The organism is Burkholderia sp. Bp9140 (assembly GCF_003853425.1).
Lineage (GTDB): Bacteria > Pseudomonadota > Gammaproteobacteria > Burkholderiales > Burkholderiaceae > Burkholderia.
This window is the reverse complement of record NZ_QTPQ01000002.1, coordinates 1-115,343: the sequence shown is the minus strand read 5'-3', so window position 1 is coordinate 115,343 and position 115,343 is coordinate 1. Positions and strand designations below refer to the sequence as shown.

The 115,343-nt window shown below is 63.4% G+C and carries 94 protein-coding genes, 1 tRNA gene and 2 pseudogenes (1 of these 97 running past the window's edge); 62 read left to right on the top strand and 35 right to left on the bottom strand.

Features of this window, described 5'->3' with window-relative positions:
* Nucleotides 1–179: the 3' end of a dienelactone hydrolase family protein gene (locus tag DIE21_RS02120; protein ID WP_124495568.1), read on the top strand. 697 nt of this gene lie to the left of the window's left edge; 179 of the gene's 876 nt are visible here — the last part of the coding sequence; its start codon lies beyond the left edge, outside the window; its stop codon occupies nucleotides 177–179.
* A 52-nt stretch (nucleotides 180–231) separates the two neighbouring features.
* Here the strand turns inward: DIE21_RS02120 and DIE21_RS02115 are convergent, their stop codons facing one another.
* Nucleotides 232–1,101: a sulfurtransferase gene (locus DIE21_RS02115; RefSeq protein ID WP_124495566.1), complete on the bottom strand. Its 870-nt coding sequence runs from the start codon at nucleotides 1,099–1,101 to the stop codon at nucleotides 232–234.
* Between the two features lie 115 nt (nucleotides 1,102–1,216).
* Nucleotides 1,217–2,323, bottom strand: coding sequence for an aromatic ring-hydroxylating dioxygenase subunit alpha (locus DIE21_RS02110; RefSeq protein WP_124495564.1), 1,107 nt, complete (start codon nucleotides 2,321–2,323; stop codon nucleotides 1,217–1,219).
* Nucleotides 2,324–2,594: 271 nt separating this feature from the next.
* Between DIE21_RS02110 and DIE21_RS02105 the strand changes: the two genes are divergently transcribed.
* The 4 genes from DIE21_RS02105 to folE2 all read left to right on the top strand — a co-directional run bounded on the left by DIE21_RS02105 (nucleotide 2,595) and on the right by folE2 (nucleotide 6,718).
* Nucleotides 2,595–2,888: an exodeoxyribonuclease VII small subunit gene (locus tag DIE21_RS02105; RefSeq protein WP_040139363.1), complete on the top strand. Its 294-nt coding sequence runs from the start codon at nucleotides 2,595–2,597 to the stop codon at nucleotides 2,886–2,888.
* Complete coding sequence (locus DIE21_RS02100; protein ID WP_124495562.1) at nucleotides 2,885–3,769, top strand: polyprenyl synthetase family protein; 885 nt, start codon at nucleotides 2,885–2,887, stop codon at nucleotides 3,767–3,769. The genes DIE21_RS02105 and DIE21_RS02100 overlap by 4 nt, the downstream gene beginning before the upstream one ends.
* Before the next feature lie 80 nt (nucleotides 3,770–3,849).
* Nucleotides 3,850–5,754, top strand: a complete 1,905-nt coding sequence (gene dxs / locus DIE21_RS02095) for a 1-deoxy-D-xylulose-5-phosphate synthase (RefSeq protein ID WP_124495560.1) — start codon at nucleotides 3,850–3,852, stop codon at nucleotides 5,752–5,754.
* 154 nt (nucleotides 5,755–5,908) lie between these two features.
* Nucleotides 5,909–6,718 (top strand): GTP cyclohydrolase FolE2, encoded by an 810-nt coding sequence (gene folE2, locus DIE21_RS02090; RefSeq protein ID WP_124495558.1) that lies wholly within the window; start codon nucleotides 5,909–5,911, stop codon nucleotides 6,716–6,718.
* 109 nt (nucleotides 6,719–6,827) lie between these two features.
* On the opposite strand, the gene tsaD is transcribed toward folE2, so the two are convergent.
* Nucleotides 6,828–7,868, bottom strand: a complete 1,041-nt coding sequence (tsaD, locus tag DIE21_RS02085) for a tRNA (adenosine(37)-N6)-threonylcarbamoyltransferase complex transferase subunit TsaD (RefSeq protein WP_124495556.1) — start codon at nucleotides 7,866–7,868, stop codon at nucleotides 6,828–6,830.
* A gap of 122 nt (nucleotides 7,869–7,990) precedes the next feature.
* On the opposite strand from tsaD, the gene DIE21_RS02080 reads away from it, so the two are divergent.
* The 10 genes from DIE21_RS02080 (at nucleotide 7,991) to DIE21_RS02035 (ending at nucleotide 26,122) form a co-directional block, all read left to right on the top strand.
* A complete protein-coding gene (locus tag DIE21_RS02080; protein WP_260426591.1) occupies nucleotides 7,991–9,220 on the top strand; it encodes an NAD(P)/FAD-dependent oxidoreductase in 1,230 nt (409 codons plus the stop codon).
* A gap of 105 nt (nucleotides 9,221–9,325) precedes the next feature.
* Nucleotides 9,326–9,538, top strand: coding sequence for a 30S ribosomal protein S21 (gene rpsU, locus DIE21_RS02075; RefSeq protein WP_006479415.1), 213 nt, complete (start codon nucleotides 9,326–9,328; stop codon nucleotides 9,536–9,538).
* A gap of 185 nt (nucleotides 9,539–9,723) precedes the next feature.
* Nucleotides 9,724–10,170 (top strand): GatB/YqeY domain-containing protein, encoded by a 447-nt coding sequence (locus tag DIE21_RS02070; protein WP_124495552.1) that lies wholly within the window; start codon nucleotides 9,724–9,726, stop codon nucleotides 10,168–10,170.
* Between the two features lie 72 nt (nucleotides 10,171–10,242).
* Nucleotides 10,243–12,105 (top strand): DNA primase, encoded by a 1,863-nt coding sequence (gene dnaG / locus DIE21_RS02065; protein ID WP_124495550.1) that lies wholly within the window; start codon nucleotides 10,243–10,245, stop codon nucleotides 12,103–12,105.
* A gap of 88 nt (nucleotides 12,106–12,193) precedes the next feature.
* Complete coding sequence (gene rpoD / locus DIE21_RS02060) at nucleotides 12,194–14,611, top strand: RNA polymerase sigma factor RpoD (protein WP_124495548.1); 2,418 nt, start codon at nucleotides 12,194–12,196, stop codon at nucleotides 14,609–14,611.
* Nucleotides 14,612–14,749: 138 nt separating this feature from the next.
* A tRNA-Ile gene (locus DIE21_RS02055) sits at nucleotides 14,750–14,828 on the top strand.
* A gap of 319 nt (nucleotides 14,829–15,147) precedes the next feature.
* A complete protein-coding gene (locus tag DIE21_RS37055; RefSeq protein ID WP_185640518.1) occupies nucleotides 15,148–15,498 on the top strand; it encodes a hypothetical protein in 351 nt (116 codons plus the stop codon).
* Between the two features lie 397 nt (nucleotides 15,499–15,895).
* Nucleotides 15,896–22,495, top strand: coding sequence for a DUF3320 domain-containing protein (locus DIE21_RS02045; protein WP_124495547.1), 6,600 nt, complete (start codon nucleotides 15,896–15,898; stop codon nucleotides 22,493–22,495).
* A 306-nt stretch (nucleotides 22,496–22,801) separates the two neighbouring features.
* On the top strand, nucleotides 22,802–24,514 hold the full coding sequence (locus DIE21_RS02040) for a DUF4236 domain-containing protein (RefSeq protein ID WP_124495545.1): 1,713 nt from the start codon (nucleotides 22,802–22,804) through the stop codon (nucleotides 24,512–24,514).
* A gap of 57 nt (nucleotides 24,515–24,571) precedes the next feature.
* Nucleotides 24,572–26,122, top strand: a complete 1,551-nt coding sequence (locus tag DIE21_RS02035; protein ID WP_124495947.1) for a phospholipase D family protein — start codon at nucleotides 24,572–24,574, stop codon at nucleotides 26,120–26,122.
* A 148-nt stretch (nucleotides 26,123–26,270) separates the two neighbouring features.
* Here DIE21_RS02035 and DIE21_RS02030 read toward each other — a convergent pair whose 3' ends face one another.
* The 5 genes from DIE21_RS02030 to DIE21_RS02010 all read right to left on the bottom strand — a co-directional run bounded on the left by DIE21_RS02030 (nucleotide 26,271) and on the right by DIE21_RS02010 (nucleotide 33,048).
* Nucleotides 26,271–28,103 (bottom strand): protease pro-enzyme activation domain-containing protein, encoded by a 1,833-nt coding sequence (locus tag DIE21_RS02030; RefSeq protein WP_124495543.1) that lies wholly within the window; start codon nucleotides 28,101–28,103, stop codon nucleotides 26,271–26,273.
* A 267-nt stretch (nucleotides 28,104–28,370) separates the two neighbouring features.
* Nucleotides 28,371–28,781 (bottom strand): hypothetical protein, encoded by a 411-nt coding sequence (locus DIE21_RS02025; protein WP_124495541.1) that lies wholly within the window; start codon nucleotides 28,779–28,781, stop codon nucleotides 28,371–28,373.
* A gap of 68 nt (nucleotides 28,782–28,849) precedes the next feature.
* Nucleotides 28,850–30,337, bottom strand: a complete 1,488-nt coding sequence (locus DIE21_RS02020) for an efflux transporter outer membrane subunit (RefSeq protein ID WP_124495539.1) — start codon at nucleotides 30,335–30,337, stop codon at nucleotides 28,850–28,852.
* Between the two features lie 13 nt (nucleotides 30,338–30,350).
* A complete protein-coding gene (locus tag DIE21_RS02015; RefSeq protein WP_124495537.1) occupies nucleotides 30,351–31,937 on the bottom strand; it encodes a DHA2 family efflux MFS transporter permease subunit in 1,587 nt (528 codons plus the stop codon).
* Nucleotides 31,930–33,048 (bottom strand): HlyD family secretion protein, encoded by a 1,119-nt coding sequence (locus DIE21_RS02010; protein ID WP_124495535.1) that lies wholly within the window; start codon nucleotides 33,046–33,048, stop codon nucleotides 31,930–31,932. Before DIE21_RS02010 ends, DIE21_RS02015 begins: the two co-directional genes overlap by 8 nt.
* 92 nt (nucleotides 33,049–33,140) lie before the next feature.
* Here DIE21_RS02010 and DIE21_RS02005 point away from each other — a divergent pair, with 92 nt between their 5' ends.
* A complete protein-coding gene (locus DIE21_RS02005) occupies nucleotides 33,141–33,938 on the top strand; it encodes a CerR family C-terminal domain-containing protein (protein WP_124495533.1) in 798 nt (265 codons plus the stop codon).
* 78 nt (nucleotides 33,939–34,016) lie between these two features.
* On the opposite strand, the gene DIE21_RS02000 is transcribed toward DIE21_RS02005, so the two are convergent.
* The gene (locus DIE21_RS02000) at nucleotides 34,017–36,479 is read right to left on the bottom strand and encodes a mechanosensitive ion channel family protein (RefSeq protein ID WP_124495531.1); all 2,463 of its coding nucleotides are present in this window, start codon (nucleotides 36,477–36,479) and stop codon (nucleotides 34,017–34,019) included.
* 1,449 nt (nucleotides 36,480–37,928) lie between these two features.
* On the opposite strand from DIE21_RS02000, the gene DIE21_RS01990 reads away from it, so the two are divergent.
* The 4 genes from DIE21_RS01990 to DIE21_RS01975 all read left to right on the top strand — a co-directional run bounded on the left by DIE21_RS01990 (nucleotide 37,929) and on the right by DIE21_RS01975 (nucleotide 41,518).
* Nucleotides 37,929–38,825 carry an NAD-dependent protein deacetylase gene (locus DIE21_RS01990; protein WP_124495529.1) on the top strand — a complete coding sequence of 299 codons (897 nt, stop codon included), beginning with the start codon at nucleotides 37,929–37,931 and terminating at the stop codon, nucleotides 38,823–38,825.
* On the top strand, nucleotides 38,822–39,463 hold the full coding sequence (locus DIE21_RS01985; protein WP_124495527.1) for a DUF938 domain-containing protein: 642 nt from the start codon (nucleotides 38,822–38,824) through the stop codon (nucleotides 39,461–39,463). The genes DIE21_RS01990 and DIE21_RS01985 overlap by 4 nt, the downstream gene beginning before the upstream one ends.
* A gap of 97 nt (nucleotides 39,464–39,560) precedes the next feature.
* A complete protein-coding gene (gndA, locus tag DIE21_RS01980; RefSeq protein ID WP_124495525.1) occupies nucleotides 39,561–40,973 on the top strand; it encodes an NADP-dependent phosphogluconate dehydrogenase in 1,413 nt (470 codons plus the stop codon).
* A 200-nt stretch (nucleotides 40,974–41,173) separates the two neighbouring features.
* Nucleotides 41,174–41,518: a DUF4148 domain-containing protein gene (locus DIE21_RS01975; RefSeq protein ID WP_124495523.1), complete on the top strand. Its 345-nt coding sequence runs from the start codon at nucleotides 41,174–41,176 to the stop codon at nucleotides 41,516–41,518.
* A 114-nt stretch (nucleotides 41,519–41,632) separates the two neighbouring features.
* On the opposite strand, the gene DIE21_RS01970 is transcribed toward DIE21_RS01975, so the two are convergent.
* A complete protein-coding gene (locus DIE21_RS01970; protein ID WP_006760526.1) occupies nucleotides 41,633–41,953 on the bottom strand; it encodes a hypothetical protein in 321 nt (106 codons plus the stop codon).
* Between the two features lie 392 nt (nucleotides 41,954–42,345).
* Here DIE21_RS01970 and DIE21_RS01965 point away from each other — a divergent pair, with 392 nt between their 5' ends.
* Nucleotides 42,346–43,080 carry a peptidoglycan DD-metalloendopeptidase family protein gene (locus DIE21_RS01965; RefSeq protein ID WP_124495521.1) on the top strand — a complete coding sequence of 245 codons (735 nt, stop codon included), beginning with the start codon at nucleotides 42,346–42,348 and terminating at the stop codon, nucleotides 43,078–43,080.
* A gap of 48 nt (nucleotides 43,081–43,128) precedes the next feature.
* Here DIE21_RS01965 and DIE21_RS01960 read toward each other — a convergent pair whose 3' ends face one another.
* The gene (locus tag DIE21_RS01960) at nucleotides 43,129–43,767 is read right to left on the bottom strand and encodes a Pr6Pr family membrane protein (RefSeq protein WP_124495520.1); all 639 of its coding nucleotides are present in this window, start codon (nucleotides 43,765–43,767) and stop codon (nucleotides 43,129–43,131) included.
* A gap of 233 nt (nucleotides 43,768–44,000) precedes the next feature.
* Between DIE21_RS01960 and DIE21_RS01955 the strand changes: the two genes are divergently transcribed.
* From DIE21_RS01955 to DIE21_RS01930, 5 genes are all read left to right on the top strand, one after another.
* Nucleotides 44,001–44,537, top strand: coding sequence for a cytochrome b (locus DIE21_RS01955; RefSeq protein WP_124495518.1), 537 nt, complete (start codon nucleotides 44,001–44,003; stop codon nucleotides 44,535–44,537).
* Nucleotides 44,538–44,690: 153 nt separating this feature from the next.
* On the top strand, nucleotides 44,691–45,059 hold the full coding sequence (locus tag DIE21_RS01950; protein WP_124495516.1) for a DUF2946 domain-containing protein: 369 nt from the start codon (nucleotides 44,691–44,693) through the stop codon (nucleotides 45,057–45,059).
* An 83-nt stretch (nucleotides 45,060–45,142) separates the two neighbouring features.
* Nucleotides 45,143–47,275, top strand: coding sequence for a TonB-dependent copper receptor (locus tag DIE21_RS01940; protein WP_124495514.1), 2,133 nt, complete (start codon nucleotides 45,143–45,145; stop codon nucleotides 47,273–47,275).
* A gap of 221 nt (nucleotides 47,276–47,496) precedes the next feature.
* On the top strand, nucleotides 47,497–48,591 hold the full coding sequence (locus DIE21_RS01935; RefSeq protein WP_124495512.1) for a triacylglycerol lipase: 1,095 nt from the start codon (nucleotides 47,497–47,499) through the stop codon (nucleotides 48,589–48,591).
* A gap of 3 nt (nucleotides 48,592–48,594) precedes the next feature.
* Complete coding sequence (locus DIE21_RS01930; RefSeq protein WP_124495510.1) at nucleotides 48,595–49,629, top strand: lipase secretion chaperone; 1,035 nt, start codon at nucleotides 48,595–48,597, stop codon at nucleotides 49,627–49,629.
* Nucleotides 49,630–49,638: 9 nt separating this feature from the next.
* Here the strand turns inward: DIE21_RS01930 and DIE21_RS01925 are convergent, their stop codons facing one another.
* Nucleotides 49,639–51,156 carry a PLP-dependent aminotransferase family protein gene (locus DIE21_RS01925; RefSeq protein WP_124495508.1) on the bottom strand — a complete coding sequence of 506 codons (1,518 nt, stop codon included), beginning with the start codon at nucleotides 51,154–51,156 and terminating at the stop codon, nucleotides 49,639–49,641.
* Nucleotides 51,157–51,341: 185 nt separating this feature from the next.
* Between DIE21_RS01925 and DIE21_RS01920 the strand changes: the two genes are divergently transcribed.
* From DIE21_RS01920 to DIE21_RS01905, 4 genes are all read left to right on the top strand, one after another.
* On the top strand, nucleotides 51,342–52,433 hold the full coding sequence (locus DIE21_RS01920) for an ABC transporter ATP-binding protein (RefSeq protein WP_124495506.1): 1,092 nt from the start codon (nucleotides 51,342–51,344) through the stop codon (nucleotides 52,431–52,433).
* 77 nt (nucleotides 52,434–52,510) lie between these two features.
* A complete protein-coding gene (locus DIE21_RS01915; RefSeq protein WP_124495504.1) occupies nucleotides 52,511–53,557 on the top strand; it encodes an ABC transporter substrate-binding protein in 1,047 nt (348 codons plus the stop codon).
* A 102-nt stretch (nucleotides 53,558–53,659) separates the two neighbouring features.
* Entirely contained in the window at nucleotides 53,660–54,916 is a 1,257-nt protein-coding gene (locus DIE21_RS01910; RefSeq protein ID WP_185642723.1) for an ABC transporter permease, read from the top strand.
* 37 nt (nucleotides 54,917–54,953) lie between these two features.
* Nucleotides 54,954–55,790 carry an ABC transporter permease gene (locus tag DIE21_RS01905; RefSeq protein ID WP_040141016.1) on the top strand — a complete coding sequence of 279 codons (837 nt, stop codon included), beginning with the start codon at nucleotides 54,954–54,956 and terminating at the stop codon, nucleotides 55,788–55,790.
* Nucleotides 55,791–55,883: 93 nt separating this feature from the next.
* Here DIE21_RS01905 and DIE21_RS01900 read toward each other — a convergent pair whose 3' ends face one another.
* The gene (locus DIE21_RS01900; protein ID WP_124495500.1) at nucleotides 55,884–57,623 is read right to left on the bottom strand and encodes a protease pro-enzyme activation domain-containing protein; all 1,740 of its coding nucleotides are present in this window, start codon (nucleotides 57,621–57,623) and stop codon (nucleotides 55,884–55,886) included.
* Between the two features lie 700 nt (nucleotides 57,624–58,323).
* Between DIE21_RS01900 and DIE21_RS01885 the strand changes: the two genes are divergently transcribed.
* Genes DIE21_RS01885 through DIE21_RS01875 form a run of 3 tightly spaced genes read left to right on the top strand, consistent with a single transcriptional unit; the run spans nucleotide 58,324 to nucleotide 59,512 of the window.
* Entirely contained in the window at nucleotides 58,324–58,647 is a 324-nt protein-coding gene (locus DIE21_RS01885; protein ID WP_124495496.1) for a helix-turn-helix transcriptional regulator, read from the top strand.
* Complete coding sequence (locus DIE21_RS01880) at nucleotides 58,644–59,075, top strand: SRPBCC domain-containing protein (RefSeq protein WP_124495494.1); 432 nt, start codon at nucleotides 58,644–58,646, stop codon at nucleotides 59,073–59,075. Before DIE21_RS01885 ends, DIE21_RS01880 begins: the two co-directional genes overlap by 4 nt.
* On the top strand, nucleotides 59,072–59,512 hold the full coding sequence (locus tag DIE21_RS01875; RefSeq protein WP_124495492.1) for a DUF1801 domain-containing protein: 441 nt from the start codon (nucleotides 59,072–59,074) through the stop codon (nucleotides 59,510–59,512). Before DIE21_RS01880 ends, DIE21_RS01875 begins: the two co-directional genes overlap by 4 nt.
* Before the next feature lie 142 nt (nucleotides 59,513–59,654).
* Here the strand turns inward: DIE21_RS01875 and acnA are convergent, their stop codons facing one another.
* From acnA to DIE21_RS01850, 5 genes are all read right to left on the bottom strand, one after another.
* Nucleotides 59,655–62,372 (bottom strand): aconitate hydratase AcnA, encoded by a 2,718-nt coding sequence (gene acnA / locus DIE21_RS01870; protein WP_124495490.1) that lies wholly within the window; start codon nucleotides 62,370–62,372, stop codon nucleotides 59,655–59,657.
* 52 nt (nucleotides 62,373–62,424) lie between these two features.
* Complete coding sequence (locus DIE21_RS01865) at nucleotides 62,425–63,876, bottom strand: bifunctional 2-methylcitrate dehydratase/aconitate hydratase (RefSeq protein WP_124495488.1); 1,452 nt, start codon at nucleotides 63,874–63,876, stop codon at nucleotides 62,425–62,427.
* Nucleotides 63,877–63,898: 22 nt separating this feature from the next.
* Entirely contained in the window at nucleotides 63,899–64,405 is a 507-nt protein-coding gene (locus DIE21_RS01860) for a hypothetical protein (protein ID WP_124495486.1), read from the bottom strand.
* 223 nt (nucleotides 64,406–64,628) lie between these two features.
* Nucleotides 64,629–65,636: a CoA ester lyase gene (locus tag DIE21_RS01855; protein ID WP_124495484.1), complete on the bottom strand. Its 1,008-nt coding sequence runs from the start codon at nucleotides 65,634–65,636 to the stop codon at nucleotides 64,629–64,631.
* Between the two features lie 188 nt (nucleotides 65,637–65,824).
* Nucleotides 65,825–66,811, bottom strand: a complete 987-nt coding sequence (locus tag DIE21_RS01850; protein WP_124495482.1) for a malate dehydrogenase — start codon at nucleotides 66,809–66,811, stop codon at nucleotides 65,825–65,827.
* A 288-nt stretch (nucleotides 66,812–67,099) separates the two neighbouring features.
* Here DIE21_RS01850 and DIE21_RS01845 point away from each other — a divergent pair, with 288 nt between their 5' ends.
* From DIE21_RS01845 to gltA, 7 genes are all read left to right on the top strand, one after another.
* Nucleotides 67,100–67,924: a GntR family transcriptional regulator gene (locus DIE21_RS01845; RefSeq protein ID WP_124495945.1), complete on the top strand. Its 825-nt coding sequence runs from the start codon at nucleotides 67,100–67,102 to the stop codon at nucleotides 67,922–67,924.
* Between the two features lie 169 nt (nucleotides 67,925–68,093).
* Nucleotides 68,094–68,510, top strand: a complete 417-nt coding sequence (sdhC, locus tag DIE21_RS01840) for a succinate dehydrogenase, cytochrome b556 subunit (RefSeq protein WP_124495480.1) — start codon at nucleotides 68,094–68,096, stop codon at nucleotides 68,508–68,510.
* 4 nt (nucleotides 68,511–68,514) lie between these two features.
* Nucleotides 68,515–68,883 (top strand): succinate dehydrogenase, hydrophobic membrane anchor protein, encoded by a 369-nt coding sequence (sdhD, locus tag DIE21_RS01835; RefSeq protein ID WP_124495478.1) that lies wholly within the window; start codon nucleotides 68,515–68,517, stop codon nucleotides 68,881–68,883.
* A gap of 3 nt (nucleotides 68,884–68,886) precedes the next feature.
* A complete protein-coding gene (gene sdhA / locus DIE21_RS01830; protein ID WP_124495476.1) occupies nucleotides 68,887–70,662 on the top strand; it encodes a succinate dehydrogenase flavoprotein subunit in 1,776 nt (591 codons plus the stop codon).
* A 21-nt stretch (nucleotides 70,663–70,683) separates the two neighbouring features.
* Nucleotides 70,684–71,385 carry a succinate dehydrogenase iron-sulfur subunit gene (locus tag DIE21_RS01825; protein WP_011658352.1) on the top strand — a complete coding sequence of 234 codons (702 nt, stop codon included), beginning with the start codon at nucleotides 70,684–70,686 and terminating at the stop codon, nucleotides 71,383–71,385.
* A 7-nt stretch (nucleotides 71,386–71,392) separates the two neighbouring features.
* Nucleotides 71,393–71,665 (top strand): succinate dehydrogenase assembly factor 2, encoded by a 273-nt coding sequence (locus tag DIE21_RS01820; RefSeq protein ID WP_031400668.1) that lies wholly within the window; start codon nucleotides 71,393–71,395, stop codon nucleotides 71,663–71,665.
* A 53-nt stretch (nucleotides 71,666–71,718) separates the two neighbouring features.
* Complete coding sequence (gene gltA / locus DIE21_RS01815; RefSeq protein WP_006754978.1) at nucleotides 71,719–73,020, top strand: citrate synthase; 1,302 nt, start codon at nucleotides 71,719–71,721, stop codon at nucleotides 73,018–73,020.
* Nucleotides 73,021–73,110: 90 nt separating this feature from the next.
* Here gltA and DIE21_RS01810 read toward each other — a convergent pair whose 3' ends face one another.
* Nucleotides 73,111–74,037, bottom strand: a complete 927-nt coding sequence (locus DIE21_RS01810; protein ID WP_124495474.1) for an AraC family transcriptional regulator — start codon at nucleotides 74,035–74,037, stop codon at nucleotides 73,111–73,113.
* 73 nt (nucleotides 74,038–74,110) lie between these two features.
* Between DIE21_RS01810 and DIE21_RS01805 the strand changes: the two genes are divergently transcribed.
* The 6 genes and pseudogenes from DIE21_RS01805 to DIE21_RS38235 form a co-directional block, all read left to right on the top strand.
* The gene (locus DIE21_RS01805; protein ID WP_124495472.1) at nucleotides 74,111–74,500 is read left to right on the top strand and encodes a VOC family protein; all 390 of its coding nucleotides are present in this window, start codon (nucleotides 74,111–74,113) and stop codon (nucleotides 74,498–74,500) included.
* A 110-nt stretch (nucleotides 74,501–74,610) separates the two neighbouring features.
* On the top strand, nucleotides 74,611–75,864 hold the full coding sequence (locus tag DIE21_RS01800) for a DUF1479 domain-containing protein (RefSeq protein WP_124495470.1): 1,254 nt from the start codon (nucleotides 74,611–74,613) through the stop codon (nucleotides 75,862–75,864).
* A gap of 218 nt (nucleotides 75,865–76,082) precedes the next feature.
* On the top strand, nucleotides 76,083–76,841 hold the full coding sequence (locus tag DIE21_RS01795; protein WP_124495468.1) for a dimethylarginine dimethylaminohydrolase family protein: 759 nt from the start codon (nucleotides 76,083–76,085) through the stop codon (nucleotides 76,839–76,841).
* Between the two features lie 100 nt (nucleotides 76,842–76,941).
* A complete protein-coding gene (locus DIE21_RS01790) occupies nucleotides 76,942–77,406 on the top strand; it encodes an Lrp/AsnC family transcriptional regulator (protein WP_124495466.1) in 465 nt (154 codons plus the stop codon).
* 137 nt (nucleotides 77,407–77,543) lie between these two features.
* Entirely contained in the window at nucleotides 77,544–79,076 is a 1,533-nt protein-coding gene (locus tag DIE21_RS01785; protein ID WP_124495464.1) for an amino acid permease, read from the top strand.
* Between the two features lie 119 nt (nucleotides 79,077–79,195).
* Nucleotides 79,196–79,375 (top strand): annotated as a pseudogene (locus DIE21_RS38235) (hypothetical protein); the annotation flags it as partial.
* Here DIE21_RS38235 and DIE21_RS01775 read toward each other — a convergent pair.
* From DIE21_RS01775 to DIE21_RS37605, 8 genes are all read right to left on the bottom strand, one after another.
* Nucleotides 79,329–80,054 (bottom strand): glutathione S-transferase, encoded by a 726-nt coding sequence (locus tag DIE21_RS01775; protein WP_124495460.1) that lies wholly within the window; start codon nucleotides 80,052–80,054, stop codon nucleotides 79,329–79,331. The pseudogene DIE21_RS38235 and the gene DIE21_RS01775 overlap by 47 nt on opposite strands.
* A 125-nt stretch (nucleotides 80,055–80,179) precedes the next feature.
* Nucleotides 80,180–80,512 (bottom strand): cupin domain-containing protein, encoded by a 333-nt coding sequence (locus DIE21_RS01770; RefSeq protein ID WP_124495458.1) that lies wholly within the window; start codon nucleotides 80,510–80,512, stop codon nucleotides 80,180–80,182.
* 427 nt (nucleotides 80,513–80,939) lie between these two features.
* Complete coding sequence (locus DIE21_RS01765; protein ID WP_124495456.1) at nucleotides 80,940–83,267, bottom strand: hypothetical protein; 2,328 nt, start codon at nucleotides 83,265–83,267, stop codon at nucleotides 80,940–80,942.
* On the bottom strand, nucleotides 83,264–84,058 hold the full coding sequence (locus DIE21_RS01760; protein WP_124495454.1) for a hypothetical protein: 795 nt from the start codon (nucleotides 84,056–84,058) through the stop codon (nucleotides 83,264–83,266). The genes DIE21_RS01765 and DIE21_RS01760 overlap by 4 nt, the downstream gene beginning before the upstream one ends.
* A complete protein-coding gene (locus DIE21_RS01755) occupies nucleotides 84,055–85,629 on the bottom strand; it encodes a hypothetical protein (RefSeq protein ID WP_124495452.1) in 1,575 nt (524 codons plus the stop codon). Before DIE21_RS01755 ends, DIE21_RS01760 begins: the two co-directional genes overlap by 4 nt.
* A gap of 127 nt (nucleotides 85,630–85,756) precedes the next feature.
* Complete coding sequence (locus DIE21_RS01750) at nucleotides 85,757–87,052, bottom strand: hypothetical protein (protein WP_124495450.1); 1,296 nt, start codon at nucleotides 87,050–87,052, stop codon at nucleotides 85,757–85,759.
* 1,126 nt (nucleotides 87,053–88,178) lie between these two features.
* Nucleotides 88,179–88,631, bottom strand: coding sequence for a hypothetical protein (locus tag DIE21_RS01745; RefSeq protein ID WP_124495448.1), 453 nt, complete (start codon nucleotides 88,629–88,631; stop codon nucleotides 88,179–88,181).
* 686 nt (nucleotides 88,632–89,317) lie between these two features.
* A complete protein-coding gene (locus tag DIE21_RS37605) occupies nucleotides 89,318–90,625 on the bottom strand; it encodes a hypothetical protein (protein ID WP_260432259.1) in 1,308 nt (435 codons plus the stop codon).
* Between the two features lie 391 nt (nucleotides 90,626–91,016).
* Here DIE21_RS37605 and DIE21_RS38230 point away from each other — a divergent pair, with 391 nt between their 5' ends.
* From DIE21_RS38230 to DIE21_RS01730, 3 genes are all read left to right on the top strand, one after another.
* The gene (locus DIE21_RS38230) at nucleotides 91,017–91,520 is read left to right on the top strand and encodes a DUF6471 domain-containing protein (RefSeq protein ID WP_409364611.1); all 504 of its coding nucleotides are present in this window, start codon (nucleotides 91,017–91,019) and stop codon (nucleotides 91,518–91,520) included.
* 129 nt (nucleotides 91,521–91,649) lie between these two features.
* Entirely contained in the window at nucleotides 91,650–91,868 is a 219-nt protein-coding gene (locus tag DIE21_RS38225) for a BPSL0761 family protein (protein WP_124495446.1), read from the top strand.
* A 99-nt stretch (nucleotides 91,869–91,967) separates the two neighbouring features.
* Nucleotides 91,968–92,303 (top strand): hypothetical protein, encoded by a 336-nt coding sequence (locus DIE21_RS01730; RefSeq protein ID WP_185642720.1) that lies wholly within the window; start codon nucleotides 91,968–91,970, stop codon nucleotides 92,301–92,303.
* Between the two features lie 299 nt (nucleotides 92,304–92,602).
* Here the strand turns inward: DIE21_RS01730 and DIE21_RS01725 are convergent, their stop codons facing one another.
* Nucleotides 92,603–92,902: an H-NS family nucleoid-associated regulatory protein gene (locus DIE21_RS01725; RefSeq protein ID WP_124495444.1), complete on the bottom strand. Its 300-nt coding sequence runs from the start codon at nucleotides 92,900–92,902 to the stop codon at nucleotides 92,603–92,605.
* A gap of 404 nt (nucleotides 92,903–93,306) precedes the next feature.
* On the opposite strand from DIE21_RS01725, the gene DIE21_RS01720 reads away from it, so the two are divergent.
* On the top strand, nucleotides 93,307–95,226 hold the full coding sequence (locus DIE21_RS01720) for a reverse transcriptase domain-containing protein (protein ID WP_260432258.1): 1,920 nt from the start codon (nucleotides 93,307–93,309) through the stop codon (nucleotides 95,224–95,226).
* 160 nt (nucleotides 95,227–95,386) lie between these two features.
* On the opposite strand, the gene DIE21_RS01715 is transcribed toward DIE21_RS01720, so the two are convergent.
* Nucleotides 95,387–96,658, bottom strand: a complete 1,272-nt coding sequence (locus DIE21_RS01715; protein WP_124495439.1) for a three-Cys-motif partner protein TcmP — start codon at nucleotides 96,656–96,658, stop codon at nucleotides 95,387–95,389.
* A gap of 30 nt (nucleotides 96,659–96,688) precedes the next feature.
* Nucleotides 96,689–97,546, bottom strand: a complete 858-nt coding sequence (locus DIE21_RS01710; RefSeq protein WP_124495437.1) for a DUF5131 family protein — start codon at nucleotides 97,544–97,546, stop codon at nucleotides 96,689–96,691.
* Between the two features lie 250 nt (nucleotides 97,547–97,796).
* Between DIE21_RS01710 and DIE21_RS01705 the strand changes: the two genes are divergently transcribed.
* Entirely contained in the window at nucleotides 97,797–98,621 is an 825-nt protein-coding gene (locus DIE21_RS01705) for a three-Cys-motif partner protein TcmP (protein WP_185642719.1), read from the top strand.
* Nucleotides 98,622–98,757: 136 nt separating this feature from the next.
* Here DIE21_RS01705 and DIE21_RS01700 read toward each other — a convergent pair whose 3' ends face one another.
* Nucleotides 98,758–99,486, bottom strand: a complete 729-nt coding sequence (locus tag DIE21_RS01700; protein WP_124495435.1) for a hypothetical protein — start codon at nucleotides 99,484–99,486, stop codon at nucleotides 98,758–98,760.
* A gap of 112 nt (nucleotides 99,487–99,598) precedes the next feature.
* Here DIE21_RS01700 and istA point away from each other — a divergent pair, with 112 nt between their 5' ends.
* Nucleotides 99,599–101,155, top strand: coding sequence for an IS21 family transposase (gene istA / locus DIE21_RS01695; RefSeq protein WP_124495433.1), 1,557 nt, complete (start codon nucleotides 99,599–99,601; stop codon nucleotides 101,153–101,155).
* 15 nt (nucleotides 101,156–101,170) lie between these two features.
* Nucleotides 101,171–101,920, top strand: coding sequence for an IS21-like element helper ATPase IstB (istB, locus tag DIE21_RS01690; RefSeq protein ID WP_059913564.1), 750 nt, complete (start codon nucleotides 101,171–101,173; stop codon nucleotides 101,918–101,920).
* Nucleotides 101,921–101,998: 78 nt separating this feature from the next.
* On the opposite strand, the gene DIE21_RS01685 is transcribed toward istB, so the two are convergent.
* Nucleotides 101,999–102,913: a hypothetical protein gene (locus DIE21_RS01685; protein ID WP_124495431.1), complete on the bottom strand. Its 915-nt coding sequence runs from the start codon at nucleotides 102,911–102,913 to the stop codon at nucleotides 101,999–102,001.
* A 1,241-nt stretch (nucleotides 102,914–104,154) separates the two neighbouring features.
* On the opposite strand from DIE21_RS01685, the pseudogene DIE21_RS37600 reads away from it, so the two are divergent.
* Both DIE21_RS37600 and DIE21_RS01680 read left to right on the top strand, forming a co-directional pair.
* Nucleotides 104,155–104,575, top strand: a pseudogene (locus DIE21_RS37600) (hypothetical protein); the annotation flags it as partial.
* A gap of 1,591 nt (nucleotides 104,576–106,166) precedes the next feature.
* A complete protein-coding gene (locus DIE21_RS01680; RefSeq protein WP_124495429.1) occupies nucleotides 106,167–107,159 on the top strand; it encodes an IS5 family transposase in 993 nt (330 codons plus the stop codon).
* Between the two features lie 238 nt (nucleotides 107,160–107,397).
* Here the strand turns inward: DIE21_RS01680 and DIE21_RS01675 are convergent, their stop codons facing one another.
* From DIE21_RS01675 to DIE21_RS01665, 3 genes are all read right to left on the bottom strand, one after another.
* Complete coding sequence (locus tag DIE21_RS01675) at nucleotides 107,398–107,823, bottom strand: TerB family tellurite resistance protein (protein WP_124495427.1); 426 nt, start codon at nucleotides 107,821–107,823, stop codon at nucleotides 107,398–107,400.
* A gap of 502 nt (nucleotides 107,824–108,325) precedes the next feature.
* A complete protein-coding gene (locus DIE21_RS01670) occupies nucleotides 108,326–109,087 on the bottom strand; it encodes an isochorismatase family protein (RefSeq protein ID WP_124495425.1) in 762 nt (253 codons plus the stop codon).
* A gap of 268 nt (nucleotides 109,088–109,355) precedes the next feature.
* Nucleotides 109,356–109,955, bottom strand: a complete 600-nt coding sequence (locus DIE21_RS01665) for a TetR/AcrR family transcriptional regulator (protein ID WP_124495423.1) — start codon at nucleotides 109,953–109,955, stop codon at nucleotides 109,356–109,358.
* Between the two features lie 183 nt (nucleotides 109,956–110,138).
* Between DIE21_RS01665 and DIE21_RS01660 the strand changes: the two genes are divergently transcribed.
* The 7 genes from DIE21_RS01660 to hcaB are packed head-to-tail and all read left to right on the top strand — an operon-like array spanning nucleotide 110,139 to nucleotide 115,273.
* On the top strand, nucleotides 110,139–110,960 hold the full coding sequence (locus DIE21_RS01660; protein WP_124495421.1) for an alpha/beta fold hydrolase: 822 nt from the start codon (nucleotides 110,139–110,141) through the stop codon (nucleotides 110,958–110,960).
* Nucleotides 110,961–110,964: 4 nt separating this feature from the next.
* Nucleotides 110,965–111,261, top strand: coding sequence for an extradiol ring-cleavage dioxygenase (locus DIE21_RS01655; RefSeq protein ID WP_124495419.1), 297 nt, complete (start codon nucleotides 110,965–110,967; stop codon nucleotides 111,259–111,261).
* A gap of 14 nt (nucleotides 111,262–111,275) precedes the next feature.
* Entirely contained in the window at nucleotides 111,276–112,136 is an 861-nt protein-coding gene (locus DIE21_RS01650) for a protocatechuate 3,4-dioxygenase (RefSeq protein ID WP_124495417.1), read from the top strand.
* A complete protein-coding gene (locus DIE21_RS01645) occupies nucleotides 112,133–112,477 on the top strand; it encodes a non-heme iron oxygenase ferredoxin subunit (protein WP_124495415.1) in 345 nt (114 codons plus the stop codon). Before DIE21_RS01650 ends, DIE21_RS01645 begins: the two co-directional genes overlap by 4 nt.
* Nucleotides 112,478–112,488: 11 nt before the next feature.
* Nucleotides 112,489–113,901 carry an aromatic ring-hydroxylating dioxygenase subunit alpha gene (locus DIE21_RS01640; protein WP_124495413.1) on the top strand — a complete coding sequence of 471 codons (1,413 nt, stop codon included), beginning with the start codon at nucleotides 112,489–112,491 and terminating at the stop codon, nucleotides 113,899–113,901.
* Nucleotides 113,898–114,461: a 3-phenylpropionate/cinnamic acid dioxygenase subunit beta gene (locus DIE21_RS01635; protein ID WP_124495411.1), complete on the top strand. Its 564-nt coding sequence runs from the start codon at nucleotides 113,898–113,900 to the stop codon at nucleotides 114,459–114,461. The genes DIE21_RS01640 and DIE21_RS01635 overlap by 4 nt, the downstream gene beginning before the upstream one ends.
* Before the next feature lie 2 nt (nucleotides 114,462–114,463).
* Complete coding sequence (hcaB, locus tag DIE21_RS01630) at nucleotides 114,464–115,273, top strand: 3-(cis-5,6-dihydroxycyclohexa-1,3-dien-1-yl)propanoate dehydrogenase (protein ID WP_124495409.1); 810 nt, start codon at nucleotides 114,464–114,466, stop codon at nucleotides 115,271–115,273.
* Nucleotides 115,274–115,343: the final 70 nt, after the last annotated feature.

Below are 115,343 nucleotides of genomic sequence, written 5' to 3'. Positions count from 1 at the left end.
ACATGCGCAAGGCGATCCAGGCGAGCGATTCGACGCTCGCGCGCCAGTCGGAGATCGTCGTGTACCCGGATGCGGGTCACGCGTTCTTCGCCGATTACCGGCCGAGTTACGTGAAGGGCGATGCCGAGGACGGCTGGAAGCGCGCGATCGAGTGGTTCCACAAGTACGGCGTGATGTAAACGCCGAAGCGGCGGCAAATGCCGCCGCTTCGTCCTGGCGCCGTGCCGGTGCTTACGGCGTCGGGCCGGTCGCGATCGGCCGCGACGGATCGGCGCTCCATTCGCTCCATGAGCCCGGATACAGCGACGCGCCATGCAGCCCCGCGATCTCGAGTGCGAGCGCATTGTGGCATGCGGTCACGCCGGATCCGCATTGCAGGATCACGCTGTTCGGCTCGGTGCCGGCCAGCAGCGTGCTGAACGTTTCGCGCAGCTCGTGGCCCGTCTTGAAGCGGCCGTCGGCGGCCAGGTTGTCCTTGAAGAACCGGTTGCGTGCGCCGGGAATGTGGCCGCCGACACGATCGATCGTTTCGTTTTCGCCGCGGTAGCGATCCGGCGCGCGCGCGTCGATCACGACGCGCTTGGCCGACGTCACGTTCGCGAGCACGGCCGCCGCGTCGACCGTCGATTCGAGCGGGGCTGCCGCACGGAAGTCGCCGGCGGCAGGGTGCGGCACGTCGGTGGCCAGCGGCTGGCCGGCCGCTTCCCATGCCTGCAGGCCGCCGTCGAGTACCGCGACGGAATCGTGCCCGAGCCAGCGCAGCAGCCACCACAGGCGCGCCGCATAGGCGCCGCCATGTGCGTCATAGGCCACGACCTGCTGGCCCTGCTTGACGCCGCGGCTGGCGATCAGCGTCGCGAGCGCGTCGCGGGTCGGCAGCGGATGACGGCCGTTGGTGCCGGTCTTGCGGCCGGACAGGTCGCGATCGAGATGAAGGTACTGCGCGCCCGGGATGTGCCCGGCCGCATAGGCGGCCTGGCCTGCGGCCGGATCGACGAGATCGAAGCGGCAGTCGAATACGGCAACGCTGCCCGGCGCCGCGGCCAGGCGCTCGGCGAGATTGGCTGCGGAGATGAGCGTGGTGTAGTGGGTATGTGGCATGACGGCTCCCTGGAGTGCAAACGGCCTGATACTCCAAGTCTAAACAAAAAAAGACGGGCCGAAACCCGTCTTTTCATATGCCGAATGCCGTGCGGCGCCCGAGCGCCGCGCAGGGTCAGAGATCGCCGAGGTGGCGGCGCAGGAACTCGTGGAAGTGCTGCATGCCGTCTTCCATCGGGCTCTGGTACGGGCCGACCTGCGATTCGCCGCGCGCCATCAGTGCACGGCGGCCGGCGTCCATCCGCATCGCGATTTCGTCATCCTCGACGGCCGTCTCCATATAGGCGGCGCGCTCGGCCTCGACGAACTCGCGCTCGAACAGGGCGATTTCCTCGGGGTAATAGAACTCGACGATGTTGGTCGTTTTCTGCGGGCCGCGCGGAATCAGCCACGACACGACGAGCACGTGCGGATACCACTCGATCATCAGGCCCGGGTAGTAGACCATCCAGATCGCGCCGAACTCCGGCGGCACGCCGTTGCGGAACTTGAGCACCTGCTCGTGCCACTTCTGGTAGGTCGCGCTGCCCGGTTTCGCGAGGGCGTTGTGCACGCCGACCGTCTGCACGCTGTACCAGTCGCCGAACTCCCACTTGAGATCGTCGCACGACACGAAGCTGCCGAGGCCCGGGTGGAACGGGACGACGTGGTAATCCTCGAGGTAGACCTCGATGAACGTCTTCCAGTTGTAATCGCACTCGTGCACTTCGACGTGATCGAACTGGTACTCGGAGAAGTCGAAGTGATGCTTCGTGCCGAGGTTCGCGAGATCGCGCGCGACGTTGCGGCCTTCGGCCTCGAACAGCAGCCCCTGCCAGTGCTGCAGCGGGCTCTTGCCGAGGTTCAGGCACGGCTTGTCGGGGAAGTGCGGCGCGCCGAGCAGCTGGCCTTCCAGGTCGTACGTCCAGCGGTGCAGCGGGCACACGATGTTCTGCGCATGCCCGCGCCCGTTGAGCATGATCGCCTGCCGGTGGCGGCACACGTTCGACAGCAGTTCGATCTCGTTCGCCGGGTTGCGGACCAGCACGCGGCCTTCCTGCTCGGACGGCAGCGCGAAATAGTCTCCCGCCTCGGGCACCATCAACTCGTGCCCGATGTAGCGAGGTCCTTTCTTGAAGAGGGTTTCGATCTCGCGCTCGAGTAGCGCCTCATCGAAATATGCAGTGACTGGAAGCTGGCTGTGAGCCGACTTCAACTGAAGCGCATCGCTCAGATTGGACATTCCCACTCCCGGTGTTAGCGTGAAAGCAGTGAACAACCCAACCATCGAAAAATCGATTTAGGGAAACGCGGAATTATACCCGGTTCGCCCGGCAAGGCTAGGATTAAGTGCCTGATTTGTGTCAATTTTTTGTCGGGCGGCGATCGGGTGGCGCACAATGTGTGTCGAAGAAGGGGCCCGAGTGCGTGCCCGGGTGCCCAAGTCGGCAGATCGGAGAATTCTCTTTTGCCGTAGAATGTCCGACTTGTTTTGAAATTTGACACCCTCGTCCATGGCGAAAACCGCATCCCCAGGCGCCACCCCGCCCGGCAATGGCACCGAACCGTTGCCGGACAATTACGAAACGGCGCTCGCGGAACTCGAGACGCTGGTTGCCCGGATGGAAGGCGGCGCGTTGAGCCTCGAGGATTCGCTCGCTGCGTATCGCCGCGGGGCGACCCTCGTTGCGTTTTGCCAACAGCAGCTCGAGAAAGTGGAACAGCAGGTTCGCGTGCTCGACGGCGCGACGCTGAAGCCGCTTTCGTCCGGAACGGCCGCCACGGACGGCGAAGACGACGATCTATGACATTCGAACAATGGATGCGGTCCGTGCTCGACCGCGTCGAGGACGCACTCGGCCGCTATTTGCCGGCTGAAAACGTGGTGCCCACGCAACTCCACGAAGCGATGCGCTACGCGGTCCTCGGCGGCGGCAAACGCGTTCGCCCGCTGCTGTGCCATGCAGCAGGCGAACTGACCGGCGCGACCGAAGCGGCGCGCAACGCGGCGGCAGCGGCGCTGGAGATGATCCACGTCTACTCGCTCGTGCATGACGACATGCCGTGCATGGACGACGACGCGCTGCGACGCGGCAAGCCGACCGTGCACGTGCAGTACGACGAGCCGACGGCGCTGCTGGTCGGCGACGCGCTGCAGTCGCAGGCCTTCGTCGCGCTGACCGATGCCGCGGCGCTGTCGCCGGTGCAGCAGGCCGCGCTCGTGCGCGAGCTGGCGCTGGCGAGCGGCTCGATCGGCATGGCCGGCGGGCAGGCGATCGACCTGGCGAGCGTCGGCCTCAAGCTGACGCGCGAGCAGCTCGAGACGATGCACCGGATGAAGACGGGCGCGCTGTTGCGCGCGGCCGTGCGGATGGGCGCGCTGGCCGGCGACACGCCGTCGGCGGAAGCGTTGGCCGCGCTCGACGTCTACGCGGGGGCCGTGGGTCTGGCCTTCCAGGTCGTCGACGACATCCTCGACGTCACGACCGATTCGGCGACGCTCGGCAAGACGGCCGGCAAGGATGCGGCGAACGACAAGCCGACCTACGTATCGATCCTCGGCCTCGATGCATCGCGCGAGCTCGCGGCGCAGTTGCGCGCCGAAGCGCATGATGCGCTGAAACCGTTCGGCGCACGCGCACAGCGTCTCGCCGAACTTGCCGACCTGGTGGTGAACCGGGTCAGCTGACGCGAAGCCCGCCGCTGCGCACACGCTACGGTGCGTGCAATAGAATGCGGGCGCGTTTGATTTCCTACAATGGAACGACGATGTACGACTTGCTGAAAACCATCGACGACCCGGCGGATCTGCGCCGCCTCGATCGTCGCCAACTCCACCCGCTCGCGGATGAACTGCGCGCGTTCGTGCTCGACAGCGTGTCGAAGACGGGCGGCCATCTGTCGTCCAACCTCGGGACGGTCGAGCTGACGATCGCGTTGCACTACGTGTTCAACACGCCGAACGACCGGATCGTCTGGGACGTGGGTCACCAGACCTACCCGCACAAGATCCTGACGGGCCGCCGCGACCAGATGCATTCGCTGCGCCAGTACGACGGCATTTCGGGTTTCCCGCGCCGCAGCGAGTCCCAATACGACACGTTCGGCACCGCGCACTCGAGCACGTCGATCTCGGCGGCGCTCGGCATGGCGATCGGCAGCCAGCTGAACGGCGACGACCGCTTCTCGATCGCGGTGATCGGCGACGGCGCGATGACGGCCGGCATGGCGTTCGAGGCGATGAACAATGCAGGCGTGTCGGAGGATGCGAAGCTGCTCGTGATCCTCAACGACAACGACATGTCGATTTCGCCGCCGGTCGGCGCGCTGAACCGCCATCTCGCCCGCCTGATGTCGGGCCGCTTCTATGCGGCCGCGCGTGCGGGCGTCGAGCGTGTGCTGAGCGTGGCGCCGCCGGTGCTCGAACTCGCGCGCAAGCTCGAGGAGCACGCGAAGGGCATGGTCGTGCCGGCCACGCTGTTCGAGGAGTTCGGCTTCAACTACATCGGCCCGATCGACGGTCACGATCTCGATTCGCTGATCCCGACGCTGCAGAACATCCGCGAACTGCGCGGTCCGCAATTCCTGCACGTGGTGACGAAGAAAGGCCAGGGCTACAAGCTCGCCGAAGCCGATCCCGTGCTCTATCACGGCCCCGGCAAGTTCAACCCGGCAGAAGGCATCAAGCCGTCGGCCACGCCCGCGAAGAAGACGTACACGCAGGTGTTCGGCGAATGGCTGTGCGATGAAGCCGAGCGCGATACGCGCGTCGTCGGCATCACGCCCGCGATGCGCGAAGGCTCGGGCATGGTCGAGTTCGAGAAGCGCTTCAAGGATCGCTACTACGATGTCGGCATCGCCGAGCAGCACGCGGTGACGTTCGCGGGCGGCCTTGCGACCGAAGGGCTGAAGCCCGTCGTCGCGATCTATTCGACGTTCCTGCAGCGTGCATACGACCAGCTGATCCACGACGTCGCGCTGCAGAACCTGCCGGTCGTGTTCGCGATCGACCGCGCGGGCCTCGTCGGCGCCGACGGCGCGACGCACGCGGGCGCGTACGATCTCGCGTTCATGCGCTGCATCCCGAACATGACGATCATGGCCGCGTCCGACGAGAACGAGTGCCGCCAGATGCTGCACACGGCGCTTCAGCAGCCGAACCCGACCGCGGTGCGTTACCCGCGCGGCGCGGGCACGGGCGTGGCGACGGTGAAGGAATTCACCGAGATCCCGCTTGGCAAGGGCGAAGTGCGCCGCCGTACGTCGCAGCCGGAAGGCAAGCGCGTCGCGATCCTCGCGTTCGGCACGATGGTCGCGCCGTCGCTCGTGGCGGCGGAGGAACTCGACGCCACGGTCGCGAACATGCGCTTCGTGAAGCCGGTCGATGCGGCGCTCGTGCGTGAGCTCGCCGAGACGCACGACTACCTCGTCACGGTCGAGGAAGGCTGCATGATGGGCGGTGCGGGTTCGGCGTGCGTCGAAGCCCTGATGGAGAGTGGGGTTATCCGACCCGTAATACAATTGGGTCTCCCTGACCAGTTCATCGATCACGGTGATCCCGCGAAGCTGCTGTCGCAATGCGGCCTCGACGGCGCGGGCATCGCGAAATCGATTCGTGAACGCTTCCTGAGCGCGGCGGCCGATGTCGCCGGCCAGGCGAAGCGCGTCGCATAAGCTGGCGCCGCCTGCGCGCGGCGTCGGTGCGACTGGCGCAACCGGTCTACATTGATGCGGAAAACATGGGCCTGCGGGCCCATGTTGCTTTTCCGGCTGCCGCGTGACGCGGCGTGCGCGTCGTCGAACGCGCGGCTTACAAGGATTGAACAAGATGAACCAGATGAATCCCGCCTTCGTGATGCCCGACGTGCAGAGCACGGTGGATACCCGCCAGATTCCGATTCAGCGCGTGGGCGTGAAGGCGGTCCGGCATCCGTTGACGGTGCGTACCGAAAGCGGCGACGTGCAGCCGACCGTCGGCGTCTGGAACCTCGACGTGCGCCTGCCCGCCGATCAGAAGGGCACGCACATGTCGCGCTTCGTCGCGCTGCTCGAGGAGAATCGTGCGCCGCTGACGGTCGAGCGCTTCCGCGCGATGCTCGCGTCGATGCTCGAGAAGCTGGAAGCCGAGGCCGGCCGCATCGAGGTCACGTTCCCGTACTTCGTGAACAAGACGGCGCCGGTGTCGGGCGTGCAGAGCCTGCTCGACTATGAAGTGACGCTCGCCGGCGAAAGCCGCAACGGCGAGGCGCGCCTGTTCCTGAAGGTGCTCGTGCCGGTGACGAGCCTGTGCCCGTGCTCGAAGAAGATCTCGCAGTACGGCGCGCACAACCAGCGCTCGCACGTGACGATCGACGCCGAGCTCGCGGCCGACCTGCCGGTCGAGGCGCTGATCCGCATCGCGGAAGAAGAGGCATCGTGCGAGCTGTGGGGCTTGCTGAAGCGTCCGGACGAGAAGTTCGTCACGGAGCGCGCGTACGAAAACCCGAAGTTCGTCGAGGATCTGGTGCGCGACGTCGCGCAGCGTCTCGATGCGGACGAGCGCGTGGTGGCCTACGTGCTCGAAGCCGAGAACTTCGAGTCGATCCACAATCACAGCGCGTATGCACTGATCGAGCGCGACAAGCGACACGCTGCGTAACGCCGCGTCGCCGCGTCGTTTTGCCGCTGCAACGAAACAAGGCCGCTCGATCGAGCGGCCTTGTTGTTTTCCGGTGTCTGCCGATGCGCGTTCCGGCGCGGCGCGCGGCTCAGCGTGCGAGCGACGCGAGATCCCAGCGCGGTTTCACCGTGAACGCGTAATCCGCATTCGCCTGCTCGGGCCAGCGGCCGAGCCGCAATGCGCCGGCGAGCGCGATCATTGCGCCGTTGTCGGTGCAGAGCGCGAGATCGGGATAGTGCACGTCGAAGCCGCGCTGGGCCGCGGCAGCCGACAGCGCCGCGCGCAACTGGCGGTTCGCGCCGACGCCGCCCGCGACCACGAGGCGCTTGAGCTTCGTCTTCTTGAGCGCGGCGAGCGACTTCGCGACGAGCACGTCGACGGCCGCGTCGACGAAGCCGCGCGCGAGATCGGCCTTCGCGCGCTCGAGCGCTTCGCCTTCCAGCTTCGCCGCCTCGAATTTCTTCATCTGCGTGAGCACCGCAGTTTTCAGGCCGCTGAAGCTGAAGTCGAGATCGCCCGAATGCAGCATCGGGCGCGGCAGCACGACCGCGCCCGGCGTGCCCGTTTCCGCGAGCTTCGACACTTCCGGACCGCCTGGATAGCCGAGGCCGATCAGCTTCGCCGTCTTGTCGAACGCTTCGCCGGCCGCGTCGTCGAGCGTCTCGCCGAGCGTCTCGTATACGCCCACGTCGGTCACACGCATCAGTTGCGTATGGCCGCCCGACACCAGCAGCGCGATGAACGGGAACGGCGGCGGCGCGTCGACGAGCAGCGGCGACAGCAGGTGGCCTTCGAGGTGATGGATGCCGACGGTCGGCTTGTTCCACGCCAGCGCCAGCGCATTCGCGATGCTCGCGCCGACCAGCAGCGCGCCGGCGAGGCCGGGACCTTGCGTGAACGCGATCGCGTCGATGTCGTCGCGGTGCGTGCCGCTTTGCGCCATCACTTCCTCGAGCAGCGGCAGCGCGCGGCGGATGTGGTCGCGCGACGCGAGCTCGGGCACGACGCCGCCGTATTCGCGGTGCATCGCGATCTGCGAATGGAGCGCGTGCGCGAGCAGGCCGCGCTGCGTGTCGTAGAGCGCGAGGCCGGTTTCGTCGCAGGAGCTTTCGATGCCGAGAACGAGCATGGGTAAGGGGTGGGGCGCGCTGTATCGAGCGCGCCGCAGGAAGGTCAACGTAACCGGAAATTATAGCAGGCGGGGGCCGGTCGCCGCCGCGGGCGGCCCGGGCCCGAGGCCGGGCAGGTACAATCCGCGCCATGGAAACTTATGACATCGCCGTGATCGGCGCGGGCGCCGCCGGGATGATGAGCGCCGCGGTCGCCGGGCAACTCGGTCGCCGCGTGGTGCTGATCGACCACGCGCCGCGGCTCGCCGAGAAAATCCGCATCTCGGGCGGCGGCCGCTGCAACTTCACGAATCTCCACGCGGGCCCCGACAACTACCTGTCGTCGAACCCGCATTTCGCCCGCTCGGCGCTTGCGCGCTACACGCCGCGCGACTTCCTCGTCCTGCTCAAGCGTCATCACGTCACCTGGCACGAAAAGCACAAGGGGCAGCTCTTCTGCGATCACGGCAGCGACGCGATCATCGACGCGCTGAAGCACGAATGCGACGCGGGCGGCATCGCCTGGCGCCGGCCGGTGGCCGTCGACGCCGTGCGCCACGCGCCGGCCGACGGCTTCACGCTCGACACGCAGCAGGCGGGGCCGATCCGCGCGCGCGCCTTGATTGTCGCGACGGGCGGCCTGTCGATCCCGAAGATCGGCGCGACCGACTTCGGCTACCGGCTCGCGAAGCAGTTCGGTCACAAGCTCGTCGATACGCGGCCCGCGCTCGTGCCGCTCACGTTCGCGCAACAGGACTGGGCGCCGTTCGCGGCGCTGTCCGGCGTGTCGCTCGAAGTGCGCGTGTCGACCGGCGACAAGAAGCGCGGCGGCGAATTCGTCGAGGACCTGCTGCTGACCCATCGCGGCCTGTCCGGCCCCGGCATCCTGCAGATCTCCAGTTACTGGCAGTCCGGCGACCCGATCCGCATCGACCTGCTGCCTCAGCGCGATGCGGTGGCCGACCTGCTCGACGCGAAGCACACGTCGAAGCGCCAGATCGGCTCGCTGCTCGCGGACTGGGTGCCGTCGCGCCTCGCGCACGTCTGGCTCGACACGCATCGCGTCGCGGCCGACGCGCGGCTTGCGGACCTGCCCGACAGGACGCTGCGCCAGATCGGCGACGCGCTGTCCGGCTGGACGCTGACGCCGAACGGCACCGAGGGCTACAAGAAGGCCGAGGTGACGAAGGGCGGTGTCGATACGCGCGAACTGTCGTCGGCGACGATGATGAGTGCGCGGGTGCCGGGGTTGTTCTTCATCGGCGAGGCGGTGGACGTGACGGGCTGGCTCGGCGGCTACAACTTCCAGTGGGCGTGGGCGTCAGGCACGGCGGCCGGGCAGGCGGCGGCGGAGTTCGCGCGCGGCGCCTGACACGGCCATGCGGGCCCGCGTTGAAGGGACCCGGCCCTTAGGTCTTTGTACGACGCTCTGCTATACTCGTAAATCTTCCCTGCAAACCTTTATTCGTGTCGGATCATGACGATCATTCGCGTTAAAGAAAACGAGCCGTTCGAAGTCGCCATGCGTCGCTTCAAGCGCACGATCGAGAAGAACGGTCTGCTGACCGAGCTTCGTGCGCGGGAGTTTTACGAGAAGCCGACCGCCGAGCGCAAGCGCAAGAAGGCTGCTGCAGTGAAGCGTCATTACAAGCGGATTCGCAGCCAGACGCTGCCGAAGAAGCTGTACTGAACGATTGAGCGCCGCGCGGTTCACTGAGCGGCGCACCGGCGAACTCCGCACGATCGGCCTCGATCTGGGGCCGCGAGTCGCCGATGCCGGATTCGAGCAACCCGCTTGAGACATAGTCCCAAGCGGGTTTTTGTGTTGACGTCCGTGCGCGGGCGTCGAAGTCACGTTTCCATCCCGGGTGCAAGATGAGTTTGAAAGAGCAGATCAGCGAAGACATGAAGGCCGCGATGCGCGCGAAGGAAAGCGAGCGTCTGGCGACGATTCGCCTGCTGCTGGCCGCGATCAAGCAGCGCGAGATCGACGATCGGGTGACCCTCGACGACGCGGGCATCACCGCCGTGATCGACAAGATGATCAAGCAGCGCAAGGACTCGATCAGCCAGTTCCAGGCCGCCGGCCGCGACGATCTCGTCGCGAAGGAGCAGGCCGAGCTGACCGTGCTGGGCGCCTACATGCCCACGCAACTGTCGGACGCCGAAGTGGCCGCCGAAGTCCAGGCCGCGGTCGCGGCGACGGGCGCGGCCGGCCCGCAGGACATGGGCAAGGTGATGGGCGTGCTGAAGGGCAAGCTCGCGGGCCGTGCCGACATGACCGCCGTTTCCGCGCAGGTCAAGGCCGCGCTGTCGAAGTAAAACCCGCTTCCCGGCGCGTCGCATGCGCGTGCGCCGGGGCGTCGTATCGTCTTTTTTTCGCTCGATCCCACGGTGATTCCGCATTCGTTCCTGCAGGATTTGCTGAACCGCGTCGATATCGTCGACGTGGTGGGCCGGTACGTGCAGCTCAAGAAGGGCGGCGCCAACTTCATGGGGTTGTGCCCGTTCCATAACGAGAAGAGCCCGTCGTTTACCGTCAGCCCGACCAAGCAGTTCTATCACTGCTTCGGCTGCGGCGCGCACGGCACGGCGATCGGCTTCCTGATGGAGCACGCGGGGCTCACGTTCCCGGAAGCCGTGCAGGAACTGGCGCAGTCGGTCGGGCTGACCGTGCCGCACGAGCCGTCGATGCGCGGCGGGGGCGGCGGCGACTATCCGGCGCCCGTGTCGAAATCGGTCGCGACCGCGCTGTCCGACGTGATGTCGGCTGCGTGCGACTACTACCGCAAGCAATTGCGCGGTGCGACCGTCGCGATCCAGTACCTGAAGAACCGGGGCCTGACCGGCGAGATCGCCGCGCGCTTCGGCCTCGGCTATGCGCCGGATGGCTGGCAGAACCTCGAAGCCGCGTTCCCGGACTACCGCGACGACTCGCTCGTCGAATCGGGGCTCGTGATCGTCAGCGAGAAAACCGACGCGCAAGGCGTCGCGCGACGCTACGACCGGTTCCGCGAGCGGATCATGTTCCCGATCCGCAACGTGAAGGGGCAGGTGATCGGGTTCGGCGGCCGCGTGCTCGGCAGTGGCGAGCCGAAGTATCTGAATTCGCCCGAAACGCCGCTGTTCAACAAGGGCAGCGAACTGTACGGGCTGTTCGAGGCGCGCCTCGCGATTCGCGAGCGCAAGTACGTGCTGGTCGTCGAAGGCTACATGGACGTCGTCGCGCTCGCGCAGCTCGGCTTCCCGAACGCGGTCGCGACGCTCGGCACGGCATGCACGCCGATCCACGTGCAGAAGCTGCTGCGCCAGACCGACACGGTCATTTTCAGCTTCGACGGCGACTCGGCCGGCCGGCGTGCGGCGCGCCGCGCGCTCGAGGCGTGCCTGCCGCATGCGGCGGACAACCGGACGATCCGATTCCTTTTCCTGCCGTCCGAACATGATCCGGACAGCTACGTACGCGAATTCGGCGCGGACGCGTTCTCCGGGCAGGTCGAACGCGCGATGCCGCTGTCGCAATTTCTGTTGAACGAAGCAATTGCCGGCAAGGCGCTCGATCAGCCGGAAGGCCGCGCGAAGGCGTTGTTCGACGCGAAGCCGCTGCTGCAGGCGCTGCCGGCGAACGCGTTGCGCGCGCAGATCATGCACATGTTCGCCGACCGCCTCGATATCCCGTTCGAGGAAGTCGCGGGGCTGTCGGACGTCGACACGCGCATCGCCGCGCCGGCGCGCCAGGCGCCCGCGCGCAGCGAGCGGCGGCGCGTGACGGACAGCGAAAAGCGGGCGTTGCGTACGCTCGTGATGCATCCGCGGATCGCGTCGCAGCTCGATGACGAACAGCTTGCGACCCTGCGCGCGCTGCCGCGCATCGGCGAGCTGTTCGCCGAAGTCGTCGAGCATGCGCGCGCGCTGGGCGACAGCGCGGAGTTCCGGCTGCTGTCGGACGTCCTGCGGACGTCCTCGAACGGGGCGACTTACGAGGAAATCTTCCGCGAAATTCTGGACTATGATGAAAACGTCCGTGACTTGCTGTTACAGAATCCGGAAGACGAGACGGTGCCCGAGCGGCAGCGTGAACAGGAACGGATCGCCGGGGAAGAACTGCAGGCGGCGGTGCTCAAGATGCGCTATGACGCTTGCTGCGACCGGCTCGATCGGCTGGCGCGGCAATCCACCTTCACACCCGAGGAATTGGCTGAATTGACGGAATTGAACCAGCAGCGAACCGACATGAAGCGTCGGCTCGGGCTGTAGGCGGCCGGGGCGCCAGGAGAGGGCTTCCCAGCGTGCTATAATATAAGGTTTCCAGCGGTTTGTTTTCTAAGCGGAGGCGAGATTCGCGATGGCAAAGACGACAGGCGGAAAGAAAGCAACAGGCAAGGGCTCGACGGAGCCGACCACCAAGGTCACAGCGGCCAAGTCTGCTTCTTTCGCCAGGACAACGTCTTCAGTCACGTCAGCCCCTGCAGGAAAAAAAACCGCGGCCGGCACTGCTCAGGCTGCGCCGGCGTCGGCAGCCAGAACACGGGCTGCCGCCAGACCCGACTCCGGGCCGGCCAAGCCGGCGGCGAAGCGGGCAAGTGCGAAAAGCGCAAGGGACACGACTGCCGCCGCGGACGAAACGGCAGTACGTACTACTCATGCACCCACGGTTCAACCGGCTGTCGTCCAGCAGCCGCGAGTCGATATAGCCGGTACGGCGAACTCCATGACCAAAAAGCTGAACGAAGTATCCGTCGATGACGACGCAAATCAGAGCGACGGACAGCCCGCAGCCGCGGCTGCCCCGGGCAAATCCAAGGTGCGCGATCGTCGCGCCAAGGAAAAGGCGCTACTGAAGGAAGCGTTCGCGACGAGCACGCCCGGCACGGCCGAGGAGCTCGAGGAGCGCCGCGTGAAGCTGCGCGCGCTGATCAAGCTCGGCAAGGAGCGCGGCTTCCTCACGTATGCCGAAATCAACGACCACCTGCCGGACAACTTCACCGAGACCGAAGCCCTCGAAGGCATCATCGGCACGTTCAACGACATGGGCGTGGCGGTTTACGAGCAGGCGCCGGACGCGGAAACGCTGCTCCTGAACGACAACGCGCCGGCCGCGTCGTCGGACGATGAAGTCGAAGAGGAAGCTGAAGTCGCGCTGTCGACCGTCGATTCGGAATTCGGTCGCACGACCGATCCGGTCCGGATGTACATGCGCGAGATGGGCACGGTCGAGCTGCTCACGCGCGAAGGCGAAATCGAGATCGCGAAGCGGATCGAGGACGGCCTGCGCCACATGGTGATGGCAATTTCCGCGTGCCCGACGACGATCGCCGACATCCTCGCGATGGCCGAGCGCGTCGCGAACGAAGAGATCCGCGTCGACGAGCTCGTCGACGGCCTGCTCGATCCGAATGCTTCGGACTCCGCCGACACGGACGGTTTCTCCGCGAAGGAAGCGGAAGCGATCGAGAACGAGGACGAGGAAGCCGAAGAGGAAGAGGAAGAAGAGGAAGAGGAGGAAGATGACGGTGCCGCGCAGGCGTCGGCCAACGCCGCCCAGCTCGAAGCCCTCAAGCGTGCATCGCTCGACAAGTTCTCGCAGATCAGCGAGTGGTTCGACAAGATGCGCCGCGCGTTCGAGAAGGAAGGCTACAAGTCGAAGTCCTACCTGAAGGCGCAAGAAACGATCCAGACCGAGCTGATGACGATCCGCTTCACCGCGCGTACCGTCGAGCGTCTGTGCGATACGCTGCGTGCGCAAGTGGATGAAGTGCGTCAGGTCGAGCGTCAGATCCTGCACATCGTCGTCGACAAGTGCGGCATGCCGCGTTCGGAATTCATCGCGCGCTTCCCGGGCAGCGAGACGGATCTCGACTGGGCCGAGAAGATCACGGCCGAAGGCCATGCGTACAGCGCGGTCCTGTCGCGTAACGTTCCGGCGATCCGCGAACAGCAGCAGCGTCTGATCGACCTGCAGGCGCGCGTCGTGCTGCCGCTGAAGGACCTGAAGGAAACCAACCGCCAGATGGCGGCCGGCGAACTGAAGGCGCGTCAGGCGAAGCGTGAAATGACCGAGGCGAACCTGCGTCTCGTGATCTCGATCGCGAAGAAGTACACGAACCGCGGCCTGCAGTTCCTCGACCTGATCCAGGAAGGCAACATCGGCCTGATGAAGGCGGTGGACAAGTTCGAATACCGTCGCGGCTACAAGTTCTCGACCTATGCGACGTGGTGGATTCGTCAGGCCATCACGCGTTCGATCGCGGACCAGGCGCGCACGATCCGTATTCCGGTTCACATGATCGAAACGATCAACAAGATGAACCGCATCTCGCGGCAGATCCTGCAGGAAACCGGTCTCGAGCCGGATCCGGCAACGCTCGCCGAGAAGATGGAGATGCCGGAAGACAAGATCCGCAAGATCATGAAGATCGCGAAGGAGCCGATCTCGATGGAAACGCCGATCGGTGACGACGACGATTCCCATCTCGGCGACTTCATCGAGGACAACAACACGGTCGCGCCGGCGGATGCCGCGCTGCACGCAAGCATGCGCGACGTCGTGAAGGACGTGCTCGATTCGCTGACGCCGCGTGAGGCGAAGGTGCTGCGGATGCGCTTCGGCATCGAGATGAGCACCGATCACACGCTCGAGGAAGTCGGCAAGCAGTTCGACGTCACCCGCGAGCGGATCCGTCAGATCGAGGCCAAGGCGCTGCGCAAGTTGCGTCACCCGAGCCGTTCCGACAAGCTGAAGTCGTTCCTCGAAGGGAACTGATTTCCAGCGTCTCACTTGCGAACGCCGCCGGTATCCACGTGATGCCGGTGGCGTTTGTCCTCTTCGTCGTCTTTGTTGTTACAATGCCGGCCCGGCTTCGTTGCCGGAGCGGCGTGTAGCACGCTTTGCTTCTCGTCTGGGCCCCTAGCTCATGCTTGGTTAGAGCAGCGAACTCATAATTCGTTGGTGCCGGGTTCGACTCCCGGGGGGCCCACCAGATTCTCTTCCACGGTCATTCGAGGAAGTCTGTGCCGTTAAGCATAAAGTGTCCAGTTGGACACGTTATGCTTGATTCCCCGATGGGACGCATTGCGCTCTATCGGGAGCGGGTGGTAGCGTGGAAAGCTTTGTTCGCGGTGTACAGCCGCGAATGGGCGTGAAAAAGCCGGCGCGCAGGCCGGCTTTTTCGCTGTGAAGGGGCGCGCGTCGGCTAGCTCGCGCCGGGCGCTTCCTTGACCACCTAGCGCACGTCTATGACGCCGCGGATGCTGCCAAGACCTCCTCGGCTACGCGAGCATTAAGCCCCCCGCAGGTTGATGGAGTTGCCGTCGGCGATGATGTCCCGGCATGCCGCCATCGATGATGGTGCGAGCATCGACCATGCCCTGTTCTTTCCGGCGCTGAATATATTGCCTCCAGCGTTTGGCGAGGACGCGCGCTTCCTTATTCGCATTCTGGTACAGCGCCTAGTATCGACGTCGAGTCTGCGCGCCGCCTCCGCGACGTTGATGATTGATGGCAGTTTGCTGAACGAATGCAGTGAAATCAAGAAACCCTCGCCTCAAGTTGATGCTGCAACGTTTTGTAACCTAGATGGCGGTGTGTTTTTCAAGCTCGGGGATGAATTCCATTGCGCGCACAAGATTGGCGACCGTTGTACATTGTGATGGGTCAATAGTCACATATCCCTAGTAATAATTGCCTGCTTCGGAGAAACACGGACAAGGTCAGGGACTAGGTTAGCGATGAAGCAAGATAACGGCTGGACCAACACCGCTCCACGCAGTCATCGGATAAGCTCAGCGTCGATTTTATTGCTTTCAGCATTCTGGTGACATTTATTGTCCTTGAAATGCATCTTGCCGCTGGTATCCTAATTTCCCCACTGCTGTTCGCATCTGAAGCATGTTTGTTGTTCGACGCGCGGGTGGGTTCGCCAAGCGGAAGCTTCTGGACCGCTTGAACGGGGATTAGAAAGTACGGTTGGCACGGATGTTTCCGGGGGAAGCGAGCATTCGTGGCAGCACATCTAGACGAATGGCTAGTTGTCGTTGGAGACCATTGATGAATACCGGGGTTGTTGAGCCGACGGATGAATCGGCAATGCCTTATTGCGTTCAGATTCAGGCGGCCGTCGCTGGACGGGTCAATCTGGCGGACTTCCAGAACGCGGTGCCCGTGGTTCGGGAGCTTTCCATAGTTAACGAAACGGAAGACGCATTCCGGGACCTGAAGCTCACTGCGATTTCTGACCCACCATTCCTCAAGCCCAAGACGTGGCACCTAGACCATCTGGCGGCAGGGCAGACCCTGCGTATCACGGACCTTGATTTGTCTCTCGACGGTCCGCTGCTCGGCCGCCTGACTGAGTCGGAAAAGTCGGTGGTCACACTCACACTCACTGCGCCAAACCGCGAGTCAGCCGAGGTCGCAGTTTCCGAGCAGACAGTCGAGCTTCTTCCAAGGAATCAGTGGGGCGGTCTGTCGTCGTTGCCGGACATGATTGCGGCCTTCGTTCAGCCGAACGAGCAGGCAGTCGAACGTGTGCTCAAGCAGGCTGCGGAGGTGCTACGCAAAGCAGGGAAGCCCGGCAGCATCAATGGCTACCAGGAAGGTGCAAAGCGCGCATGGGAACTCGCTTCTGCTATCTGGAATGCAATTGGTGCGATGGGACTCGACTATGCCGTGCCTCCCGCGAGCTTCGAGCGGGAAGGCCAGAAGGTGCGCGGGCCCAGCCAGATTGCGGAATCTGGGCTCGCTACCTGTCTCGACCTGGCTTTGTTCGTCTGCGCCGCACTGGAGCAGGCGGGCCTGAATCCAGTTCTCGTCTTCCAGCAGGGGCATGCTTTTCCCGGCGTCTGGCTGAAGCCCGAAGAGTTCTCGACCACTGTCATCGACGACATCACCGCTCTGCGGAAGCGGGTGAAGCTCAAAGAGATGGTCCTGTTCGAGTCGACCCTCCTTGCACAGAGGCCTCTGCCGACTTTCAGTTTCACTACGGCCAAAGGTGAGGAACACATCTCTGAAGACGAAGAGCCGAAGTTCGAGCTGGCAATTGATATTCGACGCGCACGGATGCAGCGCATCAAACCGCTTGCTAGCGAACACGCTGTAGTTCGTGACACAGCTGGCACCGAGGTGACCGAGGACCTAACTCCGCGGTGGGAGGATGCCCCTGAGTTTTTGGAGGAGCTCGAAGACGCGCATTCAGACGACGGGCAGGAGCGGCCGGAGGACCGTCTCACACGCTGGCAGCGAAGGCTCCTCGACCTGTCACTCAGGAACAATCTGCTGAGCTTCAAGTCGGGAAAGAAGTCCCTGAAGCTCGACGCGCCTGAGCCAGGACTGCTTGAGGATGTTCTGGCGGAGGGACATGCGCTAAAGCTGCTGACCCGTCCGGACCTCATGGACGGTTCGGACCCACGCAGCCAGGCTATCCATGAGGCGCGCGAGCGCGAACACATTCGCCGCCAGCACGCTCTCGACGCGTTGACGCGCAAGGAAGTGTTTATCGGGTTACCGCAGGACGAGATGGATTCGCGCCTGACTGAACTGTTCCGGAATTCCCGGACCACCTTGCAGGAGGGAGGTTCGAATACACTGTACCTCGCGCTCGGCTTCCTATCGTGGACGCGCGACGACAAAGAAGACAAGAAATATCGCGCACCTCTCATCCTCGTACCTGTCACCCTCGAGCGTCGCAGTGCGCGCTCTGGTTTCAGTCTGAAGCTGTACGATGAGGAGGCCCGATTCAATCCGACGCTCATTGAAATGTTGCGTCAGGACTTCGAGCTCGAACTCGGTGTGAACGACGTCGAACTGCCCAAGGATGATTCAGGCCTCGATGTCGCCGGAATCTGGAAAACAGTGTCTCATGCCATCAAGGACATCAAGGGCTGGGAGGTCGTGGAAGAAGTCGTTCTGGCCTCTTTCTCGTTCGCCAAATACCTTATGTGGCGAGACCTCACCGAACGTACTGAGCAGCTCAAACAGAACGCGGTGGTCCGTCACCTCATTGATACTCCGCGCGATTCGTATCAGAGTACGGTGGGGTTCCCTGATGTCCGGCGACTGGATGTTGAGCTTCCTGTGAAGGACACGTTCTGCCCGTTGCCAGCAGACTCGTCGCAGCTTTCTGCAGTGGTTGCAGGCAGCAAGGGCAAGGATTTTGTTCTGATTGGCCCGCCGGGTACTGGGAAGAGCCAGACGATCGCAAATCTCGTTGCTCAGTGCCTCGCCGAGCGTAAGCGCGTTCTTTTCGTTTCCGAGAAGATGGCCGCTCTGGATGTCGTCTACCGGCGCCTCGCGGACGTTGGCCTTGGAAATTTCTGTCTCGAGCTCCACTCCAGCAAGGCGCGGAAGACTGATGTTCTCGAACAGTTGAAAACATCATGGGATGCGTCCGCTGCCCTCGCGCCTGAGCAGTGGCACGCCGAAGCGGCCCGACTTGAAGCGCTGAGGTCCCAGCTAAATGGATATGTTGAACGACTCCATCGTCGGTATTCGAATGGCCTGAGCGTCTATGAGGCAATCGGTCGAGTCGTCGGCGGTCATGACCTGCCAGCGTTCCGGCTGACATGGTCGTCTACCCAGGCGCATGACATGGAAGCGATGCGGGGCCTTCGCGAAACCGTCGAACTGCTCGATGTCAATGCCAAGGCATTCGGTGAAGAGAAGTTGACGTCAACCCCGCTGGCGCATGTGGCTCAGACCGAGTGGTCGCCTCTCTGGGCGGCCGCGCTGGACGACGCTGCCCGTGCGGTACCAGACGTTGCGGTGCGCTTCGAGAAAGCAGCGGCTGACCTGCGTCAGGCTATAGGGCTGCCGGACCTGCCGTTGGACCCCCGAGTACGCGATGGTCTGCGGATGCTCGCCGCGGTCCTGCCGTCCGCGTCTGGTTACGACTGGCGTTTCGCGCTACGTCCGGATGCAAAGGCTATTGCGGATGGATTGCGCCAGGCAACACCATTGTTGCAGCGGTACCGGGAACTGCTTGGCACGCTGTCGACGCCTTGCTCGAATCAGACACTCGAGGATCTGCGACTCGGTATTAGCCATTTGCAACGCGATTCGGAATTGCATGCAGCTCTTTCCGTGCCTTGGAGCGAAACACTGCGCGCTCGCCTCGCCAAAGGTATCGAACTGCTGCGCACCCGGCTTGACGTTCTCGGCCAGCTTTCGATTCCATACAAGGAAGGCATCCAGACAAGGACAATTGCCGAGTTGCAGTCTGACCTGCGTGAGCTCAAGGACTCGAACTGGCCGATGAGCATGATGCGCAAACGGTCCTTGACGAAGAAGCTCAGGGAGCTTGCAGGTGGAAACGGTGGCGAACCGAACATCGACGGTGATATCGAGTGTCTTGCGCGAATTGACGCCATCGATAACGAAATCAAGGAATACAGTGACCTGTTCTCGCTCACTTCGAGCGTATGGACGGGGCTCAAAACCGACCTTGATGTAGTTTGTGCACTCCTGTCATTCCAGACGGCCCTCGAGCGTGCTCGTGAACGCTCGAACTGGGACGACGTGGGCCTTGACCCAGTCAGCCGAGGGCAATGTGGCGATGCTGCTCAAGATGACCTGCAGCGGATGCGTGAGCTGCGGAAAATCGAGCAGGTTATTGCGAGTCTCGCTCATCTGGAAATCGAGACGGGCAATGTCTGGGCCGGTTACAAAACTGATGTTGTAGTCGCGAAGGCATACGTGCCTTTTCAAGGAGCGCTCTCTGCTGCACGAGCAGAAACCCACTGGGTGGATGACGGATATACGGTAATCGAGTCTGGACGCGCCGGCCCAACCGCGGCCACCGACATACGAAACATGCGCGAGTTGGTTTCGTTGCATGCCCGAATTCAGGAGTTCGCAGACCTGCCAGGCAAGACGTCCGGTCTGTGGAGCGGTCTGCAAACCAAGATTGATGGCATTGAGCCGGCCCTCAAGTTTTTCGAGTCTCTCTCGGCCGCACTGGCTAACCTCGCGAATACACCTGAACTGCTTGCAGCGGTCAAAGCCCCGGTCGCCCTTCTGCTTGGCGACGGCAATATTCTGCTTGAACCGTCAGGCATTGTTGCTGGTACGGGGTGCACCTATGCCGAAGCGCTGCAGTCGTTTAATGAAGTTGTCGCTCAATTTGCTACGGCCGGCGGGCTGGTATCTTCGGAACACGCGACTCTTCATTCGCTTCTCCCCGGACAAGTAGCGGAACGCGCTAGGCAGGTGGTGCAGAATGCTAACCGGCTGAAACTCTGGTGCGCCTGGCGGAAAGTCCGTCAGCATGCGCTTTCGGTGGGATTGGCCCCATTGGTTTCAGGTATCGAAGACGGCAATATTCAGCGTGGGCAGGTGAAGGCGGTCTTTGAGACTAACTACTGCCGCTGGTGGTTGAATGCGGTCGTGGATGGCGACGAGGTTCTGCGTAACTTTGTGTCCGCCGAGCACGAAAAACGCATCCAGGATTTCCGCGAGCTTGATGAGCAGTTCGTCGCTCTGACTCGGGCCTGGGTCAGAGCGCAACTTTCGTCCGGTCTTCCTTCGCCGGCGAGGGTCGCACTGGGCTCCGAGTGGGGGCTCCTGCGTTATGAGATGCAGAAGAAGACCCGACATCTTCCGTTGCGCGAACTTATGTCGAAGGCTTCTGGTGCAATTCTTAGATTGACCCCTTGTCTGCTCATGAGCCCGCTGTCGATTGCCCAGTATCTACCGGCCGAAACCTCTGACTTTGATGTCGTGGTCTTCGACGAAGCTTCTCAGATTCCGGTCTGGGATGCGATTGGTGCAATGGCGCGGGCGCGGCAAGTCATCATGGTCGGTGACCCGAAGCAGCTCCCGCCGACCAGCTTCTTCGACCGTGCGGAATCCGACGTCGACGATACGGATGTCGAGGCGGAACTCGAGAGCATTCTGGAGGAATGTATCGGAGCGAACCTGCCGACGATGAAACTGTCGTGGCACTACCGCAGCCGGCACGAGAGCCTTATTGCCTTCTCGAACTACCGGTACTACAGCGGCGACCTGGTTACATTCCCGAGTCCCGTCACCAACGACAGGGCTGTCAGCTTCAATCTCGTGACCGACGGCCAGTACGAGCGCGGTGGAGCCCGTACCAACAAACCAGAGGCGAAGGCGCTTGTGGCCGACTTGGTCGGCAGATTGAAGTCCCCGGGATTCATCGACAGTAGGATGACGGTCGGTGTCGTCACGTTCAACACCGAGCAGCAGCGCCTGATTGAAGACCTCCTTGACGAGGAGCGTCGCAAGGACCCGTCAATCGAGCCGCACTTTGCCGAGTCAGCGCTTGAGCCGGTGTTCGTCAAGAATTTGGAAAGCGTTCAAGGTGACGAGCGGGACATTATGTACTTCTCGATTACTTATGGCCCTGGCATTGATGGCACGATGCCGATGAACTTCGGTCCGATGAACCAGCAAGGTGGGGAGCGGCGCCTCAATGTTGCTATCACGCGTGCCCGCCAGGAACTGCGTGTGTTTGGCAGCTTCAAGCCGGAGAAGATGGACCTGTCCCGAACGCAGGCGCTGGGTGTTCGAGACTTGAAGCACTTCCTCGAGTTTGCCGAGCGAGGAGCTCGCGCTTTGGGTGAAGCCGTTGCCGGCAGCATTGGCGACTTCGATAGCCCGTTTGAGAAGGCAGTGTGCGTGGCACTGGCGGAGAGGGGCTGGACGGTTCATCCTCAGGTGGGCGTATCGGCGTTCCGTATCGACCTTGGCGTGGTGGACCCCGATGCTCCTGGCCGCTATCTGGCAGGCGTTGAATGTGATGGCGCGACCTACCATCGCTCAGCGACGGCTCGTGACCGCGATAAGCTGCGCGAGCAGGTTCTGAGAGGACTTGGTTGGGAAATCGTCCGAATCTGGTCAACAGACTGGTGGGTTGACATGCCGGGAACCCTCGAGAAGGTGGATAGTCAACTGCGAGCTTTGCTTGCCGTCAGACGAGAAGCGGAGGCAGCGGAGATGCAGAGCGCTGCAGCAATCGCGGAAGAGGTCCTCGCCGCCGCAAAATCGGGTTCAGGTAGCGGATTCAGCAACGCAGATGCAGTAGAAGATGTTGCGCCGAAGCTGGTATCGAAGGCTGCAGTCTCCGAAGATGAAGCGCTGGTCATGTACGCTCGCGCCGCGTCAACGCCGATATCCGTTGAGCGCGAGGAGGCGATATTCGTTGAAGTTGACTTGACGATTTCCGACCACGAGCGTGACCCGGAGCTGTTCTTCGCTCACTCTTACGACGAGCGTCTGCTCGCGATGATTACAGCAGTCGTCAACGTCGAGGGACCCGTGCGCGACGAGGTTCTGGCAAGACGTATTGCTCGCGCGCATGGATGGTCCCGAACCGGCTCTCGCATTCTGAATCGCGTGATCGACCTCGCGTCGAAGCACTTCGATGCAGAGACTGAAGATGTTGGCCTGTTTATCTGGCCTAAGACTGTCGGTAATAAGGCATCTTTAGCGTTCAGAAGTCCGCTGCCCGGAGCTACACGACCGGTAGATGAGGTTTCAATCTCAGAACTGAGAATGCTTGCGACGAAACTGCAAGCCGAGGGACATGACGAAGAGTCAGGGCTCAACGCCATGAGTCGAGAGCTGGGCCTTCTTCGGCTGCGCGGCGCGAGCAGGGAGCGTTTGGAGCAAGCATGGCGATGTGAATAACGTGGAGTTCAGACGGGCCGCCGATAGCACCGCACGCTCTGTTGACGAATCTCGCTAGGCGACCTCAAGGCGCTTGCTATAGAAATGCTGCTGGTCGGCCATGGTAACGAGTCGGGTGTTATCGCGACGGTACGCGATTGGTCTGAGCAAGGTCTCGGCAGTGAGTAAGGCTCGCCTGGCGAGAGTCTGGTCGAACGTCGTGGGAGGGACTTCACTGGAGGCCCACCAACGCGCTCGTCTTTACAAGCAGGGGCTTGATGGGTAGCACCAGCTGACGAAACGAATTGAGACAATACGGGGCTAAAAATGGGCTGGGGTTTCAGGAAGAGCATAAAGATTGCGCCTGGCGTTCGTCTGAACGTCAGCAAGAGCGGTGTCAGTACGTCGATTGGTGGCAAAGGATTCACGTACAATTCTCGCGGCCGTGTGACTGCTAGTATTCCTGGCACGGGTATTCGCTTTACCCAGAACACCCACGCAACACGTACATCGAATCCAGTGCGCTCCGTGGTTGCCGGGAGTGGTCGCATCGATTCTGCGAGCACTGAACGTCTCTCGAAACGGGAGCAGGCAGCTCGAGACTTCGTGGTCCAGGTGCAGGAGCGCACGGCGAATGCGCTGTTGCTGTACTTCATGTCGCACGGTGTCTACGTTCGACGAGAGGATTTGGCGGATGCAGTAACGCTCGCGGAGCATCAAGGATTCGTCGAGACGCTGGCCCTCGAGTTTGAAGCTACGACCAAGGCGATTAAGTTAGCCGTCGACATCGGCTCGATATCGCTCGCTGAGAAAGAGAAGGCGATGCTTGCGGTCTATGAAGTCGAGCGCAAGTGTTCAGAAAACCTCGGCGATAGAGGGCAACTGGCGAACGAAGCCGCCACCCTTGCAAGCGTGGTGCGCTCGTGGCCCGTGGCACCCACGTTAAAGGCCCCGTTGGTTGTGGGGCTCATAGCAGCGTTTCTCCTGTTCATGGGTGGCATTGTCGCTGGCCTTATTCTGCTCCTGGTCGCGTTTGCGTTTGGGGGCTTCAGCCTCGTATCGTTCAGCAAGAAAAAAACTGCTGTTGCAAACACGATTGCGGATGCCAACGAGCGGTTCGACGCGTTGTTGGCTGTTGAGGTGTCCGGGCGCCCGGCACTTGGTGCGGTTCGGGACAACACGCATGTCAAGGCAATCGGCTTCGGCATTCTGCTTGTAGCCGTTTCTGCGATTGCGTGGTCGTATCGAACACCGAATGCGTATCAGCCAGCGACGATGACGCAAGGTGCCGAGAAAGCTGTGTCAGCGGCGTCGAGCGTCGCCGCTGACACAGCACGAGGGGGCGGAAAGCAACTCGACTTCGGTTGGATGGTCGGAAAGCTACCGGCCGACGTGGTTACCGATAAGCGGTTTCGCGCGCCCTTCAACCACGCTTCCAAGGCAGACTGGAAGCGATTCGTTGACCGGCTCGCGGTTGCGAATTCCAGAGGCATCGAGTTGCGAGACGGCTTTTTAGTAGGGCAAGGATGCAAGGCAGGTGCTTGTGGGTCGGATGCAGCCGCGTTTGCAATTGATGCATCTACGGGCAAGGGTGATTTTGTGTTTCGGGAAACTGTCGACGCCTCATCCGGTAAGGCCATCACCAAAAGGGTGACATGGAAGGACCTGCCGCTGGATTCAACTCCGCTCGCCGAGTGGGTGCACTCGACGGAGACCACCGTGGCTTCAGACACAGCCGCACTCGCTCCGGCACAATCGACCCTTCGGACAAGCTTCGATTGCAGCAAGGCGCATTCGGTAGCTGAACACCTTATTTGCACCGATGCCCAGTTGGCTGCGGCTGACGTCGAGCTGGCTGCCGTATATGCCAAAGCAAAGGCGGCTGTCACGGACCAGGTAGCTTTCAAGACGCGAACCCTGGAGCAGTGGAACTACCGCGAGAAAACCTGCCATGACCGCGAATGTCTGGCAAGGTGGTATGCAGACCAAAGAATCGTGCTTCTGCATATCGCCGAGACAGGCAATGCGACGGCCGAATAGTTTCTGTGCTGGGACGCAGCCGTGGGGGGCACCGCTTGTGTGGCCTATAGAGTAGGCATGACCATGCTGCGTTCGTGGGGTGCGATTCTCTCGTTGCTGATGCTTGCCGCGTGCGCCAGCCTGCCGCCGCAGGTCGACCGCGCGCCGACGCATGCATACACCGATACCGGAAACACTCGCCTCGGTACGGCATTTCGTCAACAGGCTGCCGCCCATCCAGGGCAGGACGCGTTTCACCTGCTGCGCGATCCCGTCGATGCCCTCGATGCGCGCGTGCTGCTTGCCGATCGCGCGGACCGCTCCCTGGACCTCCAGTACTACATCTGGCACGACGACCTGACCGGACACGAACTCGCGGACGCGATCATCCGCGCGGCCGATCGCGGCGTACGCGTGCGCGCGCTGCTCGACGATCTCGGCACGAACGCGGACGACCGCAAGCTGCTCGAGATCAGTTCGCATCCGAACATCGAGATCCGGCTCTTCAATCCGGTCGCGACGCGCCACTTCAAGAAGATCGGCACGGTGCTCGAGTTCTCGCGCGTCAACCGGCGCATGCACAACAAGGCGATGATCGCGGACAACCAGGCGGCGATCGTCGGCGGCCGCAACATCGGCGACGAGTACTTCGGCGCGTCGTCGATGCTGGAGTTCGGCGACCTCGACGTGGTCGTGCACGGTCCCGTCGTGAACGACATCTCGACCGAGTTCGACACGTTCTGGAATTCACCCTATGCGTTTTCGATCAATGCGCTGGTCGGGCATGTCGCGGCGCCGGGCGGCCTCGATCGGGAGCGCGAACGGCTGCGCGATTACCTGCGCGCGATGGAGGACAATCCGTACGTGCTCGAGGCGCGCCACCGGCTCGACCAGATCGTGCATGGCCAGGGCACGGAGCTGTCTTGGGGGCATGCGACGGTCCTGTACGACGATCCGGCGAAGATCGCCCGGGCCCCGAAGGACAGCGAAGGGCACCTGATGCCGCAACTGCGTGCGCTCGCGTTGCGGCCCGAGCACGAACTGCTGATCGTGTCGCCGTATTTCGTGCCGGGCAAGGACATGGTCGAACGGCTGCGTGCGCTCACGGCGCGCGGCGTGAGCGTGACGATCCTGACCAATTCGCTCGCGTCGACCGACGTGGCGGCCGTGCATGCGGGCTACCGGCGCTATCGCCGCGATCTGGTGGAAGCCGGCGTGCGGCTTTACGAGCGGCGGCCATCCGGCGACAAGAGCATCTCGAAGCAGGTGATCATCGGCTCGTCGCGTGCGTCGCTGCACGCGAAGACGTATGTGTTCGATCGCAAGAACATCTTCATCGGGTCGATGAATCTCGATCCGCGCTCGCTGAATCTCAACACCGAGATCGGTGTTTATTGCGAAAGTCCGGCCATTGCGTCCGAAGTGGTGACGGACCTGGAGCCGCGGCTCGATCGAATCGCATGGCGAGTCGAATCGAGGACCGACCCGGCCGGGAAGGGGCGGCTCAAGTGGCTTCAGACCGACGCGGACGGGACGGTGACCGAGCTCGATCATGAGCCGGAAGTGTCGGCTGCGCGGCGCATGGAAGTGTGGTTTCTCGGCTTGTTTCCGATCGAATCGCAGCTGTGATCGTGATCCGCGTGCCCGCGACAACCGCGGGGCGGCATACGCGGGCGCGCATCATCGATCCGGCCGCGACACGCGGATCGCCGTACCCCCGGTTCCGGGCGGGTGTGCGAAACCACCCGCGCCCGGAACCGCGCCGCTCATCGCGCGATCAGCGCGCGAAATCCGACGTGCTCTGGATGAACGTGTTCAGCTTCGAGATGTTCACGCTGCCGAAGCCCGTCGTCGCGTCCCAGCCGGCCTTCGCCCTGTAGCCGTACGTGCCGCTGCCGTTGTTGCCGGACGTCACGTCGTGCAGCAGGGCCGCGTTGGTCGGGAAGTACTTGTAGATGCTCGACGCCGGGAAGCCGAGCGCGTTGTTGTTCGCCGATTGCAGCCGTGCCCAGATGCCGGTGAAGATCGGCGCGGCGAGACTCGTGCCGCCTTCGTTGTTCAGGTAGCCCGAACCCCACAGCGTGTCGGACGTCTGGCCGTTCACCACGAGGATCGCGCCGGTGCGCAGGTCGGCGTCGAAGCCGACGTCCGGCAGCGCGCGCTTGGTCGACCCGGTGAGGCTCGACGATTGCCACGACGGTGCGGTTTCGTACTTGCTGTAGCCGCCGCCCGTCGACCACACGGTGCCCGGCTGCCAGCTCGGATCGTTCCACACGATTTCGCTGTTGTACGCGTTGGTCGACGTATTGGTGAACAGCGTCGTGCCGCCCACCGCGATCACGTACGGCGACGTCGCGGGTTCGCTCACCGTGTAGGTCGAGCGCGACGGCTTGCCGCTCGCGCATTCGTACGCGCCGTGGTCGCCGGCCGACACGGAGAAGGTCTGCCCTTGCGCGACGGCCTGCTTGAAGATGGCGTCGTCGGTCGCCTGCGAGCCGGTGCTGTACGCGGACGATTCGCACACGCCGAGCGATACGTTGATGACTTTCGCGACGTTGTCGCTCACCGCCTTGTTGTACGCGGCGGTGATCGCCGTGAGCGTCATCGACGGTGCCGCGTAGAACACGACCTGTTTCACGCTGCCGCCGGCGGCGCCGACGATCGACTGGCTGTCGAGGTTCCATTCGACGGTGCCGGATGTATCGGTGTACGAACTGCCTGCCGGACCCGTCTGCACGACGCTGCTGCTGATCGTACCGAGGCCGTTGTTCGCGGCGAACGTATTGAGGTCGCTGACCGTCTGCGACAGGTCGCCTTCGGAGATGATCCCGACCGTGGTCTGCGAGGCCGTCGGCGTGCCGTCGCCGCCGTAGAGCGACGAGAATTCCGTCGGGTTGTGCGGCACCGCGGACGCGCCCGCCGGGATCGTCAGGTTGCTGGTGTTGCCTTGCGGCTTGGTGCCCGCACCGGTATGCATGAGTTCTACGTTCTGCAGGCCGAGCACGGCGCCGACGATGCCGCCGATCGCGTTCGGCACCTGCGCGGCATCGGTGTTCGCATAGACGCTGCGGCCGTCGCGCGTGAAGCGCTTGAGCGCCGTGCGGAAGGCAGACTTGATCGTTGCCGCCGTGCCGGAGGCGGACACGAGCAGGCGGTTCGGCGCGACCACGATGTTGACGAAGCCTGCCTTGCGCAGGTGCGCGACGACGGACGCGACCTGCTGGTCGGTCGGTGCATACTGCGCGGCGAACTGCGCCGGCGTGAGGAACTGCTTGTAGTGCGGCGAGCCGGGCGTATGCAGGTCGCGCAGGTACTGGTCGAGTTGGGCTTCGTTGCGCAGGTTCAGCCCGAGCACGATGTCGACCGATTCGCCGGGCGCCATCTCGGTTGCAGCCGCGGCAGCGGCGGCGGTGCTGGCCGCCGGCGCGCCGGCGGTACTGCTGCTTTCACCCTGCTGGACGAGCGGCAGGAATCCCTTGGTGCGCGTTTCCGTCCAGCCGGCGGCCGGTGCGGCATGGACGGCCGTCATGCCGAACGAAGCGGCTGCGGCGGCGAAGGCGAGCTTGACGATGCGGATGCGCTTTTGATTCTTGTCTGCAACGTGATTCATTTTGAATTACCCCTCCGGTTGAACATCGAACGGCACGAACAACAACGGTCGACAGCGGCGCGGATCGTGCGCCGCCGATATCCGCCGCGCTCGCGCGGATGGCGCGGACGCGACGGGGCCTTTCGCCCGATCCGGAAGGGTGGTGTTCCTCCGGGGGCGAAATGCTGGAATGCTCGGTAACGGAGGCGCTGCGCCGCGATGCGAGTCGGCCGCGCCAGCAGGCTTGAGGCGGGCGGGATGGCTAAAGCAACAGTTTCGGTGTCCTGCTCATTCGGTTCGGTCCTTCGGCCCGCTGCCGGACGGCAGCTGCCCAATGAAATGCATCGGGATGTTGCATGCGCCGACGGAAGAAGCGACGATCGGCGGCGAGAACTTCGGTGCAGCGGAAGCGAAATGCGTCGAGCGGAATCGATTGCGTGGTTTGCAATTCGTCAGATTGCTTGCATCGGACGGTATCAAGAACGAAAGTTCGATGTCAAACTTTTTCTGATTATATGAAACAAAATTAAATGGAATAAGCTGAAATGCTTTTGAAAAGATCGGCGGTGTTTTGTAATTTTCGAAGCCTGATCTGGTTGTAATGGCAGCTTCGTCGGCGGGATAATCCGCGGTTCGTTTCGTAATGGGCGAACCGTCGTCGAGGAGTCCTTCGAGTTGCCGGTGCCGGTCGTTCGTCACGCCATGTGCCGGGTGTCATGACGTCCGGCGCCATCGACGAACTTCGCCGGACGAGCATCCGATGCGCGTCAACCCGCGTTCGTCTGCCACCCGAGCCCGAGGCTCTTCTGCAGCGACACGTAGTCCTTGATGAGTTCGGCCTGCCCGGCGATCACGTTCTGCTCCGCAGCGAGCGCCTCGCGCTGCGTATCGAGCAGATCGATCATCGTTGCGACACCCGCGCGATGACGCTGGTCCATCAGCGTGGCCGAATGCGTGGCCGACGTCTGCACCTTGGAGAGCGCGACGACGTGTTCGCGCTGGTGTCCGTAGCGCTGCAGCGCCGTGTTCGCGTCCTGCAATGCGCCGAGCACCGCTTTCCGGTAATTCGCTTCCGCTTCGTCGCGCGACGCTTCGGCCGCCCGCACCGCACCGCGCGTGCGGCCGAAGTCGAGAATGTTCCATTGCAGGTACGGCGCGCCGAGCCATGTGAAGTTCTGCTTGCGGAACAGGTGGCCGGGGTCCGTCGCGCTGAAGCCGAGATCGCCGAGCAGCGTCACCTTCGGGAAATAGTCGGCCATGTGCTCGCCGATCTGCGCATTGCTCGACGCGAGCCGGCGTTCGGCCGCACGGACGTCGGGGCGCTGCTTCAGCAGCGCGGCCGGATCGCCGACCGGCACGCTGCCGGGCAGTGTCGGCAGCGGCGTGCCCGGTGCCGACAGCGCGGCGTCGAGTACACCGGGCGGGCGCCCGGTCAGGATCGCCAGCCGGTCGAGCGATTCCGTCACCTGCGCATCGAGCGGGATCAACGATGCGCGCGTGTTCTCGACCTGAGTCGTCAGGCGTTCGAGGTCCGCATCGGCCGCCACGCCGCGCGCGCGGCGCTGCCGCGTGAGTTCGAGCATCTGCTGTTGCAGTTCGGCCGTGCGCTGCGACAGCGCGAGCCGTTGCTGCCGGTCGCGCAGGTCGACGTACGCGGTCGCCACCTCGGCCGCGATCGACACCTGCGTGTCGGCGAGGTCGGCGTCGACGGCTTCCGCCTGCGCGGATGCCGCCTCGACCGCGCGGCGCGTGCCGCCGAACAGGTCGATTTCCCAGGTCGCATCGAAGCCGGCCGAATAGAGCTGCAGCGGACCGGAGCCACCCAGCGACGGCGATGACCCGCCCGACTGGTTCGAGTTGCCTGAAGGCAGCAGCGAGCCGAGCGCGCTGACGTCCGGCTCGCGCATGCGGATCGCGGCGACGGTGGCCGACGATTTCGGCAACTGCGCCGCGCGCTGTTGCGCCAGCTGCGCGCGCGATGCGCGCAACCGTGCCTGCGCGGCGTGCAGATCGGGGTTGTGCGCGAGCGCGGCGACGATCAGGTCGTCGAGCTGGCGATCGTTGAGCGCATGCCACCACGCACTCGGCGCGGGGGCGGCGGGGTCGACGCCGGCTGCGGGCGCGCGCACGAAGATCGGTGCGTCGGGCGTCGCGGGTGCGCCGCGGTAGTCGGGGCCGACCGTACAGCCGGCGAGCAGGCACGCGGTTGCGCACAGCGTGAGCGCAGGGCGGCGGGGCAGGGAGAAGGGCTTCATCGCGTAAGGCGGTTCAATGGCCGGACGACATCGGCTGCGGGCCACGTGGCGTCTTCAGCAGCAGCGCGAGCGGTACGCACGCGAGCAGCGCGAGTCCCAGCAGGTAGAAGGTTTCGGAATAGGTCATCACGACGGCCTGGACCTGGATCTGCTGCGCGAGCTGGCCGAGCGCGCGCAGATTCGAATACGCGAGGTCGCCCGTGTGCGCGAACCAGTTCGCCGCATAGGCCGACAGCCGTTCCTGTCCGATCAGCGAATTGGCGCTGACCGATTCGCGCAGCGCGGCGGCATGGAAGGTCGTGCGCCGGTCGATCACGGTGCCGATGATCGCGAGCCCGATCGAGCCGCCGAGGTTGCGCGCCATGTTGTAGAGTCCGGCCGCGTCACCCGAGTCCTCGCGAGCGACGGCGGCCATCGACGCCTGGTTCAGCGGCATCATCGCGAGCATCTGCGCGACGCCGCGAATCAGTTGCGACCACACGAAATCATGGCCGACGCTCTGCGCGGTCAGGCTGATGTCGAGCATGCAGCTCAGGCAGAACAGCAGCAGCCCCGAGATCACGAGAACGCGAAAGTCGACCTTGCCGAGCAGGCGCGGCAGGATCGGCATCACGAGAAACGCGGGCAGGCCCGACAGCAGCATGATCGCGCCCGCCTGCTCGGCGTTGTAGCCCGCGACGATCGCGAGGAACTGCGGCAGCAGGTACGACACGCCGTACAGCCCGGCGCCCACCGCGGACACGATCACGATCACGCTCGCATAGCGCGGATTGCGCATCAGGGACAGGCGCATGATCGGCCGCTTCGAGAAGCGCTGCGACAACGCGATCAGGATCATTCCGGCAAGCGACACGTAGCTCAGCGTGACGATCATCTGCGACTCGAACCAGCGCTCGCGCTGGCCTTCCTCGAGCACGACGGTCAGCGAGCTCAGCCCGATCGCGAGGCCCGCGATCCCGAGCCAGTCCGCGTTGAAGAACGTGTCCCATTGCGGCCGGTCGGACGGCAGCCCGAACACCAGCAGCGCCATCAGCAGCAGGCACACCGGCAGGTTCAGGAAGAAGCACCAGCCCCAGCTGACGTTCTCCGCAAGCCAGCCGCCGAGCACGGGACCGAACAGCGGCCCGAGCAGCACGATCAACCCGAACAGGGTCATTCCGACCGGCAACTGCGACAGCGGCAGCCGCGTGCGGATGATGGTTTGCGCGGTGGGGATCAGCGCGCCGCCCGTGAAGCCCTGGCCGATGCGCCCGGCGATCATCATCGCGAGCGAATGCGACCAGCCGCACATCATCGAGAACGCGATGAACAGCGCGGCATTCGTCAGCAGGAAGTTGCGCAGCCCGAACACGCGCGTGAGCCACGCGGCGAGCGGGATCATCACGATTTCCGACATCAGGTAGCCGGTCGAGATCCACGTGCCCTCGGTGCCGGTCGCGCCGATCTCACCCTGGATCTGCGGCAGCGCGGAGTTCGTGATCGAGATGTCGAGCGTCGCCATCAGCGCGCCGAGCGCGCCGGCAGCGACGGCGATCCAGTCGGTGACGCTCGCGCGGCCTTCGTGCGGCGGCGCGGGCGGGGTGGCGGCGGTATCAGCCATGGCGTTTCTCGTTGCCGTCCGAGCGCGTGTCGACGTCGACAGTCACGGACAGCCCGGGCAACAGCATGCGTTGCGCGCGTGCGTTTGCGGCGAGGCGGATGCGCACCGGCACGCGCTGCACGATCTTCGTGAAGTTGCCGGTCGCGTTTTCGGGCGGCAGCAGCGCGAATTGCGCGCCGGTGCCCGGTGCGAAGCTGTCGACGGTGCCGGTGAGCGTGTCGTCCGGCAGCGCGTCGACGTGCAGCTCGACGGGCTGGCCGATGCGCATCCGGCCGATCTGCGTTTCCTTGAAGTTCGCGACGAGGTAGATCGCGTCCACCGGCACGACGGTCAGCAGGCGCGTGCCGGGCTGCACGTACTGGCCGACGCGCACCGTGCGGTCGCCGACGCGGCCGTCGAGCGTGCTGCGCACGATCGTGTTGTCGAGGTCGAGCTGCGCCTGCGCGGCGCTCGCCTGGGCCGCTTCGAGCTGCGCGCGCGCCTGCTGCAACTGCGCGGTGAACGATGCGATCTGCGTGCGCGCGGCCGCGCTCGACGCATTGTTCGCGGCGAGCGTCGCGGCAGCCTGGTCGCGCGTGCTCTTCAGGTCGGCCACGCGCTCGTGCGTCTCGGCGCCGGTTGCTGCGAGCGGCGCGTAGCGCGCGTATTCGTCGCTCGCGTGCCGCGCATTGATCTGCGACACCTTCGCCTGTGCTTCGGCCTGGTCGAGGTTCGCGCGCTGCTGGTTGATGTCGGCTTCGGCACGCGCGATGTCGGCGCGGCGCGCGTCGGCGGTCGCGTTCGACTGTGCGAGCGCCACCTGGTACTGGCGGACGTCGAGCCGCACGAGCGGGTCGCCCGCCTTGACGACCTGGTTGTCGCGCACGTAGACGTCGGTCACGTAGCCGGCGACCTTCGGCGCGGCCGTCATGTTGTCGGCCTGCAGATACGCATCGCTGGTGCTTTCGATGAAGCGGCCGACCGTCCACCAGCGGCCGAGCCAGACCGCGCCGCCGATGGCCGCGAGCACGGCAACGGCGAGCAGGACGCGCCGCCTCGAGCGGCCGTTGCGCGGCGGTTTCGCGGGTTCCTGACGATCTGCTTTCGATGGCGGATCTTGCGGCGTCGACATGAGGGCATCCAATTTATTCCAGGCGGACGAATTATTCCAGTCGGAAAAATTCTGTCAAGTAGAATGTCGTTCGATCGACTGACGAGGGATGCATGAACGAAGCGAAGAAGCTGCGGCGCACGTCGACGAGCGGCTATGCACGCGGCGACGAGACGCGCCAGCGGATCGTCGACGCGGCGATCGAGCTGTTCGGCGAACACGGGTTCGCAGGCGCGTCGACACGCGACATCGCGGCGAAGGCCGGCGTGAATGCGCCGGCGCTCCAGTACTACTTCGAGAACAAGGAAGGCGTTTACCGCGCATGCGTCGAGGCGATGGCCGAGCTCGGCTGGAGCGTGCTGGGTCCGGCGGTCGAACACGCGCGTGCGGTGCTCGACGCGGACGCGGACGTCGATGCGCTGATAGACGCATTCATCGGCATCCTTCGTACGCTGGCCGACCGGATGTTCACGGTGCCGAAGACGATGGGGCAGCGGATGTTCTTTGCGCGCGAGCAGATCGGGCAGGAGCCGGCAAGCGCGACCGAAATTCTGATGAAGCGCGTGCGCAAGCCGCTCAACGACGTGAGTGCCGAACTGATCGGGCGGATCTCGGGGCGGCCGGCGGACGATCCCGTCACGCGGCTGCGCGCGATGAGCCTGTTCGGGCAGTTGACGGTGTTCCACCTCGTGCCGCGCTCCGTGCTGCAACTGCTCGACTGGGACAGTTTCGACGGTGAAGGCGGCGCGCTGCTGATGGCGACCATTGCCGACCAGACGCGCGTGCTGCTCGAACACTGGCATGTGCAGCGCGGCACATCGGGCGGCGAGCAGGCCGCCGGCGTGAAGTCGGCCGCGCCGGCGAGTGCGGCGAAGCGCGTTCAGCGCGTGAAGAAGTCCGCCGCGCGCTGAGCGCGGCCATCAGTCGTTTGGTGGCGCGGTCGCGGCGCGGCTCGACGCACGGTGGCCCGGCCACCGGCGCCAGCACGATCAGTCCGACTTGTGCTCCGACGCAGCGGGCGGCGGCGAGTCGGCGCCCGGCGTGCCGGCGGCATGCCCGTCGTTTTCTGGCGCGACGGGCCGCACACCTTGGTCATACGCGACGACGCTGCGCTGCGGATTCGCGATCCGGATCCCGCGTTCGCGGAACATCACCGCGATCCGCCGGTTGAATTCGCGCTGCACGCCCCAGCGTGCCGAGTCCTTGCACTGGATCTGTCCCGCCAGCGCGATCGTCGCGCCGTCGACCTGGTCGATGCCCCAGTAGCTGAAATCCGACAGGATGCCGTCCGTGTAATTCGGGTCGTCGCGCAACGCGGCGCCGATCTCCTTCAGCGTCGCGATCGCGCGATCGATGTCCTGGCCGTAGGCGATGCTGACCTTCACGGCCGCGTTGCCGAGCCCGCGATTCGTGTTGTTGACGGTCGTCACCGAGCTGAACGGGATCGTGTACAGCGACCCGTCGCCCGCGCGCAGCCGCACGGTGCGGATCGACAGGTATTCGACCGTGCCCGACACGCCGGCGAGCGTGACCCAGTCGCCCACCTGCATCGCGTTCTCCATCAGCAGGAAGATCCCGGTGATGAAATCCTGCACGAGCTTTTGCGAGCCGAAGCCGAGCGCGACGCCGAAGATGCTGGCACCGGCGAGCAGCGGACCGATGTTCACGCCGATTTCGCTGAGGCCCGTCAGCACGACGACGAGCGCGATCATGATGAAGAGCAGCGAACGCAGCATCGGCAGCAGCGTGCGCAACCGCGCCGCGCGCACGAGGTTGCCTTCGCGCGTCCACTGCTGCAGGCGGCGCTCGATCGCGATGTTCGCCGTTTCCCATACGATCAGCGCGACGACCGCCGCGATCGCGATCGTGATCAGCGCCGACGCGAGCCGATGGCCGATCGTGCCGGTCTCGAACGCATGGAAGATCGGCACGCCCCAGGTCTGCAGCAGCAGCACGACGGTCACGACGGCGATCACCGCCGACACGATCCGGCGCACCAGCGGGTAGTAGCGGTACGCGTGCAGGTGGACGAGCGTGCGATCGTCGGCGCGGCGCTGGAACAGCCGCGCGAGCGCGCCGAACACGACGATCGACACGATCCGCATGCCGATCATCACGGCGATCGAGCGGCCGCCGAGCGTGATCAGCACGCGGTAGCCGTTGTGGACGTCGAGCGCCCACACGAACCACAACGCCATCACGACGAACACTGACACGGGCGCCCACGCGTCCGCGAGCGCATTGCCGATCATCGCGAAGGCCGGCCGCTCTTCGCCGGCTGCGCGGATGCGCGCGGCGACCGGCTGGCGGCACCGCAGGATCAGCGCCGAGATCATCAGGTGGCCGACGAGCGCGACGGCCTTCAGCAGCGCGACGTGACCGGCGTCGCTGAGGCCGAAGCGCGCGGCGCTCTCGACCGCGGCCGTGCAGATGCCGACGACGATCACGATCCGCGCGATCGAGCGCTGCGCCAACGCGGCCCATGCGTCGCTGATGTGCAGCAGCCGCAGCTGCCGCGCATCGGGCTGGAAGAACAGCCGGCTGACGATCGTCACGAGGCGGCAGATCACGTAGATGTCGATCAGCGATTCGAGTGCGGTTTCGGTCGGCGTGCCGGCGGCGTCGAGCACCGACATCGTCAGGCTCGCGACGCCGACGAACACCAGCAGCGGCACCACCCGCAGCGCGAGGCTGACCAGCGCGCGCGGCATCCGGCGCAGCAGCGTGGTGTGGCGCCGCGCATGGCCGCGGCCCTGCGACGACGTATCGCATGTGTCGGTGCCGTCCGCCTTGGCGGCGGAGCCGGCCGGTGATGTTGCCGGCAGCGTGTCGTCGTCCGGCTCGGGCGGCTCGGACGCGGATGATCCGGCTTCGGCCCGGCGCGAGGATTCGGCGCGCCGCGCGCTCAGGGCGGCCAGCGCGCGCCGCAACAGCCGTTTCGCGAACCATTCGACGGCGAACGCGGGCACGAGCACGGCAAGGATGATCCAGATCGCGTGCGTGAGGGCCGCGCGTTCGTCGGCGCGTGCCAGCCGCTCGTGCCACCAACTGCCGACCGAGCCGAGATCGAGCAGCGAGCGCAGCGATTCGTTCAGCGCGCCGCCGACTTCGCCGGCCCAGCGCGATCCCTGCCGGACGAGCATCGACGCGAGGCCGTTCGTCGTCAACGCGGCGGGGGCGGCGGCGGCCGATGCGGCGCTGGCGGGCGCCGCGCCGCTCGCCGGGAGCGCGGGCGTGCTCAGCACGCCGACGGCCGCGATCGCGCGCAACGTCGTTTCGACCTGTTCGCGCGCGCGCGGGTTTTGCAGGACGGAGAGGGCCTGCTGCGCCTGTTGCGGCGTCAACGCGGGCGCGGCGCCGGAGGCGGCCGATGCGGCGGTCGGGGCGGGGGCGGCCGCGTGGGCGGCCGATACGATGGCGGCGAGCAGCCAGCCGAGCAGGATATGTCGCATGAGTAGGCGTGCGGGCGCGGATCGAAGCGTGGCCCGCCGGTCTGGACGAGGGACGGAAATTAACATGATCGCGATCGGAGCCGAATAGTTCCGTCGATGACTATTCGAATCGGGCATGCGGCAAGCGGGGCGGGCGTTTGCGTACTGTCGGGCGGCCTGTTTCGCGTGGCGCTGGCGTTCGGCCCGGGCTGTTCCCGAGCCGCTATTCGGGCAGGTCGTTCCGGTCGGATCGCCGGGCGATGACACGGCGGCCTGGCGACAGCCGAGCCGGGAACGAGACGTGCGCGCAGGCGAATCCATCCGGTGCAAGCCACGTCGTTGGCCGCATGCGTGGAATTTGGATTCCTGATGAATCGGCTTTGCTCGTCGTGAAGGATCGGCAGCCCGTGCTCGGCGATTGCCTCGATGACCTCGCGCACGGGCGGCAACGCATGGACGAGACCGACGTTCCAGTGTGCGACGGCCGCGCGCAGCGCGCGCGGGATCGACGAGCGCGTCCGGTCATGGGTGCTGGCGCGGCCAGGGTCGGGTAACCGTAAGCGAATCGTCGGCATCGCACAGGCGCGAACGCACGGCCGGCGCACGCGTTCCACTCCTGCAACACCGGCCGTCGGGGCTGGCCGCCGTCGATCGCGCAGGCCGTTTCCCGTCGTTTCACTTTCGAAACATTCACGCCAGTCTTCCGCCGCGTGATTCGGGTCAGGGCCGTTTCCCCGCCCGTGCGGCCTTGTCCTGCGACGCATGGTGCGCTCCTTGCATGTCTGTATGCGCCGTGAGCGCGATCGCCGGCGCAGCAGGGGCCCGGCGATCGCTTCAGTGGGTCGGACGCATAGAAGACGGGGACAAGAGAATGAGAACAGACCGAATCGCAACGTGGCGTGTTGCAAACGTGAATCGCCGACCTGCCCGTGAATTCGCTTCGCCGTTGATTTCGGTGACGTGAGCGCGCGGCTTTCCGTTCCATCCGGACAAATCGGGTTGGTTCCGAACGACGACGTGCATGCGTGACGCACGGGGCCGACCGGTGCCGGTCGGCCGTCGGGGATGAACTGCCGGTGCACGCAGACGGGTGACCATGACTTCCGGATCGTCATATCGACGCGCGACACGCAAGTGCGCCGCACGCGCCGCATGCGCATGCGTGCAGCACGCGGTGCAGCGCGGCGATTCGCGCAACCTCAGGAAATCGAAGGTGTAGTTCCGGGGAAAGGTCCGCCGGCCGCGCTGCGGCGGATCCGATGACATTGTGCTGTCAGTTGATCCACAACCCCGATGGATCAATTGTTGAAGCGCCCATCGCCATGTGGTCGATGGGCGTCTTTTTTTGCTGCGCGGGTGTCCTGCGCGGGCCGCCGGCCCGATCGCGCGGCGTTCTGTATCATGTGCTGGCGCGCTGGCCGCCCGTGCGGCCGCACGACCTGCCACCGCGCCCGATCACGCGCCGCCGACATGAACGACACCGCCTTGCACGACCTCTCATCCGCCAGCATCGATCCGGCCGCGCTCGATGCGCTGCACACGTTCGTCGAGCGCCATCCGCGGCTGCTCGTGCTGACCGGTGCGGGCATCAGCACGGATTCCGGCATTCCCGGCTATCGCGACCGCAACGGTCGATGGACGCGCTCGCCGCCGATCCAGCTGCACGAATTCCTCGGTTCCGACGCGGCACGCCGACGCTACTGGGCGCGCAGCATGATCGGCTGGCCCGTGGTCGGGCACGCGCAGCCGAACCGCTCGCACGTCGCGCTCGCGCGGCTCGGCGGCACGGGCCGGATCGAGCGCCTCGTCACGCAAAACGTCGACGGCCTGCATCAGCGCGCGGGCAGCGGCGATGTGATCGAACTGCATGGCGGCATCAACGGCGTCACGTGCCTCGATTGCGGCGCACATCATGCGCGCGCGACGATCCAGGTCGTGCTTGAAACGGATAACCCCGAGCTGCTGGGCGCGCAGGCGGAGCCCGCCGCCGACGGCGACGCACACCTCGAATGGGCCGCGCTCGACACGTTCCGCATTCCGGCCTGCCCGGCCTGCGGCGGGCTGCTCAAGCCGGCGGTGGTGTTCTTCGGCGAGAACGTGCCGCGCGAACGCGTCGCGCTGGCGTCGCAGGCACTCGATGCGGCCGATGCGCTGCTCGTCGTCGGCTCGTCGCTGATGGTGTATTCCGGTTACCGGTTCTGCGTGTGGGCCCAGGCGCAGAACAAGCCCGTCGCCGCGTTGAACCTTGGTCACACGCGCGCTGATCCGATGCTGACGCTGAAGGTCGAGGCGCGTTGCGCGCCTGCGCTCGACGCGCTGAACGCACGGCTGGGCGTTCCCGGCAGCGCGCCGGAGCATGCATCGTGACCGGGCCGACGTCGTCGCCCGATCCGTCCGCGCGGCTGTCGGCGCCGGCGGCCGAGCGCAATCGAGGGCCGATCCTCGACGTGCTGCGCCGCGTGCTGCCGGCCAGCGGCAGCGTGCTCGAGATCGCGAGCGGTACCGGGCAGCATGCGGTCCATTTCGCGCAGGCGCTGCCGGGGCTGCACTGGCAGCCGAGCGATCCCGACGCGCACGCGCGCCGCTCGATCGCCGCGTGGGTCGCGCATGCCGGCCTCGCGAACCTGGCCGAGCCGCTGGCGTTCGACGTGCGCGACGCGTCGTGGCCGGCCGCAGCGCTCGACGCGATCGTCTGCATCAACATGATTCACATCTCGCCGTGGGCCAGCACCGACGCGTTGTTCGCCGGGGCATCGCGCGTGCTGCGCCCGGGCGGCGTGCTGTTCCTGTACGGCCCGTATCGCCGCGAAGGCCGTCACACGGCGCCGTCCAACGAAGCGTTCGACCAGCAGTTGCGCAGCCGCGACCCGTCGTGGGGCGTGCGCGATCTCGAGGCGGTCGTCGCGCTCGGCCTCGACCGCGGGCTCGACTGCATCGAGGTCGTCGAGATGCCGGCGAACAACCTGAGCGTCGTGTTCCGGCGCCTCCCGCACGCGGAGCAATGACACGCAAGCGCGCATCGCGGCCGGGTTTCCACTATCCTTTCGCCTGTGCGCGCGGCCCGGATCGGGTCGCGCCCTGTTTTTTCCGGAGAATTGACTAATGGGCAAACAAGCAATCGGTGTGATCGGGCTCGCGGTGATGGGCCGCAATCTCGCACTCAATATCGAGAGCCGCGGTTACGCGGTGTCGGTGTACAACCGCAGCCGCGAGAAAACCGACGAACTGATCGCCGAATTCCCCGGCCGCAATCTGGTGCCGACCCATACGCTCGAGGCGTTCGTCGCGTCGCTCGAAACGCCGCGCCGGATCCTGATGATGGTGAAGGCCGGCGAAGCGACCGATGCGACGATCGCATCGCTCAAGCCGCTGCTCGAGAAGGGCGACGTGCTGATCGACGGCGGCAATACGCACTTCACCGACACGATTCGCCGCAACCAGGAACTCGCTCAATCGGGCCTGCACTTCATCGGCACCGGCGTGTCGGGCGGCGAAGAGGGCGCGCTGCGCGGCCCGTCGATCATGCCCGGCGGCCAGCGCGACGCGTACGACCTGGTCGAGCCGATCCTCAAGCAGATCGCCGCGAAGGCACCGTCGGACGGCGAACCGTGCGTCGCGTACATGGGCCCGGACGGTGCGGGCCACTACGTGAAGATGGTCCACAACGGGATCGAATACGGCGACATGCAGCTGATCGCCGAAAGCTATGCGGTGCTGAAGGACGTCGCGGGCCTGACCAACGACGAGCTCGGCGCGGTGTACACCGAGTGGAACCAGGGCGAACTCGACAGCTACCTGATCGAGATCACGTCGAAGATCTTCGGCAAGAAGGACGACGAAACCGGCAAGCACCTCGTCGACGTGATCCTCGATCGCGCCGCGCAGAAGGGCACCGGCAAGTGGACGAGCCAGAACGCGCTGGATCTGGGCGTGCCGCTGCCGCTCATCACCGAGTCGGTGTTCGCACGCGTGCTGTCGTCGCTGAAGACCGAGCGCGTCGCGGCCAGCGAGATCCTGTCGGGCCCGGCCGCCGCGCCGTTCGACGGCGACCGGGCGGCGTTCATCGAAGCGGTGCGCCGCGCGCTGTACCTGAGCAAGGTGATCTCGTACGCACAGGGCTTCGCGCAGTTGCGCACGGCGTCCGGAGAGTACGGCTGGAATCTCGACCTCGGGACGATCGCGAAGATCTTCCGCGCGGGCTGCATCATCCGCGCGCGCTTCCTGCAGAAGATCACGGACGCGTACGCGAAGGATCCGGCGCTCGCGAACCTGCTGCTCGATCCGTACTTCAAGGACATCGCCGCGAACTACCAGGCATCGCTGCGCGACGTCGTGGTGGCCGCGGTGAAGGCCGGCGTGCCGGTGCCGGCGTTCGCGTCGGCGGTCGCGTACTTCGACAGCTACCGTTCCGAGCGGCTGCCGGCGAACCTCGTGCAGGCGCAGCGCGACTTCTTCGGTGCGCACACGTTCGAGCGTACCGACAAGCCGGGCAGCTTCCACGCGAACTGGTCGTAACCGGCAGGCGAGGACGGTATTGTTGCGAAAATCTATTCTTTGAGTAGGGTTTTTCGTTCCCGGATTCCGGAATTGTTGGCTCCGAGGAAACAGTGTTTTCGTTCTTTCATGGTTTTCCCTAAGTGATCTCGGGACTAAACTTTGTTCAATCGCTGCAGACATGGTGTGTGCGGCGAAGCAAAAAAATCCCGGAGGTAATCATGAAATCGCTGATCGCAACGTTCGCTGCAGCTGCCGTCCTCGCCGTTCCCGCCGTGTCGTTTGCCCAACAGAACGCGCCCGTCACCCGTGCGCAGGTGAAGGCCGAACTGGCCGAGCTGCAACAGGCCGGCTACAAGCTGGGCAGCGACCGCACCGACTACCCGGCAAGCATCCAGGCAGCTGAAGCACGTCTGAACCCGCAACAGAACGTCGCCGCCGCCGACACGAGCGGTTACGGCGCGCAACCGGCCGCCCAGCAAGAGTCGGGCGCTCCGGCAGCCGCCAAGACCGGCTGGCAAGTGAAGCGCGTGTCGGATGGCGCACCGGTCTACAAGGGTCGTTGATCGTCTTCGATCGCGGGCCGCATGCGCGGCCTGATCCGACCCAGCGCAGTGCACGCAGCCCGTCGTTCCGCATCACGGAACGACGGGCTGTTTTCATTGGCGGCGCCCGCCGCGTCAATGCAGCGGCCGCGGGCCGCGGCCGATGTCCCGGAACAGTGCGTCGGCCGGTTCCAGCGCCTGCAGCCACGCTTCGTCGTAGCCGCTCAGCGTGTCGAGCGCATCGCGCAGCCGCTCGATCGCGAGCACCGGCAGCTCGACGCTGTGCCGGGTGGCGCCGCTCAGATGCGCGACGCTTGCCAGCTGGACGAGTGCGTCCGCGGCTTCGGCGACGTCCGTCGCGAACAGCAGGTGCCGGTTGAGCAATTCGACGAGGCCGCTGGAACCGGCGAAATCCTCGGCGTTGAGCTGCACTGACAGAAACGTCGCATTGTTCATGTTTATCTCCTCGTTATCGCTGGATCGTGCGGTGCATCTCCGAGTATAGGAGGCGGCCGGCTGCCGCGGTACGGCCGGCCGGAAGCGCGCCGGACACCTCGCGCGGCGCGGCTTGCGGCCCGCCGGCACCCGTTCGCGACGCCGCAAGACTGTGGCCGGATCGGGTGCCTGTCGCGGTCCTGACCGCGACAAATGGTATCTTTGACGATCGGGACGACGTGAAAAAGGTGCGAAAAAGGGGCCGGTGAGCCCATTCGCATCGACGTTCCGCGATGGAAACTGACGGCCGCGAGAGCGGTCGGATACTGGTTGGTCCGGCCGTTCGGCCGGACATCGTGCGTCGCGCGCCGGAGGGCGGTGGGCGGCGCAACGACGCAAATCCGGGAGGACTCTTGAGAAAAACGATTCCGATCCACGAGGCGCTTGCGCGCTGGTTGCCGCAGGCGGCGTTCGTCGTCGCGGCCGCCGCGCTGACGGGCTGTACGATGACGCCGTGGACCGACAGCTGGCAGCCGGTGCGGCCGTCGACGCCGACTTCGGCCGCCACGCCGGGCGTGATCGCCGGCTATTACCGCGTGAATCCCGGCGACACGCTCGCCGGCGTCGCCGCCGCATACGGGCAGCGCGTGCAGGACGTGGCCAGCTGGAACCACATGTCGCCCAATGACGCCGTGTCGCCCGGCCAGGTGCTGCGGGTCGCGCCGCCGCCTGCCGCGACGTCGCTCGGACAGCCGTCCGCCGCGGCCGCGCAACCGGGCTCGCTGGCATGGCCGGCGACGGGTATCGTCGCGACGTCGTTCTCGGCCGGCAGGACGCGCGGCATCGTGATCGCCGCGTCGGGGCCCGATCATTCGGTGCGGGCCGCGGCAAACGGGCGGGTGGTCTACGCAGGGTCCGGCGTCAAGGCGTACGGCCCGCTCGTGATCCTGAAGCACGACAACGGGCTCATCACGGCGTATGGACACAACGGCAAGCTGCTCGTCAACGAAGGCGACGCGGTCCGCGGGGGCCAGCCGGTCGCCGAGATGGGCACTGACGCGAGCGGCCGCGCGACGTTCGAGTTCGAAGTCCGGCAGAACGGCAAGGTCGTCGATCCGATGAACTTCCTGCCGCGCAACGGCGGCTGACGCGCCGCGTCACGACGTGTGCGCCAGGTGGCGCACACGTTCGCGCCTTCATCCTTCCTTGAGCTCCGCGGTGCCGGACTGCCTCGCATGATTGCCGAGCCAGCGAATGCCCAGCGCGAGTCCCGCCGCGCCGAGCGCGATCAGCGAACACTGGATCGCGACCGGCAGATAGCCGTTCGGCCGCGGATCGACGAACGGGTAGGGATACCAGTTCTCCAGCGCGCCGCGCACGAGCGTATAGCCGAGATAGACGACCGGAAAACCGAGCCACGCGAGCGCGCTGCGCCACGGGATCGGCGAGCGCGGCTCGACATACAGCCAGTCGCACAGCACCACGAACGGCACGATCCGGTGCAGGACCCAGTTGTTGAGGGCCGGCGTGATGTGACGCAGCGCATCGAGCCGTGCGAGCAGCAGTTCGTAGACGATCGCGGTGATCAGCACATAGAGCACGGCGGCGCCGCGCATCGATTCGTAGCGGGCCGAGCCGGGGCGCGTGACGCGCGACAGCCCCGCAACGAGCATCGCCGCTGCATAAAGGCTGCTCAGTTGCGTGAAGTAGCTGAGGTAGTTGCCGAGGTGAAAGGTCGGCATGCCCCAGTAGTCGGCGACGCTGTGCAGCGTGGTGGACACCGCGAGCAATGCGGCGATCAGCCGGTAGGCCGCAACGAAGAACACTTTGCTCATGATGCCCGCACAACGCCGCACCAAAACTTCATCGTGCCACAGCCGCGGGCGCGCGCGATGCGGATTTTCCATATGACGGCGCCGTGGCGCGGGGCCGTGCGGATTCCTCGGATATTTGATCCGGTCGCACAATGCCGGCTGCCCGCGAGGCTACAATCGGGGCAGCCGCCGGGCACCGGCCAGCCGCGGCATGTGCCTGCCCCGCATACCACACGAGAAACACGAGACAAAGCATGAAAAACATCCTCGCGAAACAGACGCGCTACAGCTCGCCCTCGATCTTCTTCCACTGGGTCATCTTCCTGCTGGTGGCGCTGGCCTATCTGGCCATCGAGATTCGCGGGCCGAAAGGCAGCGACAGTCGCGCGTTCTGGATGAACGTGCATCTGATGGCTGGCACGTTCGTGCTCGTGCTGTCCGTGCTGCGGGTGCTGTGGCGGGTGATCAGCCGCGTGCCGGAGCCCATCCCGCAGGCGACGCTGCTGAAGTGGCTGTCGAAGCTCGCGCATCTCGCGCTGTACGTATTCATCATCGCCCAGCCGCTGCTCGGCATCATGATGATCAACATGGGCGGCAAGCCCGTGTCGCTCGACTGGATCGGCGTGTCGTTCACGCTGTTCGGCCCCGACAAGGCACTGCGTCCGACGATCAAGGAGGCGCACGAACTGATCGGCAACGCGTTCTACTTCGTGATCGGCCTGCATGCGCTGGCCGCGCTTTACCACCACTTCGTCCGGCGCGACGGCGTGCTGCGACGCATGGCGCCGTGATCGCCGCGCGCTGAAGCCGCGCCCCAACGGGGGGCATGGTTGTGTTGACAACCATGCCCCCCGATCCGTTTACCGCGATCCGCGACTGGCCATCGAGGCGAACATTCTGTAACATCTCGGCTGTTTTTACATTCCGCTTACGCGTCACCGCGCATGCTGCACCGACATCGTCACCTGACCGCCTGGCTCGGCGTGTTCGCGATCTGGCTCGCGATCGCGGCGCCGCTGGTGTCGCAGTGGCGCATCGCGCAGGCGGCAACCCCCGACGCGATTGTCTGCAGTACCGAGCATGGTGCGCATCGCGCGCCCGATGCAGGCCACGCGCGCGATCATGCACTGCATCTCGATGCGTGCGGCTATTGCGGCTTCTTCGCGCACAGTCCCGCGATCGGCGGCGCGGCCGCCGCATCGTTCTCCTCCGTCCCCGCCCATGCCGTTTCCGTCGCCGCGCCGCATGCCGTCGCGGCGCGCGCCGACCGCTATCCGCGCGCGTATCCACGCGCCCCGCCCGAGCGCGCCTGACGCGCTGTCTTCCGTTCCATTCATCGCCGATATCCGTGCGGTCCGTCGAGGCCGTGTGGAGGGCGTCACTCGGGCTTTCGATCATGACCATCCTTTCCTTGCGCGCGCCGAGGGCGTCGCGCCATTCCGGTGCGCGGCGCGTGCCGCGCATGCTGAAACTCACCGTTCCCGCGCTGGCCGTCGGCGCGATGACCGCGGCGGCGGCCGCGACCGAATCCGCGCGTGCGGCCGGCGCGCCGACGGACGACGCAGCCGTGCTGCTGCCGCCCGTCGAAGTCGTCGCGTCGCCGCTGACGACGCCGCTCGTCGTCGTCACGGATCCGAAGACGCCGCGCCAGCCGCTGCCGGCGAGCGACGGCGCCGACTACCTGAAGACGATTCCCGGCTTCACGTCGATCCGCAGCGGCGGGACCAACGGCGACCCCGTGCTGCGCGGCATGTTCGGGTCGCGGCTGAACATTCTCGCGAACGGGATGCCGACGCTCGGCGCATGCCCGAACCGGATGGATGCGCCGACCTCGTATATCGCGCCGGAGAGCTATGACAAGGTCACGGTCGTGAAGGGCCCGCAGACCGTGCTGTACGGCCCCGGCGCATCGGCCGGCACCGTGCTGTTCGAACGCGCGACGCCGCGTTTCGAGCGCCCCGGCACGCGTTTCGACGGCAGCCTGGTCGGCGGGTCGTTCGGCCGCAACGACCAGAACGTCGACGTGACGGCCGGCACGCCGGACGTCTACGGCCGCGTGATCGCGAACCACGCGCACGCGCAGGACTACCAGGACGGCAACGGCAACACCGTGCCGTCGCAATGGGACAAGTGGAATGCGGACGCGGCGCTCGGCTGGACGCCCGACGAGCACACGCGCGTCGAACTGACGGCGGGCACCGGTGACGGTTATGCGCGCTACGCGGGGCGCGGGATGGACGGCGCGCATTTCCGCCGCGAGACGTTCGGCCTGTCGCTCGACAAGCGGCATCTCGGCGACGTGCTCGACCGGATCGAGGCGCGCGTGTACTACAACGAAGCCGATCACGTGATGGACAACACCACGCTGCGGCGGCCCGACCCGACCGGCAGCATGCCGATGCCGATGGCCTCCGAGGTACGGCGCCGCACGCTTGGCGCGCGGGCCGCGGCGACGTTCCGCTTCGGCGACGACTTCAAGCTCGTGACCGGCGTCGACGCGCAGTCGAACCGGCTCGACGCGCGCTCGGCGATGGGGCGGCAGAACTATGGCGACCAGCCGTGGAACGCGCAGGCGACGATGTGGAACGCGGGCGCGTTCGGCGAGCTGACGTGGTACGCGAGCGATGCGTCGCGCGTGATGGGCGGCGCGCGGGTCGACTACGCGAGCGCGCGCGACAAGCGTGCGACGACGCGCACGATGATGGCGAGCAAGCCGAATCCGACCTTCGACGACGATCGCGCGCGCGTGCTGCCGAGCGGCTTCGTGCGCTACGAGCGCGATCTCGCGTCGCTGCCGGTCACCTGGTACGCGGGGATCGGCCACGCGCAACGCTATCCCGACTACTGGGAGCTGTTCTCCGCGAAGCGCGGGCCGGCCGGTTCGGTCAATGCGTTCTCGGCGGTGCAGCCGGAGAAGACCACGCAGCTCGACATCGGCGCGCAGTACAAGAGCGACCGTTTCGATGCTTGGGTGTCGGCTTACGCGGGCTATGTGCAGGACTACATCCTGTTCCACTACGCAGCCGGGATGATGGGGCCGACCACGCAGGCGACCAACGTCAACGCGCAGATCATGGGCGGCGAAGCCGGCGTGTCGTGGCGGCCGGTCGGACCGCTGCGCGTCGAGACGTCGCTTGCGTATGCATGGGGGCGCAACGCGACGAGCGGCGATCCGTTGCCGCAGATGCCGCCGCTCGAGGCACGCTTCGGGCTCGAGTACACGCGCGGCGCATGGTCGGCCGGCGGTTTGTGGCGGATCGTTGCGCCGCAGCATCGCTATGCCCTGAACGAGGGCAACGTGGTCGGCAAGGACTTCGGTCCGAGCGCCGGATTCGGCGTGCTGTCGCTGCATGCGCAGTACAACGTCAGCAAGAAGGTGCAGATCTCGGTCGGCGTCGACAACGTGCTGGACAAGGCCTATGCGGAGCACCTGAACCTCGCCGGCAACGCGGGCTTCGGCTATCCGGCGAACGCGCCGGTGATGGAGCCGGGGCGCACGGCATGGCTGCGCGTGAGCGCGAAGCTGTAGCGCGCAACGGGCGTGTGCGATGCAGCATGCGCGCGCATGAATGCGGCCCCGCCCGAACGGGCGGGGCGCGTCAACCGATTAGAGAACCGTATCTAGTCAGGGCGCAAACGTTCGCGACTCGTGATTCACTCCCGCATTCGACGTCCACGGTGCCAGCGGCGCAGCGTGCGCGTCGATCCGATCTCATTCGCACCGGCAGCACAATAATCAGGAGAACATGCATGGCCAGATCGATGCGTTCCAGGGTGGTGGCAGGGGCAGTGGCATGCGCGATGAGCGTCGCGCCGTTCGCGGGGACGACCGCGCTGATGACGCTCGCGACGACGCACGCGGCGCTGGCGGCAACCGCGCCGGCGGACAACTACACGGCGACGCGTTATCCGATCATCCTCGTGCACGGGCTCACCGGCACCGACAAGTACGCGGGCGTGCTCGAGTACTGGTATGGCATCCAGGAGGACCTGCAGCAGCACGGCGCGACCGTCTACGTCGCGAACCTGTCGGGGTTCCAGAGCGACGACGGGCCGGACGGGCGCGGCGAACAGCTGCTCGCTTACGTGAAGACGGTGCTCGCCGCGAGCGGCGCGACCAAGGTGAACCTGGTCGGTCACAGCCAGGGCGGCCTCACGTCGCGCTATGTCGCGGCCGTCGCACCCGAACTCGTCGCGTCGGTGACGACGATCGGCACGCCGCATCGCGGCTCGGAGTTCGCCGATTTCGTGCAGAGCGTGCTCGCCTACGATCCGACCGGACTGTCGTCGTCGGTGATCGCTGCGTTCGTCAATGTATTCGGCATCCTGACGAGCAGCAGCAACAACACGAACCAGGACGCGCTCGCCGCGCTGAAGACGCTGACGACTTCCCAGGCCGCCACGTACAACCAGAACTATCCGAGCGCCGGCCTCGGCGCGCCGGGAAGTTGCCAGACGGGCGCGCCGACCGAAACCGTCGGCGGCAATACGCACCTGCTGTATTCGTGGGCCGGCACGGCGATCCAGCCAACCATTTCCGCATTCGGTGTCACGGGCGCGACGGACACCAGCACGATTCCGCTGATCGATCCGGCGAACGCGCTCGACCTGTCGACGCTTGCGTTGTTCGGCACTGGCACGGTGATGATCAATCGCGGCTCGGGCCAGAACGACGGGCTCGTGTCGAAGTGCAGCGCGCTGTACGGGCAGGTGCTGGGCACGAGCTACAAGTGGAACCATCTCGACGAAATCAATCAATTGCTCGGCGTGCGTGGTGCATATGCGGAAGATCCGGTCGCGGTGATCCGCACGCATGCGAACCGGCTGCAGCTCGCGGGCGTGTGATCGATGACGGCACGTGAAGGACGCGCGCCGCTCGCGCGGCGCGTTGCGGTCTACGGCACGGTGGGGCTGGCGGCGATCGCCGGCGTCGCGATCTGGAGCGGCGCGGCATCGCATCGCGGTGCCGACGCGGTGCGCACGTCGGCCGATGCCGCGCCGCTCGGCGGTGCAACCGCTGCGCCGCCGCAGGCCGCGGTGCCGGCGAGCGCGGGCCTGCCGCCGCCGCTCGCCGGTTCCAGTGCGCCGCGGCTGCCGCTCGATGCCGGTGGCCATCTCGCGAAGTCGCGCGCGGTGCGCGATTTCTTCGACTACTGCCTGACCGCGCGGAGCGACCTGAGCGCGACGGCGCTCGATGCGCTCGTCGTGCGCGAGATCGCCGCGCAGCTCGACGGCACGGTGGCACAGCCCGAAGCGCTGGACGTCTGGCATCGCTATCGCGCGTATCTCGACGCGCTCGCAAAGCTGTCCGAGGCGGGCGCGGTCGACAAGTCCGACCTCGGTGCGCTGCAGCGCGCGCTCGACCAGCGTGCGTCGATTGCACACCGGACGCTCGGCGACTGGAGCCAGCAGTTCTTCGGTGCCGAGCAGTGGCGGCAGCGCTACGATCTCGCACGGCTGAAGATTGCGCAGGACCGCACGCTGACGGACGCGCAGAAGGCGGAGCAGCTCGCGGCGCTCGCGCAGCAGATGCCGGCCGACGAACGCGCGGCACGGCAGAAGGCCGACCGGCAGCAGGCGGCGATCGACCAGATCGCGCAATTGCAGAAGAGCGGGGCGACACCCGACGCGATGCGTGCGCAACTCACGCAGACGCTCGGCCCCGAGGCCGCCGCGCGCGTCGCGCAGATGCAGCAGGACGACGCGTCGTGGCAGAGCCGCTACGCCGACTATGCGGCGCAGCGCGCGCAGATCGATGCGGCCGGGCTGTCGCCGCAGGATCGCGACACGCAGATCGCCGCGCTGCGGCGCCGCATGTTCACGAAGCCCGGCGAAGCGGTGCGCGCGGCGTCGCTCGACCGCGGCGCGGTTGCCGCGCAATGACGCACGCGGTCATGCCGCGCGCGTGAAGTGCCGCGGCAGATGCCGCTCGATGGTTGCCGCGAGCGTGTCGAACGCGGGGCCGATGCCTTCGTGCGCGACGCATGCATAGCCGAGCAGCAGCCCGCGCCGCGCGGTGTCCAGCCGGCTGTAGTAGCTGGTCAGCGGGCGCACGATCACGCCTGCGTCGAATGCGCTTTGCGTGACCGCGCGATCGTCGCACGTGTCGGGCAGGCCGAGCACCAGATGCAGGCCGGCCTCGTCGCCCATCACGGGCAGCACGTCGCCGAAACGCGCATGGATCGCATCGATCAGCAATTGCCGGCGTTCGCCGTACAGCGTGCGCATCCGTCTGACGTGCGAAGTCAGGTGCCCGTCCATGATGAATTCGGCGAGCACGGCCTGCTGCATCAGCTGGCCCTCGCGATACAGCTCCGACAGCCCGGTCCGGAACGTGTCGACCAGATGCTCGGGCACGACCATGTAGCCCATCCGCAGGCCCGGGAACAGCATCTTGCCGAGACTGCCGACGTAGATCACGCGGCCGCCGTCGTCGAGCCCCTGCAGCGACGCGAGCGGGCGGCTGCCGTAGCGGAATTCGCTGTCGTAGTCGTCCTCGATGATCCAGCAGCGGTGCTGGCGTGCGTATTCGAGCAGCATCCGGCGTCGCGCAAGGCTCATCACCATCCCGAGCGGATACTGGTGCGACGGCGTGACGAGCACGAGCCGCGGCGGATGCTGCATGTCGCCCGCGCTCGGATCGATGCCTTCCTGGTCGACCGGCACCGGCGTGAGCGTGAGGCCGGTGGCCTGCAGCACGCTGCGCACGCCCCAGTAGCATGGCTCCTCGACCCACGCGCGATCGCCGATGTCGGACAGCAGCCGCACCGCGAGGTCGATCGACTGGTGGATGCCGGTCGTGATGATCACCTGGTCCGGCGAGCATTTGACCGAGCGCGCGACGCGCAGGTAGTCGGCGAGCGCGCGGCGCAGCGGCCGGTAGCCGCCGCCCGGCGCATAGGTCAGCAACTCGGGATTCGCTTCCTTCCACAGTCGCGCCTGCAGGCGGCTCCAGGTGCGGCTCGGGAATTCCGACACATCCGGCACGCCCGGCATGAACGCGCCCCACTGGCGCCGTGACACGCCCGCATGCTCGATCAGCTGCCGTCCGCGCATTGACAGGCCGCCCTGCGCGTCCGGCAGCGGCGCCGCACCGGCAGGCGGTGGCGCGGCCCCCGGCACGCGGATCGCGGCAGTGTCCGGGCGCGTGTCGGCCACGTAGGTGCCGCTGCCCGTCGTCGTCAGCACATAGCCTTCGGCCGTCAGCTGGTCGTACACGTGCAGCACGGTATTGCGCGCGATCGACAGGTCGGCCGCCAGCGTGCGCGAACTCGGAAGTTTTGTACCTGGCCCTAATTCACCGGTCAGGATGGCCTGCTGCATCTGTTGCAGCAGTTGCCGGTACATCGGCTCGGACGAACTGCGGTCGAGACGGGCGGAGAGCCAGTCGGCGAGGATCACGGTATCCAAAGTGGTCCTACTAGGAATATTGAAATGGTTCCCTAGTATAGAACCGTGAGCACCGTATAGTGACTCGCATCTCAAGAAAACGCCGGGCCGCCCCAAGTTTTCTTGACCCCCTTGGGGGGCCTGTCGCGTAGCGACAGGTTTGGGGGCATTCACAACGTTTGTCGCGCAGGAAGGGGACAGCCACGATGAAGTCCGATGATGTGATCGTCAGCTTTCGCGGCGTGCGGAAGACCTATGACGGCGAGACGCTGGTCGTCAAATCGCTCGACCTCGATATCCACCGAGGGGAATTCCTGACGCTGCTCGGGCCGTCCGGCTCGGGCAAGACCACCTGCCTGATGATGCTGGCGGGCTTCGAGTTCCCGACGGGCGGCGAGATCCGCCTCGACGGCGAGCTGCTGAATACCGTGCCGCCGCACAAGCGCAATATCGGCATGGTGTTCCAGAACTACGCGCTGTTTCCGCACCTGACGGTCGAGCAGAACGTCGCGTATCCGCTGACGGTGCGCAAGCTGTCGGCAGCCGAGCGCGCGGAGCGCGTCGCGCATGCACTGAAGATGGTGCAGATGGAACGCTTCGCCAAGCGCTATCCGGCGCAATTGTCGGGTGGCCAGCAGCAGCGCATCGCGCTCGCGCGTGCACTCGTGTTCGAGCCGAAGCTCGTGCTGATGGACGAGCCGCTCGGCGCGCTCGACAAGCAGTTGCGCGAACACATGCAATACGAACTCAAGGCGCTGCACGAGAAGCTCGGCGTGACCTTCGTCTACGTGACGCACGACCAGGGCGAGGCGCTGACGATGTCCGATCGCGTCGCCGTGTTCGACAAGGGCATCGTGCAGCAGCTCGATACCGTCGACCGCCTGTACGAATCGCCGTGCAACGAATTCGTCGCGAACTTCATCGGCGACAGCAACCGGCTGCGCGGCACCATCGCGCGCGTCGACGGCGAATTCTGCGAATTCCGGCTCGACGACGGCACGCAGCTCGTCGGGCGCCGCATCGGCGACGCGTCCGAAGGCGCGCAGGCCGTCGCCTGCATCCGCCCCGAACGCATGAGCCTTGCGAACGGTCACGCGAACGGCACCGCCAACCGCGTGACCGGCGAGGCGCGCAGCCTGATCTATTTCGGCGATCACGTGCGCATGCGCTGCGCGCTGCCGGGCCAGGACGAATGCTTCGTGAAGGTGCCGCTCGGCACGGGTGCGCTCGACGCGTTCTCGCCCGGTGCGCCGGTATCGCTCGCATTCGCGCCCGAGCACCTGCGCGTGTTCGCGTGACGCAGGTTTTCCCGATTTTCCGCAGCACGTCGTCAACAACAACTGCCCACTTCCACCACGAGAGGAGAGGAACCACCATGAACGGAACAAGCTCTACCGCGCGTCGCACCGCGCTCGCACTGGCGCTCGCCGTCGTCGGCGCATCGGCCGCGGCGGCCGAACTCACGGTCGTCAACTTCGGCGGCGCGAACGGCGATGCGCAGAAGGCCGCGTTCAACCAGCCGTTCGAGAAGGCGACCGGCAACAAGGTCACGGCCGTCGAGTACAACGGCGAGCAGGCGAAAGTGAAGGCGATGGTCGAGGCGAAGCACGTCAACTGGGACGTGGTCGAAGTCGAATCGGGCGACCTGAACCGCGGCTGCGACGAAGGGCTGTACGAGAAGCTCGACTGGTCGAAGATCGCGAAGAAGTCCGACCTGATTCCGGAAGCGCCGCAAGTGTGCGGCGTCGGCTTCTTCGTGTGGTCGACCGCGCTGTCCTACAACGCGGACAAGCTGAAGAGCGCGCCGACCGGCTGGGCCGATTTCTGGAACGTGAAGAAATTCCCCGGCAAGCGCGGGATGCGCAAGGGCGCGCGCTACAACCTCGAGTTCGCGCTGATGGCCGACGGCGTCCCGACCAAGGACGTGTACAAGGTGCTCGGCACGAAGGCCGGCCAGGACCGCGCGTTCAAGAAGCTCGACGAGCTGAAGCCGTACATCCAGTGGTGGGAGGCGGGCGCGCAGCCGCCGCAGTTCCTGGTGGCCGGCGACGTCGTGATGTCGACCGCGTATAACGGCCGCATCGACGCCGCGCAGAAGGAAGGCAAGAACCTGAAGGTCGTGTGGAACGGCAGCATCTACGACCTCGACTACTGGGCGATTCCGAAGGGCTCGCCGAACAAGGCGCTGGCCGAGCAATACATTGCGTATTCGCTGACGCCGAAGCCGCAGCAGGCGTATGCACAGCACATCGCGTACGGCCCCGCGAACGTCGCGGCGATCAAGTCGCTCGACGCAAAGACGCTCGCGAACCTGCCGAACTCGCCGGCCAACGGCAAGAACGCGGTGCTGGAGGACATCGGCTTCTGGACCGACCACAGCGACGAACTCGAGCAGCGCTTCGCCGCGTGGGCGACGAAGTAACAGCCGTTCAGGTGTCCTGATGCAACCTGCCGCGCGGCGCGCCGAACGCGTCGCGCGGCATTCCGCCGGATCGAGCCCGGCCGGAGAGAACCGTTGAACACGATGACGATCGCTCCTTCCTCGCCGTCGACAGCCGCGCTCAAGCGCGAGCTGAAGGCCGCCGAGGCCCGCAAGCGGACGATGGCGTTGCTGCTGGTCGCGCCGCTCGCGATCTTCCTGCTGCTCATCTTCGTCGTGCCGATCGGCACGCTGCTCACGCGCGCGGTGCAGAACCCCGAGATCGCGACCGCGCTGCCGAATACGGTCGCCGCGCTGTCGGGCTGGGACCGCAAGGCACCGCCGGCCGACGCCGCGTATGTCGCGCTCGCGGCCGACATGGCGAAGGTCGCCGACAGCGAGGCGATGGGCGCGCTCGCGCGACGCCTGAACACCGAGATTCCCGGCTATCGCTCGCTCGTCGCGAAGACGGCGCGTGCGATGCCGCTGAAGGGCGACAACGATGCCGCGCCGACGCCTGCCCAGACGCGCACGAAACTGATCGACCTCGATTCGCGCTGGGGCGACATCGCGTACTGGCAGGCGATCGCGAAGAACGGCAGCCAGGTGTCGCCGTTCTACCTGCTCGCCGCGCTCGATCACAAGCAGGACGGCTTCGGCCAGATCATGCAGGCCGATCCCGACCAGTCGATCTATCTCGCGATCTTCGGCCGCACGTTCGTGATCGGCGTCGCGGTCACGCTGTTCGCGCTGTTGCTCGGCTATCCACTCGCGTACTGGATCTCGACGCTGTCGGAGCGCCGCGCGAACCTCGTGATGATCCTCGTGCTGATTCCGTTCTGGACCTCGGTGCTGGTGCGCGTCGCCGCATGGATCGTGCTGTTGCAGAGCGAAGGGCTCGTGAACAAGGCGCTGATCGGCAGCGGGCTGATCTCGCATCCGCTGACGCTGCTGTTCAACCGCGTCGGCGTGTACATCTCGATGACGCACATCCTGCTGCCGTTCATGATCCTGCCGCTCTACAGTGTGATGAAGTCGATCCCGTCGACCTACCAGCGCGCGGCCGTGTCGCTCGGCAGCCATCCGTTCGCCGCGTTCTGGCGCGTGTACGTGCCGCAGACCTATCCGGGCGTCGGCGCGGGTGCGCTGCTCGTGTTCATCCTCGCGATCGGTTACTACATCACGCCCGCGCTGCTCGGCGGGCCGAACGACCAGATGGTCAGCTACTACGTCGCGTACTTCACGAACGTGACGATCAACTGGGGCATGGCGTGCGCGCTCGGCGGGCTGCTGCTCGCGGCGACGCTCGTGCTCTATGCGGTGTACGGGCGCTTCACGCGCACCAACGTGAGCCTCGGCTGAGCGCCGGGCACAGGGAAACGGGAAGGGGATTCGGACCATGAAACTCGCCAGGCCGCTGTTCGCGCCGCACATGTCGTTCGTCGAGCGCGCGTGGTATGTCGCGCTGCGCGTGCTCGTCGTGCTGACGCTGCTGTACCTGATCCTGCCGGTGCTCGCGATCGTGCCGCTGTCGTTTTCGTCGAGCACGTTCCTCGTCTATCCGATCCCGGGCTTCTCGACGCGCTGGTACGAGAACCTGATCGCGTCGGACGAGTGGCGGATGGCCGCGAAGAACAGCTTCATCGTCGCGCCGTCGGCGACCGTCGTCGCGACCGTGCTCGGCACGCTCGCCGCGATCGGCCTGACGAAGGCGGACTTCCGCGGCAAGGGGCTGCTGATGGCCGTGCTGCTGTCGCCGATGATCGTGCCCGTCGTCGTGGTCGGCGTCGGCATGTACCTGTTCTTCGCGCCGCTCGGGCTCGCGAACACCTATACCGGGCTGATCGCCGCGCACGCGGCGCTCGGCGTGCCGTTCGTCGTGACGACGGTCGCCGCGACGCTGCAGGGCTTCAACCAGAACCTGGTGCGTGCGAGCCTGTCGCTCGGCGCGAATCCCGTCACGACGTTCTTCCGCGTGACGCTGCCGGTGATCGCGCCGGGCGTGATGTCGGGTGCGCTGTTCGCATTCGCGACGTCGTTCGACGAAGTCGTCGTCACGCTGTTCCTCGCGGGCGCGGACCAGACGACGCTGCCGCGCCAGATGTTCACCGGCATCCGCGAGAACATCAGCCCGACGATCGCCGCGCTCGCGACGATCCTGATCATTTTCTCGACGAGCCTGCTGCTTGCGCTCGAATGGCTGCGCGGACGCAACGCACGGCGCGCGGTGTCGTGACGCGGCACGGGGCGGGACCGTCGCGCGTGCGGTATACGATTCGCAAGCCGGCGCGCGAGGCCGTTGCCGCGCGCGCCGGCTTGCTTGTCACGCTCAGAAGCCGCCCGTCTGGATCAGCTTGTTGAGGTTCGCGATGTTCAGGCTGCCGAAGCCGGTCGTCAGATCCCAGCTGGTGCCAGCCTTGTAGCCGTACCCCTGATAGCCGTTGTTCCCCGATACGACGTCATAGCGCACGAGCGACGGGTTTGCCGGAATATCCGCATAGAAGTTGCCGGCCGGGAAACCGAGGCCCGTGCCGTTCGCCGCGAGCAGGCGCGCCCAGAAGCCGGTGAAGATCGGTGCGGCGAGGCTCGTGCCGCCGATCTGCTGCAACTGGCCGTAGTTATAGATGTACGCCCCCGTGCTTTGAGCGGCATCGAACGACACGTCGGGCAACTGGCGGTTGCCGCCCGACTGCCATGATGGCGCCGGCAGGATCGTGCTGACGCCGCCGCCCGTCGCCCACAGCTTGCCGTTGCCGTCGAGGCCCTCGTTCCATACGGTTTCGTTCGAGAACGCACCCGCCGACGTGGTGTACAGCGTCGTGCCGCCGATCGCGAGCACGTGCGGCGACGCGGCCGGCCACGACACCGTGTAGTTCGCGCCGTCCGGATAGCCGCGGTTATTGCACTCGTACACGCCTTCGTCGCCCGACGACACCGAGAAGGTCTGGCCTTGCGCGGCGGCGGTCGTGAAGATCTGCTCTTCGGCGTCGAGCGTGCCGTCCGCGTTCGCATCGGTCTCGCACCAGCCGAGCGACACGTTGATCACCTTCGCGGTGTTGTCCGACACCGCGCGGTTGAACGCCTGCGTGAGCCCCGTGTTGCCGGCGGCGTTCAGGTCCGCCATGTAGAACACGAGCTTGCCGACCTGGCCGCCGGCCGAGCCGACAATCGACTGGCTGTCCAGATCCCATTCGCCCTGGCCGTCCTGGTCGTCGCTGTAGCTGCCGGTCGTGCCGGTGCCGTTGGTCTTCACGGTCTGGGTCGCGACCGTGCCGTAACCATTGCTCGACGTGAACTGCTTCAGGTCCTGCAGCGTCTGCGACACGCCGCCGATCGTGATGATCCCGACCGTCACGCCGGCCGCGGTCGGCACGCCGGTCGCGTTGTAGAGGCCCGGGAATTCCTTCGGATAGTGGCCGGTGGCCGTGCCGGCCGCCAGCGCCTGCGGTTTCGCGACGTTGCCGATGCGCAGCATCGGCCGTGCGCGCGCGACGTTCTGCAGCCCGAGCACCGAGCCGACGACGTCGCCGAGCGCACGCGGCACTTGCGCGGTCGACGCGTTCGCGAAGCCCGCGCGGCCCGCGTACTGGAAATGCACGAGCGACGTGTTGAACGCGGTCTTCACCGTACCGGCCGTGCCGCGCGCGGACACCAGCAGCCGGTTCGGCGCGACCTCGATGTTCACGAAGCCGCTCTTGCGCAGATAGTCGACGACCGGCTTTACCTGCGCCTCGGTCGGCGCATAGCCGGCGAGGAACTGTTCGTGCGTGAGGTACTGGCGGTAATGCGCATTGCCGGGCCGGTTCACGTCGTGCGCGAACTGCTTGAGCTGCGCGGCGTTGCGCAGCTTCAGGCTGACGACGATGTCCGCCGTCTCGCCGGCCGCGAGTTCGAGCGACGGCGCCGCGCTGCGCGCCATCAACTGCGGGCCGGTCAGAAAGGCCTTCGTGTGGGTGTCGACCCAGTCCGTTGTCGCATGTGCCGCAGCGGCGGCGAACACGAGCGGTACCGCGCACGCAAGGCGGCGGAGCGACGGAAGGGGCAGGGCAAACCAGGCGTTCCTTTTCATCGGGAGTCCTTTTGAGGAGAGACGACGTTGCTGGAACTCCCGGCCCTTGTGGGGCCGCGAGCGGTGACGAGCGTAGGGCGTCGATGCCGTTCAGGTAGCTGCCAGTTTCCATAGCTGTCAGTTCTGACATCGGTGTGCTCGCGCGCATGCGCTGCGCCGTTCTTGCATGCAGCAGCGATCCCGGCAAAGGGAACCGGTTCGCGGCGCGCTCGCGCGACGGTCGACGACGTTTGCACGCACGACTCGTTCGTTGCGGTAGCGGAATGCGCGCGACGGCGGAGCGAAGCGCCGCGCGAGCGCATTGCCGGCGATCGGGTGTGGACGCGCCGCGCGTTGCACTATGTGGTCAAGCGTTGCCGCGGCGTCGACGAGACGGCGTCCGGATGCACGGATGCACAAAAACGGGGCCAGTCGACCGCGAGCGTTTCCCGAACTGTGGAACAGCGCGTTGCCGAGTCTTGCAGCGTGCTTTCGGTTCGCAGGCCGACCGAGCGAATTAGAGGAAAGGCTCGAATTCATGCGATGACGCCGACCCGGGCGCGCTCGAGGTCCGTCGCAAGCCGGTTCGCCGGCGTTCGGCCCGCGCCGCCGAGCGGGACATGCCGCGGGATCGAACGACGTCACCCGCGAAATTCCTCCTTGACGCGCGTCGATCCGGCGATATCCTTCAATTCATAACCATCGGGTTATGGATTCAAACATGCAAAACGTTCACGACATGCTGTTCAGGACGCTTGCCGATCCGACGCGCCGCGCGCTCTTCGAGCGGCTGTGCGAGGAGGGCGAGCTGACGGTTGCCGCGTTGACGGCCCATGCAGGCGTGTCGCAGCCGGCGGTATCGAAGCATCTGGGCGTACTGAAGCAGGCCGGGCTCGTGAGCGACCGTCACGAAGGCCGGCAGACGCACTACAGCGCGCAGCCGCAGGCGCTGACTCCGTTGCTCGACTGGACCAGCCAGATGGCCGGCTTCTGGCAGAACCGGTTCGACGCTCTCGAAGATCTGCTCAAGAGGATGGATCAATGAACCAGGCCACCACCGAAACGCGTACCGTCGTCGTCGAACGGGAACTGTCGCATCCGCCGGAGAAGATCTGGCGCGCGCTCACGCAACCGCACCTGATCGAGGCGTGGCTGATGAAGAGCGATTTCGAGCCCGTCGCGGGCCGCGCATTCAGTTTTCGCGCGGACTGGGGATCGGTCGACTGCACGGTGCTGACGATCGAGCCGCAGCGCGTGCTGTCCTATACGTGGGCCGCTTATGGCCTCGAAAGCGTCGTCACATGGACGCTCGCGCCGACGCCGCGCGGCACGCTGTTGCGCATGGAGCAGGCCGGATTCCGCACGGATCAGGAGCAGGCATATCGTGGTGCGCAGCACGGGTGGGCGCAATTCTTCGCATCGCTCGAACAGGTGCTGGCGCGTCCCGATGAAGACCAGGAGACCCGCACATGAGCGCATCCGACCCGGCGCTGGCGCCATCGGCCCGTATCGACGCACTGATCGCCGGAATCGCCGACTGGCGCGGCAAGACGTTCGCCGAACTGCGCGCGACGATCCTCGCCGCCGACGACGGCATCGTCGAGGAATGGAAATGGATGGGCAGCCCGGTGTGGGAATGCGACGGGATGATCGCGGTCGCGAACGCGCACAAGGGCAAGGTGAAGCTCACGTTCATGCATGGCGCGCACCTGCCCGATCCCGACGGGCTGTTCAATGCGGGTCTCGAAGGCAATGCGCGACGCGCAATCGATTTCCTCGAAGGCGACAAGGTCGACAAGCGGGCGCTGAAGCGCCTCGTTCGCGCGGCGCTCGACTACAACCGAGCGCACCTGAAGAAGAACGCGCGGGCTGGCGCGGGTACGACGACGCGCGGCGACAAGGCCGCATAACGTACGGGCGCGCCGGCGCGCCACCCGGCTGGCGGCCTGCCGCCACCGGCCAGCAGGCAAAAAAATGCCCGACACGAGGTCGGGCATCCAAATCGGCCGCAACCGCCGCGAGGCGGCTGCGGCACCTGCAAAAGCAGGGCGCTTACGCTGCGAGCAGCGAGCGCAGCACGAACGGCAGGATCCCGCCGTGCTTGTAGTAGTCGACTTCGATCGGCGTATCGATGCGCAGCAGCACCGGCACGCGGGTCGTTTCGCCGTTGTTGCGGTGGATCACGAGCGTGACGTCCTGCTGCGGCTTGAAGTCGTCGCCGAGGCCTTCGATGTCGTAGGTCTCTTCACCGGTGATGCCGAGCGACTGGATGCTGTCCGCGCCCTTGAACTGCAGCGGCAGCACGCCCATGCCGACCAGGTTCGAACGGTGGATCCGCTCGAAGCTGCGTGCGATCACGGCCTTCACGCCGAGCAGCTGCGTGCCCTTCGCGGCCCAGTCGCGCGACGAGCCCGTGCCGTACTCTTCGCCCGCGAACACGACGGTCGGCGTGTCGGCCGCGACGTACTGCATGGCCGCATCGTAGATCGACTGCTGTTCGCCGCTCGGCTGGTGGATCGTCAGGCCGCCTTCGACGCGCGTGCCGTCTGCCTTCGCCGGGATCATCAGGTTCTTGATCCGGACGTTCGCGAACGTGCCGCGCATCATCACGTCGTGGTTGCCGCGGCGCGAGCCGTAGCTGTTGAAGTCGGCCTTCTGCACGCCGTTCTCCTTCAGCCACTTGCCTGCCGGCGAGTCTTCCTTGATCGAGCCGGCCGGGCTGATGTGGTCGGTCGTGACCGAGTCACCGAAGATGCCCAGTGCGCGCGCGCCCTTGACCGTCGGGATCGAGGCGGCCGGCTCCATCGAGAAGTCGTTGCCGAAGAACGGCGGCTCGGCGATGTAGGTCGACTTCGGCCAGTCGTAGACCTGGCCCGTTTCGCCCTCGATCTTGCTCCAGAGGTCGCCCTTCTTGGTCAGCTTCGCGTAGTTGTCCTCGAACTTCTTCGGGTCCAGCGCGAACTTCAGCAGCGCGTGGATTTCCTCGCTCGTCGGCCAGATGTCGCCGAGGTAGATGTCGTAACCGTCCTTGCCCTTGCCGACCGGCTCGGTCATCAGGTCGCGCGTGATGTTGCCGGCGATCGCGTAGGCGACGACGAGCGGCGGCGACGCGAGGAAGTTCGCGCGGATGTTCGGGTGGATACGCGCTTCGAAGTTGCGGTTGCCCGACAGCACGGCTGCCGCGACGATGTCGTTCTTCGTGATCGCTTCGTTCAGTTCCGGCGTCAGGTCGCCCGCGTTGCCGATACAGGTCGTGCAACCGTAGGCGGCGACTTCGAAGCCGAGCTTCGCGAGGTAGGGCAAGAGGCCCGTCTTCGTCAGGTACTCGGTGACGATGCGCGATCCCGGCGCGAGCGACGTCTTGATGTGCGGCGCGACGGTGAGGCCGGCTTCGACGGCCTTCTTCGCGAGCAGGCCGGCGGCCAGCAGCACGCTCGGGTTCGACGTGTTCGTGCACGACGTGATCGCGGCGATCAGCACGTCGCCGTTCTTCACGTCGACGCCGTTGCTCGTCGTGTACTGCGTGTTCAGGTCGTCCGCCTTCTTCGCGAAGCCGTTTTCCGCGACCGGCTTCGAGAACAGGTCGGTGAACGTCGACTTGACGTTGCCGATCTCGATGCGGTCCTGCGGGCGCTTCGGGCCGGCCAGCGACGGGGCGACCGTTGCCAGGTCGAGCGTCACCGTCTTCGTGTAGTCGATGTCGCCGGCCTTCGGAATGCCGAACAGCTTCTGTGCCTTGAAGTAGTTCTCGAATGCGGCGATTTCCGCCTTCGTGCGGCCCGTGCCCTCGAAGTAGTCGATGGTCTTTTCGTCGACCGGGAAGAAGCCCATCGTCGCGCCGTATTCCGGCGCCATGTTGCCGATCGTCGCGCGGTCCGGCAGCGACAGCGACTTCGTGCCTTCGCCAAAGAACTCGACGAACTTGCCGACGACCTTCTCCTTGCGCAGCATTTCGGTGATCGTCAGCACCAGGTCGGTGGCCGTCACGCCTTCGCGCAGCTTGCCCTTCAGCTCGACGCCGACGACGTCCGGCGTCAGGAAGTACACCGGCTGGCCGAGCATGCCGGCTTCAGCCTCGATGCCGCCCACGCCCCAGCCGACCACGCCGATGCCGTTGATCATCGTCGTGTGGCTGTCCGTGCCGACGAGCGTGTCCGGGTAGTACACGGCGTCGCCGCCGTCCGCCTTCTGGTGGACGCCGCGCGCGAGATACTCGAGGTTCACCTGGTGGACGATGCCGACGCCCGGCGGCACGACCTTGAACGTGTCGAACGCCTGCATGCCCCACTTCATGAACTGGTAGCGCTCGTTGTTGCGCTGGAATTCCAGCTTCATGTTCAGGTCGAGCGCGTCCTTCTGGCGGAAGTAGTCGATCTGGACCGAGTGGTCGACGACGAGATCGACCGGGACCAGCGGCTCGATCTTCTTCGGATTCTTGCCCGAACGCTCCGCGACACCGCGCATGGCCGCGATGTCGGCGAGCAGCGGCACGCCCGTGAAGTCCTGCAGCACGACGCGCGACACCACGAACGGAATCTCGTCGACGCGCTTCGCGGTCGGCTTCCAGTTCGCCAGCTGCTCGATGTGCTCTTCGGTGATCTTCTTGCCGTCGTAGTTGCGCAGCACGGACTCGAGCACGATGCGGATCGACACCGGGAGGCGCTCGATCTTCGTCTTCAGTTCCTTGCCGAGCTGCGGCAGCGAGTAGAACTTGCCTTTGCCGGAACCGCTGTCGAATTCCTTGAGGGTCTTGTGGAGATTGTGGGCCATGGTGATTTTCCTGGGTTTAAGGCTAGGAAACAACGTGTCCTGTAGATGACGGCTATATCACATACAGATCGACGTACTGATCGACCGGCATCGCTTCGAGCTTTGCCTGGTCCAGCGACACGTCGAGAATCGCTTGTTGCTGCTTGGCCGGAAAGCGGCGGGCGAGGTTGGTCCGGAACTTGTCGACCAGGAGCGGGATGCCGTCCGCGCGGCGTCGCTGATGGCCGATCGGGTATTCGACCGCCACTTCGGCAAGCTTCGATCCGTCCGCGAACTCGATCGTCAGCGCATTCGCGATCGATCGCCTGGCCGGGTCATGGTAATCCTTCGTGAACTGCGGATCTTCGACGCACGCGGTTTTCGCGCGCAGCGCGTCGATGCGCGGATCGGCGGCGACCGCGTCTTCGTAATCGGCCGCGGTCAGCCGGCCGAACAGCAGCGGCACGGCGACCATGTACTGGATGCAATGGTCGCGGTCGGCCGGATTGGCGAGCGGGCCCTGCTTGTCGATGATGCGGATCGCGGCCGCGTGCGTGCGGATCGTGATCCGGCTGATCTCGTCGGTCGTGCGGCCCGCCGCGGCGAGCTGGGCGTGCAACTGCAGCGCGGCCTCGGCGGCCGTCTGCGCATGGAATTCGGCGGGGAACGCGATCTTGAACAGCACGTTCTCCATCACGTACGTGCCGTACGGGCGCTGGAAGCGGAACGGCTGGCCGTCGAACAGCACGTCGTAGAAGCCCCAGGTTTTCGCGGTGAGCGCCGACGGGTAGCCCATTTCACCCGTTTTCGCGATCAGCGCGAGGCGCACCGCGCGGGACGTCGCGTCGCCTGCCGCCCACGACTTGCGCGAACCGGTGTTCGGCGCGTGGCGGTAGGTGCGCAGCGCCTGGCCGTCGACGAACGCGTTGGACACCGCGTTGATCAGCTCGTCGCGCGTGAGCCCGAGCAGGCGGCCGACGACGGCCGTCGACGCGACCTTCACGAGCAGCACATGGTCGAGCCCGACCGCGTTGAATGAATTCTCGAGTGCGAGGCAGCCCTGGATCTCGTGGGCCTGGATCATCGCGACGAGCACGTCGCGCATGACAAGCGGCTTCCTGCCGGCCGCGACGGCCGTGCGGGACAGCCAGTCGGCCGTCGCCAGGATCCCGCCGAGGTTGTCGGACGGGTGACCCCATTCGGCGGCGAGCCAGGTGTCGTTGAAGTCCAGCCAGCGGATCATCGCGCCGATGTCGAAGGCGGCCTGGACGGGATCGAGCTGGAAGGAGGTGCCGGGCACCTTCGCGCCGTTCGGCACGATCGTGCCGGGCACGACGGGGCCGAGCAGCTTGGTGCAGGCAGGGTAGGACAGCGCCTCGAGTCCACATCCGAGCGTGTCGATCAGGCAATGACGCGCCGTCTCCAGCGCGAGCGCGCTGTCGATGCCGGGGTTCAGCACGTAGTCGACGATATCGACGAGTACCGAATCCGGAGCGGGGCGGACGTTGGAGACCGAGGCGGACATCGAGGGGCCTGGGAGAACGCGCTTAGTTCGTTGCCGGCTTCAGTTCGTTCGATTGCGTCGGCGCTGCGCCGCCTTGCGCCATTTCCGGCGTCACGCATTCGTCGGCGAGACGCTCGCCGCCGTTCGCATCGCTGAACAGCATCGCCTTGCTCGGGATCACGACCAGCTTGAAGCCGGCGGCCGGATCGTAGAACGTGTCGGCGCCCGTCGTCGTGGTCTGGCGCGGCAGCTTGTAGTTCTTCTTCGCCCAGTGAACCGTGACCAACTGGTCGCGCTTCATGTCGCCGGCGAGGTCGAACGACAGGCCGTCCTTGCACGCCCACTTGACCGCGCCGTCCGGCACCGGATCGACCTTGGCCGCGGCACGTGCCTGGGCCTTCTTGCTGCGCGGAACGATGCGCTTGGCCGGCGCCGGGCGCTTGGCCGTCTTCTTCGCAGTCGCCGTATCCTGGGCGAACGCGCTCGGAGCCGACACCAGCATCGTGGCGGACAACGCGCCGATGGCGGTAGCGATCAGGAGTTTCTTCATGGAGTCAGAACCTTTCGAAAATCAGTTGACAAGGGCCGGCAACTGACGCCGCCGGCCGGTTTGAAACTGCACGCGCCCCGGAAGCGCGCAGCGGCCGCTATTTTCACCTATTTGGCCGCGCATATTTCAGGTTTTCAGGCTCCGTTACGTTTTTTGTCGTTTCGCAAACCTGTCTCGGGTTCACGCTCCGGTGATTCGATGAAATGCGTGTGTCGGCGCGCGCTCACAGCGCGTCTCCGGCGGCGGCCGGGCCGAACAGCGGCGCGGCCTCGGCCGGCACCGGCTGGCCGGTTGCACGGGCGCGGCGCAGCACCGACCAGTAATAGCGGTAGCTCGCACGGTCATGCAGTGTATCGCCGTGGCGCGTCGGGCCCCAGTCGGCGGCCTGCGCGGCCAGCAGGATCTCGGCGGCCAGTGCGACTTCATCGGTGCGCGGCGCGAATGCGTCGACGATCGGGCGGATCTGCGCGGGATGGATGCTCCACATCCGCGTGAACGCGAACTCGTCGCGCGCGCGGCGTGCGTCGCCGGCGACGACCGCCATGTCGCGCACCTCGGTCGTCACGTTGTGCGACGGCGTCTTGCCGTGCGCGTGGCAGGCCGCGGCGATTTCCAGCTTCGCGCGGCGCACGAGCGGGTGGTCGAACTGGCCGGGCGAACGCATCGCCGCATCGGGAATCGCGCCGTGATGCGCGGACACGAAATCCATCAGCCCGAAGCTCAGCGTGCCGACCAGCGGCAGCGCGGCGAGGGCGGCCGCCTGCGCGAGCGCGCCGTGCGTCTCGACCAGCACGTCGACCGGGATCGGCTGCGCGAGGCCGAGCTCGCGGCGCGTGCCCTCGATGAATGCGACCATTTCGGCCGCGTCGGCGGCGCTCGCGATCTTCGGCAGCGTGACGTAGGCCGGTGCGCGCGCGGCGCGCAGCACGATGCGCACGTCGTCGCGCCAGTGGGGATGGGAAAAGTCGTGGATGCGGACGCCGACCCGCCCGAAGCGGTTCTCGGCGCTGCCGAGGCATTCGGCGACGAGTTGCGCGTGCGCGGCTTCCTGGCCGACGGCCGCGCCGTCCTCGCAGTCGAGCGTGATGTCGAACACGGGGCCGAGTTCGGCCTGGAGCGCGAGCGACTTGCGCATCAGCTTCTCGCTGCCCGCGTAGTGATCGCAGGAGGGCAGGATCGCGGGCGGGGACGCCCCGTCGTACAGCACTTGTGCAGGAGTGAGCGCGGACATCTCTTCTACGTCAAGGAGGCGGCAACGTGGAGAAAATCGGATTCGGGCACGTTCTGGGCCGGCGCGCAGGGCGCCTGGAGCGGCAAAACGTGCGCGGATCGGATCGGATCGGGCGGCGGGGCCGGCTGCCGGCCCGCCGCCCGTGCCGTGACCGGCCCGCCCGGAGGCGGTCCGGCCATGCGGCCTGCTTAGTTCTTCAGCAGGTGGGCGACGCCGTCGCGCTCTTCGAGCAGCTCGGCCAGCGTGCCGTCCATCTTCTCGCGCGAGAACGCGTCGATTTCCAGGCCTTCGATGCGCGTGTACTCGCCGTTTTCGCACACGACGGGCACGCCGTAGATGATGTCTTCGGGGATGCCGTACGAGCCGTCCGACGGGATGCCCATCGTGACCCACTTGCCGTTCGTGCCGAGAACCCAGTCACGCACGTGGTCGATCGCCGCGTTGGCTGCCGACGCCGCCGACGACAGGCCGCGCGCTTCGATGATCGCCGCGCCGCGCTTGCCGACGGTCGGGATGAACGTGTCGCGGTTCCACACGTCGTCGTTGATCAGCGTCAGCAGCGACTCGCCTTCGGCGGTCGCGAAGCGGAAGTCGGGGTACATCGTCGGCGAGTGGTTGCCCCACACGGCGAGCTTCTCGATCGATGCGACCGGCTTGCCCGACTTCGCTGCGAGCTGCGACAGCGCGCGGTTGTGGTCGAGGCGCAGCATCGCCGTGAAGTTCTTCTTCGGCAGGTCCGGTGCCGACTTCATCGCGATGTACGCGTTGGTGTTCGCCGGGTTGCCGACGACCAGCACCTTCACGTCGCGGCTCGCGACTTCGTTCAGCGCGGCGCCCTGGACCGTGAAGATCTCGGCGTTCGCCGACAGCAGGTCCTTGCGCTCCATGCCCTTCGAGCGCGGACGTGCACCGACCAGCAGCGCGACGTCTGCATCCTTGAATGCAACCTTCGGATCGTCGGTGATCACGACGCCCGCGAGCAGCGGGAACGCGCAATCGTCGAGTTCCATCACGACGCCTTTGACGGCGGCTTGGGCTTGCGGGAGGTCGAGCAGCTGCAGGATGACCGGCTGGTCCTTGCCGAGCAGGTCGCCGTTCGCGATGCGGAACAGCAGGGAGTAAGCGATTTGACCTGCGGCGCCGGTGACGGCAACGCGCTTTGCGGGCTTAGCCATTGAAAATCTCCAGGACGGGTGAAGCGGTGGACGCTAGGCAAAACGCCATTCTATGCGCGTTACGCGTAGCGTTGCATTGAAGCAGGGCGGAGGACTCGCGAAAGGCAGACGCGGTGAACCTGGAGACGGCCGTGGCACGTAGCCGGGGACGCGTTTTGCACCCGCGAACCCTTGCTCGCCCCGGAGTGTAGGAGCCGTTTGGCCCAAAGTCAAACGGTATCATATGTCTTATATAAGACAGATGTTTTGCGGAATTTGAGTGGACGGAAAAGCGCGGTTTGTGATGAAATGCGCGCCATGACATCGAACCAGGCGAACAACGCGAATCCGACCGGCGCAGGCGGCCCAGGGCAGCCGGGCGCGGGCGATGCCGCGCCGGCGCCTGCCGCGTCGCCGTCACCGACCTTCAGTCCGTTATACCAGCAGATCAAGTCATTGATCACGCAGAGTCTCGAATCCGGTGAATGGAAGCCGGGCGAGATCATTCCGAGCGAAGTGGAGCTCGCGGCCCGTTACAAGGTCAGCCAGGGCACCGTTCGCAAGGCGATCGACGAGCTGGCCGCCGAAAACCTCGTGGTCCGGCGGCAGGGCAAGGGTACGTTTGTTGCAACGCACAATGAAGATCGCGCGCAGTTCCGCTTCCTGCGTCTGCTGGCCGACGACGGTGCCGAGCACCCGCACGTGAGCCGCCTGCTCGAATGCCGGCGCCTGCGCGCGCCGGCCGAGATCGCGCGGCAGCTCGACCTGAAGCCGGCCGATCCGGTCGTGCAGGTGCGCCGGCTGCTGGAGTTCGAGAACGAAGCGACGGTGCTGGACGAGATCTGGCTGCCGGGCGCGATGTTCCGCGGGCTCACGTTCGAGCGGCTGAGCGAGTACAAGGGGCCGCTCTACGCGATGTTCGAGACGGAGTTCGGCACGCGGATGATCCGCGCGACGGAGAAGATCCGCGCGGTCGCGGCGGAGCCGGCGGTGGCCGACCTGCTGCATGTGCCGGCGGGTTTTCCATTGCTGTCGGTCGAGCGCGTGTCCTATACATACGGAGACCGGCCGGTGGAAGTGCGGCGCGGCTGGTATGTCACAACCGGGTATTACTATCAGAATGACTTGAGCTGACGACGTATCGGCACAAGCAGCGTGCATGCGCGTCACCACGTTCGCGTAGCACGTTTCGGGCCGCCTTTATTCCCGTTCGCGTAACGATCCAGCGCAGACTTTCGCTGCAGCGCGATATAAAAAGGCGCTAAAATCGCGGATTAGTGTGACAACATAGTAGGGGTCTAGCATGACTGATGCAGTAAGAAAACCGAGGCCGGAATACCGGAACATCGGACTCGCCGACATCACGATGAAGTATCGCATGCCGCTGGCGGCGACTTTGTCGATTCTCCATCGAGTCAGCGGCGCGCTGCTGTTCCTGTTCCTGCCGTTTCTGCTGTTCCTCTTCGACCAGAGCCTGACCTCCGAGCTCAGCTTCGAAGTCTTCAAGCAATTCCTCTCCAACATCTTCGTCAAGCTGATCGTCCTCGCGCTGTCCTGGGCGTTCCTCCACCATTTCTGCGCCGGCATTCGCCACCTGCTGATGGACGTCAACCACGACGCCGTCACGAAGGAAGGCGGCAAGCGCACGGCCGTCGTCGTCTTCGTCGTCTCGATCGCGCTGACGATCGTCATGGCACTCAAACTGTTCGGAGCATTCTAAGAAAATGGCAGCCAACAACCGAATCGGCTCGAAGCGCCTCGTCGTCGGCGCTCACTACGGCCTGCGCGACTGGCTCGCGCAGCGCGTCACCGCCACGATCATGGCGGTCTACACGGTCATTCTGCTCGTCCTGTTCTTCGGCGCGCATGACTTCTCGTACGAAGGCTGGGCATCGATCTTCGCCGCGCAATGGATGAAGCTCGCGACCTTCGTGACGCTGCTTTCCCTCTTCTACCACGCATGGGTCGGCGTGCGCGACATCTGGATGGACTACGTGAAGCCCGTCGGTGTGCGCCTGCTGCTGCAATCGCTGACCATCGTCTGGCTGCTCGCATGTGCGGGCTACGCCGCGCAGATTCTCTGGAGAGTGTAAAGAATGGCTGCAATCAAAACTTCCCTGCCGCGCCGCAAGTTCGACGTGGTGATCGTCGGCGCGGGCGGCTCGGGCTTGCGCGCAGCGCTGCAACTGTCGCGCGCGGGCCTGTCGGTCGGCGTGCTGTCGAAGGTGTTCCCGACCCGTTCGCACACGGTGGCCGCACAGGGCGGCATCGGCGCGTCGCTCGGCAACATGAGCGAAGACAACTGGCACTTCCACTTCTACGACACGATCAAGGGTTCCGACTGGCTCGGCGACCAGGACGCGATCGAGTTCATGTGCCGCGAAGCACCGAACGTCGTGTACGAACTCGAACACTTCGGCATGCCGTTCGACCGTAACGCGGACGGCACGATCTACCAGCGTCCGTTCGGCGGGCACACCGCGAACTACGGCGAGAAGCCGGTCCAGCGCGCTTGCGCGGCCGCCGACCGTACCGGTCACGCGCTGCTGCACACGCTGTACCAGCAGAACGTCGAGGCGAAGACGCAGTTCTTCGTCGAATGGATGGCGCTCGACCTGATCCGCGACGCGGACGGCGACGTGCTCGGCGTGACGGCCCTCGAGATGGAGACGGGCGACGTCTACATCATGGAAGGCAAGACGACGCTGTTCGCGACGGGCGGCGCAGGCCGGATCTTCGCGGCGTCGACCAACGCGTTCATCAACACCGGCGACGGCCTCGGCATGGCAGCGCGCTCGGGCATCGCGCTGCAGGACATGGAGTTCTGGCAGTTCCACCCGACCGGCGTGGCCGGCGCGGGCGTGCTGATCACCGAAGGCGTGCGCGGCGAAGGCGGTATCCTGCGCAACGCGAACGGCGAGCGCTTCATGGAACGCTACGCACCGACGCTGAAGGACCTGGCGCCGCGTGACTTCGTGTCGCGTTCGATGGACCAGGAAATCAAGGAAGGCCGCGGCGTCGGTCCGAACAAGGACCACGTGCTGCTCGACCTGTCGCACATCGGCGCCGAGACGATCATGAAGCGTCTGCCGTCGATCCGCGAAATCGCGCTGAAGTTCGCGAACGTCGATGCGATCAAGGAACCGATCCCGGTCGTCCCGACGATCCACTACCAGATGGGCGGCATCCCGACCAACATCCACGGTCAGGTCGTCGGCACGTCGCGCGGTCACAAGGATCCGGTCAACGGCTTCTACGCAGTGGGCGAATGCTCGTGCGTGTCCGTGCACGGCGCGAACCGCCTCGGCACGAACTCGCTGCTGGACCTCGTGGTGTTCGGCCGTGCGGCCGGCAACCACATCGTCGAGCACGTGAAGAACCAGAAGGAACACAAGCCGCTGCCGGCCGATGCAGGCGAATTCTCGCTGGCGCGCCTGGCGAAGCTCGACAAGTCGACCTCGGGCGAGTACACGCAGGACATCGCGAACGACATCCGCGCGACGATGCAGAAGCACGCAGGCGTGTTCCGCACGTCGGCACTGCTGAAGGAAGGCGTCGACCAGATGGCCGGCCTGGCGGCACGCGTGGAAAACATCCACCTGAAGGACAAGTCGAAGGTGTTCAACACCGCGCGCGTCGAAGCGCTCGAGCTGGAGAACCTGATCGAAGTGGCCCGCGCAACGATGGTGTCGGCGGAAGCGCGCAAGGAAAGCCGTGGCGCGCACGCGCACAGCGATTACGAGCACCGCGACGACGACAACTGGCTGCGCCACACGCTGTGGTACAGCGAAGGCGATCGCCTCGACTACAAGCCGGTTCAAATGAAGCCGCTGACGGTCGACTCCGTGCCGCCGAAGCCGCGCACGTTCTAAGCCGAGTCAAAGGAATCCGAAATGGCAAAACGCATTTTTGAAGTCTACCGCTACGATCCGGACAAGGACGCGGCGCCGCGCATGCAGACGTACGAGCTCGAGATCCAGCATGAGCGCATGCTGCTCGACGCACTGGTCAAGCTGAAGGCCGTGGACGAGACGCTGTCGTTCCGCCGTTCGTGCCGTGAAGGCGTGTGCGGTTCGGACGCGATGAACATCAACGGCAAGAACGGTCTCGCGTGCCTGACGAACCTGAACGACCTGCCGCAGAAGATCGTGTTGCGCCCGCTGCCGGGCCTGCCCGTCGTGCGCGACCTGATCGTCGACATGACGCACTTCTTCAACCAGTATCACTCGATCAAGCCGTACCTGATCAACGACGCGCCGCCGCCGGAGAAGGAACGCCTCCAGTCGCCGGAAGAGCGCGACGAGCTCGACGGCGTGTACGAGTGCATTCTGTGCGCGAGCTGCTCGACGTCGTGCCCGAGCTTCTGGTGGAACCCGGACAAGTTCGTCGGCCCGGCCGGCCTGCTGCAGGCTTACCGCTTCATCGCGGATAGCCGCGACACCGCCACCGGCGAGCGTCTCGACAACCTGGAAGACCCGTACCGTCTGTTCCGTTGCCACACGATCATGAACTGCGTCGACGTTTGCCCGAAGGGCCTGAACCCGACGAAGGCGATCGGCAAGATCAAGGAACTGATGGTCCGCCGCGCGGTTTAAGGTCGGCATGAGCGACGATTCGCACCAATCCGACCCGCACCGCCGCGCGCGCCTTCGCTGGCGCGCGCGGCGGGGTCTGCTGGAAAACGACATCATCTTCGAGCGTTTCTTCGGCAGATACGAGCATGACCTCACCGATGCTGACGTAGGCGCGTTGTCGCGCCTGCTCGATCTGAGCGACAACGACCTGATGGACTTGCTCCTCGCGCGCAAGGAACCAGAGGGCGACCTAGACAGCCCGGATATTCACCGGCTGTTGGAGATGCTGCGCAACGTGTAACGCGTTACGCCCGTTATCGAATCCCGTTTCTTTATTTCGATTGAGGATGTGCCATGACTCCGTCTGATGTTAAAGCCACGCTATCGTTCAGCGACAATTCGCCGAGCGTCGAAATGCCGATCTACAAGGGCACGATGGGCCCGGACGTGATCGACATCCGCAAGTTGTACGGCCAGACCGGCAAGTTCACTTACGACCCGGGCTTCATGTCGACGGCAGCTTGTAATTCGGCGATCACGTACATCGACGGCGACAAGGGCGAACTGCTGTACCGCGGCTACCCGATCGACAACCTCGCGCAGAACGCCGACTTCCTCGAGTCCTGCTACCTGCTGCTGAAGGGCGAGTTGCCGAACGCGGCGCAAAAGAAGGAATTCGTCGACACCGTCACGAAGCACACGATGGTGCACGAGCAGATGCACTTCTTCTTCCGCGGCTTCCGCCGCGACGCGCACCCGATGGCGGTGCTGGTGGCGGCCGTCGGCGCGCTGTCGGCGTTCTATCACGACTCGCTCGACATCAACGATCCGCGTCACCGCGAAGTGTCGGCGATCCGCATGATCGCGAAGCTGCCGACGCTCGTCGCGATGGCGTACAAGTTCAGCATCGGTCAGCCGTTCGTTTATCCGAAGAACGAACTGTCGTACAGCGCGAACTTCATGCACATGATGTTCTCGAACCCGTGCGAGGAGTACAAGGTCAACGACGTGCTCGTCCGCGCACTCGACCGCATCCTGATCCTGCACGCCGATCACGAGCAGAACGCATCGACGTCGACGGTCCGCCTGGCCGGCTCGTCGGGCGCGAACCCGTTCGCGTGTATCGCGGCCGGTATCGCGTGTCTGTGGGGCCCGGCGCACGGTGGTGCGAACGAAGCCGCGCTGAACATGCTCGAGCAGATCGGTTCGCCGGACAACATCCCCGAATTCATCAAGCAGGTGAAGGACAAGAATTCGGGCGTGAAGCTGATGGGCTTCGGTCACCGCGTGTACAAGAACTACGACCCGCGTGCGAAGCTGATGCGCGAAACCTGCTACGAAGTGCTGAACGAGCTGGGCCTGCACGACGATCCGCTGTTCAAGCTCGCGATGCAGCTCGAGAAGATCGCGCTGGAAGACGAATACTTCGTGTCGCGCAAGCTGTACCCGAACGTCGACTTCTACTCGGGTATCGTTCAGCGCGCGCTGGGCATCCCGACGTCGATGTTCACGTGTATCTTCGCGATGGCACGTACGGTCGGCTGGATCGCACAGTGGAACGAAATGATTGCGGATCCGGAGCAGAAGATCGGCCGTCCGCGTCAGCTGTTCATCGGCGACACGCCGCGCGAAGCGAAGCCGATCAACGCACGTTAAGCCGTGCGCGGCGCGAACGGCCGTCAGGCCGCTCGCGTCCGGCAATCGCAACGCCCCGACACCCCGGTGGGTCATCCCGCCGGGGTGTTTTCATTTGCGCGGCCGGGGTTGGCCCGATCCGGCGCGGCGTTCGAGCGACGGCGGCCGCGTATCGAGCGGCGGCGCGTCGGCATCGGGCGCGTGGCCGTGCCGTGCGAAGAACTGCCGGTATGCGCCGGGCGTCATCCCGCGCGCGGCGACCGTTGCGATCGGCCAGTCGGTGCCGACCAGGTGGCGGCACGCCTGCGCGAGACGCAGCCGCTGCACGTAGCGGCCGACGCTTTCGCCGAGGTGCCGCACGAACAGCCGCTGCAGTGTCCGTTCGGACATGTGCGCGACGGCGGCGAGCGCGTCGATGCGCAGCGGTTCATGGAAGTGCCGGTCGATCGCGTCGAGCACGCGATCGAGGCGCTCGGCTTCGGGCGCGGCCGTGTCGGCCGATGGCGTCGCTGCGTCGGGCCGATCGTAGGCCTGCGCGGTGGCGAGCGGCTCGCCGCCGGCTTCGGCAAGATCGGCGAGTGTGTCGAGTGCGGCCGCGAGGCGTACGCGCGGCGACGAGTCGAGCAACTGCGGCAACCGCGCACGCATCGCGCGGGCTGTGTCCGCATCGAAGTGCAGGCCCGGTGCCGCGCGCCTCAGGAGCGAGCGCAGCGGTGCGTACTCGGGGCAGCAGTCGGCCACGCGTCGCGCCCAGTCGCCGTCGAACCAGACGACGAGCGCGACCTCCGGCGCCTCGCGATCGATGCGCGCGTTCGACGACCACGTATGCGGCAGGTTGGGCGGCACGAGCACCAGATCGTCGTCCGCGTAGCGGGCGACATGATCGCCGATGAAGCGCTGGCCACGGCTGTTCAGCGTCAGCGTCAGTTCGTACTCGGGATGGCGATGCCATTCGAACGGGATGCGCGCAAGCCGGCGGTGGTACACGCGGATCGAACAACCGGGGGCGAACGACACGTGCTCGTATTGCGGTTTCATCACTTCCCTCCCGGTCGAGCGCGGCACCGCGCCGTGGCATGATCGTGATCAATCGTCACGACGGAGCGATGCCATGTTTTCACATGTTTGCGTGGGCGTCAGCGATACCGCACGCGCGTATGACTTCTACGCGCCGCTGTTCGCGGAACTCGGACTGCGTCTGAAGTTCAGCGAACCGGACGGCTGGTCGGGCTGGATGCCGGCCGATACCGACCGGCCGCTGTTCTTCTTCGGCCGGCCGCTCGACGGGCGCGCACCCGACCCCGGCAATGGCCACACGATCGCGTTCGACGCGCGCACGCGCGCGCAGGTCGAGCGCTGCCACGCACTCGCACTGCAGCACGGCGGCACCTGCGAAGGGCCGCCGGGCCTGCGGCCACACTATCACCCCGACTACTACGGCGCGTATTTCCGCGACCCGGACGGCAACAAGCTGTGCGTCGTCTGCCATCGTCCCGAGTAGCGCACTGTTGTCAGGATTGTATCGATTGTTGACCGGATAGTGTCGATGGCGACGGTGCGTCGGCCGTACGCTGAGTGTTCGTCACGACACGATTCGATGAGGAGATAGCGATGCACCTGACGATTGACGATCTGCCGGCCGCGATCCGCACGGCGAAAAGGGCGCTGCGCGCCGACCTGCCCGGTTACGCGGCCACGTTCCGCGAGCTGGAGGGCGATATCGCGCGGCAGGTCGACGCGATCCGCCGCGCCCATGCGCACGGCCATGACGTGGTTCCGGTGCTGCGGTTCGCGGATATTGCCAATGGCACCGTCGATCCGCAGGCGATTGCCGCGATCCGTACGCGCGGCGCGGCGGTGATCCGCGGCGTGTTCGACGCGCAACAGGCGCGCGACTGGAACGACGAGATCGGCACCTACCTCGATGCGAACCGCTTCGCCGAGCGGCTGCATGCGCGCGCCGAGGACCGCTACTTCGGCAACCTCGCGTCGGGCAAGCCGCAGATCTACGGCGTCTACTGGTCGAAGCCGCAGGTGGCCGCGCGCCAGTCGCCGGCACTCACGCACGCACGCGTGTTCCTGAACCGCCTGTGGCGCCATGCGGACGGCGCGCGCAGGCATTTCGATCCTGACCAGGTGCCGGCCTACGCGGACCGGATCCGCCGCCGGCCGCCGGGCTCGGCGTCGCTCGGGCTGTCGCCGCACGTCGACGGCGGCTCGGTCGAACGCTGGCTCGGCGCGAATTTCCGGCAGGTCTATCGTCACGTGCTGGCCGGTCGCTGGCGCGATTACGACCCGTTCGACGCCGCGTTTCGCCCCGACGTCGAGGAGATCCCGTCGCCGGCCGTGTGCTCGATGTTCCGCACGTTCCAGGGCTGGACGGCGCTGACGCCGCAAGGCCCCGGTGACGGCACGCTGCAACTGATTCCGGTCGCGAACGCGATGGCGTACGTCGTGCTGCGCGCGCTGCAGGACGACGTGGCCGACGACGACCTGTGCGGCGCGCGTCCGGGCCGCGCGCTGTCGATCCTGCCCGAATGGCATGCGCTGCTGCTCGACGCGCTGGTGCCGATCCCGCACATGGAGCCGGGCGACGCGGTGTTCTGGCACGGCGACGTCGTGCACGCGGTCGAGGATGCGCATCACGGCAGCGGCGACAGCAACGTGATGTACATCGCGGCCGCGCCCGGTTGCGCGAAGAACGACGCCTACCTTGAGCGCCAGCGGCCAGCGTTCCTGCGCGGCGACAGCCCGCCCGATTTCCCGGCCGATCATTTCGAGGTCGAATTCGACGGACGGGGAGGCGAGGGCGACCTCACGGCGCTTGGCCGTGCGCAAATGGGGTTCGAGCCTGTCGATGCATGACGGCCGCATCGGCCGTTCCGGCACCCGGGGACGGCCGGTTGCGCCGTTCCCGCCGGCCGTCTGCCGATTCCGCTGCGTGCCGCCTTCAATTCGACGCGATCGGCTGCGGGCGTGCCTGAAATCGACGCGAATTGCGCAAATTGGCTTCCGATAATGGTCCGGACACAACGCAGCTGCCCGGTGCGCCGCACGGGGGCAGCGTGACCATGGAGGAGTCGATGCAATTCACGCAAGCGATCGTTCGCCGTCCCGCGCCGTCCTGTGGCGCGGGGCTCACCACCGCCGCGCTCGGCGCGCCCGACTACGACAAGACGCTCACGCAGTTCCATGCATACTGCGACGCGTTGCGCGGGCTCGGCGTCGCGCTGACCGAGCTGCCGCCGCTGGACGCGTTCCCCGACTCGCATTTCGTCGAGGACGTCGCCGTCGTCACGCCCGAATTCGCGCTGATCACGCGCCCGGGCGCGCCCGCGCGGCGCGGCGAGACGGTGCATATCGAAGCGGCACTCGGCGCGCATCGCGACCTGCTGCCGATGCAGGAAGGCCGTCTCGACGGCGGCGACGTGATGCTGGTCGGCAAGCGTTTCACCATCGGCCTGACGGGCCGCACCGACGCCGAAGGCATCGCCGCGTTCGAGTCGCTGGTATCGCGCTACGGCTATTCGGTCGTTGCCGTGCCGGTCGCCGCGGGCCTGCACCTGAAGTCGGTCGTCAATGCGCTCGGCGACGACACGCTGCTCGTGACCGAGGCGCTGGCCGCGCATCCGGCGTTCGCCGACTATCGCCGGATCGCGATCCCGGCCGCCGACGAATACGCGGGCAACACGCTGCGCGTGAACGGTACGCTGATCACGCCGGCCGGCTATCCGCGCGTGCACGACGCGATCGGCTCGCTCGGGCTGCCGCTGCACGTGATCGACACGAGCGAGTTCCGCAAGATGGACGGCGGCCTGACCTGCCTGTCGCTGCGGTTCTAGACGATTGGCGCGCGGCCGCTTCGGCCGGATAATGTGGCCCCCGCGCGGAGGGGAGCAGACGCTCCGCGCACCAGCCACGACCCGACCGGAGCGAACGCGGATGACCGACAAGAAGATGCAGCTCGACAAGATCGATCTCCGGATCCTGGACATCCTGCGTACCGACGGACGGATTTCGTACCGGAAGCTGTCGGAACGCGTGAACCTCACGCCGCGCCCGTGCCAGGCGCGCGTGGAGCGGCTCGAGGCGCTTGGCGTGATCGAAGGCTACCGCGCGGTGATCAAGGCGCCGCGCGCGACCAAGCCGATCGTCGTGATCGCGCAGATCGTGCTGGCCGATCACGGGCGTTCGCAGGCACCGTTCGAGGACGAGATGCGGACCCATCCTGCCGTGCTCGACTGCTGGCTCGTCAGCGGCACGTTCGATTTTCTCGTGCGGCTCGCGTGCGAGGACCTCGACGAGTACCGGCGGATCGCGAACGTGTGGCTGGAAAGCCCGCGGTTCCGGATCGAGAAGATCGTGACGACGGCCGAGCTGCAGGCGATCAAGCGCAGCGTCGTCTGACGCGGCATTGCGTCCGGGCCGCCGGCACAGGATGCGCGGCCCGGCAGGCAGGGCCGGTTTCCGACGTGAATAACCGGGCTAATCGATTGGTATTCCGAATCAATTCGAGCGGCCCGAATCCAGTCAGGGTGAACACCATGGATGCTTTGCAAGCGGCAGCGGAGACGGCCGCGCCGTCCGGGACGGCGCTCAAGCGCCGGCTGCAGGGCCGTCACATCGCGATGATCGCGATCGGCGGCTCGATCGGCACGGGATTGTTCGTCGCGTCGGGCGCATCGGTCGCGCAGGCGGGGCCGGGTGGCGCGATCGCCGCGTATATCGCGATCGGGCTGATGGTCTACTTCGTCGTCACCGGGCTCGGCGAGATGGCCGCGCTGATGCCCGTATCGGGCTCGTTCGCGGTCTACGGCGAGAAGTATGTCGACGAGGGCTTCGGCGTCGCGCTTGGCTGGACCTACTGGTACAGCTGGGCCGTGACGATCGCGATCGAGCTGGTCGCCGGGCAGATCGTGATGCGCTACTGGTTTCCAGCGGTGCCGGGCGTGTGGTGGGGCGCGGGGTTCCTGGTGCTGATCTTCCTGCTGAACACGCTGTCGGTGCGCGGCTTCGGCGAATCCGAATACTGGTTCTCGCTGATCAAGGTCGTCACCGTGATCGCGTTCATCGCGGCCGGGCTGCTGATCGCGGCCGGCCTGCTCGGCAACGGGCAGCCGGTCGGCTGGCGCAACTTCAGGACCGGCGACGCGCCGTTCGTCGGCGGCGTGCACGCGATGATGAGCGTCGCGTTGATCGCGGGCTTCTCGTTTCTCGGCACCGAGCTGGTCGGGATCACGGCCGGCGAATCGGAAAACCCGCGCAAGACGATCCCGCGCGCGGTGAAGCAGATCTTCTGGCGGATCATGCTGTTCTACGTGCTCGCGATCTTCGTGATCGGCCTGCTGGTGCCGTACACCGATCCGAACCTGCTGAAGAGCGACGTGACGGATATCGGCGTGAGTCCGTTCACGCTCGTGTTCAGCCATGCGGGCTTTCCGCTCGCGGCCGATGCGATGAACCTGGTGATCCTGACGGCCGTGCTGTCGGCCGGCAACTCCGGCACGTATGCGGCCGCGCGTATGCTGCACAACCTCGCGGCGGAAGGCCGTGCGCCCGCGATGTTCGCGACGTTGTCGCCGGGCGGCGTGCCGCGTAATGCGCTGTACGCGACGATGGCGGTGGGCGGGCTGTGCTTTCTCACGTCGCTGACCAACAACCAGCGCATCTATCTGTGGCTGCTCAATACGGTCGGCATCACGGGCTTCATCGCGTGGCTCGGCATTGCGGTCTGCCATTACCGGTTCCGCAAGGGCTTTCTGAAGCAGGGCTACCGGCTCGATCAACTGCCGTACCGCGCGAAATGGTTCCCGTTCGGGCCGCTGTTCGCGATCGCGATCTGCATCGTGATCTCGCTCGGGCAGGATTACCAGGCATTCTTCGCGGCCCGCATCGACTGGATGGAAGTGCTGTCGATCTATGTGTGGATCCCGCTGTTCGTCGCGATCTGGTGGGCGTATCGCCGCGTGCGCAAGAGCCGGCTCGTGCGCTACGACGAGATGGATATCGGGCCGTGGCTCACGCGCTCGGTCGAGGCCGTCGACGCGGCGGTCACGCAGCACGGGCGGCCGCGCTGAGCGTCGGATGGCAAGCGGGAAGGGTGCGGCGACGGGGCGGCCCGCTTCAGCGCAGCCGGCCGCGCTGAAGCGGGCGCGAGCCGCGCGAGGCCACGCGGCCCGACGGCGTGGCGGTCACCTGTCGCGAGACCCGGACCAACGACGCAGGGCGGCGCACGGTGCGGCGCTCGACGGCCGTGTTCCGTCGCGAGGCGGATGGCTTGATCGTATGGCGTCACCTGCACGAGACGCCGGTCGGCGCCCGAGCCGACACTACTTGTCCAGCTCCGGATAGTGCCGGAAGATGCCCATGTCGTTGAACGGGATGCGGCGCGCCGACTCGAGATAGCGCGCGACGGGCGGATGCTGCGCGACGCGGTCGTGCAGGCCGACGAGCGCGTCGACCTTGCGTTCCGCGCGCTTCATCGCCTTCGGGAATGCGTAGCGCAGGCCTTCGATCAACTGGAACATCGACAGGTCCGCGCAGCTGAGCGCACTGCCGGCGATATAGCCGCTCTTGTGCGGATTCTGCGCGAGCACGCGATCGAAATAGCCGAGGAATTTCGGCAGCCGGTGCGCGAGGAAATCGGCCGCGCGCTCGGCGGCCTCGGCCTTCTGGTCCTCGTAGTACAGCCCGCTGCCGATCGGATGGTGCGTGTCGTGGATCTCGGTGACGAAATCGGCGACGGTCAGCTGGAGCTGATGCACCCATAGCCGCCCGGCTTCGTCGTCGGGCGCGAGCCCGAGCCGCGCGCCGAGAAACAGCAGGATGTTCGCGGTCTGCCCGACGACCACGTCGCCGGCCTTCAGGAACGGCGGCGCGAACGGCACGCACTCGGCCTGCGTGCTGTCCATCAACCGCATCATCGCCGGCACGCCCATGCCACGCCCCGATTCGCGCGCGACGTCGACATAGTCGGCCTCGGCCGCCTCGAGCGCGAGCCGCACGTATTCGCCGCGGCCCTGGATCTCGGGCCAGTAATAGAGTTCATATCGCATGCATTTCTCCTGTCCGGCGATGCGTCGGCGTTGCCCGCACCGCGATGGCGGGAGGCGGCCGTGCGCCGCCCGTTGCGAATAGACAGTCTAGGAGATCGGGCGGGAAGTGCCGCGCGCGTCGCGCGTCATCCGCCGCGCTCGTCGCGCTCGCCGCCTTCGGGACCGTAGAAGAACACCCAGGTCGAGAAGTCGTCGGAAAAGCCGGCGAAGCGGTGCGCCGCGAACGCGGGCACGAACAGCACGTCGCCGGCCGCGACGCCGCATTCGCGCCCGTCGAGGACGAACCGCGACGTGCCCGCGGCGATCACGTAGACCTCGTCGCGCGTATGCGGCGTCTGCAGGTCCTCGCCGCGCGGCCGGTACAGCTCGATGTCGAGCGTGCCGTGGCGAAACAGCGTCGTGAACAGCGTGCCTTCATCGTCGAGGCGGGCGAGCGATTCGTTGATGCCGAGCTTCATCGTCGTGGGCTCCGGGTCCGGATCGTGGGGACGTTCAGACGTGCGTGGTCCCATCGTATGCCGGAATCCGGCCCGGCGTGAACCTCGCGATCGCGGGGCGTCGGCGTGTCCGGTGCGCTCCCGTTGTCGCAGTGGAATAGTTTCGACGACTACGATTGATTAGATTTCGAGCCTGCTGCCAAACGCCCGTGGCTTAGGGCTCCGAGGCTAGGTTTGCCGATGCCGACATTGTCCATAATCGCGTTCTTTGGACAGCCTGCCAGATTTCAAGAACGGTCGATTATTTTCGAAGACGCGGTGCAAAAAGGGTGGGCCCGACGTGTCGTGAGCAGTGCACACTTGATATTTATTGGGGACTGATCGCTTTTCCTCCGGCGGCAGAACGCGCGGGGCCTTGGAAAGGATTCCCGGCTTCCGCGACAAACGGTTACGTCGATTTCCGGTGCCGTTCTTCGACCCGCCGGGCGGCTTCTGCCAACGGGTCGTCCTGACGAATCGGTTCGAGTTCCCATTTGGGAAGAGGCTGCGGCTTCGCGTCGGAGATGCCTGTATCGAGCCCGTACGAACGCCGCTCTGCGCGACCCTGATCGCTTTCCCTGAGTGCTGCGGCGTTTTGTTTGGCCTTCGACTTCGTCATGCCAACCGCGCCGGCATAGGGGTTTCCGCGCCCATGCTCGATCGCGTTGATCCCTTCTTGTTTTGTTGCCTTCAGGGTTCTCGATAACTTGACCCGGCGTCTCGCGAGAAAGGTCTCGCCGATAGCGTCGTCAAGCAACGCGAGCTCGAGGTTCTTCCAGGTGAGCATTCCAAACCGCCGTTTGTCCTCCTCGACCATTTCGATTTCGAACACCTTGCAGCCTTTGTTCCTGCACAGCAAGGTGGTGGAGAACCGGCCGACGCGCTTTACTTCGACTGTGAGCCGTGGGTTCTTGCCGGGAAGCATGGAGTATTCAGTCGCGATCTGAAGGAGATCCGGCGAAGTGTATTCTGCACGCTTGTACCGTATGCGACCGTTAACGACAGTGACCTGCTCCCAAGGAAGGAAAATGTCGTAGATTTCGGCGGGTGTTCGAATTTTCGCCGCCTCCCCGCGCCGGATTCCCTGGTTGTAGACGTGGATGTCGGCTGGCGAAATGCCGACCCCTGCGTTCCTCATGGCTTGTGTTCGCAGCCGGCTTTTGTTCGACGTCGTATTGAGGTAGCTGATTGCCTTGAGAAGCTGTCGCTCGAAATCGTCTAGCGAGATAGGTTTTAGGCGCTTCCGCTCTTCTCGTCGGGTTCTTTCGAGCAGGCTCTTTCCGCGCGTGTAACCTTGGCGTGTTTCCTCTGCAACGAGTTGGATTATCGCGTTGTTGACGCGTTCGACGACACCTTTGAGGTCGCCCCGTCCACTGGGAGCGTAGAACATTATGCCGCCGAGTCGGTTCACAACAGCCGCTTGTACAGCCTTCGATTTGCCGGCGCCGTTATCCACGAACATGCCATCGATATTGCCATGAACGAGGCCAGGCAGAGGTTCTAGCCCAAGCGACGCCACGCGTTCATCCTTCGGCAGAAGGGCGCAGACGAGAGCCCTCAAGTATCCGGATGGGCGCTCGCCCTCCAGACTTATCTCGTATCCTAGAATCGCTCCGGACGATCTTGATACGACCAGCACGACGACGATTTCCACTGGCTCCAGCTTCCCCTTGACGAGGGCGCCGATGGGGATTTTGGGTCTGAATCCGTCGGCATCGACCAGTTCCATCACACCTTGGGACAGGTCGCTGGAACTACCAGGCCTTGGCAACAGGTATTGCGCAGTGACCCGCTGTCCATAACGCTTCTCGAGCAATCCGTTGGCCTGAACGATGTCCTTGTAGTTGTATTGGACCTGGTTGTAGCTGGGGATGAGTTCCTCCGGTACGCCCTTATAGTATTCGTCGACCATCCGCCGATAGGTCGTCGCAAGTCCCAACTTTTCGCCAGCCCAATATTTCGTCAGCGCTTCGGTAATGTTGCGGATATCGTTAGCGTCGATGCGTCTGCCGCGCCTGAACGTCGTTTTGCCTTTCATGGTGGCTCGAGCCCGGTTCATCATCTCCCTGCGCGTGAGGGGGCCAGGCTTCATTGCCGGACTGAGTCGTTTCTTATTGGGGCCACCCTGCTGCGGTGTTAGTGCGAACATCGAACTTTCGCGGCCGCCGTACCACATAAATCGCGTAAAAAGTTTGCGGATGTACCCTTTAAAGTGAGCGGGCCTTCCAAGTGCTTGAGCGATTTGCTCGATACGCCTCGCTCGCATATGTATGTCGAAGAAGATGTCATCGTTGAGCATGTAATCCGACGGCTGTCGACGCCCTCTTGGGTCGAGCATTATCAGCGCATGGAGGAGCATTAAACGTCGCTGGTATCCCTTGAGCATGCTGGGGGGTACGTATGCAAGATCTGCCTCCATGTTTGCCGGAAGAGGCCGATCCGTCGGCACTCTTACTCTCGATACCCAGTCGCCGTCGTCCACCCAGATCGTTTTGCCCATTCGCGATGCCGGAGGATTGCCGGTGCGCGAGATTCTGAGCGCGTACAGCCGACGCGTATCGGGCTGCCAGGCTACCGCAACCCAGGCGACATCATGGGCGTCGCCATCGAGAGCGAATGTGGCAAAGCGCGACAGTCCTGCGGGCCATTGCGAGTGGGCGAACTCGCGTAACCTTGCGATCGATGCTTTGTCGCCTACGGGAGGAAACACCTGGGGGCAAGTTTTCTCGGTAGTCATGACGCAAACTCCAAATGTAATGGTTTGTCTACGCGAAGCTCTTCGTTTCGGTCGGGATACAGAAAGCCGAAGCACGTTCCTATTGCGAATAGCTCGTATGCCCTGTCGGACGGAATGCCGAGATGCCTAGCGTGTCTGTCCATGATCTGGTCAAGGTCGCCACGCCTCGAGCAATTGAGCAGTCTCGAAGCGAATGCCTGCGCTTCGTCATAGTGTCTGTTGATGTCGACGCCACAGATCCACGACCGCATAAGCCAGTTGTTTATCCACGCTCTCTTGCCAAACTGGTCACCGCGCAGAACCTCCCATGTCCACTGGCGTCGTGAGCATCTGCTGTTCTCGCGCTCGAGTTGCCGGGCGACCGTCCGGTCGAATTCCGCGTGGGCGTCCTTGATAGAAACGACGTGCTGATGAAGGCCGGACGTGTCGGGCAACACGATGGTTAGCACGATGTCGACCGCTGATAGGTCGGAGAAGGGCATCCGCGTTCCGCGAAGGCGAGCGCGGTTGTACGCCTCCTGATCGTAGACCGGATACTGGTCTCGGACGGAAATGACGTAGGGATTAAAGCCGAAGGCGAGCAACGCGCGCTTTTCGTTGAGGGCCAGAGCTTCGTGGACGCGCCAGAATTTGACGCCGGCAAAACTGGCGCGCGTTGCCATTTTGCTGTTGTCGGCCCCGTCTAGAATCGGTAGGTAGTCTTCTCCATAGGGCACGCCGAACTCGTCGCGTCGCGGAAGCGCCACGTCGCGGGGCGTGACGAATGGAAGAGGTAACTCGAGTATCTTCATGATCGCCCTCGCTTCTTTTCTGCCAACATATGTCGGTTCCAGAGGAGCTGTGCTTGTTTGAACTGTAGGTCCTTGAGGCGCCCGACATCCTTCGCTCGCCATCCGGGTATCTGGCCGGAGAGAACCAGTGGACGCAGCAACCGGATATAACGTTGCAGAGGCGTCTCGATGAGTTTTTCGAGGGCTGCGGCGGCGTTCGGATAGCGGTCGACGAAAACGTGACGTGGACAGGCTGATCCGCGATGCCCGCCCATCAGGAGGTGGGCTGTTAGACGACGTGTCGTATTCATTGCCTTGAAGGTGCGAGCACGCTCTTTGATTCTCTGAACGAGCAACGCATCGTTCTTCCTGTAAATGTCCGTTCCATGCCTTGCGGGAGGCACGTTCGCACCATGCTCGAGAAGTCGCGCTCTCGTCACGGCGAGTTGATTCGTGGGAGGCAAAAGATCGCGAATGTTGCTGTGGGAAAGGGAAGGATGTTTCTTGCGCAAGCTGTTGTACAGCGCGATCGTCTCCGGAAGCAGAGTCATTGAAATCTTGTGGAGACGCTTCCTGGCTGCCGTCCCAAGTTCGCGCGACTGCCCGTGTTTTACCCTTGTGTGAGTTGAAGGTGACGGTGGTGCAGGCGACAGTAATGCTAATTCAGCGTTGTCCCAGCCATCGAAAAGCGCGATGAGCATGAAAAGTGAATGGAATGGGTTGCGGGGTGGAGCCTCGCCCGCCAGTGCTCCCCTGACGCTCTCAGATTTGAAGGTGAAGCCGATGTTTTGGGCTACTTGCATGCATCCTGGCGAAAGAAAGAATTCGTAGAAGTCGTTCCAGCGCACGCGCATACCATCAACGATGCCAATTGACTGCGCCTGTCGGTTGATAACAGCGGCGATTTGCGGTCCTTGCATGTGCGGCGCGAATCCCGCGTCCAGCAACCGAGACCAGCCTCGTACAAAGTCGAGTTCCACATGCTCATAGCCTTGCATGTCCGGATGAACGCGCGGTTTGAGTTTGCCTCCGCACAGGCATCTCGACTTAGGCCAGGTCAGCCGTAGTAGCCAGCGGCCGGAGTTTGCGCATGTGTCGCAGATGTCGTGGATGCGGGTCCCGTGCCTGGCACAAAGGCGAAAGTCGAACAGTACGAAATCGCGACGCCAGAATGGATTGCCGTCCGGCGAGATGTCTTCGTCCAGGCAGGCAAGACAGATCCCCGGCTTCCAGTTGGACCCCGGAAAGCTGTTCCGGAATGCGGCAAAGGGATGCCTGTGTGGCGGTCTTGCTCCGACAAGGTGGTAGGCACGCAGTCTGGCTGCGTCGGCTGGAGCAAGGAAGCGGCTGAGGGCGGGCAACAAGGTATTGTCGGTGAGTACGTCATTCACCGAACCTACGGCGCTGCCAAGAAGCGGGACCTGCTTTTCGAGCATGTAAGGGAGGACCCAGGAGACTTTGTCGTCGAACTGCCTGCTGATCGGTACGAGTGAGTTCGTCTGATTCTTCGTGAGAAATCCGGCGAAATTTTCGCCTTTGCAGATCGATGGGAGAGATAAGAGGCCTTTCACGGCCGTGGCTGATAGTTCCATGATCGACTTGCGCTCCAACGGATGGTGATGGGAGGAGTGGCAGTTGGCACTTGTGCATCTGTATTGATGACGGGCATCTTGGTGGCTCAGTGGTCCTCGGCGTTGTTTGCATGGTCGTCTCCCGAAGCTACCGCAGCTCCGGCGTTGGATGCGTCGAAGCAAGTTCGTCGAACGAAAGCCAATCGGAATGCCGGGTCAGGCTCGATGTGGTAAAGCGACCACCTTGCCGGATCATCCGCACAGCATCGACATGCGGCCTATGCAGTGCAGTCTCCTGCTGGCCGTATTTCAAGAACACTTCGGCCGTTAGCTTGGTTACGTTGAACGCTAGGAAATGCAGGCTGACGCCGACCAGAGCAATCGAAAGCAGTCCCGGGTGCCCGAGCGCCAGATCGTGCGCTGCCTGAGGAAACCACGATGGCATCGATCTGACTCCGGCTACGCGCAGCGACGCATCGAACTGGGCGCGGCAGACGGCTACCCAGTAGGGATCTGCGGCATCGCGGCAGATCGTCATCTCAGTGACGCCACTGGATGCCAAGTCGTCCGACGCTCCATGCAATCTCGAGAGGCTCAGGGCGGCTGCCCCCGTCGTGGGCAAGCTCAGAACGGGGATGCCTGTCGTTCTGGTGAACTGCGCAAGCGCATTCCAGGTGGCTTCCGCATACTTGGAACTAGTGTCTTCCACATTGATCCGGTCGACGATGAGCAAGCCGAGGTTCGATGCGACGCCGAGCGCACACATCGACGGCAGCACGTCTCGCTCGACGAAGAGAGGGGTTTTCGCGAGCTTGTTGTAGTGCGTATCGAACGACGAGTCGATGGCGCCGATGAACGCTCGCCCAAGACCTTGGAGTTTTCCGCCGACCGGCCAGTTGATTCTGAGCGCGCGCAGCTGACGATATGTGTTAAATCCTGCATCAGCAGGCACGACGACTTCCCTTGATCCGGTTCCGACGACCGATTCGACGATGCTGGCAATCGAATGTCGCCCCGTACATGCAGGCACGGCTAGAACCAGTCCATGTGGCCTCGCCCTCGGAACAACGCCACACCCAGAGGGGATCTGCTCGCGTGAAAGAGGGTTCGGATGCAGGAAGGCGCGGGTACTGAACGCGAAATCGCGGTATTCGGGTAGGCGCAAATCCCTGATGCCGTACGAGCGCCGCACAAGCGTGAGAATGATGATGAGAACACGCGCGAGTATCGCGTTCGACACGAACGTCTCGGCCATCCTACATACGACGACTTCCTCGCGGGATGACGGTTTCGCGTGGGTCGGCAGCTGCGATTCGATAAGAGTCATCGCCTGCGATAAGGTTGGAATTGCTGGAACGTTTTCCAGTAGTGGGTTGTCGCTGGTCCAGGCTGATTGCGGGAGGACCACAAGAGCGCTACGTTCGTCGGTATCTTCCTGCTTCATGATCTCGCCTTCGACGTGTCGCGCAGGATCGATGGACGGCGCTGCCACATGCGTGCTGCTTTGAATACCTCGCATAGATGCGTGCAGAATTGGGTTGCGACCAACCGTAGCGAAGGCCGCGCGATATCCCCGGTTTTGAGGGAAGCAACCGTGGACGCGACACGCGTACGTGTGTATCTAGACGATGGTTGTGACAATGAGGCTGGGCCAGTCTGCCAAACGTCAATTGAGCTGACGCATTCCATGGTCGAGGCGACTACTGAGATTTTTAGTTTCATTACTAAGTTATCCTTTGTAAATAGATCTCGAATGTCGGTGCGCCGGAGTGTCATCGTATGGATGCGGGAATGGGCCATTCACGAGCGTAACGACGCCGGGCAGTGCTACAACCTTGACGAAAGCGTTTGTGTTGGTCGCGTCGATGATCCACACACCGATGGGGAGGTGTGCGATCCGCTTACGCTTGGAGCAAGTCCCGACGTTTCACCCATTCGCATCTATTCATGGGCTAGCTTCCTGCGTCGTCGCGGGACCGGCACGTCGAGTCGAAGTATCGAGAGCTGATAGCAGATATGCGGTATCTCGGACCTAGAATGCGCTTCAGCGCGTTCTTCCGGCAACTGGCGCGCCGAAGCTTCTTGCGCGCAGGGCCGCAGGAGCGAAAAGTGACACCGCCCCCCGCATGGGTTCAGGGCTGGCGGCCGCGGTGGGCCCGTGAATGCCGGGCCTGGCATTGGAGGTGGTTTCCCGGTCAGATCGCGGCTTCCGAGCGATCGATGCACGAGTTTTCCCGCATGCTCGGGCTGCGGCGATTTCTTTTTCGTCGTCATGGATGCGCCTTTCAAGTGCCTGTCACTGTCTGCGTACAGGCGTGGGTTGACACGGCGCACCCAACATGAGAATCTTTTCGCGTGTGACCGCGTGGGACCTCTTTTTTGGGGCGCCACCAAACCCGGCGCGTCAGGGATGCCCCCCTGACGCACCGACCTTCAATCGGCGATGGTGTTATTTCACTGATCGTCGTCTCGCTGGAATTCCTCCGTTTGTAGCTTCTAAAAATGTCTCAGTTAACGCTGCCAAATACTTGACAAAATCGGTGTTTCGTGGTTTTAGCAGTCCTACATTTTTATGGTACTCGACGCGCTTGCTTTGCCGCAAGTGTTACGCGGTCCCGTGTACGAGTTTTTCCGCTATTAACTGAATGGATGGAGCCGTCGATGTCTCGCTTCTTGTGAAACAAATGACACGTCGCGTCCAGGCTAGAGTTGTCTTTCTTTGGCTCACCGTCGCTTCGTTTCCGGAGCACTGGCACCTTGGGTAAATGGCCATCCACGGCCGTTTTGGGCAACATGACGGGCATGTCGCACTTCGGCCTTTGTGGTCGGCGTGAGTATTCGATCTGCGCGAGCGCAGTTAATAGCACGGCGATCGCTGTTGGATGATGTGCATATTCTGGCCGCTGCAAGTGGCGCACGACGCGGCGGATCAGTTCGATTTGAAACAGCCAGAAGTTGAGCCTGCTATCCTCGAAGCCGTCCGACAGCACGGCATTGATGTCGCATACCAACTCAGTCGACATAAGCGCGCCGTCATCAGTCAGGTATCGACGCTCGAGCAGGAGAGATTGGACTTCATCGAGCGCGCAGTGACTTTCCGTGCTGCCCAGTAGTCGCGTGCAGCTCTCACTTAGGTGTTGACTATTGTGCAAGCAACCGTCGCTGCGGGGAGCGCACATCCCAAATTCGCGCGCGCTGCACCGATCTGCAAGATACAGCGCGCATCCATGCACGGGGCAGCGGGCCAGGAATGGTAAGCAATGGAAGGTTAGGGAGCAGTATCGTCCCGTTTCTTCCCGTGAGAGCCGGTTGCATTCAGGGCAGGATAGCCCGTATCGGTTCCCGACGCGTAACGGCGTAGGAACGGCGGGGCATGGCACATGATTTCTTCCGGTGCCGCATATTTGTGCCGCGACCGTCACCGTCAGCGAAGTAGGCAGGCAACTCATGTAGAAGGGATACAGCGTTCGTTGCATGAGGACCTGTTCGGGCCTGCCGTATGCGCCTTCCGTGAGCGCACAAAACCGTGTTAGCCGGCAGGGCGCAGTTTGAAGTAATGGTGCATCAACGTAGTATGCGTGCTCGGCGGTAATTTGGATAACGTGGTCGCATGTTGTCGTGGCAAGCGCTTCCAGGAGGCTGAATGCAGTCTCGTGTGGGGCTGCTGCGTAGAGTGTTCTCAACATGGTGGTTGCCTCACTGCTATCCACTAGCGCAGTTCCGGCATCTGATGTGCTGTCTCGAGTTCGCCAAACGAGAGCCAGTCGGCGTGCCGGAGGAGGCTTGATGGACGATACGATCCCCCTTGCCGAAACATCCTGACGGCATCAAGGTGGGGCGCGTCCAGCTCGAGTGCCTTGTGACCGTATCGCATGAAGATGTCCGCGGTGAGCGCTGTGAGCTTGAGCGCCGAAAAATGAAGCGCGATGCTTGTTAGGGCTCTGGCAAGTGCCCCCGGATACCCGAGCGTTAGGTCGTATGCGGCGTCGGGCAGCCATGAAGGCATTGGATGAGCACAGACGACGCCCAGTGAGTTGCCATAGATGGCTTGGCAGATATCGATCCAGTGTAAGTCGTGTGAGCTGCGGCAATGGGCAATTTCGATCAATCCAGCTCCCGTTAGGTCGCTCACGACGCCGGGTAGTCCGGAAAGACCAATTGCCGCAGCTCCCGGTGTTGCTAGGCAAAGCACCGGGATGCCGGTTACCCGCGTGAACTCGCCAAGCGCATTCCAACTTGATTCGGCAGCTTTCGTATGTGCGTCGCAGTAATTGATTCGCTCGACGATAAGCAGACCAAGGTTTGATGCAACGCCGAGCGCACACATCCACGGGACCACGTCGCTTTCGCGAAACACTGGACTATGCGTGCGGACTGCATAGTCGGTGTCCAATTCCGCGTCGATTGCCCCAAAGTATGCTTGCCCAAGTGCTGGCAACTTGCCGCCGATTGGCCAGTGAATTCGCAACGATCTAAGCTGCAAATATTCGGTGAATCCAGTAGCGACCGGTACCTTGAAGGGTCTTGTACCGCGTCCAATCTGTGATTGGACAATGCCAGCGAACGAGCGCCGTCCCATGCGTACGGAGGCGGCAAGCATGATTCCTCGTGGTTGCGCGCGAGGGGCGACGCCAAAGCGCGACGGAACTTCGCGCCGTTGTCGTGCAGCTGTGTGATGCAGCAGCAAGTTCGCGCTGATGGCGTGGCCCCGGCATTCCGGCGTACGTAGATCGCGACTGCGATACGAACTGCGAACCTGGCAAATAACGGCCATAAGGGCGCGCGCGAACGTCGCATTAGTAACAAATGCGTGGGAAGCTTGATGTGCGATGATCTCTTCAATGGACCAGTCAGTGGTGTCGACGCTCTCGGAGAGCTCAGTCAGGCGCATAGCTTCAGGCAGCCGCGGCACGCACGGGACGCCAATGAGGAGCGGATTGCCATCATCCAGAGTCTCCTCGCGAACCGAAGCATTGACGACGGGCGCGCGGGTGCGTGTCATGGTCGTTCGACTCATGTCGGCTCCCCTTCAGGTACACCGAGAACAGTGGTCGAGCCCTCGGACCGACCCTATAATGGGGTGGATTCCAATGGGGCTGTCAAGCCACTCGCTTTTCGACCGTTTGACGTTTGCTTGGCGGCGTATCGCATCTGTGCCGATGAAGTGATCGACTTACGCCTAGTACATGGGGGCGCGCGGAGAGCCCCAACGAGACCTTAACCGCGGCGTTCCGCTTTTCTTATGATTTATTGACGGTTCACCCGCCGATTCGGCAGCATGGCCTGCTGGAGGCGGCGGATGGGTCGATTTCCGCGCTGCGCGAATCGGTGTGAAAGTGAGGCTTTGGTCACAGTTTAATTTAGCTCGAAATGATGAAATTTCAAGGAATCGTGTGAGCGAGGCGGATATGTCCTGGGCAAGTTTGGCTTCCCGAGTCATCCGGGTTGCACTCGCTCGTGAGGACTACAGCTACGCAGAACTAACAGAAGCGTTGGCCAGGGAAGGCGTACGAGAGGACGAGCGTCCGCTCATTGCTCGTGTGGCGCGTGGCTCTGTCAAGTTCACTTTGCTCCTTCAGATCATTCATGTAACACGGGCACATCCGCCAACCTTGTGGGCTGAGGCGCTTGCGTCGCAAGGCACCTGGGAGGCCCGTGCGCAGGCCGTTATGGCGGTTGAGCTCGCTCAGCAACCGTGGGTTACGCCAAACGAATTGCTGCACCGTCTTGCAGTTGTTGGAGCGAGTACCACGATAAAGACGATGATCTCGCATCTGTCAGATGGAGACTTCTCGCTGACGTTCTTTCTTCAGTGTATGGCCGTGCTCAGAAGCCAAAGCATGGATATGTATGTTGATTCTCGTGCGCTCGCTTCGGCTGCGATGCAGGGGATACCCCCTACAACGGAGTAGTTGTTCCGCGCCGAAGTTGCCTTGCCAATCATGGGTCAATGGCTAGAATGAAACCGTATATTGGTAACGGTTTTGACTCGCCGGTCCTTTGATTCCTACGGTTCGGCAGATCCGCCAAGGGGCAGAGTAATGACGACGCCGAGAGAGCGCACGGCCGCGGTGCTTAGGACGCGCGCGTTTCTAATGGAGCTATCCAGGCCTTCGGTCAGCGCGATACCTCGAGAGGTAGTCTCGGTCGCCGAGAGCTTGCTGCGCCACTATCCGGGCCTGGCGGACATCGAATTGACCTGTGCGATGTATCCGGCGTGCTGGGAGATGCCGGTTTCGCGTGCGAAGTCAGGTCGATGAGGCAGTTCGAGCGAAGCGCTCTAGCACTTCGCTCGCGGAAAATTACTCTACTTTAGTACGTTTGTCCTGCTGAAAGCTATGCCGGCGCAGGAGGTCGAGATGCCGATTTGGAGACTACCTTCCGTAGAGGAAGTGCCTGATGTCAGCATCAGCAGCTGGCGGATCTTTGAGATAGATGCCGGGACCCGGCATTTCGTCGGTGCCGATACTCTAGACTTTACTGGTCGTGTCAGTTCTGCGATCACCATTTTCGACCCCGTTACCTTGCGTGGCCAAACGCGCTCGGGGCGCGTTTATCAACTTGTCGGAAAAGATGGCTGGTCGATCGATGCCGAGTACGTATGGAAAAGGTGGTGCGACGTGAACGAAGTGAGGTCATACTCCGACGTCACCTCAAAACTACTCGCCGAGGCCGATGTAGATGATCGTACCTGATGGTGCGCAAGCTGCCATTGTGGCGAGTTGCTGATCGCTTGGTTCACCATAGCCCGGTGCCAGCATTGTCCTATTCCGTTTGGACTAAATGTCGGTGACCAGACATGCGTACATAACAGCGCATGCGAACAAGTCTTCATGCTCAGCCATGCTGCCGCGAAGACTGGTTGACGCGTTGGTATTCGAGGGGCGATATGAACGAGGCCGGCTTTTTGCAAGCCGCGCTGTGCTTCGTGGCGACCACCGGTGTTCTGGCTAAGGTAAGGGCGGCCCGCGAAGCATCAGCGCTGACTGCGAGTTCAGTCTTGAATCAGGAAGCGATTGCGATTCTTCGCATCTTTGATCCAAGCCGGTGCGCGGCCACGGCCCGACCAGGTCGCACCAGTCTTCGGATCGCGATACTTCGCTTCTATGGGCGCCGTCTCCTTCTTGGCCCCCTGAATGTGACGTCTGCCGAAGATGTCCTTCTCGGTGATACCGTATTCCGCAACCTTGGCTCGGATTTCGTCAACTACGGCTTGGAATTCTGCTAGGCGGGCGGCTTCAGTCTTCTCGGACAGAGCTTCAAGTTGATTGCGAAGTTCCTTGTAAGTCGCCATGTTGGCTCCTATCGTTTGCGTTGCGCACATAATAGCGCTTTTGCCCTAAGGGGGGGGCTACAGGTCAGACTCCGAGCTTGCTCGGGTCGATGGAGGAGCGGCTCGTGTGGTTAGAGCTGAATCCAAAATTGACAGGATAACTTGACGACGAGTCAATCAGGCTCGGCTGCAGGGGAGCGTCGGGCGGTGCATCATTGCATATACTCGGTTCGACGGATTACAATTTATCGCCGCCCCCTTCGGAGCTTAACCGGGCCCGCGTTAACGCAGGCTCCCCACGCGGTACCCCCGCGCGGTCAGCGTATCGATCCTATAAGTAGCATAGCCTCATCGAGGTATACAGGAGAAAGACGGCCGGGGGCGGCATCCGAAAAAAGATAAAGCGGGATGACATGCGAACCCATTTGAGTATCGAAGCTATTCTTGAGGAGCTCGCTCGCCAGAAAGTTTTCTGGTTTTCGACGCATGTCCTTGGGATCGCGTACTCTGAGCTCAAAGCCATCATTTACCCTCAGCCACCGTACAAGCACTTCACGATAAAAAAGCGCAATGGAACTGACCGGGTGATCTTGGAGCCACGCAAACGCCTGAAAATCATCCAAGAAAAGGTGTTAGCTTATCTGCAAAATCGAGCCGGGTCCATCAAACCGGCAGTTCACGGGTTTGTGCGCAAACGAAGCATCCTGACCAACGCTCAAGCGCACTGTTCACCGAAGAACCATCACGTCTTCAACATCGATCTCGAAGACTTCTTTCCAAGTATCACCTTCTACCGAGTTCGCGGCGTACTGGAGAAGCAGCCATTCAATTTTTCGCACGAGGTCGCGACAGTTATCGCGCACATCTGCACACTCGACAAGAAATTGCCACAAGGGGCGCCGACGTCGCCGTTCCTGTCCAACATGGTGTGTCGCACGATGGATCGTGATCTTGCAGACCTAGCGCGCCGGAATCTCGCGCGCTACACCAGATACGCTGATGACATCACATTCTCATTTCCTGTCCGCAAGACATCTCGGTTGCCTGCAGCGATCTGCCGGGTCGATGATGACGGAGATGTGTTGATCGGAACGGAACTTCACGACCTAATCGCAAACAAGCACCACTTCAAAGTCAACTCTGCCAAAACCCGGTTGAGCGACCGCACTCGCCGGATGGAGGTGACGGGGTTGACCATCAATCGCTTTCCGAACGTTCCCCGAATCTTTATCGATCGTGTCCGAGGTGCCTTGCATGCGTGGGAGAAGTACGACTACGCGGCTGCGTCAAAGGTTTGGAGCGATCGCGTTGTGGCCGCGTCTACAGGGCCATACGAGAAAAAGCCGTGGAAACGTCAGACACGGAGCGGCAAAGTGCCGGAGTTGAAGAACGTACTATGGGGAAAACTACTCTACGTCCGGATGGTCCGAGGCAAAGATGACCTGATCTACACGCGGCTTGCCGAACGCTACAACGCCGCGGTGCTGAAAACACGGGCCGCTGGGCCTTTCGTCGCGCCGAGACTGCCTGTCGAGCCTGTTGTGCGAGACAAAACGACGGCACGTGAAGCCTGCTTCGTTGTCGAGTGGTGGGGCGACTATCAAAGCGCACCTGGCCATACCGATGACATTCCAATGGGGCAAGGAACTGCCTTTGTCTACCGGGAGCTCAACTTGCTGGTGACTTGCAATCACGTGTTCGAGGGCGTCGCTACGGTGAACAAGCACTCGTTTAACACCGATTTCGACGCACCGGAGATGGTTAATAAAACGCTGACTCTTGTCCAGCCAAGCACGAAGCAGTCGTGGCCGGCGAAGATCTTGTACCGCAATCCACAGATGGACTTCGCCTTGCTCGCCTTTGAGGACCCGCCATCGCATCGGTATTTTTCAGCAATGGATTGCGCTATTGAGTCTGGTGCACAAGGAATCCTTATCGGATTTCCGGCTTACCAGCAATGGAATCTTCCAGATTTCAACGAGCAAAAGGTTCTAAATCGAACCCTGCCCAACGCCGGAATGATTAGTTTCACTCTTTCTAATTCCGGTAGTGTTCGCCCTGGCAACAGTGGTGGGCCGTTTACCGATGATCGTTTTCGGGTCGCAGGAATGGCGCAGCGCGGAGCTTACATGGGCACTGGGCACGACGAGTGTCTTTGCATGGAGGTTATAGACGCCCTTATCTCAGAGTACAAAGCGACGCTTGCCTCGTCTGCTCCAGTGACACCCGCATCGGCGCTGGACGCGGCGCCAATCGTTGCCCCGTCCGGAGCGGTCATCGCCCCGCGGACAGCGGCTCCGGCACCCGCCGATCCGGAGGGGCCGCGACCTCCAGCGGACGCCTGAGCGCGATTGCATAACGGAGCATCTTGTTTTCGGTGTCGATTCGCCCAATCGGTGGGACGACACCGGCAACCCGATATTGGCAATGCTCGGCGTAGACGTAGCTGCTTTGGGTCTCCGCGCGTCTTTGTTGCGCTTGTCTCGGGAACGGGGGAGCCGAACGCTAAAGACCGCTCGAGAGGAACAGTTTGGACTGCTTCGGCTTGTCTACCACATCGGTGTCGCGCATATATCGTGCACGATATTGAGGCTTTCCATCGGCCGATTGTACCGTTGCTTCTCCTTCTGATACCAGAATGGCCAGTGCATCCTTGTACATGGATGCCGTCGCAGGAGACCCATTGCACGTCTCCGAGAAGACCAGGGAGAATGGTTTGGGATTGGTTTGGTCGAAGATCCGTCTTGCGAGCTGAACGACGAGTTCCTTATCCGACTTCGCGCGGGCAACGTCGTCGAACCTGAAGCCTCCGTCGAAATCTTGCAGGAAGCCCATGGTTTGAGGGGCAAGCATGTCAAGGCCGGCGCCACCGTAGTGGACGAAGTGATTGCTGTGTTGCCAGTGAACCTGTTTCATGACGTCTTGGGCCCGGTGATGCTGCGACAGATGTACGAGCCAATATTCGCCGTGACCAGCGCCGGTCCCCCGAATGAAGAAGGGGGTGAAAAAGCCTGCCCCACAGCCGTCGACCAACGCTTCATAGAGTGCGGCCTGAATGAACCTTCTCCAGTCCGCTTCGTTCTGTTTGACCTCGTCGATCGACCTCCCGCCCAAGCGTTTGAAGATGTCGACTTGCAAAGTCGACGAAATCTTCCGGGCGAGCTCGTCATTCGTGTACGTCGCGAACGACGACACATGAAAGGTCAGAACGACTTCCGCGTCGCGGGCGCTGGCGAAGATCTTGCGGATCAGTGATGCCGGCACCTCTGCATAGCCATATTGATCGAGGAAGAACAGCGCAGTGCCAGAGCGAGGCGTATGTCGAGCGACGCGGGCAAGAATTTCGTCGGTCGCCGCACCGAACTCCGCATGCATTATGTGAATGGTGTCGTCGATTGCGCGCTCATAGCCCTCCTGACGCAAGACCTCGCGCAGATGTCCGAGCGCCTTCTTGTCCTTGTCGACGAAGACGTACTGCACATCGAACAAAATGGGCTTGGGCCGGTCCTCATTGATCTTGAACGACGCCTCTTTTACAGCCTGTAGTAGGCGCAAAGGCGAACCCAGTACAAGTTCTCCCGTTCCCTTCAACTGATATCGCCCGCCACCGCAGAAACCATCAACCAACGTGATGCGGAAGCGGTCGCGTCCACGGGCATTGAGCAAGCGTTGCTGAAAATAGCGAATCAGATAGTCAACAAGTACCTGGTGTTTCGTCAGGCTGTGCGGTTCAAGCTCAGCTGGACCGTTGGTCCAATCGTAGTGACGTTTTGCCAAGGTGAGGACCTTCGGGATGGGTTGAGCAGACTAAACGACGATGCGCGGAAATTGATCCCAGTGCTTGCCCGCCAGGACTCTCCCCGCCTTACCTTTGCCGATAGCCGCGACGGAGACTTCGGTGCCGTCTTGCCGGATAACCCGGATGGGGGTATTTTTTTTCAGAACGTCAACCACTTGGTCGACGGGCGCCCAGTGCCCCCATTGCTTAAAGTGGAAGGGCACTTTCGCTCGAGTACATTGACGCTGTAAAGCCGCAGGCCAAGCCGGGTCCATCGGGCGCGCATGCGGGCCGGACTCGCCCCCAGCGATTACCCAATCAACCCGGTTACCTTTCTCGTTCCGTACCAGATACGGCGAGAGGTCGACGGCCGACAGAAGCGGTTCGCAGGAGAGAAATCTCACGGAAGGCGATGAGAATTCCAATAGGTGCTTGATTCTCTTGTGTGCCGTCGCTTGATCCTCGACCGTCGTTCCGAGCCAGACGTTCTTTGGGAAGTCATACCCTTTGGGCAGTTGCTTGCGGACCAGGTGGATTCGCTTCGTGAGGAGTAGCCAGTCGAGGTTTGGCGTCTGGGCGATGAGGTCGAGCAGCCGCCGACGCTCATCGACCAAGTCGGGGCGGTTCTCGAACACATCGGCCATCGATGCACAGAATACACGCCGGCGGACCTTGTCCCTGGCAGCGTCCTTGTCCCATTTGAGGGGTTCTTTCCAGTGGGCGTCGCTGAAAAAGCGTCTCGGGGTGTGGGGGCCCCACAGTCCTTCCCCAAGGCGTTTTGCCCACGTCTCCGCGTAGCAGTGATCGCAGGCCGCCGAAACCTTGACGCAACCCCACCAGGGGTTGAAGGTGTGATGCGTCCATTCGATGCGAGAGTCTTTTCCCATTGCCTGCGGCGTGAATGACCTGATGCGTTATTGTACTCTTCCGAGATACTGCACAAAGGGATAGGCTAGGCGGACGAAGCTGTGTTCAAGCTGGAAAAGGGACGAATTCGCGCTTAAATTGTGCGACGGCGGCGCAGACTCATGTCTCGGCATAAGACCGATGCTTATGTGTAACCTCGCGCAATGGCGCCGGCTGTGCGGTGGAATGCTTTTCCGCACTCGACAACGGATGCACCCGGGGGAGAACATCGTGAAAGACGAGGAAAGGGTTGTACCGGATCCGCTTGACGGACTCCCGGCCATGGTGGTGGGGCGCTGGGTGACGGAGGAGAAACACCGGATCATCAAGCGATACATTGATGCGTCGTGGGCGGCACGACAAAAATTCACGAGCCAGCGCACGTACATTGATCTTTTCGCGGGGACCGGTCGAGTCAAGATCAAACATACCGACATGTTTCAGGACGGGGGGCCGCTTGCTGCGTGGCAGATTGCCCAACAGAAGCGGGGCGCTTTTTCGGATTTTTTCATCGCTGATGCGAATCCGGAATTCCTCGTCGCGTGCGATGCACGCTTGCGTAAGCACGGTGCGCCACTCAAGTCCAAGGCCGGTCGCGCTGACGAGACCATTGACTGGGTCTTGCCGCAGATCAGCGACCGCGGCTTCCATCTCGCACTGCTTGATCCGTTCAACGCGGGACATCTGCATTTCTCTATCATCGAGAAGCTCGCTACCAAGCCGACGATGGACATTGTGGTTCATCTCAGCACCGGAGATATCCAACGCAACATAGCGGCAGGCCTTGAAGCTGACCACTCGCCGCTGGATAGTTTCGCTCCCGGCTGGCGTCACGTTGTGAAGAAGCAGAGTTCAAAGCATGCAATGCGGGATGCGTTCATCGGGCACTGGAGAGCCCTAGTAAGCAACGTGGGGATGCACGTTTGCGACACCATGTACCCGGTCCGGAACAGCAAGGAATCGACCATGTATTGGCTATGTCTTATTGCCAGGCACCCGCTCGCCGATAAGCTGTGGCGTGAAGCGTGTCAGCTGGACACTCGAAGTCTCTTTTGATCCGGACTTGCGCGTGCCGGCAGCGTAGAGCGGACGCCTACTGAACCCCCTGCGAACAGTGCATGCTGGCGAGTTCGTGCGGCGATGTGATCACGAGGCTTTGCGGGACTGTTGCCGATCGGGTGCTTCACGCCAATCACCGAACGCCATGCCTGGTCAACAACCTATCGAAGAATTCGGCGACGCATTGCTGTGCGTGCGGGCCGACCTTGCGTTGTCCGAGGTCGACGTCCATGAACTCATACCCGCCGAAGCGATAGACCTCGTATCCCATCAGCCGTAGGCGGCGGTCCTCCGCGACCATTTCGGCGTAGCGCGGTGCGTTCGCGATGAACCGGTCCGGCGCCAAATCATCCTGTACCGCGTAGTGGTGGCGGCCATCAATCTCAATCACGATGCGCACGCCTTGCTCCAGCATCAGCAGGAAGTCCATGCGCTGTCGCACAAGGAACTGCTCGTCGCCGCGCTGGCGCCGGGTGTACGGGTCGTAGTGTAGGTAGACCTGCGGGATGAGAGCCGGCAATCGATCGCCAAGCGAAACACCGTAGCGTTCGTAGTAGCCTTGAAACACTGCGAATTCCCCCGCAGAGCGGGCACTGAGGACGGCCTGGCGCAGCCGTCGGAATAACTGCTCCTTCGCGCTACCCGGGTCGGTGATGCCGTACATTTCGGCATACCATGCGTATTTCGGCGAAGCCGAACAGCGATTTCGGTTGAAGTCGAACAGGGTTTCCGGAGGAAGGTGAACAGCCGTTTCGGTCGAAGCTGAACAGTTCAGGCGGTTTCCGAAATGCGTGTTCGACTTGCCGAAACGGCTGTTCATCTTCCCGAAATGGGTGTTCATCTTGCCGAAATGACTGTTCATTTCGTCGGAATGACTGTTCGGCGACCCGAAACGGCGGACAGCGTTTCGGTTGGCGGTGCTGCGAATGGCTCAATCCGCCGGCGTTATGGTGGTCTCTTTTTGGAGACGGACCATGCCGGCCCACCGGACGACCATGCGCAGAATAAAAGAAGTGCTTCGCCTGAAATGGACTTGTAATCTGTCTCATCGGCAGGTCAGCGGGGCCTTGGGCGTCGGGCTCGGCACCATCACCCAGTATTTGCAGCTCGCTGCATCGGCAGGCCTGGATTGGGCAACGGTCGAGCCGCTGTCCGAGTCGGACCTCGAGCGGCTGCTCATCAAGCGCGGCGCCGGCCGCACGATGGTTGTTGGCGATCGCGTCGAGCCGGACTGTGCATGGATCCACGCCGAGTTGCGTCGCAAGGGCGTCACGCTGCAGCTGCTCTGGGAAGAATACGTCGGCGCCCATCCCGGCCAGCGGACCTACCGCTACACGCAGTTCTGCCAACGGTACAAGGACTGGGCCCAGACGCTGAAGCGCTCGATGCGCCAGCAGCACCTCGCCGGCGAGAAGCTGTTTGCCGACTTCGCCGGGCCGACCGTGCCGATTCTCGATCGCGCTGGCGGCGTTGCGTTCAAGGCGCACATCTTTGTTGCCGTGCTCGGCGCGTCGAATTACACGTATGCGTGCGCGACCCGCTCGGAGGCTACGCCTGACTGGATCGGCGGCATGATCGGCGCGATGGAATTTTACGGCGGCGTTCCGCGGCTGCTCGTGCCGGACAATCCGAAGGCGCTGATCTCGAATGCCGATCGATACGAGCCCACGCTCGGCCTGACGACACAGGACTTCGTGAATCACTACGATACCGCGATGTTGCCGGCACGGCCGCGCAAGCCGAAAGATAAAGCGAAGGTCGAGGTCGGCGTGCAGATCGTCGAGCGCTGGATCCTTGCTCGGCTGCGGAACCACCGCTTCTACAGCCTTGCCGAACTGAACAAAGCGATCACCGCGCTGATCACCGATCTGAATGCCCGGCCGTTCAAGAAGCTCGAGGGCAATCGCCGCGAGTGGTTCGAGCGTCTCGACCGGCCGGCGCTGCGCCCACTGCCGACGCGTCGGTACGAGATCGCGACGTTCAAGAAATGCCGCGTCAACATCGACTACCACGTCGAAGTCGGCGGCCATTACTACAGCACACCCCATCAGCTCGTTCGGCAAGAGGTTCACGCCCGGGTCACGCGCTTCGGCGTCGAGATCCTGCACGGCGGCAAACGCGTCGCCGCCCATGCCCGCAGTCGACTCAAAGGCAAGTACACCACCGTGGCCGAGCACATGCCGGCGGCGCACCGCGCGCATATGGAATGGACGCCCGGGCGACTGCTCAGTTGGGGCGCATCTATCGGCGCGGGCGCCGAGGCGATCGTGAAGCACCTGCTGACCAGCCGACCGCATCCCGAGATGGGGTACCGCGCGTGTCTCGGCCTGCTGTCGCTGTCGCGCAAATACGGCAAGGAACGCCTCGAGGCGGCCTGCCAACGTGCGCTGGTGATCGGTGCGCCGACGCAGAAGTCGGTACGCAACATCCTGCAATCTGGCTCCGACCGGCAGCCATTGACCCAACGCCGGACAACCGAATGGCAATCGCCGCTGCATGAGAACGTGCGCGGTCCGGAGTACTACCACTGACCCAAGGAGGTCGCGATGTTGATGCAGCAAACTCTCTCTCAACTCAAGGCGCTCAAGCTCGATGGCATGGCGCGCGCGTTCGAGGAACAGGCGGCGCTGACCGCCAGTACGAGCCTGTCGTTCGAAGATCGGTTCGGCATGGTCGTCGAACGCGAGCTCGCCTGGCGCGACACCCGGCGGCTCGAGCGGCTGTTGAAGTCCGCCAAGCTCAAGAATCCGCAGGCGTGTGTCGAAGACATCGAATACAAGCAGAGTCGCGGGCTCGACAAAAGCGTCGTCGCCACGCTCGCGAGTTGCGACTGGATCCGCAACGCGCAGAACATCATCCTGACGGGTGCGACCGGCGCCGGGAAAACGTGGATCGCGTGTGCGTTCGGCCAGCAGGCCTGCCGACAGGGCTTCTCGGTACTGTACGTGCGCGTCGCTCGGTTGTTCGAGGAGCTGAAGATCGCCCACGGTGACGGTAGCTTTACACGACGACTTGCGCAGCTCGCGAAGATCGACGTCCTGTTGCTCGACGACTGGGGGCTGCAGGACGTCGATCCGGGATCGCGCAACGATCTGCTCGAGGTGCTCGACGATCGCGTGGGCACCCGCTCGACGATCATTACCAGTCAGCTTCCGCAGGATCACTGGCACGCCTGGCTTCAGGATCCGACGCTCGCTGATGCGATCCTCGATCGCCTCGTACATCAGGCTCACAAGCTGCCGCTGAAAGGCGAGTCGATGCGCAAGCCGAAGGACACAAACGAAAAAGTAGCTTGATCTCGAACACCCGCAGTACAATCTAAGCACTACGCAGCACCTCCCTCCTGATCTGTTCGACTTCACCGAAACAGGTGTTCACGTTCCCCGAAATACGCAATACCAGTCCCGCAGATCTTTCCAGAGCAGGAGGCCCGAACTGGGTAGGGGGCGATCGAAGACCAGCACCTTGTCGGCATGCTTGACGATCTCGACGTCGTTATTGACCGCGTCGCGAAAGACCAGCTCCGGCTTCTCGCCGATCGAGGCGAAGATCAGGTTTTTCATCGCTCCGGCAACACCAGCTTGCGCCCGGACTACGCCGTAGATGGCGTACCCGGACTCCACGCCGGTCTGCCGAACCGTGAAGCCGTCCCGCCGTAGCGCCGCGCCAATTGCCGTGGCCAACTCCGTTTGATCCACGTCGCGGCGTGTCATGGGGTGCAGAAGCTTGGCCAGCAGCTCGACGAAGCGCGTCTGGCTGCACGTCAGTACGCCGCATCGGGTCAGCAATTCTTCGTGCGACCAGTCGTCGTTGTCCAAGCAGTGCTGGACTATCTGCCCATGCAGACTGATGCGGCCGAGGAGCCCATCGGGATCATCCCGGATGACCGAGACACCGAATACCTCGCTGAGGCAGTCAATCAACGGCAGTTCGCCGAACAGGGATGCCAAGTGGTTCATGGCCTTGAGCACATCACGCCTGACCAACTCGCTTATTCGGTGCTCTGCATGGACCGTCATCTCGCTCACGGTGTCCGCGAGATCCTCTGATGGGTACTCGCGCAACACCCGCATTGCCAAATCGAGAAGAGCTTGCTCGCCCAAGGTGAGGATACGGTGCCGGACGTACAGCCGCTTGCTGTTGAAAGCTTCCTGCGCGTCGCTTTCTTCGACCGCCTGTTGAATCCCCAGGCGGACACATGCGTCGGGAATCTCGTAGGCCTTGGCTGCTGCGACCGCCCGAGCGATATGCTCCCTCAACGTGTCGAGAGGAACGAGTGAAGCCTGCATTGCTTCTCCACGATATTGCACGAGCTGACATTTTGACAGCGTTTAAAGCGAAGTCGGTTCACTAGCGGTCGTGCGTGATCGGTCGCAATCTGCCGGTGAACTCGGCACGGTGCCACCGGGTGCTGACTTCGACGGCTCCGACGTCTCAGATTAGCCTGAATGCGATTAGCGGCAACATGCAGCCTCCGACGAGACGCCGCGTGGTGGCGCGACGAGCGTCTGGAACAGCCGACTTTCACGTGCTGGCGTTCAACGGAACATAAGTCTCTTGGGGTTAAGCCGAAAAAGACCTTTCGATGCAAGGGAGATCTTCTGAGCGGAACTCCGCATGCAATTTTTCGCTGGATGACGCATTTCCAGCACTATACCTCCCCGTCACACGTTGGCCGAGCACGAGCCGCCCGACGAGAGGGCCGCCCCTTCCGCATGAAGGGCTTCGGTGGTGACCGCTGGCGCGGACGGGCATGACCGGTGGCGCGCCGGGGAAATCCGGACGACCACGGGGGTAGGGTTGAGACAGTCCGGCGCGGTGGCGAAGATAGAGCCGCGACCCGAACGTCTATCGGAACCATTCGGCCAGGGAATGGTGGAAGGGCGGCGAGCGACAGCTGGCGGGGCTCCGGCCATTCCGGTTCTGCTCACGTGAGGATATCCTCACAAGCAATCCTCAAGGAAATATACCCTCACCTTAGATACGCTCGACTTTCAAGAGGATATGCTTACGTAAGCATATCCTCCTCGTCACGCGTATCGGGTGTGGCGGCCGCTGCGCGGCTGCTGGCCAGAGGAGCGGTGTACCGCAAGCGCTACCGCGATCACGGTAGTCGCTTTCTGCCGCGTCAATGGCAGTGACCGATCGGTGTACTGAGGGGGGCGAATGTCTGGTACAGTCGCGACTTGCGCTCGTGCGAGTGAAAACCTTGGACTGGCGGTCACTTGCCGTAGGTAGCGAGCGCCTTTTTGGTATGCAATCGAAGCCGGTCATGAGATTTTCGTGGCGCCTTGGACGCCGTTCGGCCACGAGGCACCTTCAGTCGCCAATCTCTTCCTCTGTCGTGGCCGTTGGTATTGTACTCGAGTGCGCACTGATGGCGTTGTCGTTCCTCAACTGCTGCAAAGCCGCCACGACAAGCTTCGGCGCCCTTGCGCGCTCTCGGTCTGATGTCCGAGAGCGTTTTCTCCGCTCAGTGCTCGTACTGGGCCGGCTCGTTGACTAGGCCAACGTGTGTACGCCACGACAATTCGCTGATTTCAAGTACTTGTCGCTCCGTCGGGATAGGCCAAGCGTAGGGGCGCTATGTCAACGACCCGATCGCATCGCGCCTGCGCGGCGGACCTGTCAGCGTTTCTCGGAAGCGGCGAGTTTCGAATACAAATGGATTGCTTTCCGGCGTCGCGCTGATCGTCATGGTGACAGAAGTGGAGCAAGACATCGATGCGGCGTGGCGCCACGACGCCGTGAAAATCCGTGCGCGGGTAGCGATGTTCGGAGCCGCCTTCGTTGGTTTTGTCCATGATGCACGGGGCACAACTGCGGCGCCGGATGCGTGCAGAGTCTGAACTTGTCCTCATGGCGCGAACCGACGGCTCACTGAGCTGAACCATCGTCGCACTTTCAGGGAAGTGCTGGATCGAGAGTGGTGTCACGCTCGCCGACATCGACTGCTTCAGGGACTACACCGATAGAGGAGCCGGCCTTGCCTATTTGTGGTCCCGCGAGACCGGTGTGCGGGCAATGGCGTAGTGATAAAGGTTATTCTTGCTGGGGCCAGTCGGAAGTAGGCCGTAAGCGACACCAACCAGCAATCGCGACACATTTTCCATCGTACTGCGTATCGAATTACAACGTTATGACGAGCACACCAGAGCGATGACCGCGAGCGGTAGCAAGCCGGAATGACGACATGAAAGGTCGTTGTTGGCAGTGCGAATCGCGGAGGCAGAAGACTAGCTTTTTGATGTCACCCTTCAGGATCTTCGTAATACAGTCGATAACCTTCTTGGACGCGCCTCGTGCCGAGGTGTCCATTTCTCGTCCCCGCCCTCACTATTCCCAGAGGGCGGGGTTTTTTCAGTCAGGGCGCATCCGTCGAAGCAACTCCGCGGACGCCCTGATATTGATCAGCTATATCGAGAATGCCATCGGGGACGGAACGTTGGGTGGGCGTATCAAGAAATACACGAACGATGAGAGCGCCGTGCCATCTGGGGCGTTGCCACTGGTCCAATTCTGAATGCCATTGAGCGCATCAGCGCGGAACGCTAGGGAAACACTGATTGTGCGACACGTGCTGCTGCCCATAGCGTGTCGAACGTAAAGTAGTGAGGGCAGCAAAGCTCGTTCTTGTCTTGTCGTATCCCAAGCGCCGAAGTAAGGCGCTTGGAACTGCGACCTGTTGTGCGACCGACAGTTGCCTATCCAGACATGCTCAACTGGTAACGGCTGGGTATGAAGCTTTGGAGACAACGTGCCTCTCGATTGACGGCTCACCCCGGTGACGGGGCGAGTTGACACTGCCAGCCGCCGCGCGGTGTGAGGTGCCAGGCAAGTTCCGTATGCGTAACGTAAGTGAATTGTTGATAAACCTCGTCATTTCCGAAGGGCCAAAGCGGCTGACAGGCCCTGACCAAAAGGTGTGCAGCCGGTTGCTCCTCTAATCAGAAGGAGCACGTCGTCACAAGCGCTGCCGGGGGAAAGACAGACGCTAAATGGATAGGCCCGGGAAGAGCCGGGTCGGCAAGAACGGGAACGTGGTAAGCCCGATTCTCTGCCACGGTTCGGAGCGTCGAATCGTTGGCAGGTGACCCGCGAGGGAAGCTGTTGGGGAAGCGGGTAAGAGAACGCGGAAAAAGCGAATGCCGCTCTGTAATGGAGCGGATAGGGGTTCGAACTTTGCCCTAGCCCGAAAGGGCGCAGACTTCCGCGTGGTGCGGCTGTCGTCGGCCCATGTTTAAGGTTCGACGTAGGGAAGCTTGGAAGAGACTGCTGTACGCAGTTCAGCGCCCTCGTCTCAGCAATGAGATGAACCAACACTATGGCGTTTGCGAAGGTCTTGTGCAGTACGACGAGACCGGCATCAGGTGATGATGCTTTAGCTGTGCTTGAGCCGTTTGCGGTGAAAGTCGCTTGGGCGGTTCTTTGGGGAGGGGGCGGCAGTAATGCCGTCTCCTTACCCGCTTAATCAGTTCGGCGGTCATCGCTGACGTAGCCGAGGGCGTTGTAAAAGATAGTTCACGGAACGAAGCCACGACGATGAAACGGCAAATGAGCTTTGCGGAAGCGGAAAGCGCGGGCAAGAAGCGCGTGACCAGGCGCCAGCGTTTTCTGGACGAGATGGAGAAGCTGGTGCCGTGGTCGCGGTTGCTGACGGCAATCGAGCCGTACTACCCGAAGGGAGCGCGCGGCCGCCCGCCGATCGGTCTGGAGCGGATGCTTCGAATCTACTTCCTGCAGCAGTGGTACAGCCTGTCGGACGAAGGGCTGGAGGACGCGCTGTATGACAGCATCGCGATGCGGGCCTTCGCAGGGATTGATCTGGCCGTCGAGAACGTGCCGGATGCAACCACGCTGTTGAAGTTCCGGCGCCTGCTGATCGAGCATGACCTGACGCGCAAGCTGTTCGACGAGATCGGCATGTCGCTGTGCGAACGCGGGCTGATGATGAAGGAAGGCACGCTGGTCGATGCGACGATCATCGAAGCGCCGCCGTCGACCAAGAACGCCGAGAAGCGTCGCGATCCAGACATGCATCAAACGAAGAAAGGCAACGAGTGGCACTTCGGCATGAAGGTGCACATCGGTGTCGATGCTGATTCGGGGCTGGTTCACAGCGTGGTCGGCACGTCTGCCAATGTGTCGGATGTTTCGCAAGCGCACGCGCTGTTGCACGGTCACGAGCAAGAAGCGTTCGGCGACGCGGGCTATATCGGCGTAGACAAGCGCGATGACATGAAGGGCCAGTCGGTGACGTGGCGCGTGGCGGCCAAGCGGGGCAAGATCAAGGCGATGCAGGACGGTCCGCTGAAGGATCTGGTGATCGAGGTCGAGCGAACCAAGGCGCAGATCCGCGCGCGGGTCGAGCATCCGTTTCATGTCGTCAAGAACTTGTTCCGTCATCGCAAGGTGCGCTACAAGGGGCTGCTTAAGAACACGGCGCAACTGTTCAGTCTGTTCGCCCTGGCGAACCTGGTGATCGCGCAATACCGGTTGAGGTCGGTTCATGGGAGCAGTCCGTCATGTGTGTGAAAGATGCGAGAAATGAAGTGCATCCTCGGGACGAACTTCTCCGAATGGGCCGCGTTTCACTTCGGCATCCGGAAATTCCGCACCAGTGTCGCCGACGACCTCGCGCCGTCCGCTATTAATCAGCGATTCCCTAGAGGATAACACCAACTGAACTCGCCAGCCGGTGCAGAGTCCGGTCCGATGCAGGGCATCACAAAGCAGGCGGAACACTACAACTAATGCCAGGTAGAAATTGGGGCTAGCGATGAAGCAAAATATCTCTATTTTGAGTTGGACTATCTCCTTGGCCAAGGTTAGTCCATGAGTTTAGAATCAAGCGAATAATTTCGGCTTCGCTGTCAGCCAAGAATCCGTCTGCAATGGCAACCGTGAAACACATTTCCAGCACTTTGCGGCGCAATACAGGAGAGTCTATCTCGCGAGTAACCATGTCTACGGCTGCCGCGTCGATGTGGTTTGTCGAGTGGAAATGGCTGGTTTGAAGATCTTCGTGCAGGGCCTTCATCACTTGGGCAAATTCGTCCGCCTCCAGTCCGAGTTGACGGGAGACGCCGAGCGTTTCGATGACTTGTTCTTCGCGTCGATCGACATGCCCATCGACTGTCAAAATTAAAGCGACTATACGGGCCGCAGCTTGAGGGCTATTCGGGAGATAACTTCTCATGTTGATTTTTAATAAAAATGGTATGAAATCTAACACTTAAAACGCGCAATTGATGTGAAGCAGTAGCGTTTCGATAGTGTGGCAGACGATTAGTCATGCGTGGTGAGAAAGTCTCGTGATCTGCCGTATTTTGTTTGGATTGATCCATGCGTGACTTTGCGTCATCGCGTAAACGAATCATTGGCATGGTCGACCGCGTTCAGTGATGAATAAAAAAGGGCGTCAAAAATCAAGACGCCCAAGGCTTCGGTCCTATAACCGAAACCGCGTGGAAACTGAAAAAATCGGCTTGATGGTCTGCCATCCGGGCTCGCGACGAGGCATCACGCATATTGCGCGTGATAATTCGGCGCCGCGGCTTGATCGAACCAGTGATCGGTCAAGAGAATCGTTGGCGAGCGCAACAGGTCTGGTCGACGGGAGCTTAGGGCAATGCAATCAACACCGTGCTCTTCGACCTCCGTAGCATGAGAGCGAATTACTCAGCCCCGGCCTTGTCTCTCTACTTCACGATGTCGAACGGATCTGGAACCGTATGCTGGTTTGCATTGTTCCAATAGTTCTGAAGCACAAACCCGTACTCAGGCAGATTCTGAATAAACGGAGCGAGCATGTCATTTGCACTGGGAAGTTTCCAATCGGCTTGCAGTTCGCAGGCGAGCGGGAAGGTAGTCACAAGCTGTGCACCAGCGTTCGCCATGCGTGACATGGCAGCACTTGCCTCATAGGCATTCCACGCACCACAGGCGTCGATGACGGGGAATACCTTGTAACCATCTTGCAGCATTGCGAGCGTGGGGAATGCGCAGCAAGTACCGATTGTCACACCGGAAATGATGATGTGACGCCGCCCGGTTCGGGAAACGAGGTCCTCAAGCGCACGTCGGAATGTCGGATCCTCGTAGCAATTAATGATACCGGTGCGACGATAGATCGGTTCGTTATCGAAGATCTCCTTAAGCTCGGGAAGGGTGTCCCCGTTTTGCCATTGTGCGTTCGAGGTCGAGAGCAATACCGGAATTTGCAGCGCTTTTGCGGTGCGTGCCAGCCCGACAACGTTGTTGCGATATTCGGCCAACGAAGCGAAGTCGCGTACCCCGGCCATCAAGCCGATCTGATGATCGATGAAGAGCATGATCGCATTGTTTGGGGTCGGCTTGTCGTACGGCACGCGCCCGGCACGTTGTGCATCATCTGCAGAAACAGCGGGAGGTAAAACCTGATTGGTCGTGGGGCTGATGATATCGGCTACTCTGGCACTCATTGCGTTCTCCAAGGTCGGTAGTTGCATGTGGCTAGATCACAGCGCCACAGTCGAAGCCGACGGTAGCATGCAGATCCGCAACACGTAAGGTACTTACCTGTGTGAAAGCGGCTCCGAGACGAATCGAGCTTGTACAAACCCGGCCGGCGAAATAGCGCTTATGAGCTACAGCCCAAAGCTAAGTTGTCCGCTCAGGACCAAGGCTAAGCGCACCAGAGGGAGGAGGCTGCGTAGCTCGACCATTGGTCGACACAAAGTTTGGAGAACCTCAGGAGTTATCGTGGGACGGCGCCAGCAACATTTTCTCGACGAACGCTTTCCGCTCTTCCTTTTGCGCTTTCGTGCCCTGATCTGACAGCAGTGACTCCGACAACTCATAGCTATAGAGCACAAACGCGCGCGCCCGCGCCTCAGAAATACTGTATCCCATAGCACTAAAGCATTGTGCGATGTACGACAGGCGCTTAGCGTCGACCTCGTCCACGATGGCGCGGGCCATTTCGTCACGGCGCGCCCATGCGCGAATGGCAAGTTCGGTCGCGGCGGCTTCATGCGCAGCCGCGCCGCGGAATGGCAGGCTGAGAAGATCCCGTACCAATTCGCGCGCCGGTAGCGCCCGGCTTTCGAAGCGGAAGATGATCTGCTCGGTGGCCTCATCGCGCCAAGCGGTCAGCATTCTCCGTAGAAGATCGTCGCGGTCCTTGAAGTGCCAGTAGAAGCTACCTTTGGTTACACCCATTTCCTTCGCTAGGGCCTCGACGCGAACCGCGTCAACGCTCTTGGTAACCAACAGCCTGCGAGCGCCGGCAATCCAAACATCAGGACCGAATTGGCCGCGGCTACCTTGCGGTATTTGGCTATCCACCATCTCGACTCCAACGGAAATTGATCATTGTACCCTTCCGAAACATACGCATAGGTATGTACAAAGCACAACGGTAAAGCCTGAATCGGGACGAAATTTTGCGCGTTTACCCGAACGAATCGAGTATTGACGAAAGGCAGGTCGCCTCATAACATACCCATACGTATGCGTATGGAGCGAAACGATATGTCGAACTTTGATGGTGTTGGGCAGACCTTGATGGCGGCGGCGCACAAAACGAACTACTTCGACTTGGGCAAGGGGAAGCCGCTGTTTCTGCTGCACGGCTCAGGTCCGGGCGTGTCGGGCTGGAGCAACTGGAAGGGCGTAATGCAGGATCTCTCCGAGCAGTTTCGGGTGATCGTGCCGGACATCGCAGGCTTCGGTTTCACCGAGTTCAAGGAGGACAACAAATACGACATCAAGCTGTGGGTGCGTCACTTGGTTGGCATCATGGAAGCGCTGGGCATCGCGAAGGCTTCGTTTGTCGGTAACTCATTCGGAGGTGCGCTGGCTCTGGGTTTGGCCACGTTTGATCCCTCGCGAGTGGAGCACCTTGTGCTGCTCGGAACGCCCGCCGGAGAATTTGAGCAGACGCCTGGCCTTCGGTCGGCATGGGAATACGAGCCGTCGCTGGAGAACATGGAACATGCCATGCGCTTGTTCCCGTATGACCAGTCAATCATCACGCCCGAGATGGTGGAGTCCCGCTATAAGGCAAGTGCGCGCCCGGGGGCGCAGGACGCGCTGCGCAAGCTTCTGCCGAAGCCCAATGCCGAAGGCCCGACTATCGTCAAGGCTTTCCCCGAGAGTGTGGTAGCCAAGATCGAAGCGCCCACGCTGGTGCTGCATGGCCGCGAGGACCGTGTTGTGCCTCCGTCGTGTGGACAATTGCTGGCGCGTGCGATTCCGAATGCCGATCTGCATCTGTTTGGCCGATGTGGTCATTGGGTGCAGACTGAGCGCCGCGCAGACTTCCTCCACCTTGTCCGAAATTTCTGCGCGTAAAGCCATGAGCCGAAACGTCCTTGAACGCGTTCTGCATCAGCTCACCGTAGATCGCGCTGCAAAACAACGCTTCCGCGAAGACGCGGTTGCGCATCTAGCGCGCTTTGCGCTTACCGATGACGAGCGCGACATGTTGATCGGCTTCGATGTGCTCGGCCTGCAGAAAGCGGGGGTTAATCCGATGCTCACCATGGGTTTCTGGCAGGAGCTTTCTCCTGAGCGCGACATGCGCGCCTACATGAAGAAGTTGCGCCCCCTGGGCGCATCCGAGGCGGTGCATAGCGCCGCCCTCAAGCAATAGACAGCGAGAGAGCAATGGGACAAATCGTCGGCGGCTTTTTGGTGCCGCATGACCCAGTGATGTTCGTGGCGCCGGAGGCACCGGCCCCTGCCGTGCGCGAGCGAATGTGGGATGCCTTCAGGCTATGCTCAGCACGGCTGGCAGCGCTCGAGCCAACCGCCGTGGTGATCGTAGGTGCCGACCACTACATGCTGTTCGGCACGACGTGCTTGCCAAGCTATCTGATCGGAACGGGCGATGTCGATGGCCCGCTTGATGCGATGCCGGGCCTGAAGAGAGGCGTGATTCCGAACAATGAAGCCCTCGCCAGCCACATCGCAGCCGACGGCCACGCACGCGGTTTCGATTGGGCGGTAGCGCGCGCGCTGACGGTTGATCATGCGGTTGGCATTCCAAACCAACTGATTGTCGAGCCACTGCGCCAAAGTGGTCATCGTGTTGCCACAATTCCGGTTTATCTGGCTGCGGGCGTGGACCCCTACATTCGCATTGCGCGCGCAATTGATGTGGGGCGGCAGATTCGAGAGGCCGTCGAATCCTTTCCAGAGCGGGAGCGTGTCGCAGTTATCGGCAGCGGCGGCATCAGCCACTGGGTAGGCACGGCCGAGATGGGACGCGTCAATGAAGTGTTCGACCGGGAGATTCTCGACTACGCCTTGCGTGGCGACACGGGGGCAATGTCCGCGCTGAGCGACGACTACATCCTCGCGAACGGAGGCAATGGCGGCATGGAAATTCGCAATTGGGCCTGTGCAATGGGCGCCTTGGAAGGTGCGCGCGGCGAGGTTCTGGCCTACGAGGCGGTGCCGGAATGGGTGACGGGCCTCGGCTTCGTACAACTGCACTGCCAAGAGGCAGATGGACGGCAAAGATGAGCAACAAAGTTTTCCTGATCAAGCGCGATGCGCTCCAGCCGGGACAAGTCTGCAAGGTTGAGACGGCAGGTTGCCCGCTGGCGGTCTATAACGTTGACGGCGCGTTTTACGCCACAAGCGACATCTGTACCCATGCGACTGCATCGTTGTCCGAGGGCGAAATCGTGGACGGCGACCTGATCGCGTGTCCCGTGCACGACGGACAGTTCCATATTCCGACGGGGCAGGCAATGGGCTTTCCTTGCACGGTCGATTTACGCACCTACCGCGTCATCGAGGATGGAGAGGAGATTTTCGCCGATCTCGATGAAGAATCCGAAGCCGCGTCGTCGACCATTTGAGGAGACAGACCATGACACACAACTGCACTGGAAATTGCGAGCGGCTGCGAAAAGACCCTGTCAGCGAGCCGTTGCGCGATCTCGATAAGCTGATCGACTTGGACAGCGGCCGTTTGTCGCGCCGGGTTTACTGGGACCACCGAATCTATGAACAGGAGCTCGAGAAGATCTTTGCGCGTAGCTGGCTGTTCCTGGCGCACGAGTCGCAGATTCCGAGAGCCGGCGACTATCTGTCCACCTACATGGCGGAAGACAACGTCCTGGTCGTGCGGCAGAAGGATGGATCCGTGAAGGCATTCTTGAACACATGCCCGCACCGAGGCAACCGGCTCAGCTTTAGCGATGCCGGCAATGCCCGCAGCTTCGTCTGCAACTATCACGGCTGGAGCTTCGGCATCGATGGTGCGTTGCGCGGCATGGCCGGCGAGGAGCTGTTTGACCAAAGCGGCATGAACAAGGCCGAACACGGCCTGCACCAAGTGGCGAACGTGGCCAGCTACAAGGGGCTGATTTTCGGCAACATGGACCCGGATGCGCCCACGCTCGAATCCTACCTGGGCGATTTCCGCTACTACCTCGACGTCATGCTCGACATGGACAGCGAAGGAACGGAATTCGTTGGTGGTTGCGTCAAGTCGGTCATCAACTGCAACTGGAAGGTTCCGGTCGAGAACTTCATCGGTGACATTTATCACGCTCTGTGGACGCATGATTCCGCCGCACGTGCAATGCTGGGTGGCCCGGTGGCCGAGGTCTACAAGGATCCGGACTCCTATCACGTGAACTTCAATGGCCACGGCTGGGAATTCAACCTCGATATCGTTGGCAACGCAGCAACGCTCGGAGACAAGGAGATTCGCAAATATCTCTACGGCATCCAGCCAAAAGTGGCGGAGCGTCTGGGAGAACTGCGCTCCAAGATGATCGGCTCGATCTCGTCGGCTAGCGTGTTTCCGAATCTGTCCTTTTTGCCGGGGCAGAATTCATTCCGAGTTTGGCACCCGCGTGGCCCAGGCAAGATCGAATTGCACACCTGGACCATCGTCAACAAGAGCGCACCGCAGGACATCAAGGAGCGCTGGCTCAAGGGCGCGATGATGACGTTTTCGCCGTCAGGCGTGTTCGAGATGGATGATGGGGAGAACTTCGAGTTCTCCACGCGCACCAATACCGGTTTTGTGACGCGTCAACAAGACCTGTACATGGGACTGGGGCGGGGCAGCCGTCTGGGCGATACCGACCTTCCGGGCAACGTCTATCGCAATCAGGTTAACGAAGCTAATCACCGTGCCTTCTACCGGCGCTGGCTCGATCTGATGCAAGCACAGCATTGGCGCGATGTGCCCCGGCGTGATCAAGCCAATTTGCCGGAGAGTGCTTTTGAGCATTCTGATACCAACACGGGCGCGCGGGAGGTTGCATGAGCACATTGCTTGAACCGACTGCGAGCAACGAGGCCGCAGAAAACACTGCGCGCACTGTGGATCTCGAAACGTCACACTGCATCGAACAGTTCCTGTTCCGCGAAGCACGCTTGCTCGACCACGAGCGTTGGGAGGACTGGCTCGCCTTGATGACTGAAGACATTCATTACTGGATGCCAGCTATCGAAAACCGTCGACGTGCCGACAAGATCGGTGCGTACACGCACGGGCGGGGCGCTTTCTTTGACGACAACCACGTCGATCTCAGCCGCCGCGTGGCACGCTTCAAGCAGCCATCGGCTTGGGCAGAGGATCCTCCGACGCGGCACGTGCACGTTATCAGCAACGTCGAGGCACTGACGGGACCGCACCCAGGCGAATTCATCGTGCATTCGGTCTTCGTGAATTATCGCAGCCGAGGCGAAGCGGACAACGATCTGCTGTTAGGGCGCCGCGAAGACTTGCTGCGCGCGCATGGCGACGAGTATCGAATCGCGCGGCGCAAGATCGTCATCACGCAGTCGCTGCTGATGTCCAAAAACCTCAACACATTCCTCTGACCATGGGTTGGCTTGACAATGACGTTGCGCTGGTAACCGGCGCTAGCTCCGGGATCGGTTTGGCCGTGGTGCGCCGTTTCTTGGCCGAAGGTGCACGTGGCATCGGTGTGCTGGTGCGTAGCACGAGTGCCGCAGACGAGATGCATGCGGAATTTGGTGATCGTGTGGCCGTCACTATCGGCGATGTGCGCTCGGACGAGGCTAATGCCGAGGCGGTCGCCGCGACGGTGGCCGCCTTCGGCAAGCTTGATACGCTGGTCGCTAACGCCGGCGTGTGGGATCACTTTGCCTCGCTTCGCAAGTTCACCGACGGCAAGCAGCTCACGCAGGCCTATCGCGAGATCTTCGACACAAATGTGTTGGGCTACCTTCTGGCAGCCTACGCCTCGGCGCCGGCACTGCGTGAGACGCGTGGCAGCATGATATTCACGCTGTCCAACGCCGCCTTTTATGCGGGTGGCGGTGGGCCAGCCTATGTGGCTTCTAAGCATGCTGGAGTTGGCCTGGTCCGTCAGATTGCCTACGAACTAGCACCGGACGTTCGCGTCAATGCGGTCGCCCCTGGTGGTACGGTCACCCCGCTTAAGGGTCCCGAATCGCTTGGCAAGCAGGGCGCCAAACTGTCGGAGATTCCGGGTTTTTCAGATGCCGTGGCTAATGCGGTGCCGCTGGGCTTCATCGCACAGCCGGAGGACCACACTGGCCATTACGTGCTGTTGGCCTCGCGGCGTAACTCCCCGGCCACAACGGCGGCCATTCTGCAAAGCGACGGCGGGTGGGAAGTGCGCGGTAGACCGGGGCGTAAGACTTAGAAGCGCTAACACAATGAATTTTGGAGCTGTCGCCAGCAGATGATGCAGCAGGCGATTTTCATGAATGCCT

Bases quoted from the DNA above. Each gene is read 5' to 3' on its own strand.
- DIE21_RS01665 (WP_124495423.1), bottom strand. From the start codon at position 109,955: ATGGTGGATAGCCAAATACCGCAAGGTAGCCGCGGCCAATTCGGTCCT.
- DIE21_RS01865 (WP_124495488.1), bottom strand. From the start codon at position 63,876: ATGTCCGCCTCGGTCTCCAACGTCCGCCCCGCTCCGGATTCGGTACTC.
- rpsU (WP_006479415.1), top strand. From the start codon at position 9,326: ATGACGATCATTCGCGTTAAAGAAAACGAGCCGTTCGAAGTCGCCATG.
- folE2 (WP_124495558.1), top strand. From the start codon at position 5,909: ATGAACCAGATGAATCCCGCCTTCGTGATGCCCGACGTGCAGAGCACG.
- acnA (WP_124495490.1), bottom strand. From the start codon at position 62,372: ATGGCCCACAATCTCCACAAGACCCTCAAGGAATTCGACAGCGGTTCC.
- DIE21_RS02115 (WP_124495566.1), bottom strand. From the start codon at position 1,101: ATGCCACATACCCACTACACCACGCTCATCTCCGCAGCCAATCTCGCC.
- DIE21_RS37605 (WP_260432259.1), bottom strand. From the start codon at position 90,625: ATGAGTCGAACGACCATGACACGCACCCGCGCGCCCGTCGTCAATGCT.
- DIE21_RS01885 (WP_124495496.1), top strand. From the start codon at position 58,324: ATGCAAAACGTTCACGACATGCTGTTCAGGACGCTTGCCGATCCGACG.
- DIE21_RS01680 (WP_124495429.1), top strand. From the start codon at position 106,167: ATGAAACGGCAAATGAGCTTTGCGGAAGCGGAAAGCGCGGGCAAGAAG.
- DIE21_RS01800 (WP_124495470.1), top strand. From the start codon at position 74,611: ATGCACCTGACGATTGACGATCTGCCGGCCGCGATCCGCACGGCGAAA.
- DIE21_RS01750 (WP_124495450.1), bottom strand. From the start codon at position 87,052: ATGAAGCAGGAAGATACCGACGAACGTAGCGCTCTTGTGGTCCTCCCG.
- DIE21_RS38225 (WP_124495446.1), top strand. From the start codon at position 91,650: ATGACGACGCCGAGAGAGCGCACGGCCGCGGTGCTTAGGACGCGCGCG.
- DIE21_RS01810 (WP_124495474.1), bottom strand. From the start codon at position 74,037: ATGAAACCGCAATACGAGCACGTGTCGTTCGCCCCCGGTTGTTCGATC.
- DIE21_RS02040 (WP_124495545.1), top strand. From the start codon at position 22,802: ATGGGCTGGGGTTTCAGGAAGAGCATAAAGATTGCGCCTGGCGTTCGT.
- DIE21_RS01795 (WP_124495468.1), top strand. From the start codon at position 76,083: ATGCAATTCACGCAAGCGATCGTTCGCCGTCCCGCGCCGTCCTGTGGC.
- DIE21_RS38230 (WP_409364611.1), top strand. From the start codon at position 91,017: ATGTCCTGGGCAAGTTTGGCTTCCCGAGTCATCCGGGTTGCACTCGCT.
- gltA (WP_006754978.1), top strand. From the start codon at position 71,719: ATGACTCCGTCTGATGTTAAAGCCACGCTATCGTTCAGCGACAATTCG.
- DIE21_RS01875 (WP_124495492.1), top strand. From the start codon at position 59,072: ATGAGCGCATCCGACCCGGCGCTGGCGCCATCGGCCCGTATCGACGCA.
- DIE21_RS01920 (WP_124495506.1), top strand. From the start codon at position 51,342: ATGAAGTCCGATGATGTGATCGTCAGCTTTCGCGGCGTGCGGAAGACC.
- DIE21_RS01880 (WP_124495494.1), top strand. From the start codon at position 58,644: ATGAACCAGGCCACCACCGAAACGCGTACCGTCGTCGTCGAACGGGAA.
- DIE21_RS02000 (WP_124495531.1), bottom strand. From the start codon at position 36,479: ATGCGACATATCCTGCTCGGCTGGCTGCTCGCCGCCATCGTATCGGCC.
- DIE21_RS02010 (WP_124495535.1), bottom strand. From the start codon at position 33,048: ATGTCGACGCCGCAAGATCCGCCATCGAAAGCAGATCGTCAGGAACCC.
- DIE21_RS37055 (WP_185640518.1), top strand. From the start codon at position 15,148: ATGGAGTTGCCGTCGGCGATGATGTCCCGGCATGCCGCCATCGATGAT.
- DIE21_RS02015 (WP_124495537.1), bottom strand. From the start codon at position 31,937: ATGGCTGATACCGCCGCCACCCCGCCCGCGCCGCCGCACGAAGGCCGC.
- rpoD (WP_124495548.1), top strand. From the start codon at position 12,194: ATGGCAAAGACGACAGGCGGAAAGAAAGCAACAGGCAAGGGCTCGACG.
- DIE21_RS01640 (WP_124495413.1), top strand. From the start codon at position 112,489: ATGACACACAACTGCACTGGAAATTGCGAGCGGCTGCGAAAAGACCCT.
- istA (WP_124495433.1), top strand. From the start codon at position 99,599: ATGCCGGCCCACCGGACGACCATGCGCAGAATAAAAGAAGTGCTTCGC.
- DIE21_RS01820 (WP_031400668.1), top strand. From the start codon at position 71,393: ATGAGCGACGATTCGCACCAATCCGACCCGCACCGCCGCGCGCGCCTT.
- DIE21_RS02070 (WP_124495552.1), top strand. From the start codon at position 9,724: ATGAGTTTGAAAGAGCAGATCAGCGAAGACATGAAGGCCGCGATGCGC.
- DIE21_RS01805 (WP_124495472.1), top strand. From the start codon at position 74,111: ATGTTTTCACATGTTTGCGTGGGCGTCAGCGATACCGCACGCGCGTAT.
- DIE21_RS01860 (WP_124495486.1), bottom strand. From the start codon at position 64,405: ATGAAGAAACTCCTGATCGCTACCGCCATCGGCGCGTTGTCCGCCACG.
- DIE21_RS01845 (WP_124495945.1), top strand. From the start codon at position 67,100: ATGCGCGCCATGACATCGAACCAGGCGAACAACGCGAATCCGACCGGC.
- DIE21_RS01655 (WP_124495419.1), top strand. From the start codon at position 110,965: ATGAGCCGAAACGTCCTTGAACGCGTTCTGCATCAGCTCACCGTAGAT.
- DIE21_RS01755 (WP_124495452.1), bottom strand. From the start codon at position 85,629: ATGGAACTATCAGCCACGGCCGTGAAAGGCCTCTTATCTCTCCCATCG.
- DIE21_RS01675 (WP_124495427.1), bottom strand. From the start codon at position 107,823: ATGAGAAGTTATCTCCCGAATAGCCCTCAAGCTGCGGCCCGTATAGTC.
- DIE21_RS02035 (WP_124495947.1), top strand. From the start codon at position 24,572: ATGACCATGCTGCGTTCGTGGGGTGCGATTCTCTCGTTGCTGATGCTT.
- DIE21_RS01650 (WP_124495417.1), top strand. From the start codon at position 111,276: ATGGGACAAATCGTCGGCGGCTTTTTGGTGCCGCATGACCCAGTGATG.
- DIE21_RS01940 (WP_124495514.1), top strand. From the start codon at position 45,143: ATGACCATCCTTTCCTTGCGCGCGCCGAGGGCGTCGCGCCATTCCGGT.
- DIE21_RS01825 (WP_011658352.1), top strand. From the start codon at position 70,684: ATGGCAAAACGCATTTTTGAAGTCTACCGCTACGATCCGGACAAGGAC.
- DIE21_RS01990 (WP_124495529.1), top strand. From the start codon at position 37,929: ATGAACGACACCGCCTTGCACGACCTCTCATCCGCCAGCATCGATCCG.
- DIE21_RS02030 (WP_124495543.1), bottom strand. From the start codon at position 28,103: ATGAATCACGTTGCAGACAAGAATCAAAAGCGCATCCGCATCGTCAAG.
- DIE21_RS01910 (WP_185642723.1), top strand. From the start codon at position 53,660: ATGACGATCGCTCCTTCCTCGCCGTCGACAGCCGCGCTCAAGCGCGAG.
- DIE21_RS01730 (WP_185642720.1), top strand. From the start codon at position 91,968: ATGCCGATTTGGAGACTACCTTCCGTAGAGGAAGTGCCTGATGTCAGC.
- DIE21_RS01710 (WP_124495437.1), bottom strand. From the start codon at position 97,546: ATGGGAAAAGACTCTCGCATCGAATGGACGCATCACACCTTCAACCCC.
- DIE21_RS01645 (WP_124495415.1), top strand. From the start codon at position 112,133: ATGAGCAACAAAGTTTTCCTGATCAAGCGCGATGCGCTCCAGCCGGGA.
- DIE21_RS01790 (WP_124495466.1), top strand. From the start codon at position 76,942: ATGACCGACAAGAAGATGCAGCTCGACAAGATCGATCTCCGGATCCTG.
- DIE21_RS01970 (WP_006760526.1), bottom strand. From the start codon at position 41,953: ATGAACAATGCGACGTTTCTGTCAGTGCAGCTCAACGCCGAGGATTTC.
- DIE21_RS01760 (WP_124495454.1), bottom strand. From the start codon at position 84,058: ATGAAGATACTCGAGTTACCTCTTCCATTCGTCACGCCCCGCGACGTG.
- hcaB (WP_124495409.1), top strand. From the start codon at position 114,464: ATGGGTTGGCTTGACAATGACGTTGCGCTGGTAACCGGCGCTAGCTCC.
- tsaD (WP_124495556.1), bottom strand. From the start codon at position 7,868: ATGCTCGTTCTCGGCATCGAAAGCTCCTGCGACGAAACCGGCCTCGCG.
- istB (WP_059913564.1), top strand. From the start codon at position 101,171: ATGTTGATGCAGCAAACTCTCTCTCAACTCAAGGCGCTCAAGCTCGAT.
- DIE21_RS01670 (WP_124495425.1), bottom strand. From the start codon at position 109,087: ATGAGTGCCAGAGTAGCCGATATCATCAGCCCCACGACCAATCAGGTT.
- DIE21_RS02110 (WP_124495564.1), bottom strand. From the start codon at position 2,323: ATGTCCAATCTGAGCGATGCGCTTCAGTTGAAGTCGGCTCACAGCCAG.
- DIE21_RS01850 (WP_124495482.1), bottom strand. From the start codon at position 66,811: ATGGCTAAGCCCGCAAAGCGCGTTGCCGTCACCGGCGCCGCAGGTCAA.
- DIE21_RS01785 (WP_124495464.1), top strand. From the start codon at position 77,544: ATGGATGCTTTGCAAGCGGCAGCGGAGACGGCCGCGCCGTCCGGGACG.
- DIE21_RS01765 (WP_124495456.1), bottom strand. From the start codon at position 83,267: ATGACTACCGAGAAAACTTGCCCCCAGGTGTTTCCTCCCGTAGGCGAC.
- DIE21_RS02105 (WP_040139363.1), top strand. From the start codon at position 2,595: ATGGCGAAAACCGCATCCCCAGGCGCCACCCCGCCCGGCAATGGCACC.
- DIE21_RS01700 (WP_124495435.1), bottom strand. From the start codon at position 99,486: ATGAACAGTCATTTCGGCAAGATGAACACCCATTTCGGGAAGATGAAC.
- sdhD (WP_124495478.1), top strand. From the start codon at position 68,515: ATGGCAGCCAACAACCGAATCGGCTCGAAGCGCCTCGTCGTCGGCGCT.
- dxs (WP_124495560.1), top strand. From the start codon at position 3,850: ATGTACGACTTGCTGAAAACCATCGACGACCCGGCGGATCTGCGCCGC.
- gndA (WP_124495525.1), top strand. From the start codon at position 39,561: ATGGGCAAACAAGCAATCGGTGTGATCGGGCTCGCGGTGATGGGCCGC.
- DIE21_RS02005 (WP_124495533.1), top strand. From the start codon at position 33,141: ATGAACGAAGCGAAGAAGCTGCGGCGCACGTCGACGAGCGGCTATGCA.
- DIE21_RS01930 (WP_124495510.1), top strand. From the start codon at position 48,595: ATGACGGCACGTGAAGGACGCGCGCCGCTCGCGCGGCGCGTTGCGGTC.
- DIE21_RS01955 (WP_124495518.1), top strand. From the start codon at position 44,001: ATGAAAAACATCCTCGCGAAACAGACGCGCTACAGCTCGCCCTCGATC.
- DIE21_RS01915 (WP_124495504.1), top strand. From the start codon at position 52,511: ATGAACGGAACAAGCTCTACCGCGCGTCGCACCGCGCTCGCACTGGCG.
- DIE21_RS01960 (WP_124495520.1), bottom strand. From the start codon at position 43,767: ATGAGCAAAGTGTTCTTCGTTGCGGCCTACCGGCTGATCGCCGCATTG.
- DIE21_RS01685 (WP_124495431.1), bottom strand. From the start codon at position 102,913: ATGCAGGCTTCACTCGTTCCTCTCGACACGTTGAGGGAGCATATCGCT.
- DIE21_RS02045 (WP_124495547.1), top strand. From the start codon at position 15,896: ATGAATACCGGGGTTGTTGAGCCGACGGATGAATCGGCAATGCCTTAT.
- DIE21_RS01900 (WP_124495500.1), bottom strand. From the start codon at position 57,623: ATGAAAAGGAACGCCTGGTTTGCCCTGCCCCTTCCGTCGCTCCGCCGC.
- sdhA (WP_124495476.1), top strand. From the start codon at position 68,887: ATGGCTGCAATCAAAACTTCCCTGCCGCGCCGCAAGTTCGACGTGGTG.
- DIE21_RS01635 (WP_124495411.1), top strand. From the start codon at position 113,898: ATGAGCACATTGCTTGAACCGACTGCGAGCAACGAGGCCGCAGAAAAC.
- DIE21_RS01975 (WP_124495523.1), top strand. From the start codon at position 41,174: ATGAAATCGCTGATCGCAACGTTCGCTGCAGCTGCCGTCCTCGCCGTT.
- DIE21_RS01905 (WP_040141016.1), top strand. From the start codon at position 54,954: ATGAAACTCGCCAGGCCGCTGTTCGCGCCGCACATGTCGTTCGTCGAG.
- DIE21_RS01660 (WP_124495421.1), top strand. From the start codon at position 110,139: ATGTCGAACTTTGATGGTGTTGGGCAGACCTTGATGGCGGCGGCGCAC.
- DIE21_RS01950 (WP_124495516.1), top strand. From the start codon at position 44,691: ATGCTGCACCGACATCGTCACCTGACCGCCTGGCTCGGCGTGTTCGCG.
- DIE21_RS01745 (WP_124495448.1), bottom strand. From the start codon at position 88,631: ATGTCGACTGAGTTGGTATGCGACATCAATGCCGTGCTGTCGGACGGC.
- DIE21_RS01770 (WP_124495458.1), bottom strand. From the start codon at position 80,512: ATGAAGCTCGGCATCAACGAATCGCTCGCCCGCCTCGACGATGAAGGC.
- DIE21_RS01775 (WP_124495460.1), bottom strand. From the start codon at position 80,054: ATGCGATATGAACTCTATTACTGGCCCGAGATCCAGGGCCGCGGCGAA.
- DIE21_RS01725 (WP_124495444.1), bottom strand. From the start codon at position 92,902: ATGGCGACTTACAAGGAACTTCGCAATCAACTTGAAGCTCTGTCCGAG.
- DIE21_RS01935 (WP_124495512.1), top strand. From the start codon at position 47,497: ATGGCCAGATCGATGCGTTCCAGGGTGGTGGCAGGGGCAGTGGCATGC.
- sdhC (WP_124495480.1), top strand. From the start codon at position 68,094: ATGACTGATGCAGTAAGAAAACCGAGGCCGGAATACCGGAACATCGGA.
- DIE21_RS02100 (WP_124495562.1), top strand. From the start codon at position 2,885: ATGACATTCGAACAATGGATGCGGTCCGTGCTCGACCGCGTCGAGGAC.
- DIE21_RS01855 (WP_124495484.1), bottom strand. From the start codon at position 65,636: ATGTCCGCGCTCACTCCTGCACAAGTGCTGTACGACGGGGCGTCCCCG.
- DIE21_RS02020 (WP_124495539.1), bottom strand. From the start codon at position 30,337: ATGAAGCCCTTCTCCCTGCCCCGCCGCCCTGCGCTCACGCTGTGCGCA.